This window comes from [Mycoplasma] phocae (assembly GCF_003332325.1).
Taxonomy (GTDB): Bacteria; Bacillota_I; Bacilli_A; order Mycoplasmatales; family Metamycoplasmataceae; genus Metamycoplasma; species Metamycoplasma phocae.
On record NZ_CP029295.1, the window covers coordinates 519,043 to 634,385 of the forward strand.

The following is a 115,343-nucleotide window of genomic DNA, read 5'->3' on the forward strand; positions in this document are numbered from 1 at the left end:
GTCAACATTTTTATGCATTGTAGCTACTTTACGATATCATTTAACAATTCCGAATGGTTTATCTTTATCAAAGAGACGATTAGTTCTTGAAAAAGCTTGTATTAATAGTGGACCTTCTAAAATTTTATCTAAATAAAGAGTATTAAGTCATTTCGAATCATAACCAGTTAACATCTGGTTAACAACAATTAAAATATCAATTTGCTCATCTTTTTTATTTTCAATGTATTCATATGGAAATTTATGAGCTAATCGCTGTGATAAATCACTTTTAAATAAATGATAATTATCTAAATCATATTCAGTTGTTTTAAACATTTTCGAGTAATCAGATAAAATCTTTTTAAACATATTTTCTTGTTCATAGTCCTTATTTCCTTTAGAATCATTAAATGATTTATCAAAAACCGCAGTGACATTATATTTATGAGCGTATTTTTCTTTAAAAATCTTGTAATATTCAATTGCCTCATATTTACTTGATGTAGCCAAAATAGCATGAAATTTACGATTTCTACTATATTTTTCAAAATTTTTAGCAATATTGTCCACAACTGCGTTTCTATGCTCAGAATTTTCATAATGTTCATTTTCAAGCAAATTTTCAATATCAATCGGATCAAAATTTAAAATTTTTGAATAGTAATTATTATATTTTTCGCTTCACTCTTCATAGCCTGTTCTTTTCATGATTTCATTTTTCTCATCAAAAGTGTGTACACCATAAATATCGAAACCTAAAACATTTTTATCACGAATTCCATCAGCAATTGTATACTTGTGAAGTTCATTACCAAAAATATCTGAAGTTTTAATTCCACCCCGATTATTCGCTTCATAAATTGGAGTTCCAGTAAATCCAAAGAATAAACCTTTTTTAAATTTGGATTTAATCTCAATCATCATATCTCCAAAAGTGGAACGATGGGCTTCATCAACGATGAAAACAATATTTAATTTTTTAAATTTCTTTTCATACTCTTCATCTGACATTTCTTTAGCCATTTTACTTAATTTATGAATTGAACTTATTATTAAACGACTATTTTTACTACTGTCAAGAATTTTTTGTTTTAGTTCATTATAATTATCGACTTTTTCAACACCTTCATTATCTTGAGAAAAATTATTGTATGATTTATAACTTTGCGAAGCCAAAACCACTCTATCAACAACAAAAATTACTTTATCTACATTTAAATTATGAGAAATTAATTCAGCGGCCTTAAAACTAGTCATAGTCTTACCAGATCCGGTAGTATGTGAAATAAATCCACCTTTTTCATTATTTTCAAACACGGCTCATTCATGTTTTGAAACAACTTGAACGATTTTATCGGCAGCAAAATACTGGTAACTTCGCATAATTTTAGCATCGCCACCTCCCATAACATTTGATTCAGCTACGATATAAAAAGCAATGAATTGATGGGCTGTTGGGATAGATAGAAAATTTTTAATAATTTCATCGTAATCATTAACTGGAACATTATCAAAATTAGCTCAATGAAAATAAAATCTTTGATTGAAAGCATTCGGTTCTTTACCGGGATTAATAAAATATAGTGTCTCTTCAGGAGTCATAGCCACGAAAAATTGAATAAGATTAAAAATTCCATTAAGTTTATTTCTAACTGAATAATCTTGAATTTGATTAACCGCTTCCATAACATTGTGATAATGATTTTTGAGCTCAATGAAAATAACGGGCAATCCATTAATTAATAAAACAATATCTGCTCGTTTTTTATTATCATGCAAATACACTTGCCGTGCAATTTGATAAACGCTAGAACCCACAGCAGCATCTGATCTTTTAAAGATTTTTAAATAAACAGTTTCTCCGCTATCGCGTCTCAATTGAATAGATTCATCATTAATTAGTTTGTTAGCAAAGTATGGAGAATTAATTGATATTACTTTATCCATAATTTGGTTCATTTCATTATCAGTTAATTTTTCATCTTTTATTATATCAACATTGCTTTGATTAATAATATTTCTCCAGTTCTTAATCAGCTCTGCTTCATTTGGATAATTTAAAACTTCACTACTTCATCCGTGTTTAATTAATGCGTTTATAATATACTCTTCAAATTCGCTTTCATCTTTAAATTTTCTATTATTCATATCATCATCTCCTAAATTAACAAAAGTTATATATCTAATAATTCTACTATACTAATATATTATTTTACTAATCATGGCTAAATAACACAATTAACCTTAGTAAATAGAAATATTTTCTTGTATTATTACTTTACTTTCTCTCATCATTAGAATAAATAATTTCTTTTACTAATGCTTGGGAACAGAAAAAGATAGGAGATTTATCTTGCATATCAACAGGAAAAAGTAATACTCAGGATGCTAAGGAAAATGGAAAATATCCTTTTTTTGTAAGATCTCCCATTCCACTAAGAAGTGATGAATTTTTATATGATGAAGAAGCAATAATCACAATAGGTGAAGGAGCAATAGGGAAAGTATTTCATTATATAAAAGGTAAATTTAATTTACATCAAAGATGTTATAAAATATATAACTTTAATAATTTGAATGCGAAATTTATATATTACTACATGATTCAAAATTTCTACAATCAGGTCATAAAAAAGTCTGCAAAGGCAACGGTTGATTCTTTAAGATTTGAAATGATAGCTTCAATGTTTGTTAATTATCCGAAATGTAATGATGAAATATTAAAAATTATAAAATTATTGGATACAACAAACAACCTTATATCCCTTCATCAGTGTAAAAAAATAGATCTTAAAAATTTTAAAATAAATGACTTACACTTCTTTTCATAAAAAATTTACAACTTAACTTTTTACGCTTGGGAACAGAAAAAGGTTGCGCAAAAAACCAAAATTTATAATGGACTAGTATATTCATTAGATGAAATTAATAAAAATGGAATTAGGGTTTTAAGATCATCCAATATAGTTAATGGAAAATTTAAAAAATTTGCTAATGATATATTTGTTAAAAAAAACTATTTTAATGTGGAAAAAGTGGAGGATGGTGATATTCTCATAACATCTGCAAACGGTTCTAGTAATCTAGTGGGGAAACACTGCATAATATATAATATAGAAAATGAAAATATGGTACATGGCGGATTTATGCTTTTAATGAAAAGCAATTTTCCACATTTTATGAATTCATATTTAGATTCACAATGATATAAAAAATTTATTAATTCAAATGTTATGGGAGGTAATGGAGCAATTGGTAATTTAAAAAAAATTGATCTAGAAAATTACTATACTTTTTTTACCTCCACATCAGAGGAAAATAAGATTAATGAATATTATAAATATTTTGATAACCTTATATCTCTTCATCAGCGTAAGTTAACACTATTGGAAAACATAAAAAAAGCATTATTAAATAAAATTTTTCCCAAAAATAATGAAATAAAGCCTGAAATTCGCTTTAAAGGATTTGTTGACGCTTGGGAACAGAAAAAATTAATTGACGAGGGAAAAACTTACTCAGGATTATCAAATAAAACAAAATTTGATTTTAATAGAGGAGATGCTAAATTTATAACATATTTAAATGTTTTAAACAACGAATTTATTGATTTGAGGATGCATGGAAAAATTAGCATTGATAAAACACAAAATTTAGTAAAAAATGGAGATATTTTATTTACTATTTCATCTGAAACACCACATGATATAGGAATGTCATCTGTTTATCTTGGTGATGAAAATAATTTATATCTTAATAGTTTTTGCTTTGGATATAGATTTAACAAAAAAATAAATGATTCTATCTTTATTGGATTTTTATTTAGGTCTTCAAAATTGAGAAAAGAAATTAGTGATTTGGCTCAAGGAATTTCTAGATTTAATATGTCTAAGTCTTCATTTTTGAAATTAAATATAAATTTTCCAAAATATGATGAACAAATTTATGTTGGAAATTTATTTTCAAACGTGAACAATCTTATATCCCTTCATCAGCGTAAACTTAAAAAGCTGGAAAACATAAAAAAAGCTCTTTTAAATAAAATGTTTATCTAATTTTTAGTTTTAATATTGAATAAAATTAAATTAAAATAGCCAAATTTTGGCTTTTTATTTTTTTAATCAAAAGTATAAATAATAATTTTTATTTTTTGAAACTTTAATTATTTAAAAATGTTTATATTTTTTTATATTTTACTTACGCTGATGAAGAGATATAAGGTTATCAAAATATTTATAATATTCATTAATCTTATTTTCCTCTGATGTGGAGGTAAAAAAAGTATAGTAATTTTCTAGATCAATTTTTTTTAAATTACCAATTGCTCCATTACCTCCCATAACATTTGAATTAATAAATTTTTTATATCATTGTGAATCTAAATATGAATTCATAAAATGTGGAAAATTGCTTTTCATTAAAAGCATAAATCCGCCATGTACCATATTTTCATTTTCTATATTATATATTATGCAGTGTTTCCCCACTAGATTACTAGAACCGTTTGCAGATGTTATGAGAATATCACCATCCTCCACTTTTTCCACATTAAAATAGTTTTTTTTAACAAATATATCATTAGCAAATTTTTTAAATTTTCCATTAACTATATTGGATGATCTTAAAACCCTAATTCCATTTTTATTAATTTCATCTAATGAATATACTAGTCCATTATAAATTTTGGTTTTTTGCGCAACCTTTTTCTGTTCCCAAGCATCTGAAAATCCTTTAAAGCGAATTATGGGCGTATTTTTATCATTTTTTGACACTTACTCTCCTCCCAAAATTTTTTTAAGCTCTTGAAGCCCTAAAATATCACTTTCAGGGCCTTCAAGCTCATCAAGCATTTTTGCTAAACTAATTTCATTTTCATGAATTTTTTGCTCGATTTCAGCGTAACTCATTTCATATTTTTCTAAGATATATTCAATTTTATTAATCAAATTATCAATTTCAGAATTAACGAGATCAATAATTTCATCAATAATTGGTGATATTCACTTAATTGATAATAATTCTTTAATTTCTTGTTGATTTAAACTTTTAAGTTTTTTAACACATTCGTTTTCTAGAGAAGCACTTAGTTTCTTTATATTATCATTTAATTTAATGTTTTGATCTAGCAAATTATTTGTATTTTTTAAAGTCTTTTGAAGCTCTTGATCATCAATTTTATTTAGATTTTTAATCAATTTTTTAAACGCATCTTTTTTAAAACTATTGCTCTTATCGTTAATAAACTCACCGCCAGCAATTTCTTCAAGGGAACTAATTTGTTCTTCATCTAAAGACTCTATTATTTCTTGAATTTTTTGTTGATTATCTTCTAAAGTTTCATTGTCTCTTTCAATATCTTGTAACTCTTTTGAAAAAAACCTATTTTTTATTATTTGAGCTGGAATAATAGAATATTTATAATTACTAATGCCTTTTTTATTTTTTTGGTTAGTTTCTAAGTCAATTTCAATAATTGATGAAATATCTTTAGAAATTAAATCCATATCTAGAAGGATTTTGTTTCAATTATTATATAGAATTTGATATGCATTATATTTGTCAACAATACTAATATTCTCAAATTGTTCAAAAATTTGATTACTAATTTTTTCAAATTCGCCATGCATATCAATTGAAAAATTATTTGCAAAAAATTTATCAATAACATTTATTTCTAAATTTGTTTTAATTAAATTAAATTTATTTTTATAATCATTAATAAAGTTAATTATTTCTTCATCATTTTTAACATCATCATAAATTGATTTTGATAAACATTCGTATTTATTATTAGTAATCTTTTTGAAAAGCTTTTTTTCTAAATTTGGAAAAAGATTTCAATATAAATTTAAATTATTAATTTCATATTCGGGAATGCCACCATTCATTAGTGCGTTAATATCTCAATTTTCAGGATCTTCTGATGAATCAACGTAGCGTGAAATGTTTAGATTAAAGTCATTTTTTTCTATTTCATCAAGGCTAACTTTTTTTGAAAATTTTTCAATATTTTGACGATTAATTACAGCATCAAAAATTTTCTTAATGTCTTGTTCACGTAGTTTGTTTTTATTTCCATCCTTAGTATAGCATTTTGAAGCATCAACAAAAAGAATATCTTTGTCTTGACGATTATTTTTTAAAATCATAATAATCGTCGGAATTCCGGTCCCAAAGAAAATATTACTTGGAAGACCAATAATGGTATCAATTTTCAACTTTTCCACTAATTTTCTACGAATTATAGCTTCACTATTTCCTCTAAATAAAACACCGTTAGGTAAAACAATTGCCATAATTCCATTTGGTTTTAGATGATATAAATCATGCAATAAAAATGCATAATCAGCTTTAGATTTTGGGGCTAAACCATATTCTTTATAACGAGAATCATTGTCGTGACCTTCTGGTTTTCAATTTAAAGAATAAGGCGGATTTGAGACTACAACATCCAAACGTAATGGATCACCATTATCAATTGGTCAATCATTTTCTAATGTATCGGCATTTCTTACGGAAATATTTTGTGGTTTAATTCCACGGATAATTAAATTCATTTTCGTTAAGTTATAAGCATTAGAATTTAAATCTTGAGCATAATATGAAATTTCATTAATATTTTTAATATATTTGGCGGCCGCCTTACCAATGTTAATTAATAGTCCGCCAGATCCTGATGTTGGGTCATATATTTTAATTGATTTATCATCTTTCAAATGATAAGCAACAATTTCTGACATTAATTCAGATACTTCATGGGGAGTATAAAATTCACCACCTTTTTTACCTGCATCAGCTGCAAACATTCCGATTAAATATTCATAAATAAAACCTAAAATGTCATAACCATCTTGTTTATCAATTGGAATTTTATTGACAATTTCGATAACCTTTTCAATAAATGAGGCTTTCTCTTTTAAAGTACTACCTCTAATTTTATCGTTAATAACAATTTGTAAATCTTTAAAAATTTCATTGTATATATGTTTAAATTTTTCTGGAATTGAATTTTCAAAGTCTCTAATTGCTTGAATAATTTGTGAAATTTCAATATTTTTTGATTTATCAGATCATTTTGAGAATAAATCATCGTATTTAATAAAATATCCTTCTTGTTCAATGAAAGATTTTTGACAGTCATCATCGTTTAATCAACTTTTAATTTCTTCTTCGGATTGAAGATCTTCGGTTTCTTTGATGTAGTTAATTTCTTTTTGAGATAAATATTTATAAAAAACTAGGCCGGTAATTAAATCTTTGTAGTCATTATTTTCGATTTTAGAGCGCATTTCGTTTGCTGCATTTCAAATTTCTTGCGCTAATTCTTTTTTGTTCATAATCTTCCTTTTTAATTTTGATTTTAATTTAATTTTACTAATTTTTTTACTAAAAATAATTGACAAATTATTTTAATTTTAATTATTTTCATGTTTAGAATAATAAAAAATCACATATCATTATGACTCTGTGATTTTCATTATTATTGTTTTGATGATAGAGCAGTTTTGGCTTTATCAATAATTTGAACAAATGAAGTTGGGTAATTAATCGCAAGTTCTGAAAGCATTTTTCTGTTAATTTGAATATTAGCTTCTTTTAGACCCTCAATTAATCTTGAGTAGGTAATTCCCATTGGTCTAGCCGCTGCATTGATACGTGCAATTCATAACTTTCTAAATTCACGTTTCAATTGTTTTCTGTCTCTAAAAGCATATGTTCATGATTTAACAACAGCTTGTTTAGCAACTCTATAACCAATTGATTTATGTCCTCAATAGCCTTTTGCTAATTTTATTCATTTAGCACGTCTTCTTCTTGTTACTACTCCGCCTCTTGTACGCATAAGTTATCCTTTCCTAATTTTTATAATTTTTAAATTAATTCTTTATATCTTTTGAAATCTGAGTTAGATAACATTGATGATTTACGAGCTTGACGTTTTTGTTTTGTGCTTTTGTTCTGTGCTAAATGTGATCTAAATGCATTTCCACGTTTTACTTTACCATTTGCAGTAATTTTAATACGTTTTTTCAAACCGCTTTTGGTTTTCATTTTTGGCATATGTTATTCTCCTTGTTCTTTTGAAGGTTGTTCATTTTTAGATAATGCTTCGACTTTTTTCTTATCTTTCTCAAGATACATATCTAAAAATTTCTCATTTACTAACGTTGCTTCTTTTGAAATTTTTGCAATATCTTCAAGCATCGCATAAAATTTAGTCAAAATTTCTTCACCTAATTCTGTTCTTGCCCGTTCACGGCCACGGAATTTAATTGAAACTTTTACTCGATTTCCATCTAAAATAAACTCTCTAGTTTTTTTAGCCTTTGTAACTAAATCATGATCACCGATTAATGGAGTTAAGCGAATTTCACGATTAATAATTACGGCTTGTTTTTCTTTGGCTGCTTTCTGTTTTTTCTTTTTATCATACTTAAATTTACCATAATCTAAGATTCTGACAATTGGTTTATTATTTTTGATGTCAATTAACACCAAATCCATATTATTCTCGGCAGCTTTAGCTAAAGCCTCTTTTTTTGACAAAACGCCAATTTTTTCACCATCCACACCTAATAAAAATACCTTATCATATGGAATAGCATTGTTAAGTATGTGTTCTGATTTTGGTCTACGAGTATGAGAGCTTGCAAATTTCTCATTACTATTGTTATTGCTAGTAATAATTTCCTCCTTAAAATAAATAAAAAAGTGGTATATCCACTTCCCCATAACTACAAATATCTTTTTTTATTGTAGCAACCCAGCAAAAAATCACTTAGGTGAGAAATGAATCTTCTTTGTGCTAATAAAAGCATATCTATTATAATATAAATTTAATAATATATGCGAATTAAATAAGATATTTTATAAATTAACTTCATTTACGATTAATTTCAACTTGTTCAGGGGTAAAATCGACATTTTTTTCCTGATTTCATTGATTATTAGCTCTAACGACCGCCCTAAATCCTTCTTCAAAATCGATAAATGCTTGGTTACGAAGTTTTTGAACACCAGCTCATTTTCTTCCTAAACAAATTTTGTCAGCCACAAATAGGATTTTATCTAATAAATTTAATTCCATGGCTAATGAAGTGTGAATTTTAATTGCATTTAATACTAACTCATTGGCATATTGATAGTAATCCCTTAATCAAAAGTAAGCAGTTGTCTGATGAATTTTATAACTTGGTAAATTACCCTCATTAAACCCGTATTTTGCTAAAAAACTTCAGCTAGTATTTAAATCTCATTCTTTAGTAATATCATGCATATAACCGGCTTGGTATGCCAAACGAATAGGAAAATTATTTTCTTTGGCTAATGTTGCAGCAAATTCGGCAGTAAAGGCTAAATGTTTATATCTTTCAATTGATAGATTGTTTTTGGCAATTTCATCAAAATATAAAAAATTTTTACCAATATATTTTTGTACTTCATTCTCCACTTGTCAAAGATTACCCTTACGATAATTAGTTGATGAAAAATCATGAAATTCATTATTTAATTTCATACATTGATATTTTTTAATGTTAAGTTTAGAATAATTTGTATTTCGATTAAAAACACAAATTTTAACCAAATTAGAAATTTGATCAATGTCTTTTCATTTATTTAATTTATTCACATTGTCCGAACCTATTAATAAATACAATTCAGCATTAGGAAATTTTTTGGCAAAATATTTAACAGTATCAATCGTATAAGAATTACCACCACGATTTGTTTCAAATTCAGAAATTTCCATTTTGTCTTTAATTACAAGTTTTAACATATTAATACGATGTTGATTATCCGCATAATCTCTTGCCTTTTTAAAGGGGTTTTTATTGTTAGGAACAAAATACAATTTATCTAAATTTAGCATTTTAATAGCATCCTCTGCCACTAAAATATGTCCTTTATGCACTGGATTAAAGCTTCCTCCAAGAATTCCTATTTTCATGTTTTTTCTCCTCTATATTAATTTCATTGTCGCCACTAAAAACATTTTTTCTTAAAAATTTAATATTGTTAATATCATTCTTTGTTTCTTTCAATAATTGATTAGCAGTCTTTAGTTTTTTATTTCCTAATTCATAATTTATATTACTAATTAAATTACCAATTTTATTATTCTCATTTTTGGAAAATAAGTCAATATTACCAACACTAAAAACTGAACGAAGATTACTAATTCTAATTCCTAATCCTCTAACTCAATTTTCATCCCAAAAGTCATCAAACAATTTGCAACAAACATCATAAATAATTTCATTATCGTTTGTGTAAAATGAAATTTTGTGTTGCTTAATTTTTCAAATTCTATTGGTGTTTCTTATACTTATTGTAATAATATTACCTTCAAGATTTTTATCCTGGGCCCGCCTAGCAATATTATAACTTAATTTAAAAAGTTCCTTTTTTAAAAAATCACGGTCATTAGAATCAACTTCCATAAATGTAAGTGAATTACTAATTCCCTTAATATGTTCAATTAAAACATGATCATGTCCTTCATTTTCACCTTTTAATGTTTTAATAAATGAATAATAATTTTTTCCAAAAATTTTTCGCAATAACAAATCATTTTTAAAATTGACTAAATTTTCATAACTGTCAATACCGGCACGTCGTAGACTTTGAGAAATTTTTTTGCCAATACCAAAAATTTTTTCTACCTTTAAAGGAAAGAAAAAATTTGGGATATCTGATTTTTTTGTTTCTAGAATTCCAAAAGGTTTTGCTTTATTAGTTGACATTTTTGCTAGAAATTTTGTATATGAAATACCAATAGAGCAAGGAATTTTGAGATCTCTTAGTAATTTGCTTTGAATCTCCTTAGCAAATTCTTTAGCACTAATATTTCTTTTAATCAAAAGTTCAGTACAATCAATATAACATTCATCAATTGAATAAATTTCAATTTTATTACTAAAGTGCTTGGCAATATATTCAAAAATACGTTTTGATGTTAAAGAATAAAGCTGGTAATTTGGCCGTAGAACCACAATATCATCAATTTTTTCCTTAACTGAATAAAATGGGTCTCCTACTTTAAAACCCATTTGTTTGACTTCGTTGGACATCGCACTAATAATTGATCTTTTTGACCCATTAGCAATTACTATTGCTTTAGAATTTAGTTGCGGTTGTATTGCTCTTTCGCAGCTTACAAAAAATGTATCCATATCAATATGCAAAATAACCCTATTCACTACAACGACCTTAAAATTGCACGATAAATAATTGATGCACATTCTAAACGATTAAGATGTTTTTTAACATTTTCTAAAACTGCTAATTTATTTACTACTGAACTTTTGTTTTGATCTAATCTGGAATTATTTATCATTTCAAAATAAGCATCAATGATATTTCTTATCTCTTCCTTGCTTTTGTTCATTAGTTCTTCTAGCATCAGCTCAATGCTTGCCAAAAATATTGAACAACCGATGGCTTCATATTCAGCTGAAGTTAAAACGTCACGTTTAAAGACTAAATTAATTTTTAAGTTATCAACACATATATTTGAATTTTCAATAATAGTTTTACTATTAATTTTAATCCCGTCTTTCTTTCGTTTGGGATTTAAATAAGCATCAAAAACAATTTTTTGCTTTTCAACATTACTATAAGAACTCAAGATGATCACCCACTTTATTTAAAGCCAAGACTAATTTATCAATATCATCGCGGTCATTATATATCGAAATAGATACTCTAACATAGGAAGAGTCATGATGTGATAAAACCTTAAAGCGATGAGCACAAAAGACACCAGATCTAACGTAAATATCTTGATGTCCCAAGTAAGATGCCACATCCTGAGAGGGAGTATTTTGAATGTTGAAAAGAACAATTCTATCACCCTTATTAGATGCTATTTTAATATTTTTAACTTTCAGCAATTGCTCATACAAATAATTTGCTAAATCAGTTTCGATTCGATTAATCTTAGAATATGTCAATTTATTCATATATTCAATAGCAGCTTTGAATTGAAATATACCAGCGAAATTAGCAGTTCCTGGTTCGAATTTGGAAATATCATTTTTTGCTGTTCAAATAAAATCGTCATTAATATCTTGGACTTGTCCTCCGCCCCATTTTTTAGGCTGAAGTTTATCAAGCAAATCCCTTTTAATAACTAATGCTCCCATCCCAGTTGGACCAAATAATTTATTGGCTGAAAAAGCAATAATATCTGAATTTTTTAATGATACCTTTTCATGAGAAATCGCTTGAGCAGCATCATTAATTAAGATAGTATGATGTTTTTGACAAGCTTTATAAATTGCTTTTAAATTATAACCAACATTAAAAGTATTATTTGATTGCGAAAGCGCCACAATTTTAGTTTTAGAATTAATTGCTTTTAAAATTTCATCTGATGTTTCACAATATTTGATTTTAATATTTTTGTTTTTAAAATTTTCTAAAAATGGTACGATATTTGAACTATGGTTGTAATAAGATAAAATAATTTCACCATCATCAACTATATTTGCTATCATTGCCGCAGCCAAATTAAGGCTTTCGGTTGTTCCAGAACTAAAAATTACTTCATTTGGAGCAGCATCAACAAAATCGCCAATTAATTTTCGACATTCAAAAATTTCTTTTGACATTTTAATTCCTAAATTCGAATCTGCAGTACGTGTTGAAACTGAGAATTTTTCATAAAAATCTAAGCCGGCCTGAATAACACTTTTAGGTTTAAAAGTTAACGCTGAATTATCAAAATAAACCATATTTGGATTATTTTTGAACATTGGAAATTGTTTTTTATAATTAATCATATTCTAGACCTTTCTAAACAAACTTATGTATTCAATATTTTTAGATTTTTCACCTAAAATTGGACTTTGAGCAATACGTTCTAATACAAAATCATTTTCTTTTGCGTAATTGATTACCTTATTGACAATATATTCGTGATGCTCTACTTTAACTAATCCGCCAACTTCAACATACTTACTGCTTGCTTCAAATTGTGGTTTTATCAATGCCATAATGTATTTATTTTTTTCCAAAAGATTTTTGCACACTAAAAAAACATGCTTTAAAGAAATAAAAGAAACATCGCATGTAATAAAATCAATAATTTCATCAAACATTGATTTTTCAAGATTTTTTAAATTGGTTTTTTCATGTACAGAAACATTCGGATTAATTCTCAAAGAATAATCCAATTGATTTGTCCCTGAATCAATTGCATAAACTTTTTTAGCATGACATTTTAAAAGTACATCAACGAAGCCACCAGTTGACGAACCAATATCAACGCATATTTTATTAGTAATATCTAAAGAAAATTGATCAATAGCTGCTAAAAGCTTATATGCCCCTCTCGAAACATATTCCTTTTTAAAATTCTTAATAATAATTTCAATTTTATTTTCGTCAAATTTTAATGTCGGTAAAAGGATTTTATCACCATTGACAATAACCTTACCTTCTCGGATTAGAAATTCGGCCTCTTTTTGTGCAATTTTATTTTTTGAAACTAAAATTTCTAAAATTGTTTTTTTCATATTATTTATTAAAAACTTGTTTTGAAATTAAATCTAAAATCTTATTAATGAATTTATAATCATCATTAGGTATAAAAATTTTTGCAATGTTAACCATTTCATTAATTACAATTTTTGAATCCTTCGAAAGTAATTCATATTCACCAAAAATAATAATTGCTCTAGTCAATGGCAATATTCGTTGCCATTCTCAATTTTTATCAATAAATTTATTAGCAATTTTAATAAATGTATCATATTTTTGTTCTATTAATTCAAGAGTCGCCACTTCTCACTTATCTAGATCATTATTTTTAAAAATCTCTTCGCAAGAAATTTTTTTGTTAAATAGTTCGAACTGATAAATATAAGTAATTATTTTTACTCTTCTTTCATAGTTTTTTAGTAAAAAATTGACTTTATCATAATTAATATTTTTTTCGTTGTTGTCTTCACTTTTCATTATGGCTCCTGAATATTTATTAACTCTATGTGTTTTTGATCTTTGTTTTTAGTTAACCTAAAAAATACACCATTAATTTGAGATTTATTTTTTGATACTTTAAACGAAGAAAAAGCATTGAAACGCATTTTTTCATAAATTTCTTGATAATTTGATCCAATCGCAGAATCGCGAGGTCCGCACATTCCAACATCCGTTACAAAATATGTTCCATTGGGTAGCAAATGTGCGTCGTTAGTTTGAACATGAGTGTGGGTTCCTAAAATCGCGTCAACTTTACCATCAACATACAATGAGAAAACGGATTTTTCTGATGTTGTTTCGGCATGAAAATCAATAATAAAATAATCAGCCTTGGATTTTTCGAAAACTTCATCAAATTTATCAAAAAAATTATTTGCTGATTGCTGTTTTCATGGTTCTAGTAATGGATTAAAAGAAATTCCCATAAATGACATTATTGCTACTTTATTTCCCTGAATGTCAAAAAATCTTATGCCACTACCAGGATATCCACTATCAACATTAATTGGTCTAATTAACTCATTTTTATTGATGATTTCATTTATTTGTTCTTTTGCTCATACATGGTTTCCTAAGGTAAAGGCATTAATTCCTGCCCTTTTAAGTCTGCGATAATCTTTTGGCACAAAACCTTTTCTTCCGGAAACGTTCTCAGCCTGTGCTATGACAAAATCGATTTCATATTTTTTTATTATTTTTTTTAATTCAGATTCCACAAATCTAATTCCTGGTAATCCAAAAATATCGCCTAAAAATAATATATTGAGATAGTCTTTTTTCATATGTTAAATTATACGATAATAAAAAAAATAAAATAATGTAAAAAATTATTGTCTATTTTTTTCTAATATTTGGTTATAAATTTTTTCATATATTTCTTTGTTATTTTCTAAAAATATTTCAAGATTATTAATTCCTTGAGCAATATTTTCACCTTCATAACTATATCAAGAACCTTTTTTGCTAATAATTTCTAATTGTTCAGCAAAATTAATAACTTCAGCAATTTTTGATATTCCTTTTGAAAATACAATTTCAATTTGGGCAATTTTATATGGAGCTGAAAGTTTATTTTTAACAACTTTACATTTTACTTGATTACCATAAATGTTGCCATTATTTGTAACATTTTGTACTTTTCTCGCTTCTAAACGAATTGAAGAATAAAATTTTAAAGCTTTTCCGCCCGATGTTGTTTCCGGATTACCAAAGATTACTCCAATTTTTTCACGAATTTGATTTATAAATATAATCGTTGTTTTATTTTTTGAAAGTGAACCAGTAATTTTTCTTAGTGCTTTTGACATTAAACGAGCTTGAGCCCCAATTGTCTGATCACGCATTTCACCATTTAATTCAACTTCAGGAACTAATGCCGCAACTGAGTCAACAATTATTAAATCAATAATCCCTGATTTTGTTAAACTATCAACAATTTCCAGTGCTTGCTCTCCAGAATCTGGCTGTGAAAGAATTAAATTATTAATATTGACTCCTAAGTTTCGAGCATAAATTGGATCAATTGAATGCTCAGCGTCAATAAATGCAGCAATTCCACCTTCTTTTTGAACTTCAGCAATGGCATGCAAAGCTATTGTTGTTTTACCACTACTTTCAGGGCCAAATATTTCAATAATTCTTCCTTTAGGTCATCCGCCAATTCCTAAAGCATTGTCAATGGATAAAGAACCACTACTAAAGGTCTCTGGGCATATGTTTGGTTTATCGCCTAAAATCATAATAGCCTCATGACCAAATCTTTTTTCAATCGCTTTAAGTGTTTCTTCTAAAATCTTTTTTTCTTCTTTTAAATCTAAATTATTATTTTTGTTCATATCTCTCCTAGCTATTAGTTTAGTAATAATTTAGCTATTAAAATGAAATTTGAGAAAAAAACGAGAAAAGTTAATTGATATATTATATATTTATCTAAAATAAATTTATTTATTAAAATCTGTGTCAAATTTCTTCGTTGCTCATTCTTCTAAAATAATTGTAATAGTAATATTTTTAAAACCGTCTTCTTTAAAATATGTGTCTTTAATTTCGACAGAGTGAATTCCTTTTAAAGCATTAATTTTTTCCAATATTTCATTTAGACTTTCTTTTGGTGCTAAATTAATAGTTAAATCACGTGATTTTAATGGAGTATGTTTATATTTTTTGTATTTAATTGGTAAATTAGTAATTTTATCCAACATAATTTCGGCAAAAATTAAATTAGCATGATTAAATTTTGGATGAAGTTTAGCAATATATCCTATCATCTTATCTTGATAATAAATTTCAGTTGAAACATGTGGATTAAAAATTGGATTATTACTATTTTTGAAAATTAATTGCTCATTAGTTAAAGAAATAACATCTTTTTTAATTTCAGAAAAAGTTTTTTTATCGCTGACAATTCCTAAAACATTCATTTGATTATGAATCATCGCGATTTCAAAAAACGAACTTTTTGGCATACCTTGTTTTTGGTTATGAACTATACAGTTAAGTAAACTGCTAATTAATGAAAAACGAATTTGAGAGTGATTATAATTTTTTGAAGCTTCAGCATTATAAGCATTTTCGAAATTAAAGGGATTAAAAATATTTTCCTCAGGGTTTATTAAAGTGTATGTTTTGACATTTAAATACTCTTTTGAAGCCATAAAATAATTAAAATGGCTTTCAACATTATTATTAACATAAGTATTTATAACTTTCGGAACTTTAATTGTGAAATTTTCATATCCGTAAAAACGAAACAATTCTTCAACAAAGTCCTGAATCGTATTAAGATCATATCGATAAATTGGAAAACTAAGTGCAGAACGGTCAGATTTAAATTTAAAATCTAAAGTTTCTAATTTTGAAATAACTTCTTCATATTTCTTGGTTTTGGTAATGTTAAAACCTGCTAATTTATTAATATAACTTTTATCTAACAAAATGGTTTTTTTGCGAATTTTAGGAGCATTAATTTGTTCAGAGTATTCATCTAGATATTGACATAAAAAATCATATGCCATAGAAAGAGCTCCACTCGCAATTTCACGACTTGCTCGATTTGATGAATTAGTTTCTATTTTAAGTTGTTTTGCATTTTTTCGAACTTCTTTTAAATTAAATGAAGCTAGTTCAAAAATGGCTTGAGAAGAGTTCTTATCATATTCGAATTCATGGATACCTATTGTTGCTGCAATTGCTACTGTATCGTTGCCATTTTTAACTACTAAATTATTATCTAGTTTGACTTGATGATTACCTAGAATATTGACATTTTCTGACGAAAATTTCGTTGAAAAAATATTGCTTTTTAATTTATTTTTATCATAAACATGACAAGGAACACCAGTATATAATAAAACTAAGTTACTTAAATCAATTGCATTATTAAAAGTTTTAATTCCATGTTTTCACAATAAGATTTTTTCGCGAATATCTAATTCAAAATTTTTTGCGTTGGCCTCAACTAATATAAATGAATTAGTTTCGTTTAATTCGCCAACATGTAATGATGATTTTAATACAGGTTTTGGTTTAGGAATTTCTTTTAGACTAGTATTAAAATAAGCGGCTAATTCGCGAGCAAAAACTAAATAACAAGCTGAATCATAACGATTAGATAAAATTGATACATCTATTAAATAATCGTTCAAATCAAAATATTCAATCGGATTAATATTTAGATCAATTTTGCCTACTTGAAAAATACCGCTTTTATGCTCTTCAGGTAATTGTTCTTCTTGAAATCCAAGCTCTGATAAACCAACAAACATCCCTTCAGAAACAATGCCTTGCATAGTCCTAGCTGAAAAAACTTGTCCTTTTGAACGTGATCCAGGCACAAAAGCCATCACATAATCACCGTCTTTCATATTGGTTGCTGTAGTTTGAATTATTGAATGACTGCCATCTGCAAATTCAATTTCACAAACTGTTAGACGGTCAGCATTAGGATTTTTATATGCTTTTATGACATGACATAATTTAATACCCTCAACATCAGCAAATTTGTGATATTCCTCAACTTCAAATCCAATTGAATTAATTGCTGAAACAACTTTTTCAATTGAAACATTTTCCAAATTAGCTAGTCTGCATAGTGTTTTATATGAAAATAACATTTTTTTCCTCTCTTATTTAAATTGTTTTAAAAATCTTTTATCATTAATATAAAATTCACGAATATCTTCAATGCCATATTTGATCATTGCTATTCTTTCTATACCAATTCCAGCGGCAATAGCGGTCATATCATTTGAATAGCCAGCCATTTTAAGAACATTCTCATGCACAATACCGGCACCAAGAACCTCAATTCATCGATTGTTAAAAAAGATATCAACTTCAACACTAGGTTCGGTGAATGGAAAATACGATGGGCGAAGGCGAATTTCTAGTTCTTCTTCTAAAACATATGAAAGTAATGATTTTAATGTATAAATTAAAGTACCAAATGAATGATGACCCACACTAACTAAATCCAACTGAGTAAATTGATGAGTGTGACTATGATCTTCTTCGTCGTTGCGATAAACCTTACCAATTGAAAATTGAGAAAATTCTTTATTAGCGTGTTTTTCAAGCATTCTCGCACTAATTCCGGTATTATGAGTTCTAAGTAGTAAATTTTTTTCAAGATATAAAGAATCTTGCATATCTCTAGCAGGATGCGATTGTGGAATATTTAATCGCTCAAAATTATATTCATCACTTTCCATTTCATTGCCTTGCGATTCAAAATAGCCGTTTGCTACTAATCAATCGCGAAAACGTTGACTAATAATGTTGATTGGATGAATTGCCCCTTCAAAATTAATAGGGGTTGCAAAATCTTCGAATTCTTTTTCTAAATTCTTTTCAATTTCTAAATTATTAATTTTTTCTTTTGCCAGTTCAAAAAAGTTTTCAGCATCTTCTTTTAATTTTTTAATTGCTTTACCAATTTCAGCTTTTTCCGATGGTTCGGCAATTTTTAATTTTTGAATTAAATTCATAAGTTCTTCAGACTTATTAAATTGATTTTTTATGATTTTTAAATCCTCAATATTTTTAATTTTATCTAAATCAAATTTCATGATTTACCCCTTTGTATTATTTTTAATTGAATTTCAATAATTTTTAATTTTTTCTTCATATCCATTGTCCTGAAATTCAAAGAATTTTGTCTTTACTAATTCATTTGGTAAATATGTTTGCTTAACATAATGATGTTTAAAATCGTGCGGATATTGATAGTCAATGCCGCGCCCTAGTTTTTTTGCCGATGCATAATTAGCATCCTTCAAATGGTTTGGTACTTCGTAAATTTTGCCTTCGTCAAGCGCGGAGGCAATTTTTTTGACGGCCAAATATGTAGAATTAGATTTGGGACTAATAGCAATATTAATTATAGCATTAGAAAGCGGCAAATAACCTTCAGGCATTCCTAATCTTTCAAAAGCATCAATTGCAGCCATAACTTGCGGACCAAGTTTTGGATTAGCAAGTCCAACATCTTCATATGTTGCGCACATTAGTCTTCGAAATAATCCATCAAAATCTCCTGATTTAATAATAATCATACCCCAATAAAGTGCGCCATCCGGATCAGATCCACGCAGTGATTTATGAAATGCACTTAAATAATCATAGTGATTATCGGATTTACTATCAGAAGCAAATTGGGTTGCCGGGATAATTTTCTTTATCTCGGCTAAAGTCGCAGGTCTTTTAGCAAAAATTGTAAAAATTAATTCCAGGTTATTAATGGCTACTCGAAAATCTCCATTAGCTTGTTCGGCAATAAATTTATAAATTTCGTTAGATAATTTTGGCATATTGTCTAGATTTTGAGCAATTTTTTTTAAATTTTCAATTAATGTAGTTATTGTTGGTTTTTTAAACTCGATAATTGATGCCCTAGAACGTAAAGCTGGATTAAGTTTGAAATAAGGATTTTCTGTTGTAGTGGCATATATTGTGATTAAATCATTTTCTAAATAGGGTAGCAAAATGTCTTGTTTATCTTTATTTAGTCGATGAATTTCATCAATAATTAGAATTTTATTAGTTTTAAGTTTATAAATTAATTCATCTTTATTGCCAACCGCAGCATTAAAATATTCAAATGAAACTTTTAAACCCTTTGCTAAAATATATGAAATAGTAGTTTTACCAGTTCCTGGTTTACCATAAAAAATAAATGATCGAAAATCATTTTTTTCAATAATGCTTTCAAATAAAAATCGTAAATTTTCATCACAAATAAAATTATCTAAATTGTCAGGACGAATTGCGTTGGCTAGGTTTGATTTCATAACTTAATATTATAAATTAATAGTTATTTTAAGGAGATTAATTGCGAAAAATATTTTCAAAAAAATCTTTTCTTTTTTAATAAAAAAAATAAGCAAAATAATTTTTACTCTTCTTGCTTATTTAAATTATTTTTTTCATTTCTATAGAAAATAATAGCAGCTACAATTCCTAAAATACGTGTTAAAAAAATTGATCCTAAAGAAAAAATAAAAGCAAATTTTCAATTGAATTTATAAGAAAATGTAGCAATAAAAATGTTGAACACTATGCTAATTAGTAAAAATATCAAATATAAAATTAATGAGGAAATTAAAATAAAATTCAAGCTATTCAAATGACTAGCATCACCAGAATCAAGAATTTCGGTGTTTGCTAAAATTTTTGAAGTATTAGTGCTATATTTAGCCTGTAAATTATTTATAAATAGTGCCCATAATACTAATCCAACAATTAAAAAAATAAACATGGAAATAGCTAAAAAATTACTTATAATTTGTCCGATAATTATTTTTTTATATTTACTAGTTTGCATATTCTTTTCTTTCATAGTTCTCCTACAAGTCTAATTTTATATTAAAAAAAGTGCAAGCGCACTTTTATTTTTGATTTTATAAATTCAGTATTAAATTTTATACTGTTTCAGCTTTTTTAGCTTCTTCTTTTCTATTATCTTTTGGGTCACGTTTCATTGGGCCAACATATGGTAAAATAGCCACATATCTTGCTCTCTTAATTGCTAGGGCAACTGCTCTTTGGTGTTTCGAGCATGTTCCGGTAATACGAGATGATAAAATTTTTCCTTGTAAATTAACTAATTTTGATACCACTTCTTCATTTTTATAATCAACATAAGTAACAGGTTGTTTACTTAAACAAAATTGACATGGGCGTTTACGAATAAAAGGTTTTTTGCGAACAATTCTTGCCATAATTTTCTCCTAAAAATCTCAATCTAACTGATCAAAAGCATCTTCTTGTGATTCAGTTGGACTATGATTCTCTTCCTTGATAAATTTAGTTTCAGTGGGAATGGTAAATTCTTTAGTATGACTATTTTTCTTACGAGCTTCAGCAGCTTCTTTACTTTCTAGCGATTCAACGCGATCGACACTAATAACATATGAATTACTAATTTGACCATCAGGACTAGTAATTCTTGATGATTGAAATGATCCCTCGATTAAAAGCAATGAGCCTTTATCGTGATATTTATTAACAAATTGTGCATTTGTTCTTCAAGCTAAACATGGGATAAAATCTAAAATCGGTTCGTTATTAGGGGTTATATATGGACGCTTTACCACTAAAGTAAATCGCGAATACTCCACGTTTGAGGCAGTTATGCCTTTATATGGACTATTTGCTAAACGGCCAACTAAAATAACTTTATTCATATTCCTCACTCCTTTAATTATTTGATTTTTTCAAGTCTTGGTTTAGGTTTTCTTTCGCCTCTGGTTTCGTTATTACCTTGTCTTGTTTCAGTGTTATCTTTATTTTGTGGTTTTGGAAAAGTTCTTTTTCCATCACGGTTATTAGCAAAAGCTGGTTTCTTACCATAAACTTTTTTAACTTTTTTAGGTTTTAATCCTCTTTCAGAATCTAAATTAATAATTAAGTTTCTTAAGATAATTTTGCTAATGTTTAATTTTCTAGTTAATTCAGCAATTAAATGTGGTTCTGCTTTTACAGAAATTAAATAATATGTTGCACGTGACATTTTTTTAATAGGATAAGCTAATTCGCTGCGTTCTAATTTTTCCATTTTAGCATTTTTTTCATTTAAAACGCTAAACACTAAAGAAGTAAAATCTTCTTCTTTAGCAGTAGGATCAACTAGAATCATAATTTCATAATTTGACATTATTAAATACTCTCCTTTTGGACATTTGGACCAGTTTAGGTCAAGGAGTCTCGCCTTTGTTAAAAATTTAACATAACTATTATATTATAAAATCAATTTAATAGATAAATTAGCATCTAATTAATTAATAGTTGTTAAATAGCTTAACCGATAATTAAAAATATATAAAATAAAATTTATTTTGATAAAAAAATCAATTGAATTAACTTCAATCAATTTCGATATAATCATATTTTTTTTCTTTAGATTTTTTTTCTAAAACCTTGAAATATAGTTTTTCTTTAAAAGTAAATTTACTATTTTTACGTAGTGGACGATTAATTTGCAATTCAAGTCAGTTAGATAGTGAAAGATTTTTTTCATTTTCATCTAATTCATAGCCTAGAATTTTTTCAAATTCAAGTTGTTTTCATAATGTTTTCATTATTACTGTGCCTTTAGCTTCACAACGTTCTAAACTTATTTCATAAATTTGTTCATCATCGTCATATTCGTCATAAATCTCTCCAACGACTTCTTCTAAAATATCTTCAACAGTGATTATTCCAATAACATTTCCACTATTGTTATTTTCAGTTACAAAAGCCATTTGAGCACGCGATTGTCTTAGTTTTTCTAAAGCCACCGAAAGAATTGAATTAGCAGAAAGAGTTGGCACCATTTTAACATAATTCATAATATTTCCACGTTTCAAAAAGAAAATATCTTTTAAAAGTAAAATTCCAATCAAATTACCATTTTTTTCAACCGGTATTCTCGAATAGTTGGTTTTCTTAAACATCTCTAATGCTTCGGACATTGTTGCTTTAGACGATATATAATCAACATTTTTTAATTTAATATAGTGTTGTAATACTTTCGTTGAATCTAAATCAAGCACATTTTGTGCCATTGCTGATTCATTTGTATCAAGAACTCCCTCATTTTGAGCGATATTAATTAAATTTTTTACTTCTTCTTCAGTATTCGTGATATAAATTTTTTTACCAATTTTTGAAATTGGGAAGGTGATAGGGAAAAATAATCAATATAGCATTTCAATAAATCAATAAAAAGATCTAATTGTTTTTTCAGGATGAGCTTTTGCTATCAATTTTGGAATTATTTCAGCTAAAAATACAATAATTGGTGTCATTACTAAAGTTGAAATAATTGTTGCAATTCCAGAATTTAGTGTTGTTAAAGATAGTACATATACTAGTAATGTTGAAGCTGAAATATTAACAAGGTTATTGGCAATCAGAACCGTTCCAAGTGTACGGTTAAAAAAATTATGCTGTTTCTCTATTAATTTAGCTCCACGAACATTTTTTTCAATTAATGTATTAATTTTAGCGCGATTTAAGGCTGTATAAGCTGTTTCGCAAGCTGAAAAAATTCCACTGCAAATTAGTAAAAATAATAATAAAATTGAATAAACAATATATTCTCATAGGTGACCCTGGACAGTTTTTATATCATTTGTTGTGAGCGGTATATCCATTCTTAGTTATTCTCCGTAATTATTTTAATAAATTCTATTATACTATATATCTTTCAATGTATAAAAATATAAATTTATAAATTTATTGGAATTTTTAGTTAAATTTATATAATAATACTATGTTTAAATTTGAAGACGTTAAATTAGTTCAATTACCAGAACAAGTGTTAAGAAAAAAATCTCAAAATGTGGAATTGCCTTTATCACAAGAGAATATTGATTTAATTGAAAAAATGATTTTCCATGTCGATGATAGTCAAAAAAGAAACACTAAGTTTCGCCCAGCTGTTGGTGTGGCGGCAGTTCAATATGGAATTTTAAAAAATATTTTTTATATTATGATCAAAGATGATAAAGAAAAATATTTATTTAAAGACGCTCTAATTAATCCAGTTATGATCGGACATTCCGAACACAAAATTGCCATTTCTGAAGGTGAAGGATGTTTGAGCGTTAACGAAAATCATCCAAATCAAGAGGGATATATTTATCGATATTCACGTGTTTTAATTAAGGCTTATTCATATTTGGAGAAAAAAGAAAAAATTTATGATGTTTCGGGTTACCCCGCTATTGTAATGCAACATGAATTTGATCATTTACAAGGCACGCTATTCATTGATCATATTAACAAAAAAGATCCATGATATAAAGAAGAGAACGCTAAATTTATTTAAAAAATTAAACGCAATCATGAATGAATTGCGTTTTTTTAACTTGACGCCACAAAATGAGTAAAAATAAAGTAATTCATTTTTTGAAATAATATTAGTGGATTAATTAATAGACATGTCACATAAATTAATTACAATATAAAAATTCATACTATGTATTTACATAATTTGTGTGAATTTTTTTTTCTCACAAACATATCGATGATAAATATTAGTTCTTCTAACTAGTAAATATTTAGCAACTGATTCGATTTGAATATTACTTTACCCTTTTAGATTTTGTTTTTTCTTTCTTTTCTCTCTAATTTTTTATGAATAATTTCATTTATTTGTTTTTGTGTAAGCCACTTGCCTTTAGCGAATCAATAAGGATCCAAAAATAAAATTAATTTCTTCTTTATTTAAATTCTCAAATTTTTAATTATTGGACGGCCTGATTTATCTTTTGGTGATTTTCTTGAGTTTAATTTTAAATTTATAATATTAGAATTATATGCAAGCATCATTTTTGCAATAACTTTCTTTTGTATGTAACCTACACATTGGTACAATAATATTTTATATTTTTACATTATTTGTTATCAATAATAAACTGAATTAAAGCAATTTTAAATCCACTTTTTGCAATTAATTTACAGTATTTTAGTTTTTTATTAAATGAAATTATTTTAACATAAAAACACTCCTTATTTTCTTGGAGTGTCTAAATTATTAATTTAACTTACTTTTACAAGCATCTTTTATTCCATATTTTAAGCATTTATTTCTTTAATTAAAGCGTTTAAAATTTCCCCATTAACTTCTTTAACGGTTTTTCCTTCAGGGGCTACTTCAACCATTTCCTTAATTCCAAGCAATTTAACAGCATTAGCCTTATTTTCTTGAGAAACAATTTTTTTAAACATTTCTATAGCATTGACAATAGATTGACCGGCCAATGTTTTATCATTGTCTGTTTTTGTCGAATCTGATAATGAAACGAATTCATCTCAATATCCTAATCTAACATTTTCTATTTTTTTTGTTTTGTTGAAATCAGAAATAATGTCTGAATCTTGTTTTTTGGTAAATAAATCAGTTAAAACCCGATAAATAGTTGCACCAATTCTTTTTTCGATTGATGTAAAGAATAAGGATTCCTGTCTCGGAAAGTTCTTTGATTGGTCATTGTCAACACCAATAATTGATTGTGCAGTTTTAGAACTTATAATTTCTTTTGCAACAACAGTAATAAATGGTCCTGCTACAGGAAGAATAATTGCGGGATTGCCATTTTTGGTAATGTTTTGAACAATATTAATCTTCGCTGGATTTTCAGTATTAAAGTTGGTATCGATAACGATAGGATTAGAGGTGATTAAAGCCTTTTTATCTTTATTATTCGGTTCGTTATTAAAGTTTTTAATTCCACCAAGAAATCCTGTAATAAAGTTGGTAACTTCTTTTCTCGGGTGTCCACCAAAAGTAGCAATTCCTCTTTTTTCACGATCAGCTGCATTAGGGTATTTTTTAGCTAGAAAATCAGCAGCAGCATATCCTGCGATTCAGGCTGCTTCTTCAATTTTATAATTTAAGGTAATAATTTTGCCTTTTAATTTTTCTTGTTGTTCTGGTGTTAATCCATCTAGAATTCAGTCAACACCAACAACAACGGCATTTGAATTTGCTAAGGCATCTAAATTTCTTCCATTTCCATTTAGTAATCATTTTTTGAATAAGTAACTGTGTTTAAATCCAGTTAGTACTCAAACATTTTTTGGTCCACTAATGAGTTCATCATATGATTTCGTAACGGCAGCATCATCAAATGGTTCAAGATATGAACTTGTTATATTTTTAGTTTGAATTGAGTGTTGAGATATTGCCTCTCAAACTGATTGATTGAATGATAAATCGATTAATTTTTCACCGGCAATTAGAAGAACTATATCTAATTTTTTTGTATTTCCAGATTCTATTGCTTGTTTAATCTCAGCATCCTTTTTCTGTGCTATAGGTCTAATTTTAGCTATATCAGTTTTTGCATATGTTTTGGTAAAATCACGATTGTCTTGACCATTACCATTCATACCATTATCAAGTTGATCAAGTTTTTTATTCATATCTTGACCGCTTCCCCCGTTGCCACTATTATCTTTTTTTTCGCATGAAGCTGCGATTAAGGGAAGAATTGCAACAGCCGCTGGTAAAGCAATTCATCATTTGAAATTTTTCTTTTTCACAGTTAATCCTTTTGCATGTTTTATTTAACAATTATAATATATATGGCTATATATATAGAACAATATAGTAAATAAAAGCTTAAATTTAGTGCGATTTTGACGGAATTTAATAATTTTTCAAATATTTTATACTGAAATAATTTTAATAAAATTCAAAAGCTTTCAAATGATTAATATGTTTATTATGTATATTATAAAAAATTTCAAAAAATCTAAAAATTGATTAGGATGAGTAAGATTAATTTCAGAAACTTTTAATAAAATTATTTAATTTATTTTTAAACATTTTGAACAAATTAGTAAGTTTTAATTATTTAGTCACTTTGATAAATCAATAGTTAAGCAAAAAAATAACAAAAAGTGCGAATAATTTCGCATCATTTCTTGGTAATATATTTGCCTATTTTTTAATCATCTCATTATATTGTTTAGCAAAAGTTTCGAACAATTGCACAATAAATTCGATTTCTTTGACTTGTTGACGGTTTTGATTGGCCTGATCGGTAATTTCAACTATAATTTCTGAACTATCATTTTCAGCAACGATATTCACAAGAAAAGTGTTAATCTTTTCACGATTTCAATCAGATTCAGCACTTTTATCTAAATTTATTTTTAGACTATTGGTTTTTTTAGTTGTTGTCAACATTGAAATATTAATAAAACGGCTTTGATCAGATTTAGTTTCATAATTGATTGTTATTGTCATGTTATTTTTCCTCCATATGATTATCACTAATTTTTTTGGCAATAATTTCACTCCGTTTTTTTAGCGATTTAATCCCACCTTCTAAATAAAGGGATTCTCCAGTCTCTTCGGTGTCATTATTAATAATAATGTTTTCTAAACGGAATTTATTTTCAGCAATTTCATCAAAAATATTTGCTATAATCACTTGCCCTTCAAGTAGTGTGCCGATGTTCGAATTATGAGTAACGATAAACATTTGTTGCCCCTCTTGTTTCTTGGTTAAAAGCAGCGGTAAAATGTTTTCGGTGATGGTTTTATTATCAAGATTATCTTCAATTTGATCAAGTAATAAATAGTCAGCATTATTTCTATAGTTTTGAATGTTATCCAAAACATAATTAATCCCAAATAAACTTTTTTCGCCAAGTGACATGTCTTGATATCTTTTCTTACCAGCATAAATTTCAACATGATTTTCAATTAATGGAATAATAACTTTTTTCTCAAGATATTCATTTGAACTAGTTTTATCGAGTTTATCTTCAGTGCGAATGAGATCTCTAATTGTTTGCCGTTTATTTTCCGAACCTATATAGTTATTTAAAAACGTGATTTTTTCATCATCATCCATAACGATTTGGTGAAGTTCACATCTTAGTGAATTTCTATCATTAGAAATATCTTCAGTTTTTGTCCAATTGAAAATAATTTCTTCATTAATAATAGAATCATACTGTTGTTTTAATTCTGCTAATTTAGCACCCATATCTTTAAAATATTTTAATAAAATTTTTCATTCTTCTTCTAACTTTAGATCAGATGACATTTTTGCCTTATATTGCTTTTTTTGACTATCGTAAGCATTTTTGAAAATGTCAAACGTTTGTAGTCCTTTAATATTAATTTTTTGAAGACTTTTATACTTATCAACTAATGCATCTTTTTGTGCAAGAAACTGGTTTTCGAGTTCAAAAATTTCTTCAATTGCCAATAAATCAAAAAAGCTTTTCATAACATCGCTATTTTTCATCTCGTTTTTAATTTGATTTTTATTAGTTCTAATTTTATTATCAAGGGTTTTAAAATCGTTTAAAATTTTTTCGATATTATCCGCAATTCCTTTTATTGTTTGTTTAACATCATGATTTGTATATTCAACGTCAATAATTGATTTACTTTTTTCTAAATTAGTACTTTCTTTTTTGAAAATCACCTGAGGATTAATATTCTTTTCCGCTTGAAGATAATATTCTTTTAGTAATTTTCGTAATTTTTTAAAAATCTCAAGCCCGTGATCTTGGTCACTGACAAAATCACTAGCAAATGCTTCGATTTTTTCTTTTTTAAATTTTTTCACATCATTTGATTCATCTAGTGACTTTTTTCGCGAGTCATCTTGCGAAATATAACCTGGCAAATCATTTTGTAATTCTTCGAGTCAATTTTTTGTTTTTGCCAATTCTTTTTCATGATAAAACGTGAAATCTGCGGCTAGTTTTTCCGAACCATCAATGTTGACACTTATAAGTTCTAAATTTGCATCTTCTTTTAATCATTTTGAACCATCTTTATAGATGTATTTATTCATGATTGCTTGGCCAATTAAATTTAGTAATGTACTTTTACCACTACCCTTGGGACCAACAATAATATTAACTTGACCAAATGGTAGTTCAATAATTTTATCGTTAACTTTAAATTTTAATTCCTTAAGCATATTTACTCCTTTCATCGCTGAATACTACTCAATAATAATTTTGTTTTCCTGAATGGCTCTTTTAATCGCTGAAAAATTAACTTCAGACTGGACATATGTTTGTTTTTTTGAGAACTGTGGATATTTTTTTCATGTGTGAGTATCACTAAAAGTGACTAACGGAATTGCCCTCTTTGCTAAAATTTTTTTAACATTTGCGTGATTCTCATCAGTTATATCCAAAGCATCAACTTGGAAATTTCCCAAATCATCAACAAGCATATTATCTTTACCTTTACCAGCATGCGGAAAAACCATAAAATCAAAATCTGCTAATTTCGCAATAATTTCTGCATAACTATACCGAGTTTTTGGACCACTAAAAAGATTTTGAATTGCCACTAAATCATCATCAGGATTAAAAACAAAAACGGCTTGACCCACCCGGTGATCAATACGTTTTAAATCAATTTCAATCCCGGGAAATAAAACTAAATCTAAGTGGTATTTTTTAATAATTTCTAAGCGCTTTTGATAGTTTTTCAAATAAAATTTGTCATGATCGGAAAAACAAGCGACTTTGACATTGTGTTTAACTAAAATTTCTAGTTTTTCTAAATCAGATTCACCACTAATATTGCTACCAGTTTTACCAGAATCGCTAGAATGAGTATGAAGATCAATTAAAATATAGTTTAACAATTTTACATCCTTTGTAATTAAAATTATTGCATAAATCACTAAAAAATATTGTAAAAATGCGAAATTTATTAACTATTTTGTTTATGAAAAAATAAGCCAATCATTTATAAAAAATTCCTAAAAAAGTGAAGAATATTCAAACTTTTTTTGAAATATTTAATTTAGGTGAAATAATTTAAACACTCAGCTCATATTATGCGAAAACATAGTACAAGATTTTATAATTTATTTTTTTGTATTCTCTCTAAATTAGAGTGCTTTATGTATTTACTGATTTCGCCATATATTATCTCGCAATCTAAATTGTTGTATTCTATAAAATCAACATTTTATCGATGTAAATTTGTAAAAAAATTTTTGTCTTTATTTTTCAATTAGTATCCTTTGATTAACACCAATTGATTATAGTTATGTTTTTTTAGATTTTTTTTACCTTCGTATATGACTTGCGTATTGCGCAATTATATCTATATTTTTTTGTTGATGTTCGTTATTAATAATGAACTGAATTAAAGAGATTTAAAACTCGCTTTTCGCAGTTGATTTGCAATATTTTAGTTTTTCATTTAGTGCAAATTGTTTTAACATAAAAACACTTCTTATCTTGAAGTGTCTAAATTATGTAACCTAACTTAAATTATTTTAATGTTTCTTTATCCTTAGCATCAAAAAAAGATTTTCAAATTTGCTTGCCATTTTGTATTGAGTATATATTTCAAATATTTACTCCTAACCCAGGTTTTTTATATGCGTTTAGTTTAGCATATCCTGAAGAGTAATCAATCGGAAGTCTAGTCATACCAACTCTTTGACGGATGCCATCACTTCCAATCATTGTATCATCTCTATTATCTGAGTCGCTAATATAAACAGCTAATACTTTACCATTTTTATCAAAATCTGCTCCTCAAATATTGACGATGTGTCCAGCGCCTCTTCCTGTTCCATAAGATACTGCTAATGCCCTATCTTCGTTAATTCATTTTCTTATTATATTCGATAAATGATCTAAACTTCCGGGCGAAACCATATCGGTTAATCTTTGTTTTCCAAAAACATCCTTTAAAAATCCGCGAGTAGCATTTGGAGAATATTGTGAATCACTATTTAAATATTTTTCTGAACTGTATTTATAACCATTTATAAACATATCAATAAGTTTATCTGGTCAAACTGCGCGATTAGCAAATAAACCTTTGAAATATTCAAAAATACGACTTTTATCATAATACATATCCGCATCTGGATAATTAACTTTAATTGTTTGTAATTTTTTAACTATCTCGCCAGCCTTAATAGTGGCATTTTCCGGATATTCTTTAATATATCTATCTACATATTCTTTATTATAATCTATTCATCAATGTATCATATTAGCAGCAACTACTGCAGAACAAAGAGTTAAATCTCCACCCTTAAATTCTTTGTTAATATCATATCACCCTTCTTTTTCTGATCCTTTTAAAGGATATTCAAATTTTTCAACTTCGGGGTCATCTCAAGATTTGAATTTTTGAACATCAACATTAACTCCGGCTACTCAAAGTGTTTCTGCCACTTTATATTTAAGAGATTCAATAATATTAGTGTTATTGTGCAACTTTGATAAGTCTAAATCATGAATTTTATTATCATTTTTTGAAGAATTGGATTCATTATTTTCACTAGCATCATTTTTATTTTGGTCAATAATAGTTGGTGGTATAACTTCTTCAGTATTATTAGATTCCTGTTCTGGAGTAATATCATTTTTTTCGACATTATTTGGTAATGTTTGCTTTTCAGGTGAATTAATCTCGTCATCTTTTTTGTCTGTTTGGTTTTCAGGTTTAAGAATTTGTGGATTTTTAGTTTTTATTGAATTTAAATTTTTATCAGAAATATTTTGATTTGTTTCTTTATTATTTTCATTGTTTATTTGTGATTGATCATTAGAATTAGTAGTAGACTTTTGTTCTCCTTTGTTTTCTTTTGGATTGTCATGTTGATTCGATTTTTCAACAACATCAATAACCTTATCTTTTGATTTATCTACAACTTTTTTTAGAAATAGTTGACTTCTTGGAGGTTTTTTGTCAGTACTCTTAACATTTACGCACGCAACTGCGGTTAATGGTGTTAATAGTATGGTAGATAAAATTAAATATTTTGTCTTTTTCATTTGCAATAATTGTACATAAAAATAATGATAATGTATTTAAGTTTCGACCGTTTTATTAAAAAATAACTATTTAAATTACCATTTAATCTTTTAAATTAATAAATTTAAATAAAAAAATATTATGTATTTACTTTTTAGTACATATTATTTTGAAATTTGAATTGTCGTATTTTATAAAATCAATATTTTCTAATGAATATCCTTTTAGCATACATTAATTGCCGACAATTATACTTTCCTAAAAGGTCTTCTATTTTCATATCTAACATAAACATTAATACAATAATATCTTTATTATTCATAGCAATATTCATTATTAATAAATAAACTGAATTAAAGCTATTTCAAATCAATTTTTCGAAATTAATTTGTAGTACTTTAGTTTTTCGGTTGTTAAAAATTTTTTTAAATGAAAAACTCTCTTTATCTTGGAGTGTCTTAAATTATTTAACCTAATTTACTTGTTAAAAACAAAAAACTCACTACATTCCTTGTAAAATCTGCAAAAATTTGACATAAAAAAACTAACTATACTTAAAAAAAATATGACTTCAATAATTTGCCATTTTTTTAGTTCAATAATTCAAATTTTCATCTCTTTAAATTGAGCAAAAAAACAAGATAATTTTTATCAAAAAAATCATTAATTTATTCAAATTTTTTGTAAAAATAAGGTTTTATTTTGTTTTACTCATTTTTTTATATTGTTTTTTTAATGAGATATTTTAATAATTGGTATGTAGTTTGTATTATAATTTTTATACAACTATTTATCGTTTTAAATCGTTAAAATAATTGAAAATGAAAGGAAAATTATGAAAAAAAATAGAAAACTGATTTTAGGTATGGTAATTTCAGTTATGGCAATAGCACCAATTGCCGCTTCATGTGGTTTTGGTGGAACTGATACAAGTGGTAGTTATGCAAAAACTGATGCTGCTAATATTAGAGAATTAGTAAAAACGAAGGATGCTGAAGTACAAGCAGCTATAGAAGCTAATACAACAAAGAAATTAGATATTGTTCTTCTAACTGCTGGTGGAAAAGTAAATGATTTATCATTTAATCAATCTGTTTGAGAAGCAATTTCTCAACACTCAGTTCAAACTAAAAATAACACAAGTTCATATATTGAACCAGCTGATGATGCTGCTGTTACCAAATCATACGATGAACTTATTAGTGGACAAAAAAATGTTTGAGTACTAACTGGATTTCAACATAGTTACTTATTCAAAAACTGACTATTAAATGCAAACGGAAGAAATTTGGATGCCTTAGCAAATTCAAATGCTGTTGTTGTTGGTGTCGACTGAATCTTAGATAAATTAACACCAGAACAACAAGAAAAATTAAAAGGCAAAATTATTACCTTAAATTACAAAACTGAAGAATCTGGATGAATCGCAGGATATGCAGCTGCTGATTTTCTAGCTAAAAAATATCCTGATGCATCTGATCGTGCAAAAAGAGGAATTGCTACTTTTGGTGGACACCCAGGAAAAGGAGTTACCGACTTTATTACAGGATTCCTTGGTGGAATTAAACACTTTAATAGTGAGCAAGGTAATAATGGTAAAAAGGCTTTAATTACATCTAAGCCTATTGTTACCGATACCAACTTTAGTACTCAAGATACATCAAAAGTTACTCTTGTTCAAAACATTACTACAAATGGCAATCCCGCAATTATTCTTCCAGTAGCAGGACCATTTACTAATACAGTTGAACAATCAATTACAAGTAGAAATACTGATCAATCAATTATTGGTGTTGATACCGATCAATCTATGACCTTCTCGGAAGACAAAAGAAAATTATTTTTTACTTCAATTGAAAAAAGAATTGGAGCAACAATTTACCGTGTGCTAACTGATTTATTTATTCAAAAAGCAAATTCTGATATTATTTCTAATTTCAACACAACTAAAAAGATTGAAGGCGTAAAATTAGGGTACTGAGATGGTTTTGTTTCATTATCTCCAACTACAAAAGAAGGAAATGATAAAGAATTTGCAACCACTTCTCTACAAGAAGCTAAAAATAAATTTGAAAGTATTGTACCAAAAGCACAAAAAGATAATGCAAGTGCTTTACTAGGAATTAAAGAAATGGTTGATGTAGCCCCTGAAGGAAAAACCGTTAAAGAAGTTAATGAGGGAGTTTTAAACGCCTTAATTGCTGAAATAAATGCTTAAACTATAAAATAAAAAATGCTTTTAGTTAAGTAATTTTTTATTTTTATAATTTGTATATAATAAGAAATTTCAAATAAGGTATATTATGAACAAACAAAAAAATCCCGAATATGCCATTCAATTTATTAATGTCACAAAAGTATTTGGAGACATAGTTGCTAATAAGGATATAAGTATTAATATTAAAAAAGGATCCATTCATGCCTTAATTGGGGAAAATGGAGCTGGCAAGAGTACTTTAATGTCAATTCTTTTTGGACTATATACTCCAACTAGTGGTTCGATTAAAATTAATGGTCATAGCATGTACATTAAAAATCCGAATTTAGCAAATGAAATCGGAATTGGAATGGTACATCAACATTTTAAACTAGTTAATGCTTATACAAATCTTGACAACATTATTTTAGGAAGTGAAATTGAAAATTACGGGTTTTTGGACAAAAAAACTGCTAAATTAAAAATTGAAGCTATTCAAAAAAAATATAATCTTGATTTTGATTTAAAACAAAAAACAGGGAACGCAACTGTCGGAACACAACAAAAAGTCGAAATTATGAAGATGCTTTATCGTGATGCTGAAATTCTAATTTTTGACGAACCAACTGCAGTGCTAACACCACAAGAAATTACTGGTTTGATTGAAACCATGAAAATTTTTAGAGAAAGTGGTAAAACAATTATCTTTATTTCTCATAAATTAAATGAAGTTAAAGCTATTGCCGATGAAGCCACTGTTATCAGACACGGTGAAGTGGTTGGACATTTTGAAGATTTAGAAAATGCTTCAATCTCCGAACTATCAGAGGCAATGGTTGGAAAAAAAGTTGTTATGCCAAAAAACAATGCTGAAATTACTTCAGAAGACATTGGTTTTGAATTTAGAAATGTCACTGCAAAACACAATAAGAACATTGACAATGTTTCATTCACTATTCGTAAAGGTGAAATTCTAGCCGTGGCTGGAGTTGAAGGAAATGGTCAAGAAGAAATTGAATTTGTAACTTCAGGAATCATCAAACCAAAAAGTGGTAAAGTTTTCATCTATGATGATAAAAATCAACCAATTGATATTACCAATTTCTCAGTTTCAAAGAAAAAAAATAAGGGTATTTCATACATTCCTGGTGACAGACATAAATACGGACTTGTTCTTGATTTCTCAATTTTAGAAAATTCAATTATTAGACGTTTAGATGATAAAAACATCGAAAAATCACTGGTAATTAATGCTAAAAATATGAAAAAATTTTTCAACGAAATTGAAGAAAAATATGATGTTAGAGGTTGTCGACATGGACATTCAAAAGCCCGTTCACTTTCTGGTGGTAACCAGCAAAAAGCAATTGTTGGCCGGGAAATGTTAACCAAACATGATTTTATTTTAATAGTTCAACCAACTCGTGGTCTTGATGTTGGGGCTATTAATATAATTCATAACAAAATTTTAGAAGAAAAAGCACAAGGAAAAACAATTTTATTAATATCATATGAACTTGATGAAGTGCTAGCATTAGCCGATTCAGTTATTGTTATTAACAAAGGTAAAATTTCCGAGAAAAAATCAATTAAAAATATTACCAGAACCGAAATCGGTAAATTAATGGCAGGAATAAGCAATGAGTAAAGTAACACCATGAACAAAATTTAAAAACTTTTTATTAAATGAAGATAGCGTTAGTTCAAGAAGAAAAGTTTTTAATTCACTTTGAGCCATTTTAATCGGTATTGTAATTGCGTCAATATTCCTACTTTTTCTAAGAGTAAATCCAATTCAATTTTTCTATACAATCATAGAAAGATCAACAAGCTCAAGAAATATTAATCGGTTTTTAATTACTATAGCCGTTCTAATATTTGCTTCGATTGCCGTCGGAGTCGGCTTTAAGGCAGGGATGTTTAATATTGGTGTCCCTGGGCAAATGATGGCCTCTGGAATTAGTAGTGTTGTTGTCATCGCCTATTTAGGAAGAACACCAGGAGTGCTAGTTCTTGCAATTATTGTGGGAATGATAGTTGCACTTCTAACAGGAATGATTGCCGGAATTTTAAAAGCTTATTTAAACATTAATGAAGTTGTTGTCACTATTTTACTTAACTGAATAGTATTCTACATTTGTTGACAAATACTATCGGTTGGATCATTACCTTTTAAAGATCCATTAGCATCGCTAAACGGACAATCAATTTTACTAAATGTCGCGTCGCTTGATACATTGTGATTTTCACTAATTATCATGTTTGGAGCAATTGCTTTTGCCGTATTAATGTGATTCATTCTAAAGAAAACTACTATTGGATATAAAATAAAAATGACTGGTTTTAATAAGGATGCTTCTAAATATTCAGGAACTAATGAAAAGAAGTTAATTATTACCCTAATGAGCTTCTCAGCTATGATTGCTGGAATTGCCGGATTCCTATGATTTGTCTTTGAAGAAAAACAAATGATTTTAGGATCAGGTCCTGTTGCAATTGGATTCGACAGTATTGCGATCTCGTTACTAGCTCACAATGCGCCAATTGGATCAATTTTTACATCAATTTTCTATAGCTTTATTACTATTGGTTCAGCTTCACTACAAACTCTAAATGTTAAATTGGACCAATCAACTGTGCAAATTATTACTGGTATTATTATCTATCTATCAGCAATATCAATAGTATTCTCGAAATTTAGAGTAATATCAAAGCTTATCAAATTAACAATTTTGATCAAATCAAAAGTATTCTTCAAATCAACATCATATTTAGACAAATATAAGATGCAAAAACATCAAATTGAAAAAGCGTTAATGTCTAAAAATTTAGATGAAAAGAATAAAAAAGAATTAGAAAAACAATTAATAAGTGTGAAAAGATTAATTAATTTGTCTTCAAATCGTGAAACAATGAAATCAAATTCATACTACAAACAAATTAAAGCTAAATATGAATTAGAAATACTTAACAAACAAGAATATTTCAAAAAATTAAATGTTGAAAATAAAAACTATAAAATTAACAAAGATCTTGCCTATTTAGAAAAAGAAGTAACAATTATCACTACTTTCTTAAATAACATTAATAGTGGTCAAGCTCACAGAAAAATTGCAATTTACAAAGCTTATTGAAAGACTAAAATTTATCTATACATTAGATATAGAAAAATGCAAAATATCTTAAAACTAAAAAATATTGATAATAAACCAAAATGAAAAGAATTAAATAACCAATTAAAGGAAGCATTTATCGCTAAAGGATCAAAAAGAAATATGACACATGAAGAAAAAATCGCTTTATTTAAGGAACTTTCAATTAAGAAAAGAGCAATTAATGAACAACTTGCTTTAATTGGATATTTCGATAGCAAAACATTAAAAGAACAATACAATAGCCAAAAAATTGAATACAAAAATAAATATAGTAAAGATGTTGAAAGTCTTGTGGAAGATTTCAAACAAAGAAATCAATGATTAACAATGGAGATTATATAGTATGGATACGTTTTTAGGAATATTTGTTCCTGCTATTGTTTTCTTCTGTATCATCTCAATAGCATCATTATCGGGGCTATTTAGTGAACGAGTTGGAATTGTTAACATTGCTATCGAAGGTATGATGATTGTCGGAGCGACATTCTACGGACTTTTTGGTCAAATCTTTCAAATCACAAGTCCATGGATGCAAATCCCACTATTAATTATTGCATCCGCTGCAACTGGATTATTTGCCCTACTCCATGGTATTGTAACGATCAAATTAAAAGGTGACCATATTATTTCAGGTGTGGCTCTAAACTTATTAGCACCAGCAATATCAATTATTTTCTTAAAAATCTTTGGTAGTGCCAACAGGTTTAATAGTCCAACCCAAGAATTAGCATTATCATCTAATTCATTAAATGATATTAGAAATGTTATTTCGTTAAAATTATTTTTAGTACTTGCCATCGGAATTACAACTTTAATAGTTCTTAATAAAACAAGATGAGGGCTAAGGATGAAAGCAATTGGAGAAAATCCACAAGCTGCCGATGTCGTTGGAATTAATGTTAACTCATTTAAATGACAAGGTGTATTTATATCTGGTTTATTAGCCGGAATTGCTGGCGGAATCTTCTTCCAATGAAGGGGATCTGTCTTCTCCGGAGGGGTAGAAGGAATAGGATTCTTGGCACTAGCTGTCTTAATTATGGGCCAATGAAAATCATCACTGATTTTCGTCTTCTCAATTGTATTCGCATTTATTTTCTCAACTTCACAACAAATCGGAGCTGGACAAGGAGTCTTCAACGACTTCAAAGACTACTCAAGATTAATTAGTACTACTCCATATATATTTACTATCCTAATTCTAATATTTAGTTCGAAGAATTCAAAAGCACCGGCTGCCGTCGGTCAACCTTATGACAAATCGAAAAGATAAAATTAAATACAGCATTCGCCAAAAAAGCATGCTGTATTTTTTATTTACTTTTAAAAATAACTTAATTATGAATTAAAGTTACACTATCATTAAATTCACAATGCTACTAAATTGCAATTAAAATATCTAGTAAATATGCCTAGTTCCATTTAATTTGCTTCTACAAAAAAATTTATTTATGATGCGTTATTATAGCATAGCGCTAAAATAACAGAACCGCCGATATTAAAATTGCCATTGTTTTATCTTGCTTGAAAATAGCATAGCACTAAAATTAACTTTATCGTTAATACTGACCTTAAAGCGTTTTATCTTGCTTGAAAATAGCATAGCACTAAAATGGAAGCGATGAAATATTTAAAAGTTGTAATGTTTTATCTTGCTTGAAAATAGCATAGCACTAAAATTGTGAAGATAGGTCCGTAAAAATAAGAAAAGTTTTATCTTGCTTGAAAATAGCATAGCACTAAAATGAAAAAGCCGCTACCATTTCTCCGAATTTAGTTTTATCTTGCTTGAAAATAGCATAGCACTAAAATTTTACAGGTGAGTTTAACATTTCCAATAAAGTTTTATCTTGCTTGAAAATAGCATAGCACTAAAATGAAATTTTTGAATACTCATTTAATAAATATGTTTTATCTTGCTTGAAAATAGCATAGCACTAAAATAATTCAACTAAATATTTAAAATTCAATGAAGTTTTATCTTGCTTGAAAATAGCATAGCACTAAAATTATGTTTAAATTCGTTATTAATGCTATTCATGTTTTATCTTGCTTGAAAATAGCATAGCACTAAAATAATTCAACTAAATATTTAAAATCCAATGAAGTTTTATCTTGCTTGAAAATAGCATAGCACTAAAATGCAAATATGATTATTTTATCAGGACTAATAGTTTTATCTTGCTTGAAAATAGCATAGCACTAAAATAATCAAAAAATAAATATAAAAAATGTAACTGTTTTATCTTGCTTGAAAATAGCATAGCACTAAAATTTATCGGTTTGGTTCAGTCTGGATATTTATGTTTTATCTTGCTTGAAAATAGCATAGCACTAAAATAAAAGGAGATCACTCAACTGCTTCACTAAAGTTTTATCTTGCTTGAAAATAGCATAGCACTAAAATTAGAAAACGATGTTCTATTTTGCGTCTTTTGTTTTATCTTGCTTGAAAATAGCATAGCACTAAAATATTGAACAAGACGCCGACGTGGTTTTATTTGTTTTATCTTGCTTGAAAATAGCATAGCACTAAAATTAAAATGAGCAAATTTACCGAAAAAGAAAAGTTTTATCTTGCTTGAAAATAGCATAGCACTAAAATATATTCATCAAAGCTATATTAAAATTTTGTGTTTTATCTTGCTTGAAAATAGCATAGCACTAAAATATAGAAAAGCAAACTACACAAATCTTAAACGTTTTATCTTGCTTGAAAATAGCATAGCACTAAAATAATGAGTATTAACACATTTATCACATTATAAGTTTTATCTTGCTTGAAAATAGCATAGCACTAAAATACCGCTGGTGCTGATATCGCTATTACTATTGTTTTATCTTGCTTGAAAATAGCATAGCACTAAAATTCTTCAGACACAACATATATTTCAATTGAAGTTTTATCTTGCTTGAAAATAGCATAGCACTAAAATCGCTATTGCTTTCAGTTTTATCAGCAAATAGGTTTTATCTTGCTTGAAAATAGCATAGCACTAAAATCCTATCGCCAAAAGCTTTTAAAATATTATTGTTTTATCTTGCTTGAAAATAGCATAGCACTAAAATATAAGTGTTATAGTGTATAAATTAAAACATGTTTTATCTTGCTTGAAAATAGCATAGCACTAAAATATTTATATATTGATTTTAGTGGTACAAATTGTTTTATCTTGCTTGAAAATAGCATAGCACTAAAATAACCACCGTCATCATAATCTCAGTAAACTCGTTTTATCTTGCTTGAAAATAGCATAGCACTAAAATATAAACGTTGTAAATTTTAATCTTGCCAAAGTTTTATCTTGCTTGAAAATAGCATAGCACTAAAATTAGACAAATCTTTGGCTTGAGTGAAGTTTCTGTTTTATCTTGCTTGAAAATAGCATAGCACTAAAATTAAACGCATTAAAAGAGCCGATAACAATAGTTTTATCTTGCTTGAAAATAGCATAGCACTAAAATTGATTTTATTTAGTCATCACTCGTAAAGCTTGTTTTATCTTGCTTGAAAATAGCATAGCACTAAAATTAATTTAACTCCATTCACAGCGGTATTAATGTTTTATCTTGCTTGAAAATAGCATAGCACTAAAATGTGGATTCTATTTTAGAAAATAATTTTAGAGTTTTATCTTGCTTGAAAATAGCATAGCACTAAAATAGAAATGTAAAAACTAAATTTTTTTAATATGTTTTATCTTGCTTGAAAATAGCATAGCACTAAAATGTATATGCGATAATTCATTCTTTGATAATTGTTTTATCTTGCTTGAAAATAGCATAGCACTAAAATGCCACTAGTTGTGGTCTCTTGTGAAGAAGAGTTTTATCTTGCTTGAAAATAGCATAGCACTAAAATAGATTTTGATTGCTATTAAATTGAAAAATTGGTTTTATCTTGCTTGAAAATAGCATAGCACTAAAATTAAAAAATGGGGAAAGAAGTTAATAGAATTTGTTTTATCTTGCTTGAAAATAGCATAGCACTAAAATATTATTAGGTCATACCCTTCAAATTCATATGTTTTATCTTGCTTGAAAATAGCATAGCACTAAAATAGTACTATTTGTTGGATTTAACAAAGCGTTAGTTTTATCTTGCTTGAAAATAGCATAGCACTAAAATCTATATCTTATATAAAGTTTGTAATTACTAGTTTTATCTTGCTTGAAAATAGCATAGCACTAAAATGTATTTTCCACCACATTCTCTCAACCATTACTGTTTTATCTTGCTTGAAAATAGCATAGCACTAAAATTTCGATCAAGTCTGGAAGCAAATCAACCTTGTTTTATCTTGCTTGAAAATAGCATAGCACTAAAATCTAACTTTTTCCCATCTAAAATCAGAATTAGTTTTATCTTGCTTGAAAATAGCATAGCACTAAAATGATCAAAATTTGGATTTAGTTTCGGCTGCTGTTTTATCTTGCTTGAAAATAGCATAGCACTAAAATTTTAAAGACATAAAAAATCCTTTTTTGCCAGTTTTATCTTGCTTGAAAATAGCATAGCACTAAAATTAGTACCTTCCCTGATTTTAAAGATGAAGAGTTTTATCTTGCTTGAAAATAGCATAGCACTAAAATGGAAAATGAGCTCTTTTTAAAATTGGACAAGTTTTATCTTGCTTGAAAATAGCATAGCACTAAAATAAAACTCTATTGATAATATAACGTCCGTGGGTTTTATCTTGCTTGAAAATAGCATAGCACTAAAATTCAAATACACAAAATATCATTCAAAAAATTGTTTTATCTTGCTTGAAAATAGCATAGCACTAAAATAAAATTAAAACAAACGACGATGGCAAAGAAGTTTTATCTTGCTTGAAAATAGCATAGCACTAAAATTTGTTAAAAACTCATACTTTGGAAGAACCAGTTTTATCTTGCTTGAAAATAGCATAGCACTAAAATTTGAGTGATGTTTATGTTAAATGATATAATGTTTTATCTTGCTTGAAAATAGCATAGCACTAAAATTTGTCAATGTCAATTGTTTTTCTTTGTATAGTTTTATCTTGCTTGAAAATAGCATAGCACTAAAATGTCAAATTTAGTATTTTTTCAATAAAATTGAGTATTTTTTGACTAAATTAAATATTTTTTTAGCTTAATTTGAATAAATTCATCATTTTTCAATATGTTAAAGGATTCATTAATTTCTAAACTACTGTTTTGTTCACTCTCAACTCAGTTATGAATTGCTAAACCAGAATTTATACAAATTCCTTCGTTTCTTTCAACAATCGCACACTGTTCTAATTCATCAAAATTATTTGCAACTTTAAAAATGTTATTAGTTAAAATAATAAAATAGAATTTGCTTAAGTATTTTGTTAAATATTGAAAATTAACAAAATCAAGATTATTTAAAATAATTATAGGTTTTGAAGAACTATCGGTCCCATAATTATTTAATCATTTGTCTAAATTATCTTTATTGATAAAAGCATCTTGATTAATGTCAAGTAAGTTTTTAAATAATTTACTTTTATCAAAATTTAGGTTAAGAAAATTAGGGTCAATTTGATTATTTATTTTTTCAAGTTCTTTAACTAAATATGGGATATTAATAAAAGTTCCATATTCTAATTTGTCATCATTTAAAATCATTTTGGTTAAAATATTTTTAGCGCTAAATGAATATAGATCGCTTAATTTAGTTAAATTATCAATAATAATCGTATTTCTAATCGAAACATTAGTTCCTTCAATTCTAAAAATTGAATCCTGATTTTCAATTTCAAATTGAAAAAAACTTGCTAGTAATTTATTAGAATTTTCATTTTGTATAGCTATTACACCATTAAATTCCGTTAATTCTAAAAATTTTAAATTCTTAATGTAAATCATTATATTTCAATGTACCTTTCTATATCATTTATATGTTCATTTATTGATTTTTCGCCGGATAGAATTTCAATGTCACCATATTGTTTTTCGGTGATAAGTAAAATCCTCACGTTTGATTTTTTTGGAATAACTTTAATAATTTTTTCTTTTTCATAAGGGTATTGTGTATTTGATCCAATGCATTTTACATAAATAGAATATTGAATTCGATAGTATCCTAATTTATATAAAGCATTACGAAATTTATTATATTGATCAATATTATCGTCATCAGTCGAAATGTCATACATGATAATAATTCTCATATATCTATTTTGAATCTCAACCAATGACTAAATCCTCAAGTTCAACATTTTCAATGATGCCCTTAACTACATAATCAATATAATCAACGACTTTCATCGCTTTCCCTTTAATTAAAATATGTTCCTGTAAAAATTCGAATAACCGTTTTTTAAAATCACGAAAATCAAATTTTTGAAATTGCATACGTTTTTGTATTCCTTCATAGACAATCTTGTCTACAAAACAGCGAAGTGGTTCCATAAGATCAGAAGCCAATAAAAAGCCATTGTCAAAGCTTTTATGAAAAATGCCAATTCGATTGTCAAATCCTTTGGATACAATTGAACGACTAACATAGGCTAACATTACCGTATAACCATAGTTTAAAAATAAATTTATTCAGTCGTCATTATTATCCTTATCACGAATAAAATCTTCAGAAAAAATTGCCCTAAAATAAACTTTTGCCGCCAAACCTTCACGGTTTGTGGTATCCCATAATTTAACTTGCTCGCTATATTCTTGCAATAATTCGAGAACTTTTGGATTGTCTATTTTTAGCGATTTTAGTAAATTCAGCGAATTGATAATTTTTAGTTCAATTGTTCGCTTTCAAGTTATTGATTTATAATAATCGTCTCATTTGATTTGTGATAGAAATACTTTATTGTTAAAATAACCATTAAGTGGTAAGATGTGTGCATATGGTAAATGCTTATAGTCACAAAAAATAATGTTAACTTTTTCTTCAATTAGTTTATTAATTAATGGCACGCTTATCATCATTCGACTATTTTCAAAAATAATTGTTTCAATATTATTAGTTGGAATCGTAATTTTTCCTTGCTCTTTTTTAATAATTAGATTACCAAGAAAAAGTGATAAATAATCACTTTCTGAAACATCGATAATTTTTTTCATATTCTTGTCTCCTTTTATGTTAGATTCTCTAACAAAAAAAGGATATTATAATTAGTTTTTATTTTAAATAAAATTTTATTATTTAATGTCTTTATACATTAATTTTTCTCTTTATTTGAAAAGAAAAAGTAATAATGTATAAAAATGCAATTTGCAATTAGGTCTCAAGAATATCAAAATAATAAAGATTTTAATTAAAATTTGAGTATTAAAATCATATTAACATAATACTATTTTGATTTCCTTTAGAGCTATGCTATTTTAATTAGACAAAATAACCCACTGCTAAAATTTTTACGGAATAAGCAATTTATATACTCGGAAATGAACAATGTTTTTATATGCTAAAACATTTTAAATTAAAAACTAAATACTGAAAACTAATAGCAAAAAATAGATTTGAAAGAGCTTTAATTCAATTAATTATCGATAACAAATATCGTTGTATCATATCACCAATACTAGGTTGGATATAAATTTCTAGAAAAACATAACCATTGGCAATTAATATCAATTAAAAAATTCTCATTAAAAATTAGATAATCAGAATAATTCCTTGAGAATATGCAGCAATAAAATGTTGATCCTAAAAATACAACAATTTATATTTTAAAATAATATAAGCGAAATCACAAATACATAAAGTATCGTAATTTAAAAAGAGTAATAAAAAATAGATTATAAAACTCCACATGATGTTTTTTACACAATGTGGAGTTAATATTTAGATTATTTTTGATTCCTGTGCTGTGTTTTTACACAAATCAGGGTAGATTATAAATTTTAAATCTAAGCACCTAAAAGGTAAAAATTAAAATTTTAAATAATATCGTTAAATAAAAACTATAAAAAATTATCTATTAACATAATGTAAATTTAATTTAGGTTATTTTTTAAATTAGGTCTTTATTATTTTTTACATAATTTTTTAATAAAACACTTGCTGCCTTTCTATAAGGTTTTACAATTTTTGATTTTTCACTATCAATTAATTTTTCGTTTTCCTCACTTTTTTCATTTAATCTTAGACAAGAACAATATCTATATTCAATTCTTCTGTCTGAAGCCCCTACAATATAGATATCTCGTTTTTCTAAATTTTCTTCACTAAAATTTGTTAAAGTTGTTCCCTTATAAAAAACATCAATAATTTTATTTTCTTTTGGAATTTTATTTTTTTCTTTTTGGTATTCAAGAGCATCTTTTATATAAATACTTTCATTGGCAAAATCAGGGCGAAGATCATTATTAAATTTATAAATTTTAGCATTTACTGGAATGTATGTGAATTTGTCTTTTTTATTCTTATATATTAGTAGCGCAACTCAATTAAAAGAATCTTTAAAGGATTTATTATTCTGTTTTTTTACTAAGTGTGCGTTATCTTTTGGGATTATATTTCCCAAAATTTTTACTTTTTTAATATATTTAAAACCATTTGGAGTTTTAATAATTAGTGATTTTCGGTTTTTACTACTTAAAAAGGTTTTGGCCTCTTCTTTAAATTTTGTTGGATCCTTACATAATTCATTTGCATATTCCTCGAACAATTTATGTGTGTACATTACAAACGCATTTGTTTTAAAGTTTTTATATTCATTTCAAATTTTCAAAATGTCGTTAAATTCTTGAGGATGAGATATTTTCATTAAAATTTTATTTTGGTCTTCTTTTCCTTCTAAATAATCGTAAATATTAAAAATTGATTTTCTTTCGATTTTTTGAATATTGTTTTCATCAACTTCACGTAATGAATATAGACTGCTATTAAATAATTCAATATTATAGTCCCTAGTTAATTTTCTTGAATACTTAATTTTTTGTAAAATCCTATCAAGATTAGGATTTTTAACATCGCTAATTAGCGAATTATAAACCTTCTCAGAAACAATATTTAAATTTCTAGTATAGTCTTCTACACGACAGACAACTTCTCCGGTCTCTGAGTTAATAATATGTTTGTTTAGAACATAGAAACTATCAATATCTAGAGAAAATTTTTTTCCTCAAAATGGTTTCATATTATTTGCTGCAATTGCTAGAATACTTGCATCAATTGCGTGATGATAATATTTATTTCTATCCTTCGTGAATTTTAGTCCGTTTTTATTATCTTTATCTTCACGGTATTTGAATATCAAATTGTTAACATATTTACGTACTAAACTAGTGAAACGTCCTCTAATTGGAGTGATTGTAAATTGTTTATCGTGTAATTCTGAATATTTGTATAATTGTTCTAAAAATAGTTTTGAAGCATACCTTGTATCATTTAGATTTCTTTGAACAAAACCTAGTTTATCTTGATCGGTCAATGGATCATGTAGCAGATTTTTGCGTTTTCTTTCATAATCTTTTCTTTTTTCGTCAAAAAATTTATTTTCTTTATTTAATCAACTGTTTAAATTATTCTTCATTTTGTTAAATTGTTCTTCATCTAAAAATTCCTTGGGAACACGTTTTCCTTTATTTTGATTTGATGAATAAAGCACTAAAACTTTGTTTGAATTTGAATTGTCAAAACTATCACTTTCAGGAATAATATGATCAATTTGTGCATAATTGGGTTCTTTTATTACCCTTTCGATATCCATTTTTTTACCGACGTATACATCTCATCCATCTTGTTGACAGTATAATAAAAGTTTTTCCTTAACGGAGGCACTGTAATTATTTCAATCGAAATCACTTTCATCACCTATTAATTTAGAATACTCTTCGCCAATTCATTTTGCTCTATCTTTATTTTTCCTGTTTTGTTCAGTAATTTTGTCACGTTCTTCTTTAGAATTTTTATCTCTTGGCATTTCAATACCGATTTTTTCAATATTGTAGATATCACCATATTTTTTCACAATTTTATTAAAAATTTTGATTGATTCTTGCATTGTATTTTTAACAGCTGGAGGTAAAATTGCATCATCTAAAAATTTAGAACTTAAATATTTAGAAACATTTTTTAGATCTTCTTCTTTTTTTTCACTAATTTCTAGTTTGTATGCTTCGCCTAATTTAGAATTAGAATCAAATTTTAAAGCTGTTAGTGATTTTCCGTCAAAAATATCATCAAGTGCTAAAGAAATTGCTTTTTGTGAAATCGAATGAGTTTGCGAAGTAGAAAATTTCGGATCAGATGCAATTGTATTAATGGTATTTTGAATGTCATTTTCATTAGTAAAATATTTGCTAAAAATTGAAAGATTATTATTGAATTCTTTAATTCTAGTTTCTAGTTGATTAGTTTCAAACAACACCATGAAAATTTTGTCAAAATCATCTAATCATTGACGATATGTTTCAAAATTTATAAGTGATAAATCAGCATTATTTTCAGCAAAAATTTTAATAATTTTAGCGATTGATTTTAGTTCAATGTATTTTTTATTATCATTTTTTAGTGAGTCGACTGTAATTAGATTTTCTTCTAATCCCGCATGAGATCTTAAGTATTTAATCAACATTGTGTTGGTAATGTTCGTATTCTTTTTATTAATAAACTCTTTAATTAATTCATCAAATATAATTCGTTTTTTATCCTCTTTATCTAATTTCATTTCCGGAAATGGTTTACAACGAATATTATTTAAATCAGAAAGTACATCCAACATTTCGGCACTTGGCAAGTTTTTTGGTGCTCGATTTTCATTAGCAAAAACGCTGCATTTTCCGATCGTTTTTTCTCAAACTGATTCGTATTTTTGGTAAATTTTACCATCTTCCCCATATTCATAAATTCCATAAGGACTATAGCTATTAATACTCCCTGGTCCTTGTTGGAATGAACGTATATAGTTAAATAAATTAAAATATTTTTCCTTAAATTTGTTAAACAGTTCTTCGTTGTACTCAGTTTTTTGAACATCGAAAATTTTTTCGATTTCTCTTATTCACATCTTATTCGAGAAGTGGCGATTATCATAAGCTTCCATACCATTATATCACTTGTTTTTTTCATAAAACTTCGCTTGAATGTTACTTGGAAATTCATTGGTATTAATAACCTTAATACCTTTGTCTTTTTTATCGTTTGAATTTTTATCTGCTTTTTCAACATTTTCAACTGTTTCAACATTTTCAACTGTTTCAAAAAATGCACCACGATTTTTTAAATGATCGTGTAAAATTCAGATTAGTTGCTTCGCTGAAATATCACCTTCTAAAGCTTGATTTTTGATTTCTAGAATATTAGGATGTGCTTGCGACATTTCCAAATAAATTTTTTGTACTTCGTCATAGTTTGTCATTTCTATATTAAATAAATCACGAAATTCATAAACTAGTTTACTATATTTTATACTTTTAAATTTTTTTCTCCGAATTGATCTTCTGATTGCTCGATAACCGCGGCGTTTAACTGCGAGTTCTGGCTCGCTAAATAATCTCGAACCAAGATCCAATACCTGATTATTATCATTATTAATGATTGCCCAACCAACTGATCCAACTCCTAAGTCAAATCCGATTGATATGTTTATTTTTTCTTTATTATCCATAGGTCTCCTTTTTTATTACATATATTTTAATTTTAATATTTTTTTTGTAATTATTGTTTTTAATGTATAATTAATGCATAGTACTTAAATAAAAAACTATTTTATCTTGCTTGAGAATAGTATGTACTAAAACAAGGCGCTATTTTATATAGCTGCCGAAATCGCCCTTCCTAGTGAAGGGTTTTTTTATTCTCTAAAATATAGGCAAAATAATTTAAGTAGTCACCCCATATTGTACAAAAACGGTGTACGATTTTATAATCTAATTTTTTGTACTATTTCCAAATTGAAATATCTTATGCATTTGTTAATTTCACCCACATTATCTGGAAATTTAAATTGTTATATTTCAAGGATCGATATTTTCTTATTAACGATTAACAAAAAAATATTTTGATTATTTGTTTTATAATGAGCAGCTTTCAATCAACATTGTTTGCTAACGATTATGATTTTTTAGAAAGCTTTTACATAATTATTTATACATTTAATTTTATGAGCAGTGTGAAAAATTGTAGAAAACATATTACAGTAGATTTCGTAAAAAAATGAAGATAATATTTTTTACTAGTATATTAAACAAAATATTAAAACAATAATTATTAATTAATTCTAAGTTAACACCCATAATTTTGTAATATTAACTAATTGTATTTATGGTCATTAATTTAAATAAATTATCTTAAATGAATATACAAATTATTCGAATAATAATTAATTATAGGCTTATTGTTTAATTTATAATAGAAGCTAATATTTATAAATCTAATTTAAATTTGAATTGTTAGTTGTTAAAAAAATACATTAATTTAAACTAAGATCATGTTAGATTTTCAAAGGCATCTTTAATTATCAATATCTATGATTATGTCTTTACTAATTTAAGATAAATTGTCCTACTACTAGTAAATAAATAATATTTTATTAAGAAATAATAATTACTAAAAAATGTGAAAATAAAAAAATCATGTTAATACAAATAAGTTGTAATAAACATGAATTTATAATTGGTATTTTATGATTTGGTTTTACCTAATCATTTCTAGTTTAAATTATTTTTTTTCAGGATATACTGAAGCAAATTTTCTGTTAATTCTGTTTTCAAATTTTACATAACCATCAATTAAAGCAAATAAAGTATCATCTCTTCCACGACCTACATTTTGTCCTGGAAAAATTTTGGTACCTCTTTGTCTATAGATAATGCTACCAGCTAAAATAAATTGACCATCAGTTGCTTTGACGCCTAAACGTCTACCAGCTGAGTCACGACTATTGGAAGTTGTTCCACCAGATTTCGTATGTGCCATATTATTTCACCTTTATTTCTGAGATTTTTACTTTTGTATAGGGTTGACGGTGTCCCAATTTACGTTTATGAGTTGATTTTGCATTATGTCTATAAACAACGATTTTTTTTGCTTTGCCTTGTTTTTCGATGGTTCCTAAAACAGAAGCAGATTCTAGATAAGGCATGCCAATTTTATCTTCAATAGCTAGGATTTTATCGAAAACAACACTGTCGCCTTCGTTTCCAGCTATTTTTTCGATATAAACTATATCGCCTGGCTTAACAATTAATTGTTTTCCGCCAGTTTCAATAATAGCGAACATATTTTCTCCTTATAGTTTGTCACATCCTCAAGGTACTATTGCTAGTTTGTGAACCTCTTTAGTATGGTTACTATATAAGTAACTTATTGATTATATCAAAATATATAAAAAAACACTAAATAAACATGGATAAAATTTAAACAAGTTTATTTTTGTGTTTTTTATGATTAAATCTTATTAATTTTCATATGAATAATCATCATTATCATCTTGATCAGCAACATTTTCTTCTTCATCTTCTAGCATACCTTCATCATCTTCGTTTTCATCTTCAACAACTAACTCTTCATGAGAAGGATTATAATCTTCTTCTTGAATTTCTTTAGCTAAAGCCTCTAAATCAATTGTGATATCTTCATCATCTTCATTCTCATTTTCGGCTTCTTCTGATTTAAAGTATTTAATTGAAGGTTTAATGTCATATTTTGAATATGATTCAAACGGATATAAAGCAGTTCCAGAAGGAATTTTTTTACCAATAATAATATTTTCTTTTAAACCACTCAAAGTATCAATTCTTGAAGAAATAGCAGCATGAACTAAAATCTTTGAAGTCTCTTGATATGAAGCAGCTGCTAAAAATGAATCTGATAGCAATGGCATTTGTTTAGCACCTTTAATTACTACTTTTCCAAATGCAGGTTTTAAATTCTTTGTCAATAATTGGGCATTTTCTTCTTGATAATCAAATATATCAACAATGGCTCCAGCGAAGAATTTTGAATCTCCGGAATCAACAATGATGATTTTTGACATCATTTGACGAATAATAATTTCAATGTATTTATCACTAATTGCAATCCCTTGAATACGATAAATTCTTTGAATTTCTTTTAATAAATAGTTTTGTACAGTAATTGTATCGGTTAAATTTAATAATTTTTTCAGAACAATTGGCCCTTCAGATAATTTTTGACCAATTTTGACTCTATCATTTTCCTTAACTCTCAATTTCTTGGTAGTAGTTACGGGAATTTTGTGCGAAATTTTATTATTCTTGCGATCTCTTGTTTCAATAGTAATTTGATAACTTGAGTCATCATTTTCACTTCTTTCAATTTTGGTAACAATCCCATCATAACTTGAAATTTCAGCGGTTCTTCCTCAAGGTTGTTCGTGAGCATCAATTAATTCAATTAATCGAGTAAATCCACCAGTAATATCTTCAACTCCGGCTACCCCACCAGTATGGAATGTACGCATGGTTAGCTGAGTTCCAGGTTCACCGATTGATTGAGCAGCGATAATTCCAACAGCTTCACCAATATTAACAATTCTATTAGTTGCTAAGTCTTTACCAAAACACATTTTGCAAACTCCGTTCCGAGTGTTGCAACCAAGAATAGATCTAATTTCTACTTCTTCAATATTAGAATCAATAATTCTTTGCGCAATTTTTTCGGTAATAAGTTCATTTCTATCACAAATCATGTTACCGCCACTATTGTAAACTGGTTTATTGGTGAAACGACCAATAATTCTTTCTTTTAGTGAAACAATAATTTGTTTTGTTTTAGTGTCAACAATATTTTTGGCGGTGTATCCATAGTCAGATCCACAGCTTTCTTGACGAACTACAATATTTTGAGCAACGTCAACTAGCCGTCTTGTTAGATAACCCGATTTAGCTGTATTAAGGGCGGTATCGGTTAGACCTTTCCGCGCACCATGGGTTGATGAATAGAATTCAAAAGCAGTTAGTCCTTCAATAAATGATGATTTAACTGGAACTTCAACTGTTGAACGAACAACTCTATCATTTTTGGCATCGGCTTTTGTGGTTTTAGTGTTATTTGCCATCAAGCCCCGCATACCAGCTAATTGAACGTAGTTAGCAATATTGCCCCGCGCTCCTGAATTAATCATTGTAATAACAGGGTTTTGTGAATTAGCCTTAATAATAGTTTGCAATTGACTTTGAATTGAATCTTTAATTTCGGCTCATTTCTTAATTGCTAATGAGTAACGATCATCATCAGTAATATATCCTAAATTGTAGTAGTGTTTTAATTTTGAAATATATTCATCACCTTCGGCAATATATTCTGCTTTTTTATCTGTTTCAAGAATATCTGAAAATGAAATTGAAATTCCTGAAATTGTCGAATAATCAAATCCTAGTTGTTTGATATTATCCAAAATTGAAGCAACAATATTAGTATATTTAAATCATACTCCATCCAATATTTTTGCTTTTTCTTCAGCTGTTAGCGGTACATGTGCTGAAACTTCTGGATATTGAGATCTCATTGGATTTAAAGTATTTATATTCTTTATTTCTTCATTAGTAAATGTTTCTAATAATAGCGCATGTTCTTTATCAATTTTTTCATTTTTATATGATTTAAGTTCCATATAACTTCTTAAAATATTGATATTATGAAGACCAATTTTATCAATTACTGAAGCAACATCGGCCATAGTAATTGATGCCACATATTTATCAAATACATAACGAATAATTTTGGCAATATTCTTTTTGTTAAATCCTTCTTGAATTGATAACTCATAATTTATGTATTCAGGAATATTAGTTGGAGCAGTTACAATATATTTAGCTTTAAAGATTTGATTGTATTCTTCTAATGAAACTGTTTTTGTTACATTATTGTCATAAATAAATGGGAATGTCTTAGGAAAAATATTGTTGAAAATAAATTTACCTACTGATGAAATAATGTATTGTTGATTAGTACTATTATTCAATAAGCGATAATCTTTAACCTTATCAGCTGGCAAGGCAACTCTTGCGTGAAGTGAAACTTTCTTCGATTCTAATGCTCGCATCATGTGATCGAAATTATCAAAGACACGGCCTTCACCTTTCGCACCTTTTTTTTCAATTGTTAGGTAGTAAAGTCCTAAAATCATATCTTGTGATGGGTTAATAATAGGCTCACCATCCTTAGGACCTAAAATATTTTTATTAGCCAACATTAATTCACGGCTTTCTAATAAAGCTTGCTCAGAAATTGGCACGTGAACTGCCATTTGGTCACCATCGAAGTCAGCGTTGAAAGGTGTACATACTAAAGGATGTAATCTAATAGCTTTACCCCTAACTAAAACCGGTTCAAACGCTTGAATTGATAAACGGTGTAAGGTTGGTGCCCGGTTTAGTAGTACTAATCTTCCTTTAATAGCTTCAGCAACATGTGGTCAAATAATTGGATTCTGATCTTCAATAATTTTTTTGGCATTTTTAATTGTTGTTGCTACTTCTTTTTCAACTAAACGTGAAATAATTCAAGGTTCAAATAACTTAGCAGCCATTTCTCGAGGAATTCCACATTGGTGCATTTTTAAGTTAGGACCAACAACAATAACTGAACGCCCTGAGTAGTCAACACGTTTTCCAAGTAAGTTTTGTCTAAAACGACCTTTTTTACCGGTAAGGGCATCACTAATTGATTTAAAAGGACGGTTATCTTTTGAAAGTACAGGGTTAGGACTTCTTCTTTGGTTATCAATTAAAGCATCAACAGCCTCTTGAATCATTCTTAATTCATTTTGAATAACTAAAGTTGGAGCATCTTTTTCTTGTCATTGTTGTAAACGATTATTTCTGATAATTACCCGACGGTAAAGCTCATTAATATCAGATGTTGAATGACGACCACCATCCAATTGAATTAATGGACGCAAATCAGCTGGAATAACTGGTAAATTATAAATTAACATACTTGTTGGATCTTGTTTTGATTCAATAAAAGCGTTAATAACTTGTAAACGTTTATAAAATTTCTCACGAGTTTGTTTAGCAGTTGTTGCAAATCTCTCAGTATTGGCTAATTCTTCAGCATTTAATTTATCAATTTCTGCTGTAACAAATTGTTTTTCTTTTTGTAAATCAAGATGTTTTAATAAATATTCAATTGCTAAAGCTCCAGTGCCAATTTTAGCATCACTGTAATGTTCAATTACTTCATTTAATTCATAAAAGTCAATTCCATATTCTTGACCAATTTTTGAACTAGCTTTTTCAATTAAAGAATCAAGTGTTTCTTTAATATCATCATACTCTTCACTTCCAGGAGTAAATCTTTGTAGTAATTCTTCTAAAGCATCTTTATAAATAATCGCAGCTTCATTAATTTCAATAATTTGATTTTTTGGAAGCGATTTAAGACCACCATTTTCTAAAACAATGTGATTTTTATAATAAATTAGATTTTCTAGTTCTTCACGACGAACATTTTCTTGACCGCGACTCGATCTTAATCCTAAAAGTTTATAAATAATTGAGTGATCAACTTTAAAATATCAGAAGTGAACTACAGGACTATTCAATTTAATATGACCCATGTGGTTACGACGAGCAATCTTCGGAAGAATTTCAACATGTTCTTGACGGCAAAGCTCAGTTCTTGTACAAAAATCACCTTCATTTACTCGCTTATATTTGAATCCACAAACTGGACAACGATAATCAATCATTGGTCCAAAAATTATTTCGTCAAACAATCCACCACGTTCTGGCTTATAGCTTTTGTAATTAATAGTTTCAGGTTTTGTTACTTCACCGTGTGATCAACTTTCAATATCATTAGGAGTGGCAAGAGCTAATGAAATTTCGGCAATTTTATCTTCTTGTAGTAAATCATATTTTGAGGTTTTTCTCATTATTCTGTTCCTCCTTCAAATTCTTGGTGATATTTAGTATCAATTCTTTCAATGCCATCATCAATATCATTATCAGATTCTTTTTCATGGGCTTCTAGTTTAATTCCTAAACCACGTAGTTCATATGCTAAAACGTTAAATGATTCTGGCATACCTGGTTTTGGAAGTTTAGTATTTCTAGCTAAGGCATTATATAATTGATTTCTTCCGATGATATTATCTGACTTATAAGTTAGCAATTCTTGTAAAACATTTGCAGCACCATATGATTCAATTGCTCAGGTTTCCATTTCCCCAAATCTTTGTCCACCATTTTGACTTTTTCCACCAAGTGGTTGTTGAGTAATTAGTGAATATGGTCCAACTGAACGAGCATGCATTTTGTCATCTACCATGTGATATAGTTTTAAATAATACATAATTCCCACAGAAATTGGATTATCAAATGGTTCACCAGTTTTACCATCATAAACAACAGTTTTTCCGGTTATATCCATATCAGCTTCATGTAAAATTTCACGAATTTGATTATGTGTTATTCCATCAAAAATTGGAGTAACAAATTTAGTATTCAGTTTTTTTGCTGCAGAGCCTAAGTGAAGCTCTAGAATTTGTCCAATGTTCATCCGAGAAGGAACGCCTTGTGGGTTTAGAACAATATCAAGTGGTGTACCATCTTCTAAATATGGCATTTCTTCAACTGGTAAAATAATTGAAACAACCCCTTTATTACCATGACGACCAGCCATTTTATCCCCAACTTTAATTTTACGTTTTTGAGCAATTGAAACTTTAACTATTTTTTCAATTCCATCTTCAAGTTGATCACCTGTTTCGCGGCTTAAAATATCAATAGCAACAACAGTTCCGTTATGACCGTGTTTTACTTTTAAAGATGTATCTTTTCTAGAAGCAGTTTTTTGCCCAAAAATTGCGGCCATTAGTTTTTCTTCTGGTGTTGGATTTTCTTCACCTTTTGGTGAGGTTCTACCGACTAAAATATCTCCGGCACTAACTTCTGATCCAACCTTAACAATACCATTCTCATCAAGGAAACGCTTTGAAAAGTTCGATACATTCGGAATTTCATTGGTAAGCTGATCTTCACCTGCTTTTGAATGTCTAAATTGAATGGTTTGTTCTTCAATATGAATAGAAGTATAAACATCATCTTTTACTAAACGTTCTGATAAAACAACAGCATCTTCATAGTTATAACCATGTCAAGTGGTAAATCCAACTAAAACATTTTTTCCTAATGCTAATTCACCATCTTTCATTGAAGGACCATCTACTAAAAGATCTCCTTCTTTAATTTCATCCCCAACTTTTACTAATGGGATTTGGTGAATCAATGTTCCTTGATTACTTCTCTCAAATGTTCTCAAATGGTAAGAATCTAGTTTGCTAAGACCAGTTGGTAAAATTTTAATTACACTGGCATCAACATATTTCACAATTCCGCCACGTTTAGCTGAAATATTTGTTGAAGAGAATTTAGCTACATCCGCTTCAACTCCTGTCGCAACCAAAGGACTTTCAGGGAATAGTACCGGAACAGCTTGACGTTGCATGTTTGATCCCATAAGTGCACGGTTAGCATCATCATTTTCTAAAAATGGAATTGCTGAGGCTGCTATTGAAGTCATTTGACGATTAGATACCCCAACAAAGTCTACTTCTTCAGCATCAACTTCAACATATTCATTATCTCGTCTAACAATAACTTTGTCATCAATAATATAATTATTTTTAATTTTAACAGTTGATTGAGCAAAGGTATAACCAGCTTCTTCAATTGCTGTTAAATATTTAGGTTCTGAAAAATCAACAACACGATCCTTAACAGGGAAATATGGTGATTGAATAAAACCATATTTATCAATTTTAGCAAATGATGCTAAGTTCAAAATTAGTCCAATGTTAGGTCCTTCAGGAGTTTCGATTGGACAAATTCGACCAAAGTGGGTTGGGTGAACATCCCGAACTTCAAATTGTGCAGTATCACGGTTTAGCCCTCTTGGTCCAAGTGAAGTAATTCTTCTCTTATTAGAAATTTCAGCCAAAGGGTTACATTGGTCCATAAATTGAGAAAGTTTAGAAGTATTGAAAAATGATTTAAATTGATTAAAAATAGGTTTATTATTTGTTACATTTTTAGGAGTAATTTTTTCAATATCTTTTGTTGAAATTCTTTCTTTTGTGTTTTTTTCTAATTTTATAAGCCCAACACGGAATTGATTTTGTAATAATTCCCCAATTGTAACAATTCTTTTATTAACAAGTGAGTCAGGATCATCATCGATTCCTACTTTTGAAAGTAAATTAAAGTAATATGATATTGTTGCAATTAAATCTGGAATTAATAAAAATCTTTCAGTAGCAGTTGGATCATTTCCAAGAACCTGAATTTTATTATCTTCATTCATATCTTTTTCAGTTGGATAAATTAAAATTGAAGTTACATATAAACGATTATATAAATTTGAATTGCCTGGTAAATCAAGTTGACTTTCATAAACACGTTCAGAAATATCCGGTAGTTTTCACATTGGAATAATTCCTAAACTAAACTCATTATGAATTTTTCTAGCAATTTCTCATGTTATAAATAGCCCTTTTTCATATAGAAGTTCACCTTCATTTGAATAAATGTTTTCAGCTAGATATGAATTAACAATTCTTTCCATAACATTTAGCTTACGATTTAATGTGAAACGACCAGTTTCAGAAAGGTTATATCTTTTTTCGTTAAATAATGTTGAAGGAATCAAATTACGAGCAGATTCCGCTGTCATCCGATCACCTTTTCTAATTAATCGATAAATTGTTTCTTGTGCTTCAGCAATCATTGATTCAGTATCAAGACCAGTAACTTTGTCACGTTTTATCGTTTCTTCTAATTCTGGAACTGATCCAAACATTTTTCTAATTCCATTTTCAGTAAAACCAAGTGCCTTTAAAAATGTTGTTAATAAAAACGATTTATTTTTATCGATGTGAATTTTAATTGTGTCAGGATTAGATGAGGTAACTTTATGATAAATTTCAACCCAAGATCCAAGTTGAGGAATAATTTCAACTTTATTAAATAAGTCATTAGCTTGTTTATTTCTTACATTAACTCCAAAATAAACACCTGTTGACCTAATTAATTGGGAAACAATAACTTTTTCAGAACCATTAATGATAAAAGATCCACCATGTGTCATGATGGGAATTTCAGCGAAAACAACTTCACTATCTTCAACTTCTCCAGTCTCAGTATTAATTTGTCTTAACTTGGCCTTTAACTTTCCTTGATATGAAGATCCTTTTTGTTTTGCTTCTTTAATACATTCATATTCTGATTTTTTTGGAATTTCAAAATGTGCAGTGTTATGAACATATTGAATTGTTACTTTACCACGAGCTTCAATTGGATATATATTTCTTAACTCTTCTTCGATTCCTTCCTTAATAAACTTTTCAACTGATTCCCTTTGCATCATTAAGAAATCTGGTGTGTCGAATTTTTTTTGACTAATCGAATAATCTCTTCGTTCAGTAATCGGACCAAATTTTCTAAGTTCATATTTTGACATATTTGCCATACCGTACCTCATTTATATTTTTTAATATTTTGCTAAATATTTATTTTTTTTGATATAACACGCATACACGCGCTAAAAATAAGCAAAAAAGGCTCTTATAAGCCTATTTTGATTGCTTTAGTTACTAGTCTAAAGTAACTTCAGCTTTAACTTCTGCTAATTTAGCTTTAATAGCTTCAGCTTCTTCTTTCTTAACATTTTCTTTTAAAACTGCTGGTGCTGATTCAACTAATTTTTTAGCATCCATAAGTCCTAAACCTAATAAATCTTTAACTGCTTTAATAACAGCTAATTTATTTCCACCGTCTGATTTTAAAGTAATGTTGAACATTGTTTTTTCTTCAACAGCTTCAGCTGCAGCAGAAGGAGCAGCAGCTGCTACGATAGCAGTAGGATCAATTCCAAATTCTTCTTTTAATCCTTCTACTAATTCCATAACTTCTTTAATGTTCATTTCTTTTAATGATTGAACAAATTCTTCTTTTGTTAATTTTGCCATAATATTCTCCTTAATTTAATAATTATTTTATTCTGATACTTTTCCTTGTTTTACTAATTCATTTAAACCAATTGCTAAATTTTTCAATGGTGTAAGTAATGAATTTCCAAGAATCAATAATGATTCTTCGTATGAAGGAAGTTTTGCTATTTCATTTAATGTTTGCGCATTAACTACTTTATCTTCATAAATTCCAGCTACAAGTTCTAATGCAGGAAATTCTTTTTTCAATTTTACTAAAGTTTTTAAAGCGGTTAAATCATCTTCTTTAGCAAAGGCAAAGATATTTTGCCCTTTTAAAGCATCACTTAATTCTGCGTAATTTAAAGTATTTAGTGATTGTTTAACAAGTCTATTTTTATAAACTTTTAATAAAACACCTAATTTTGCTAATTCACCACGGATTTTTTGTAATGATACAACATCAATAGTTTTATAACTAGCAACATATAGAGCTTTTGACTCATTAATGTTTTTGGTGATTTCATCAACAACTAATACTTTCGCATCGCGTAAAGCACTCATGTGACTCCTCCTTATTATTATATGCAATATAGTATAAAGCGAAAGATACTCGGTAACATATTAAGCATAAGCTGTTACTGTCTTCATATATTGCTTGCTTATTATACCATAAAATTAATTTTTAATAACTAATTAAATTTATCATTATTTATGAAAGAAATTATTAACTTCATAATTTGGATCTTCGGTTAAATTAATTCCCAATTTTTTATAAATATCACGGTCATTTTCTGATAGGATAACAGTGGAATGAGCATCAGCATTTTTTAGAAGTGGTAAGGCAAGTAAAGCTCGTTTGGCATGGTCATTTGATTTAGCACTAATTGATAACGCAATTAAAGTTTCATTCATATGCAAACGTGGATTTTTATTATGAAGATATTTAGTTTTTAGGTTTTGAACCAATTTAATTACATCGGAGTCCAGTAGATCAATATCATAACTAATATTTGCTAAATATTTTAAAGCATTCAATAAAGCAGCGGCAGATGGACCTAATAAATTTGATGTTTTTCCATTAATAATATGATGATTATCTAATAAAAAACAAACGGCTGGTTTTTTTGTTTTTTCAAATAATTTATGTGCTCCTTGAATAGCGGGATTAACTGAATAATCAATTTTATTAGTTGACATAATCTTTTCAATTTTTTCAATTGGTTCAAAATTACATAAATCTTTTTTAAAATCAACAATATTCTTAAAATAACGACGAATGATTTCTTTTTTTGCTGCTAATTTCGCTTCATCTTCGTTACTAATACAAAATCCAACCATGTTAACTCCCATATCAGTCGGAGAGAAATATGGACTATCACCATCATAAATTTTCATTAAAAGATTATTTAAAATGGGGAATGCAGCAATATCACGATTATAGTTAGTTGCCTTTTTGTTGTATTTATTTAAATAAAAAGGATCAACCATATTCATGTCGTTTAAATCAGCGGTAGCTGCTTCATATGCTAAGTTAATTGGATGATTTACATCTAAATTTCAAATGGGAAATGTTTCAAATTTAGCATATCCTGATTTAATATTATTTTTAGCATCATGATATATTTGACTAAGAGCAACAGCAAGTTTCCCAGAACCAGGTCCTGGAGCTGTGACTACTACTAATTCTTTTTCAGTTTTAACGTATTCATTTTTACCGAATCCATCTTCAGAAATAATTAAATCAATATCATTTGGATAATTCTTAATTGCATAGTGACATGCTACTTTGATGCCAAGAGACAATAATTTATGTTTAAATTTTTTAGCAAGAATTTGATTTTCATATTGAGTTATTACTACATTATTCACTATTAAATCATATGATCTTAATGAATCAATTAATCGCAAAACATCTTGGTCATAACTTATACCGATATCGGCGCGAAGCTTATGTTTTTCAATATCATTTGCTGAAACAACAATAATAATTTCCATTTTTTCTTTCAACTTTAATAGCATTTCTAATTTGACATTATTATTAAATCCTGGTAAAACTCGAGCTGCATGAAAATCATTGATTAATTTTCCACCAAATTCCAAATATAATTTATGCCCAAATTTAGTTATTCTTTCTTCAATTTTTTTGGATTGTAAATCAATATATTTTTTATTATCAAAAGCAATCATTTATAACCTCTTTTTTATATTAAATATTAACTTAATTATATAATAATTAAATTTTATAAAATAAAAAAAATACATCAAGTGATTGATGCATTTTATAATTAATCTTCGTCAACTAAAATTTTTCCGCCACGTTTTTTGATGATATCATCTGATAAATTACGTGGTAATTTTTCATAGTGATCAAATCACATTTGATATGTTCCACGACCAGTAGTCATTGATCTTAATTGAGTTGCATATCCAAACATTTCACTTAAAGGAATGTATGATTTAATAACATGTGCGCCGTCATTTCTTGTTTCATTATCACGAACTTGACCACGTCTTCTTGAAATATCACCCATAACATCTCCGAAGAAATCTTCAGGAACGACAACAGCGACATCCATAATAGGTTCTAATAAAACTGTTCCTAATGCTTCACGACCTTTAGTTAATGATTTTGAAGCGGCAATTTTATATGCTAATTCTGATGAATCGACTTCATGGTATGACCCATCAAATAAAGTAGCTTTAATGTCGATCATTGGATATCCAGCTAAAATACCAATATCCATTTTTTCTCTAAGTCCTTTTTCAATTGATTTTATATATTCCTTAGGAATTTTTCCACCAACAATTTTATCGACAAATTCAAAACCGCCATCTGGATTAGGTTCATATTTAATTCAAACATGACCATATTGACCTTTACCACCAGATTGTTTCTTATGAATTCCTTCAACTTCAGCAGCTTTGGTAATAGTTTCACGATATGAAACTTGTGGAGCTCCAACAGTTACTTCAACTTTAAATTCACGTTTTAAACGGTCAACAATAATATCTAAGTGAAGTTCACCCATTCCAGCAATAATGGTTTGTCCGGTTTCTTCATCGGTGTAGTATCTAAATGTTGGATCTTCAGCGCCTAATCTTTGTAACGCTAATGAAAGTTTTTCCGATGCGTCTTTTGTTTTTGGTTCAATTGCTTGAGAAATAACAGGTTCTGGGAAATTCATATTTTCCAAAACTATGTCTTTATGTTTTTCATCAATTAAAGTATCACCTGTTGTTGTGAATTTTAAACCAACAGCAGCAGCAATGTCACCTGTTCTAACTTCTTCAATATCCATACGGTGATTAGCATGCATTAACAAAATTCTACTTAATCTTTCTTTTTCACCTTTAGTTGAGTTAAATACGTATGAACCCTTATTAATTGATCCTGAATAAACCCTAAAGAAAGTTAAATTTCCAACAAATGGGTCATTCATAACTTTAAATGCTAGAGATGAGAAAAATCCTTCATCAGAAGCTGGGATTTGAATTTCCGATTCACCTTTATATGCTTTAATTGCAGGAATATCAACAGGTGAAGGTAGATAGTTTACAATTGCATCAAGCATAAATTTAACACCTTTATTTTTAAATGATGTTCCACACACAACTGGGAAATATTGTGCGGTAATTGTTGCTTTTCTAAGTGCCTTTTTCATTAATTCGGCAGAAACTTCACCCTCATTTAAAATTAAATCCATTACTTCTTCATCATAATCAGCTAGTGATTCTGCTAAAGAAGAACGCATTAATTCAGCTTCATCTTTTAAATATTCAGGAATTGGAATTTCTTTTGCATTTTCATCAACAGAACCATCAAATTCATAAGCCTTCATTTCAACTAAATCAATTACACCATTGAATTGTGCTTCTTCACCAATATTCAATTGAATTGCGTGAGCATTTGCTCCTAGTAATTTTCTTAGTGATTCAACCGAAGCTTTAAAGTTAGCTCCCATTTTATCCATTTTGTTAACATAAACAATTCTTGGAACGCCATAGTTAGTTGCTTGTCTTCAAACAGTTTCAGTTTGAGGTTCAACACCACTTTGGGCATCTAAAACGGCAACGGCACCGTCTAGTACTCTAAGTGAACGTTCAACTTCAATGGTGAAGTCAACGTGACCTGGGGTATCAATAATATTTAATCTTTTACCTTTTCAATAAGCTGTGGTAGCAGCAGAGGTAATAGTAATTCCTCTTTCTTGTTCCTGTGCCATTCAGTCCATTTGTGAAGCACCTTCATGTGTTTCACCAATTTTATGAATTTTTCCAGTGTGATATAGAACTCTTTCAGTGGTAGTAGTTTTACCAGCATCAATGTGTGCCATAATACCGATGTTACGGTAATCTTCAATTTTATATTCTCTTGCCATAACTTTTCCTATTATCATCTAAAGTGAGCAAATGCTTTATTTGATTCTGCCATTTTATGGGTATCTTCACGTTTTTTAATAGCGCCACCCATTTTATTTGAGGCATCAATAATTTCATTAGCTAACTTTTCTTCCATTGTTTTATCATTTCTTAATCTAGCATATTGAATTAGTCATCTTAATGCTAAGGTTTGTTTTCTTTTAGAACTAACTTCACAAGGAACTTGGTAGTTTGACCCACCAACTCTTCTTGATCTAACTTCTAGTTGTGGACTAATGTTTTCTAATGCGCTATTAAAAACTTCAATAGCTTCTTTGCCAGTTTTGGTATTCACAATTTTAAATGCATTGTATAAGATGTTTTCAGCGATTGATTTTTTACCATCAAGCATAATAGTATTAATTAGTTTGGTAATAATTTTAGAGTTAAAAACTGGATCTGCTAAAACTTCTCTCACAGGTGCTTTGTGTTTTCTTGACATAATAATTCCTTTCTAATTTTCTAATTACTTTTTGGTTTTTTAGTTCCGTATAGTGAACGAGCTTGTTTTCTTTTATCAACTCCGGCTGCATCTTGAGTACCACGAACTATTGTATATCTAACTCCAGGTAAGTCTTTAACTTTACCGCCACGAATTAAAACAACAGAGTGTTCTTGTAAATTGTGACCTTCTCCTGGGATATAAGCTGTTACTTCTTGACCATTTGATAATCTAGCACGAGCATATTTACGAATAGCTGAGTTAGGTTTTTTAGGTGTCATAGTAGCCACACGAGTACATACCCCACGTTTAAATGGCGCAGGGATTAGTTTTTCTTTTTTGTGTAAAGAGTTATACATTTTTCCTAAAGCAGGAGCTTTAGTTTTTCTGGTTTTATCTTTACGGCCTTGCTTTACTAATTGAGCAATTGTAGGCATTTTATTCCTTTCTTTAAAAATACTTATGATATTTTATTTTCAATTAAATTATTTTATTATAAATAAATACTAAACAATTATACAACAACTAAGCCGGTGTTTTATATTTTTTTAAAAAATAATTAAAACTTGCCTGGACCTAGACAAGTTTTAAAATGCTGCTGGCATCTATTTCAAATTTATTAGAAATTTCTTCGATAGCAAATTTTGCTTCTTTTAGACTATTATTTGAAACAGCTATATATTCTTCTATTTTAATCTTTGGTGTTGAAATATCGACATCAGGAATTTGTGACTGTGTTGCTTGTAATTTATCAGCCGTTTCTTTATAATTTGGAAATGTACTAATAGCATTAAGTAATGTTGATGCTTTAGTTCTTGATACGTATAAATCAATAATGGCTCTTATTTTTTCTTTTTTAATTTTTGCATATAAATCAAACAAGTCATTAGCTTCATTTTCATATTTGTTAACAAATTGTTCAGGAGTATTATCTGAACTAATAACCGTTTTCTTAACTTCAGCAACAATAGCTTTTAATCGGTCTTTGAAAATTTCAATGTCTGGATCACGGTCATCTTTAAAATAATTTTCCACTTCACCAACCATATCAAGAATCTTTTTTTTGGCAAAATTGAAAAATTGATATCTAAGATTTTCCGAAAAAGAGCATGAAGTTACAACAATGGGGACTGTAACAGTTGCAATTGCCCCTAGAGATATGTATAACTTTTTTTTATTCAATATGTTTTTCATAACGAAAATTATAAATAAAAAACCTAGAATTACTAGGATTTTCTTTATAGATTTGAAAAAAACTTCGCTTCTAAATAATTTTTATACTCATTTAAGAAATCAACTAGATTTTTTTCGTTTGAACTATTACCTAAATCTAAAGAGTATGTAATTGGAGTATTTGGATTATAGAAAAGATCTTCAATATCAGAATCACGATATGTTAACCAGTTATTTTTTTGAATTTGTTGATACGCCGGATCTTGTGACCGAACTGTATATAAATATTCATCATATTTTTTTGCAAATTCTTTTTTATCCATTTGTTCTAAACGACTGGTTTCTTTTATTAATTTTACTTTTTTATCCATTTTTTCCATTCAAGCAATTTCTTTTTGAATTGGACTCATATTAGCTATTGATGTCGTGCTATTATCTCCAACAAAACCGAGAATTTTGTGTTCTTGAGCTTGTTGTTGTTCAATAAAATCTAATGATTCATTAAAAAAGCGAATTTTAAATATTTGATTTAGATATTCAAAATATCTTTTTTGAAGTGGAATTTTTTGATTACCAATTTTTTTATTATATGCCAAAATAAAATTAGCTAATACTTTCGGAACAAGGGGATTTGCTTTATTGATTTTAGCAACATCGATTCTAATTTCATCAGGAAATGTTTCATCTTTAATTTCTTTAGTATATTTCATTGAAACTAATTCACTTTCAAGATTTTTTTGTGAATGTTTATATTGTGTTGAATTAAATCCAGTTAAATATAAATATAGAATTGCTAAATTAGTTGCTATCAAACCAACAAGTGATAAACCAATAATTGCGTATAATGTGGATAAACTACTTTGCTGTGAATTATCACCGCTAGGAACTCTCGCAATTAAAATTGCTGAAATAATAATTACTATTAATCAAAGAAATTCGGTAAATAGAATATTATAAAAGGCATTTGATTTAACACGTAATCCTTGAACATATTTAGTAATTAATTCTTGACCTAAAACTTCCTTGGTTTTAATAATACTATTTTTAAAGTTAATCACTAATTTTATTGATCTATACAATACAAAAACAAATGCTGCGATTAATATTAATAATGCTATTAGCGAAATTCTTGATGTCTGTGTATTATCATTCATGTTATTCCTTTCCTAAGATTATTAATTTTCTTCTTCTGTTTTTTCATCATTTTTTTCTACTTCAGGCGCAGCATTTGGTTTGTTTAATTTATTTTCTCTTTCTTTAAAGATAGCAATAATTTTTGATATTAAATCTTCTCTACTAAACTCTTCAGCTCCATAAATATTTAATTTTTGGGCCATAATAACCAGCTGTTCTTTTGAAAGTCCATTAAGTTTAGCGGCATAGTCAATTTTATTTGTTTCTTCATTTTCCGCTGCCATTATTATTGGAGTTTGTGATTGATCATTTTTTGTTGATTCGTTATTTTTAAGACCTTGGCCAAATTGATTATTAAAAAACGATTGAAGTGAATTAGCAAAAGGATCAGTACTAATATTTCTTTGTGCTATATCAATTTTTAAAGCATAAAATACTCTAATAACTCTATTGCATAAAAATTGTCAAGTTGAAAAATATGCAATTATGAAAAATAAAGTTAAAAATATTCTTAAAATTCGATTTAAATCTCATGAGAAAAATCTAAAGTAACTTATTCCTGAAAAAATTAAAGTTATTACTTGTAGTATAACAATGCCTAAATATATTCTTGATAAAATAAATGAATAAGCAGAAAAGTCTTGGAATTTTTTTATCCTATATAACGAAACCACATGTCATATAAACATTGAAATGGAAATAATAGTGACAAATGTATACCCAATTAAATTTCCAGAATAGTATTGATTTGCTGAAGCTAAAGCATTTGGTCCTTCAAATATGTCATTGATATAATGGTCGATATAAAATTCTTTTCTACTTGAATACTCAATTAATATTCCAACTTGAAACAGAATAATAAATGCAAATATTACTGTAAAAATAAAAAATAATAGTCAGTATTTCTTCTTGCGTTCATTATAAAGTTCTTTTGTAGAATTGTATTTTGCAAAATTAGTTTGAAACATTATCTTCTCCTTTTCGTCTTAATTAATAATAATATTATATTTTAAAAAAATAAATTATCGTATTTTTGCTTCTTTTGTCATAATATTTGGAAGTTTAGCTTCAAAATGCATTTGATTTCCGTTTGGATCAATAAAATCAAGTTCTTTAGCGTGAAGACGCTGATTAAAGTCATCAATTTTATGATTATATATTGGATCACCATAAATTGGATGTTTTATATAAGCTAAGTGTACGCGAATTTGATGAGTTCTTCCAGTTTTCAAATTACATTTAACTAAAGTTTTTTTCTTACCGTCAATTTCTAAATAATTAATTACGGAAACAATAGTGTAAGCTTGTTTTGAATTCAATTCAGTTACAGCAAATTTTTGACGATTTTTGATATCTCTTCCAATAGGCAAATTAATATGAAGTTCTTTATTCTCGATTATTCCATCACAAATTGCATAATAGCTTCGTTTAATTTCGTGATTTTTCAGTAATGATGCGAAGTAATTATGAGCTTTATTATTTTTAGCAACTAAAAGTAACCCACTTGTATCCTTATCAATTCGATGAATGATTCCCATTCTCAAGAGTCCATTAACATTACTTAAATTATTTTTAAAATGAAACATTAAGGCATTAACTAAAGTATTGTCATGATGTCCCGGGGCAGGATGAACAACCATACCTGAAGGTTTATTAATTACTAAATAATCATCACATTCATAAACAATATCTAAGGCTATTTCTTGCTCAATTACATTGATTTGTTTATCAATTACCTTGATGACTTCAATTTCATCATCAATTTTTAAAAGATATTTATTTTTGTTAATTTTGACTCCATTTACATACACTGCGCCTTGTTCAATTAATTCTTGAATATCATTACGAGAAATATTTGAATTATTGGCAATGTATTTATCAATTCTATCGGCATATAAAACTATTAATTTAATCATTATGATATGAATTTTAGCATAATCAAATAAATATCTATAAATAATGATATTTTAATTATAAAATATAAGAGAATTATGAAGATTTATGAAATAAAAAAATCTAAATTTATTGGTTATCTATTAGATGTTGAATCAATTGAAGATATTAAAAATAAAATTAATAAACTTAGGACACAGCATAAAAAAGCAAGACATGTAGTGTATGCTTATCAATTTATTGATAATAATAACAATGTAAGAAATGCCTATACCGATGATAAAGAACCTAAGGGTGTAGCCGGAATACCATTGATGATGTTATTAAATAATAAAAAAATATCTAATAAGGCAATTGTCATTATTAGATATTTTGGTGGTGTTGAACTTGGAAAGTCCAATTTGCTAAGAGCATATTTGCATACTGCAAAACTAGTTTTAGAAAACGAGTAATTTTGGTTTTTTAATTTGCAACTTCATAAGCCAATTTGTTTTTTTTGTTGTAGGCATAAATGAAACCAAATTGAAATGCGTAAATAATACCACAAATTATGTTTCAAACAATAACTCCAATTAAACCATTTGCTGCTTCAGGAGTTGCTAAGATAGCAAAGATAGAGTGTAATATTCACAACGCACAGTTAAAGATAAATAGTAATGCCATATATGGAGTAACTCCATGGAAATTTTTATTTTTAACTCCAATGATAAATTGTGGGAAAAATGCTAATGTAGTGAATGTTGGAACAATTAATGAGAATATTAATCCAGAATATCCACTAAATTTCGGAAAGTTAGGCACAGTAAATCTCAAGATAAATGCGATAAATAGCAATATTGAAATGAGTGAGAACGAGGCAATACCTGCTATTGCTCCTAACATCATTTTTTTTGTTTTTTTGTCATAGTAGTGGTATAAAAAGTACATTGTAAAGCTATAAATGACACCACATGTAAAGTTTGAAATAAATATACTAATTGCAGAAGCATCATTTTCAAATCAAACCCCTAATGAAATTCATAATAATAATCCAACATAAAAAATTCAAAATGAGGTGAAATTAACATTTCCTGTTTTTTTTGTTTTTAGTTGGTGAATTAATTGAGGAACACCTAATGCGATTGTAACACATGCCCCCAAATAACCAAATACTTGCGCTGCTATATTCATATTTTCCTATTCCTAGAATAAATTTTTATTTTAAAATAAACAATAAAACTTATTATTTTTTAGAATAAATTTATTATTTATAAAATGTCAATAATATAATGTTATCATTTTTTGTCTTTTAATGCACTAATAATTTTAAAAAAAATAAAAAACACCAATAGGTGTTAGTCATTTCTGAAATGGTGGCTCCGGCAGGAATCGAACCAGCGACACACGGAGCTTCAATCCGTTGCTCTACCAACTGAGCTACAGAGCCAATAATGGCGGTCCAGACGGGAATTGAACCCGCGATCTCTTCCGTGACAGGGAAGCGTATTAAACCACTTTACCACTGGACCGTGGTTGCGGAGACTGGATTCGAACCAGTGACCTTTGGGTTATGAGCCCAACGAGCTGCCGCCTGCTCTACTCCGCTATATAATGGCGGGCAATGAGGGATTTGAACCCCCGCGGGCCGTGAAGCCCCTGGCAGTTTTCAAGACTGCTCCCTTCAGCCACTTGGGTAATTGCCCATGGTGGACCCAACAGGACTCGAACCTGTAACCGACCGGTTATGAGCCGGTTGCTCTAACCATTGAGCTATGGGTCCGTGACAAAGATGTTGAGCTCGTTCATATGGTAGCACCGAAGAGAGTCGAACTCTTGACCTTCCGGGTATGAACCGGATGCTCTAACCAACTGAGCTACAGTGCCATAATGGTGGAGAGGAAGGGACTCGAACCCTCTACCTCCTGCGTGCAAGGCAGGCGCTCTGGCCAGGTGAGCTACCCCCCCATGGTGAAGAAGACAGGATTCGAACCTGCGACCGCTTGAGCCCAAGTCAAGTGCTCTACCAAGCTGAGCTACTTCTCCACTACATTGATAATCTTAATGCCTTATTATTATATATAATTTTAAAAAGTTTTTTATAAAAAAATATTTTTTAAAAATCTTCTTCATTTCATACAAATTCATAATCTCTAATTCTTATAGTGTCACCATTTTGAACATTAGACTTTTTAATTAATTCATAAACTCCAAGAGCTTTTAATTTAGCATTAAATCTTCATAAGTTATCCAAAGAAACAACTGGAATTCGATCATAAACATAAAAAACATCATCTCCAACTATTTCATAAGTGTTATTATTAATTTTTATTATATTAATAGGAGCTTTATTTAATGAAATAGTAACAACTTCATCATTTAATGTAATATTTTGTAAAGTATTATTTTCTTGAACTTTTTCATATAATAGTTTTTTAATTTCATCTATGTTGTCATTTGTTATGGCAGAATATGAAATTAATTTAACATTTGGATATTTTTGTTCGAATAATTTTTTATGCTCTTCAAAATCTGGTAAATCATTTTTATTAGCAATTACTACTTGCGGAAGTTTTTCTAAATTCAAATTATATTCTCGTAATTCAAAATTAATAATCTCATAATCTTCAATCGGATTTTTATCAGCAGACCCAAAATCAATAATATGCGCAATAATTTTGCAACGCTCTATGTGTTTTAAAAAACGAATACCAAGACCCTTGCCCTCATGAGCTTTTTCAATTAATCCCGGTAAGTCAGCAACAACATATGAATGATCAAAATATTTAACCAAGCCAAGCTGTGGAACTAATGTTGTAAAATCATAATCAGCAATTTTTGGTTTGGCATTTGATATTTGCGCTAAAGTTGAACTTTTGCCCGCACTCGGTTTGCCAATAAAACCAACATCGGCTAAGACTTTTAAAATTAAATGAATTTGAAATTTTTCACCCCTTAACCCATTTTCACAAATTCGTGGTGCGGTATTACGGCTAGACTTAAAATGCAGATTTCCTCTACCACCCTTGCCGCCTTTGGCAATTAAATAATTTTTTTCTTCAACAATGTCAGCTTTTAATTTTCCATCAACATAAACCATAGTTCCTAGTGGTACTTTGATAAATAAATCATCACCTTTTGCCCCGTAGGCATTTTTTGGTTTACCGTTTTCTCCTGATTTTGCAACAATTTTGTTTTGATAATAAAATGGTAAAAGCGTATTTTGACCAGTATCACCAACAAAATATACATCACCGCCATCACCGCCATCACCGCCATCAGGTCCACCACGATCAACGTTAGCCTCACGACGAAAACTAATTATTCCATTACCACCATCTCCTGCTTGCACAGAGATTTTAACTTCATCTATAAATTTCATGCTACTATTTTATCAAATTTAAACCCTTTTTTTAGTCATTAATTTATTCAGTTTAAGTATTTTAAACATTCTAAAAAAATAAAATAAAAAAGAAAACTATTTTATTCTTGGAAATAGTATTTCTGTTGCAACTGGGCCTTTTTTATCAAATTTTGTTCAATCAAATAAGTTTTTTTCATTAAAATCACTTATCTTTAAAAAATCTAAAACACTTTTCATTTTATTAGGAATAACAGAACTTAGCATATAAGAAACCGCATAAATGCCGTTTTGTAAGGTATTTAGCACAACATTTAACCGTTGAATATCTTCTTTTAATTTTCATGGTTCATTTTTATCGATATATTCGTTTAATTTTTTGCTTAGTTCAATAGCTTTTTTAAGAGCTTTATCGGCATGAAAATTATCAAATTCATTTTTATAATCTTGATAAATATTTCTAATCATCACAAAAACATTATTGTCAATTTCTTGAAGATCATTTAATTTATATTCAGTTCCAAATTCAAAAGATTGATTAATCATTTTAATTGTTCTATTTAAGAGATTACCAAAATTATTAGCTAAATCGGCATTTAGAACATTAACTAATAGCTCTTCGCTAAACGCAAAATCATTATCAATATTAATTTGCGAAATAAAAAAGTATTTAATTTCTTCAGCGCCATATTTTTCAATTAGTGGAATAGGGTCAATTACATTTCCACGTGATTTTGACATTTTTCCTTCAGGAGTAATAATCCATGAGTGAATAATTTCTTTAGTTGGTAATTTTAAATCAAGTGATTTAAGAAACACTGGTCAATAAATAGCATGAAAGCGGCTAATTTCTTTGGCTAATAAATGCACTCTTTCATCGCCATTTTCTCAATACTTTTGATATTTGCTATCATTTTCCGATAAAAAACCAAGAAAAGTTAAATAATTAAATAACGCGTCAAGTCAAACATAAATAACGTGTTGATTCTTAGTACCTTTAGTACTTGAAATAGGAATTCCTCAATCAAAAGAAACTCTTGTAATAGAAAGATTTTCAAGACCTTTGTTAATAAAATTATTTAATAATTCTTTATAAGTTGCGGAATTAGAAATAAAATTTGGATTATTTGTAAAAAAACTTTTAATTCATGGAGCAAATTTTTTAACATCAAAAAAATAACTTTCTTCTTTGATTTCTTGCAATTCAGTGCCTGAAACAGGATGAAAATATTTATTATCTTTAAAAATTGCTTGATTTTTAGTCAAAAATTCTTCATCGCTTATTGAATAAAGGCCTTCATAACTTCCCATATAAATATAACCTTTTTCTAGCATTTTATTAAAAATTAGTTGAATTGCTTTTTGATGATTTTTATTTGTAGTTCTATTAAATGCATCATAATCAATTAAAAGTAAATCTCACAATTTTTCAAATTGTTTAGCTTCTTGATCAACATATTCTTGAGGGTTAATATTCAACTCTAAAGCTTTCTTTTGAATTTTTTGTCCATGTTCATCAATTCCGGTAATAAAAAAAGTGTCATATCCTTGCTGTTTTTTATAATTTTTATAAACTCATGCCAGAGTAGTAGTAAATAAATGTCCAATGTGAAGCCTACCACTTGGATAGTAAATTGGTGTAGTTATATAAAATGTTTTTTTCTTCATAATTTTAGATCTCCTTATTAGCTTTTTTAGGAATATATAATTCTTTAACCTCTTCACGATAACTATGGTCATTTAAATCTTCGTTATGAAGATATATATTAGGTTCAAAAAGCGTTCCCCATCCAGAATTAAATCGTGCCTCAACTAAACAAAACTTTGGTTGAGAATTAATTCGTGGATAAACAATCTGTATTCGTTTAGGCTCAAATTTGTATTTTCGTAATAGGCAAATTAAATCAATGTATCTAGCCATAGGTAGAACAATTGTTAAATAACCTTTTTGTTCAATAATTTTTGAAGATAAAAAAATTAGTTGTTCCAAGTTTAAATTAATTTCATGAGTTGCTAATTTTTGTTCAATGGTAGTAGATTTTCTAATTTGATTAAAATTTTCATTGTAATATGGAGGATTAGCTACAATACTACTGTATTTTTTTGCTAATTTATTGCCACATTTAAAAGCATAATCTTTTGCTCAAGATCGAAAATCTTCTTCGATTATATTAATTTGATTAGTCAAATTATTTAACTCAACATTTTTTTGAGCAAGGGCAGCGGCTCTAGTTTGAATTTCAATTGCATCAATTTTAATTTTATTTGATCTTGCAGCAATGAAAATCGATAATGCTCCATTATTAGTTCCGATTTCTAAAATATTAGAAACATTACGATTTATAGCAATAAAATTGCCTAATAAAATAGTATCAACTGAATAATTAAACATTTCTTTATCTTGATATACAAATAATTTCCCACTATAACCCAAATTATTCTTAACAACGCCTTTTTTCATAATTAATAAATTATAAATGATAAAAAGCATAATATTTGCATCTTATTCTTATAAAATCATAGAATTAGTACAATAATAAATTTATTGTAAAAAAATTTGTTTTTGCTTTAATTTTGTGATTAATGATTTAGAATAAGTTTTCACAATTTCTTTAAATTTTTCACTTATGATTCATTACCAATATTGATAATAAAATCTATTTTGCTGTTAAGTACTAAGCCCTATTAATTTAACCATTACAATATATAATAGAGTTTATTTTAATAAAAATTTTTATACATTATTAATTAATATTGGAGAATAAATGAGATTATATTTAAAGAAAATGAATTATTTCTAATTAAAAATCAATTAAAAAAGGAAATATTTTTCGCAATTTTAAAGCAATTAATTTAGATATGTAGGAATTTGATTTAAAACAATTAAGCAGCCAAAAGAAAATTAATTTCTATTGATAGTTAGCGTTTTTGAAATGGAAACAACAAAATTCATGAATAAGTTTATGGAAAAATCATGTTCAATAGTAGCAATTAGTTATAATTTGCCATTTGCATACAAATGCTGATGTTTAATTAAAAATAATAGCAAAGTTATTATCTTAGCGAATTTCGCTATAATGATTTTTCAGACAAAACTGATTGAATTAGGTTTATTAACAAGAGCAGTTTCTATAGTTGTTAATGTAAATTTTTATAAAAAAAATAATCCACGTTTAAATAGGGATTATTTATTTTTTTGTTGCCAAAGGCATTTTTGTTCTCTGAAAACTGAATATCGTTGTAATTTAGATTAATCTGCTATAGAATTCACTATTAAACCGTTCAATTTATTAGTACTGGTCAGCTGAATGCATTGCTGCACTTACACCTCCAGCCTATCAACCTCATAGTCTATAAGGAATTTAAAAGGGAATACTCATCTTTGAGGGGGCTTCCCGCTTAGATGCTTTCAGCGGTTATCCCTGCCGCACTTGGCTACCCAGCTATGCTTTTGGCAAAACAACTGGCACACCATCGGTGCGTCCACTCCGGTCCTCTCGTACTAAGAGTAGCTCTCATCAATATTCCAACGCCCACATCAGATAGGAACCAAACTGTCTCACGACGTTTTGAACCCAGCTCGCGTACCGCTTTAATGGGCGAACAGCCCAACCCTTGGAACCGACTCCAGCTCCAGGATGCGATGAGCCGACATCGAGGTGCCAAACCTTCCCGTCGATGTGATCTCTTGGGAAAGATAAGCCTGTTATCCCCGGGGTAGCTTTTATCCGTTGAGCGACGGCCTTTCCACAAAGAACCGCCGGATCACTAAGTCCTGCTTTCGCACCTGCTCGACTTGTAGGTCTCACAGTCAATCACACTTCTACCTTTATGCTCTAAGATACGGTTTCTGACCGTATTGAGTGTAACTTTGAACGCCTCCGTTACCCTTTAGGAGGCGACCGCCCCAGTCAAACTACCCACCACACACTGTCCTCTTACCAGATCATGGTAACAAGTTAGAAGTTCAACGTAACAAGGGTGGTATTTCAACGGTGACTCCACTCAGACTAGCGTCTAAGCATCATAGTCTCCCACCTATCCTACACATGTTAAATCAAACTCCAATATGAAGTTATAGTAAAGCTCCACGGGGTCTTTTCGTCTAGATGCGGGTCTCCGGCGTCTTCGCCGGAACCATAATTTCACCGAGTCTAATGTCGAGACAGTTAAGAGATAATTACTCCTTTCGTGCAGGTCAGTATTTAGCCGACAAGGAATTTCGCTACCTTAGGACCGTTATAGTTACGGCCGCCGTTCACCCGGGCTTCACATCAATGCTTCGCAGATGCTAACACCTTTGCTTAACCTTCGGGCACTGGGCAGGAGTCACCCCATATACATCGTCTTACGACTTAGCATAGAGCTGTGTTTTTGATAAACAGTTCCCCCTTACTATTCACTGCGGCCCACTTTTTAAGGTGGGCATCCCTTCTTGCGAACTTACGGGATGATTTTGCAGAGTTCCTTGACATTAGTTTTCTCGCTCGCCTTAGAATACTCATCTTGGGGACGTGTGTCCGTTCTCGGTACGGGTTTCACAGAATTTAAGTTAGCAGCTTTTTTAAGAGGTATGAAATCGTATAATTCGCTACTTTGTTGCCATTTCACTATGCATCATAACTCCCGGTTATGCCGTGCGGATTTGCCTACACGACCCAGTTATTATTTACCCCACAATCCAATAAGTGGTAATACTATCCTCCCCCGTCACTACATCACATTCTAGAAAGTACAGGAATATTAACCTGTTGTCCATCGGCTACGCCTTTCGGCCTCGTCTTAGGACCCGACTAACCCTGGGTGGACGAACCTTGCCCAGGAAACCTTCCCCAATAGGCGTCAGAGATTCTCACTCTGAATCGTTACTCATACCGGCATTCTCACTTGTAAGCGCTCCACCAGTCTTCACAGTCTGGCTTCAATGCCCTTACAACGCTCTCCTAACGCATTTCTGCCCGTAGCTTCGGTATTGTGTTTTAGTCCCGTTAAATTATCGGCACAGAGTCTCTCGACTAGTGAGCTATTACGCACTCTTTAAACGATGGCTGCTTCTGAGCCAACATCCTAGCTGTTTAAGAAACTCCACAACCTTTCTCACTTAACACAATTTTGGGACCTTAGCTGACGATCTGGGTTGTTCCCCTCGCGTGCATCGACGTTATCACCGATGTACCGACTGCATAGTAGTTCATGATAGTATTCGGAGTTTGATTATAGTCAGTACGGCTAGGCGCCGCCATTCCATATTCAGTGCTCTACCCCCACCACTTAACACTACACGCTAGCCCTAAAGCTATTTCGGAGAGAACCAGCTATCTCCAGGTTCGATTGGAATTTCACCCCTACCCACAAGTCATCCGGGCACTTTTTAGCGTACTACGGTTCGGTCCTCCACTTAGTGTTACCTAAGTTTCAACCTGCTCATGGGTAGATCACCTGGTTTCGGGTCTATATCAACATACTAAAGCGCCCTGTTAAGACTCGATTTCTCTACGGCTTCGCTTTATTCCACTTAACCTTGCATGTTGACATAACTCGCCGGTCCATTCTGCAAGATGTACGCCATCACCCATTAACGGGCTCTGACTAACTGTAAGTAATTGGTTTCAGGATCTATTTCACTCCCCTCCCGGGGTTCTTTTCACCTTTCCCTCACGGTACTAGTTCGCTATCGGTGTCTGGTTAGTATTTAGCCTTACCGGGTGGTCCCGGCGGGTTCAGACAGGGTTTCACGTGCCCCGCCCTACTCAGGATACTACTTGAAGACTTATTCATTTCGCTTACGGGAATTTCACCCTCTATGTTTAAGCATTCCAGCTTATTCTGCTATGTTTAAGTTTTGTCTAACTTCGTATAAGTAGTCCTACAACCCCAACATCAAATGTTGGTTTGGGCTCTTCCCCGTTCGCTCGCCACTACTGAGGGAATCATTCTTTATTTTCTTTTCCTGCTGCTACTGAGATGTTTCAATTCACAGCGTGTCTCTTCATTCGACTATGAATTCATCGAAATGATAATTGAGGATTAGCTCAATTGGGTTTCCCCATTCGGAAATCCCCGGATAACAGCTTATTTCCAGCTAACCGAGGCTTATCGCAGGTAATCACGTCCTTCTTAGACTTCCAGACCCAAGGCATCCACCAAAAACTCTTATCTTGTTTAATAGTTGTTTTGTTATTGTTTGTTGTATGACCTATTGTTTTCTTTAATTTTGATATATATATTCTATAGGTTGATCTAAACTTTGAAATATTAATTAATATAATTTTTCAATGTCGATATTCAGTTTTCAAAGAACAAATATAGAGAGATAGATCTCTCAAAACTGAATACGAATATTTTTTCCATAACTAGGTGTACTCCGTAGAAAGGAGGTGATCCATCCCCACGTTCTCGTAGGGATACCTTGTTACGACTTCACCCCAGTCACCAGTCCTACCTTAGGCAGTTGCCTCCGAGGTTAGCAAACCGACTTTGGGTATTACCAGCTCCCATGGTGTGACGGGCGGTGTGTACAAGACCCGAGAACGTATTCACCGCAGCATAGCTGATCTGCGATTACTAGCGATTCCGACTTCATGGAGTCGAATTGCAGACTCCAATCCGAACTGAGATCGGCTTTTTGAGATTTGCTCCATGTCGCCATATTGCTTCTCTTTGTACCGACCATTGTAGCACGTGTGTGGCCCCACTTGTAAGAGGCATGATGATTTGACGTCATCCCCACCTTCCTCCCAGTTACCCAGGCAGTATCTCTAGAGTCCTCAACATTACTTGTTAGTAACTAAAGATAGGGGTTGCGCTCGTTGCAGGACTTGACCAAACATCTCACGACACGAGCTGACGACAACCATGCACCATCTGTCACTCCGTTAGCCTCCACTATATCTCTATAGCTTCGCGAAGGATGTCAAAAGTGGGTAAGGTTTTCCGTGTATCTTCAAATTAAACCACATGCTCCACCGCTTGTGCGGGTCCCCGTCAATTCCTTTAAGTTTCACTCTTGCGAGCATACTACTCAGGCGGATCATTTAATGCGTTAGCTGCGTCAGTGATTCCTCCACCGACTAATGATCATCGTTTACAGCGTGGACTACCAGGGTATCTAATCCTGTTTGCTCCCCACGCTTTCGTCCCTCAGCGTCAGTATAGACCCAGTAAGCTGCCTTCGCCTTTGGTGTTCTTCCATATATCTACGCATTTCACCGCTTCACATGGAATTCCGCTTACCTCTATCTAACTCTAGTTTGCCAGTATCCAAAGCGAGCCAGGGTTGAGCCCTGGAATTTGACTCTAGACTTAACAAACAGCCTACGAACGCTTTACGCCCAATAATTCCGGATAACGCTTGCGACCTATGTATTACCGCGGCTGCTGGCACATAGTTAGCCATCGCTTTCTGACAAGGTACCGTCAGCTCAATAGCATTTCCTCTACTGAGTGTTCTTCCCTTATAACAGCACTTTACAATCCGAAGACCTTCATCGTGCACGCTGTGTCGCTCCATCAAGCTTTCGCTCATTGTGGAATATTCCCTACTGCTGCCTCCCGTAGGAGTTTGGGCCGTATCTCAGTCCCAATGTGGCCGTTCAGTCTCTCGACCCGGCTAAACATCATAGTCTTGGTGGGCCATTACCTCACCAACTAACTAATGTTCCGCACCCTCATCCTTTAGTGGAGCTTTGGAGCTCCTTTCACAACAGAATCATGCGATTCTATGCGTATCCGGCATTAGCCAATGTTTCCATTGGGTATTCCAATCTAAAGGGCAGATTAAGTACGTGTTACTCACCCATTCGCCGCTAGGTTCTAAAAGAACCTCGCTCGACATGCATGTATTAGGCACACAGCCAGCGTTCATCCTGAGCCAGGATCAAACTCTTAATATTTGATTTTGGTTGTTATTTTTGTTTTTTTGTTATTTAAATTATTTTTTAAATTGACGTTATGGTATTCGTATTCAGTTTTCAAAGAACTATCTAGGCACAACTTAATAAATTGCACAATTACTATTATACATATTTTATTTTTTTTAATGTAAAAATTATTTAAAAATTTTTGCAAAAAAATATATGCAATTGCATATACGTTTTAAACTATACTATCCACAAACTTCTAAATCTTCATATGAAAATTCAGTTGGCACTTTTCTACCAAATTGTTCGATATTAACAAAAGCTTTTTGGGTACGATCATTATTTTTAATAATATCGCCAACTTCACCTTTAAAAATTCCGTCTTTGATTTTTACAAAAGTTCCTTCTTTAAAAGCGGTTTCGATATCACCTCTGGCAAATTTATCATTTAAATTAATTTCCACATCGATCATTTTTTGAAAATTACGTTCGCTAATTGGAGTTGGTTTTGCTCCTTTACCACTTGATCCGATTAGACCAGTCACATATTGGGTGTTACGAACTAAATATCACGATTCGTCAGTCATTACCATATTTAAAAAGATATATCCTTTATATATATTAATATAACGAACGGTAAATTCTTCACCCCGCGATTTTTTTTCTAATTCCTTATTTGATAGATGTGGCGTCTTGAAAATTTTAATTTCATGAAAAAGATCTTCTTTTTGCTCAGCTACAATTTTATTTTTTAAGGCTTCAACGACATTATCTTCTTTTCCCGATACCGTTGAAATCATATATCATTTAAAATCTTTGTTTTCCATTTCTTTTGCTCATTTCTAAATTTTTATTCCTAGCACATTTCATAATCCAGTAAATCCTAAAGTTATCAAAAAACAAAAAATTGCCATAATTACTAAAAAGACAATAGTGATTCCGAATCAGCGTCATGACTTTGAACTTTTCGGTCAAATAATTCGTTTAATTTCCTTAAATCAATTTTTAACCGTGGAATGTTTGATCCCATTTGTTTTTCTCTGCATACGATCAAGTTCTTTTTTTTGTTTCCTTAATTGTTTTGCTTTTAATTTTTCAGCTTTAAGATCCTCATTCATTATTTTTCCTCTTTATGCATTGTTTGCGAATTACAGTGTTTGCAGAATTTTTTAATTTCTAATCTTGATTCGTTGCTTTTATTAACATAGTAATTTTTTGCTAAACATTCTTGGCATGCTAAACTAATTTTTTTTGTTTTTTTCATAAATTATAATTATAAATAAATTTTACAAGTTTTTTTGTGATTATTCAAAAGATAATAAGGTAATATTAACATATGAATAAACTTACAATTCTTTTATCAGTACTATTAGTTATATTTATCGTTTCGTATTTAATATTTATAATTCACTATTTAAGCCGAACTTATCTTAATATCTTAATTGATAAATTTAACAAATACAAAACTAATTTACAAAAGAAATTGTTTAAGATTAATAATATTAATAATCAGTTGCATGAATTTTATTCGAAAAGTTTAAATTTCAAAAAAATGGAAGATGAAATTTCAAAGCTAATTTCAGATTATGAAAGAAGAGCCATTTTAATTGAAAGTATGATCGCTACCCTCAATAACGAAATTGATTTTCACCTTAATAGCCATCATTTTTGGGAAATAAAATGTTTTATTGTTTTTAAAAGTAAAGAAAATGAAATAACTCGCCACTATAAACAAATTAATGAAACTTATCAAAAAATTGAAAAAATTTCATTAACTAAAAGTAATCGGGTTACCGAAATTATGGTATTTGCCAACAATTGCCTTAACTCATATAAAAAAATTAAAAAATATAAACAAGATCACTCGCGACTTAGCATTTTTGATAAATATTTTTATAATTATGAAAATCGCATATCTCGAAAAATTGAAAAATTACTTAGTTGATTTAATAAAGGTAATTTTGATAAAAGGGGTAATTATATTAGCATTAAAAAACAGGAGCTCAAATTATTAATTGATCAATACTACACTTTAATTGCAACTGCTTTTAACTACATTGAAATTATTGAAAATGACATTAATGATAAAGTAGAAATTGCCAAAAATACTTTGCGTCTAGATAATCCAAATTTTGAAGAGTGACAAATTGTTGAATTTGACAATTATAAAAATCACGGTAGTGAACTACTCAACATTATGAAAAATGAAAAAATATTTAGTTGAAGTAAGATTATTAAGCCAAAATTACTTGAACTTTGCAAAACTGTTAATAAAAAATACAATGAAGTAATTTTTGAAAGGAACGCAAGTCGACAACTTGATAGCGTTTTTCCTGAAATTATCAATTTTATTAATATAGTCAAAAAACAACATCGTCTTATTATTAGCCAGGTTAAAATTGATGATTTAGAATATTTCAAAAAAATGAATCAAATTGAGAATAAATATTTAAAACTTAAAGAAGAAGGCAATAATTTATTTAACCGCGAAAAAAACCTGGAATATCAAAGTTTATTAAATGAAGTTATGTTAGTACTATTATTTCAAAATAAAATTAAATTGCTTGAAGGTAAAAAACGCAATATAGCAATTAAACAAGTAAATAAAATTAAACAAATATTTTATACAACTAATGCTCAAATTCTTGCCACAAGTTTAAAATTGAATGAAGAGGATGAAAATCTAAGTGCGCTAATTAATCAAGAATTTGAAAAATACGAGCATAATGATTATAATTATTTAGACGTTGAAAGATTAACATCGATGATCATTGTCTTTGTAAATAATTTTAATAGTAATTTAAATGCTTGCCAATTGTTGATTAGAACATTAAGAAAAATTGGAGAAAAAGCATCAACTGACCGTGAAATTGCTTCTCTTTATGCCCAAATTGAAAAATTATATATAAATGGAGATTATTTAAAAGGTGTCGATACTCTTAAAAATTTCATCGCTAATCAATACAACTAATAATTAAGGAGAAAAAATGTATTCAAAAATTTTAATTCGATATGGAGAACTAACACTTAAAAAAAATAATCGGAATGACTTTATTAATCAACTAAAACAAAATTTATTGTGATACATAAATAAAGAAGAAATTAAAATGGAATTTGACCGAGCTTTTGTGGAGTTTAGTGAAAAAAATCTTGAAGCTTTAAAAAATATTTTTGGTATTTCTTCATATTCACCAACTTATGTGTGTAAAAGTGAACTTGAAGCTATTGAAAACATAGTTAAAAAAATTATTAGCGAAAAAAACTTCAGTTCTTTTGCAATCGCCGCTCGTCGCCACAACAAAAATTTTTCACTCAATTCGGCCGAAATTAATATGCATTTCGGAGGATATGTACTCAAAAACACTGAAGACAAAACTGTTGATTTAAAAAACCCTGATTTGAAAATTAATATTGAAATCCGAGATGATAAAACTTATGTTTTTACCGAAGTAATTTCATCTCTTGGAGGAATGCCAGTTCTTTCATCTGGAAAAGTACTACATTTAATCAGTGGTGGAATTGATTCACCAGTTGCTAGTTTTTTACTACAAAAAAGGGGACTTAAGGCAGTTTTTCTAAATTTTATAACTCCACCACACACTGATAAAAAAACCGAAGATAAAATTGATGAAATCATGAAATTAGCATGCCGTTTTCAAAAAGATGCTACTTTGTTTCAAATCAATTACACTAAGGTTATGAACTACATTGGTCTAACTAGCAACCAAAAATACAAAATTACTTTAATGCGCCGAAGTTTTTACCGAATTGCCAATAAAATTGCTCATAAATATAACATCAAAGCAATTTCTAATGGCGAAAATTTAGCACAAGTAGCATCACAAACCTTAGAATCAATTTACACAATTTCTGAAGTTTGCGATCTTCCCATTTTTCGCCCATTGCTTTCATTTGATAAAAACGAAACAATTAAAATCGCTGAAAAAATTAATACTTTAGGAACTTCAATTGAAAAGGCTTGCGAAACATGTGAATTATTTGCTCCAAAAAATCCAGTAACTAAACCTAACCGTGAAGAAGCTAATTTTCTAGAAAAAGAACTTGATATGTTAGAGAAATTAGAAGATGAAGTTATTGAAGAAATGCAAATTAAACGTTATAGTTTATAGACAAAATAAAAAAGCTCACACTTTTTGTTGAGCTTTTTAAATTGCACTATTTGCTATCCTTTAAATCTTTTAATTGAGGGAAAAGTAAGATATCACGAATTGAATCATTTTGGGTTAGAAGCATAATTAAACGGTCAATTCCAATTCCACAACCACCAGCTGGTGGCATTCCATATTCTAAGGCATTGATGAAATCTCAATCAATTTCGTTAGCTTCTTCATTACCAGATTCACGTTCAGTTAGTTGACTTTCAAAACGCTCTAATTGGTCAATTGGATCATTCAATTCAGTGAACATATTAGCAAATTCTTTTGTACCTATAAATAATTCTGCTCTCTGAGTGAAACGCGGATCTTTTTCATCTTTGAATGCTAATGGTGAGATTTCAATTGGATGTCCATAAACAAAAGTTGGTTGAATAAGGGTTTCTTCGATATATTTTTCAAATAATTCATTAATAACGTGTCCTAATTTGAAATATTTTTCACATTTGACATTGTGTTTTTTTGCCAAATCAAGAGCATCTTTATCAGATAATTTTCGAACATCGACACCAATTTTTTCTGAAACAGCATCAACCATATTGATTTTTGCAAATGGATATTTAAATTCAATTTCCATGCCGTTAAAAGTAACTTTTGAGATTCCTAATTTATGAGTTAAATGTTTGAACACTCCTTCAGTTCTTTCCATCATTCCTCACATATCAGAGTATGCTTCATAGAATTCAATTGAAGTAAATTCAGGATTATGAGTTGCATCTACTCCTTCATTTCTAAAAATCCGTCCAATTTCATAAACTCTTTCAAAACCACCGACTAAACATTTTTTCAAAGGAAGTTCTGTTGCAATTCTTAAATAAAAGTTTTGATTTAAGGCATTGTAGTAAGTCACGAAAGGTTTTGCTGCTGCTCCACCTAGGATTGGATGTAAAACTGGAGTATCAACTTCCATATAATCTAAATTATCAAAATATTCACGAATACCTTTAATAATTTGTGTTCGCATAATAAATGTTTTTCTCGATTCTTCATTTACAATAGTGTCAACATAACGGTGGCGTCTTTTCTCTTCGGGGTCAACTAAACCATGATATTTATCTGGTAGTGGTTTAAGAGATTTTGTTAATAGAGTAACATCTTGAGCTTTAATAACCAAAGCATTTGTATTGGTTTTTGAAATATAACCTTTGACACTTATAATATCACCAAGGTCTAAAAGTTTTAAGGTTTCAGATGAATGATTATCTAGAATTTTTTTATCAACATAAATTTGCATATTACTAAAACGATCTTGTAAAACTAGAAACGGACCTCTTTGAGCAATAACTCTTCCATTAAAAATTACATTAACTTTCTTAGCTTCAATTTCTTCTTTGCTTAAATTTTCATATTTTTCAATAATTTCATATGAAGATGTAGTTGGAACAATTGTTGGACTGAAAGCTTTAATGTTGTTAGCCTCAAGACTTTCAATTTTATTTCTTCTAATTTGTTCTTGTTCCGTAAATTTTCTTTCCATTTTTCTCCCTGATTTTTATAATTGTATTTAATTAAATACTAAATATGTAACATGTTTTAACATAATTTATAATATTATAAGACATAAATAATAAAGTTAATAATTAATTTTGGATTTAAAATTATATAATTAAAAACAAATGGTCGCGTAGCTCAGTGGATAGAGCACAAGCCTCCTAAGCTTGGGGTCGCAGGTTCAACTCCCGTCGCGATCGCCATTTTTTTTATAAAAAAATCCCAATTGGGATCTTATTTTGCGTTTCTCATCGAACGCATTACTTGTTTAATTTGGGCTTCAGATGCTTTTCTTCCCATCTGCTGAAACATTACCCGAATCATTTTTTCAGTTATTGGTGGATTTTCACGAATTTGTTTTTCAAATTTCTTTTTAGTGAAAATAACTCCAATAACTCCACCAATAATAATTCCCACAATCGGTAAAATTACTAGTAGTGCAATTGCTCAACCTGGCATTTATTTCCCTTTCAAAACGGTTTTCTTTAGAATGATATAAATCACAATTGGTAGTATTAGTAAAACTAAAATACTTAAGAAAAATAATTTGGCATAAAATTTATGCGCAGAAGTTTTTCTATCGGCAATTTCATTATAGTTAATGCCTGAATTACCAAAAAATGATTCAATATCAACCATTCTCTTTTTCCGCAAAATTGTATTTAATATAAATATGATTAATATAGCAATCATTATACCACAAAGCGAGTAAACCACAATGTTTGCACCATTTTCCCTGGGAAAGGCATTTGAAATTCATTTTTGGAAATCTAAAAATCCTATTTTTTTGTCCTTAAGGCCTCATAGTGTTAAAGTAAAAAGACCAACATAAAAAATAAATGCAATAACAAATCAGGTACGACGAACTTGTTTTAAAGCTAGTTTTCTGTAAAGAATAGAGATAAAAGGTGGAGTACTTGAAGAGCCTGAAATAATACTATCACGATAGGCAGTAATACTCCTGACAATTCCAATCAGTTCAATAGATTCACTAATAAAATTAATAAAAGTTGTGGCTAAGAGAAGTGACGGAACAATGTATCATCCCCACGGAATAGTAAATGGTATAACTTTTTTTGTATTAAATATTTGTGGTTGAAAAACAAATAATAAAATTACAATTGTTGACACTAAAGCTAAAATAAAATCAATAATAATAGTTAATCTTTTAATATTTTTTTCATGTCTAAATACCCGATAAATTCCATTAGGAATGATTCCTTCAGGATCTAGAGTGCGCTTTTCGCGTGCCAAAATAGTTTCATTAATTGAGTTACTAATTACATCATTTCTTTGATTATTGGTATTAATATCCTGGTTTTTACTTGGATCATTAGTAAACATCGGCTCTATATTCATATTTAAAAATCCTCTATTCCTTTTTTGAAACGTTTGTTTTTAGGATTGCAAGGAATGCTTCTTGAGGAACTTCTACTGTCCCAATTTGTTTCATTCTTTTCTTACCTGCTTTTTGTTTTTTCAGTAATTTTTGTCTTCTTGTGACATCACCGCCATATAAATGGGCAGTAACATCTTTTCGATATGCTTTAATTGTTTCTCTCGCTATTATTTTAGCACCAATTGCCGCTTGAATAGGAATTTCAAAATTTTGACGAGGAACTACTTCTTTTAATCTTTCAGCTAAATCACGACTTTTATTATAAGCAAAGTCCCGATGAACTATCATTGCTAAAGCATCAATTTTTTCCCCATTTAATAAAATATCAACCTTAACTAAATCAGATTCTCTTAACCCAATATAATCATAATCAAATGAAGCATAACCTTTTGAAAAGCTTTTTAATAAATCAAAAAAATCAAAAATTGTTTCATTCAGAGGAAGTTCATAGATTAATTTTCTTCTAAAATCATCTAAATATTCAATATCAATAAATTTTCCACGCTTGCTTTGACACAATTCCATAATTGCACCTAAATACTCTTCAGTTAGCATGATATTAGCACGAATGTATGGTTCTTCAATAGTTTTGATAGTGCTTTTATCAGGAAAGAATGAAGGATTAGTAATATACTGAATATCACCATTTGTTAAAGTAATGACAAATTCAACTGATGGGGCAGTGGCAATGATATCAAGATTAAATTCTCTTTCCAATCTTTCTTGTAAAACATCCATATGAAGTAATCCTAAAAATCCGATTCGAAAACCAAATCCTAAAGCCTTAGATGTTTCAGGTTCTCAAACAATTGATGAATCTGATAAACTAATTTTTTCCAGAGCATCTTTTAAGTCATTATAATCACGAGTATCAACAGGATAAAATCCCGTATAAACAACTGGTTTTAATTTCTTATATCCCGGCAGTGGAAAATTAGTAGGATTTTTTGCTAAAGTTACAGTATCACCCACAGCAACATCTTTAATGTCACGAATTGATGCTGAAATTCAACCAACTTCACCAGCAGTTAGTGTCTCTTTTTTAACTTCATTAGGATTTTTAACCCCTAACTCCGTTACTAAATAACGCTTTTTCGTTTGGATAAATAAAATTTCATCTCCAACCTTAATTTTTCCCTGAAATACTCTCATGTAGATAACTACTCCACGATAATTATCAAAGTAACTATCAAATATTAAGGCTTGAAGTGGTCTATCATCATCAGCATCTTTTGGTGCAGGAATTCTTTTGATAATAGCATCAATTACTTGATCAATGTTAAGTCCAGTTTTTGCTGAAATTAAAATAGCATCTGAAGCGTCAATGCCAATAATATCTTCAATTTCTTTTTTTACTCGATCAGGGTCTGCACTAATTAAATCAACTTTATTGATAATTGGTACAATCTCTAAATTATTTTCAATTGCTAAATACACATTAGCTAGGGTTTGTGCTTGAATACCTTGAGTGGCATCAACTAATAGTAATGCCCCTTCACAAGCAGCTAAACTTCGGCTAACCTCATAAGTAAAATCGACATGCCCTGGGGTATCAATCAAATGAAAAACATAATCTTTATATTTGATTTGAATAGCGTTTAATTTAATAGTAATTCCCCGCTCTTGTTCTAAATCCATACTATCTAAAATTTGTGGTCTAGCTTCACGGGCTGTAATAGTATTGGTAAATTCCAAAATTCGATCGGCTAGTGTGCTTTTTCCATGATCAATGTGAGCTATAATTGCAAAGTTTCTAATATTCTTTTTGTCCATATTTTTTTAAATTATATTTTAAAATGATATTTTTTTTAAAAACATTAACTATATTTTAATAATAAGCAAATAAAAATCATGCTTCAACTGACATCGATAAATTATTTGCTAACATTTAATTTTAATTTGTATTTTAAACAAAGTTTTACCATAAATTTATCCTATACTGTTTTTGTTTAGAAAACATAAATTAAAAGAATATAGATTTATTTTATTTATTTATAGCCATTCTAAAATTATTAAATTCGCAATTTTATTAGATTAATGTTTTAAGCTGTGAGTATATGAAATGACTATTAGTGAAATAACACAGTAATAAATATTTTAAAAATATACTCGAAATGTATTTAACTTCTGGTTGCAATTTGTAAAATAAAACACCCTACGCTAAGGGTGCTATAACTTAATCTATAATTATAAAATAGATGAGATGCATAGTTTGATTTTAATCTTCGCTAAATGAAGATTTATAAAGTTTTTCATAAAATCCATGTAAATTGAGTAATTGCTCGTGGTTTCCTCTTTCAATAATTTCACCATTATTAACAACTAAAATCTGGTCGGCATTTACAATTGTTGATAGCCGGTGAGCAATTACAAATGATGTCTTACCTTTCATTAATTCAAGCATAGCATTTTGAATAATTTTTTCTGTTCTAGTATCAACATTTGATGTCGCCTCGTCTAGAATTAGAATATTTTTATCAGCCAAAATTGCCCGAGTTATAGCAAGTAATTGTCGCTCACCTTGTGAAAAGTTTCTTCCGCCCTCTTCAACAATTGTGTCATATCCTAATTCAAGCTGTTCAATAAAATCGTGAGCACTACTAATTTTGGCAGCATTTTTAATTTGCTCATCAGTTGCTGATAAATTACCATATCTAATATTTTCCAAAATTGTATTCTTAAATAAAAATGTATCCTGCAACACAATTGAAATTTGTTCTCTTCAACTATGTTCATTAATTTCAGTTGACTTGAAATTATCAATCAAAATTTCACCTAAGGTCGGAATATAAAACTTGCTAAGTAAGTTTATAATTGTGGTTTTACCAGCTCCTGTTGGTCCAACAATTGCGAACACTTCACCTTTTTTAGCTTTAAATGAAGCGTTTTTTAATTGAAGATTATCAAGGGAATTATTATATGAAAAACTAACATTTTTAAATTCTACATTACCCTTAATGCTATCAATTTGATTAAGTTTATCTTCATCAATTAATGGTTTAATTTTTACTAAATTTAAAACTCTAGTTGCTGAAACAAGTGATATTTGAATTGAAGCAACATTTTCAAAAGTTCTAGCAATTTCATTTGACATAATTCTAATGTATAAAATAAATGAAACAATAGCCCCTGGACTAAATAGTGAATTAGAACCAGTTCCAATTCCGTTTATCGAAAATAAAGAAGCAATGGCAACAACAACTAGTTGTAATAAATTAGTGACAATATTAGCATATGGATAAACTACGTTTGAATAAACATTGGCATGAAATGAAGAATTGTATAATCTTTTAGTTCTTTTAGCAAACTCTTGATTGATTTTATCCATTTGGTTGAATGATTTTATTAAGTGATGTGCCGCTAAATTCTCTTCAATAAAACCATTAACATCAGCTATTCTTTTTTGTGTTTTTTGATATTGTGGAACAGCTTTTTTCATCAAAATAAATACCACAAATAAAAACAAGGGAAATAGAATTAAAACAATTAAGGTTAAATAAATTGAATAATATAACATAAATATAAATGACGAAATAACAATAAAAACAGTTTTTAAAATTGCATTTAAATTGGCACATAAACCATTAGAAATATTTTCAATGTCATTCGAGAAAATTGACATTAATTCGCCATTGTTAATTTCATCAAAAAATGAAATTGGCATTCTCATGATTGCTTTATAAGCATCATTTCGCATAATGATGGAAGTATAAAGTCCAGCTTTGACTGATAGGGCATTAGATCAGTAGTTAAAAATCTGTTGTAATATACTTAAAAAAACTAAAACAATAATTGCAATTACAAATGCTAGTGGGTCATAATTAGTATGAATAAAACTGTAGGTTAAAAATTTGTCAGTAATATATCCTAAAGCAAAAATAACTAATGTTGAACAGATCATCGACAGTAATGTTGTGATTATAATACCAAACAAAGCACCACGTCGATAGTTTAAATATTTAAGTAAATTTTTAAAACTTTCTGCTTTAATTTTACGATTTTTTTTCAAATAAGATTTTTTCTCTAATTTGCTCATTTCTTTAAAATTTTTATCTTTTTTAAACGGGTCTAGGCTAAGCATGATTTTCCCCCATTTGTGAAATGGCAATTTCTCGATATAACTTATTAGAATTAATTAATTCATCGTGTTTACCTGAGCCAATAATTTTGCCGTGCTCTAAAACTAAAATATTATCAGCATGGGCAATTGAAGAAATTTTTTGAGTAATGATTACTAGCGATATTTTTTTCTCAGCAAATTCATTTTTAATATTTTCCAAAACAGCGGCTTCAGTTTTATAGTCAAGAGCAGAAGTTGAATCATCTAAAACAAGAATTTTAGGATCTCTAATTATTCCTTGAGCAATTGATATTCTTTGTTTTTGACCACCGGATAAATTAACACCCTTTTGTTCCACTTCATGTTCAAATTGATTTTTAAATTTTGAAATAAAACTATAAGCGCAAGCATTATGTGAAGCTTTTAATATATCTTCATCTGAAGCTTCAGGATTAGCTAGAAGTAAATTACTTTTAATTGTTCCGCTTAACAGGGTTGGATTTTGATAGATAAGTGAAATATTTTTATGTAAAGAAACACTATCAATCTCTTCAATTTTATTGTTATCGATTGTAATATTCCCAGATATGCTTTTAAAATCGTGATTTATTAACCTAGCAATGGTACTTTTACCAGAACCGGTAGGCCCAATGATTCCGAGAATTTCGCCAGGTTTCACTGAAAAAGAAATATCATCTAATACATTTTTATCAGATGACTCAAAATAGCGAAACGAAACATGATCAAAAACTATTTCACCATTTGTAACTTTTTTATCCGATTGAATAAAAGGAATATTCGGTTTTTTATCAATAATTTCAAAAACACGTTTAATTGACACTTTTGATCTGGCTAAAGTAAAAATTGTAAATGAAACCATTAATACACCAATGGTTATAAACATAACATAATTAGTAAAAGTTGTAACGTTGGCAATAGTTTGCCTAAATAGTAATTCATCAGTAATTGATTTAGCATTGATACCAGAAATGTATACAACAAAAACTGTGGCTAAATTTGTGAATAAGGAAATAAAGTTAAAAGTTGTATTATATGAGAATCACGCTTTTAAACTAATTTTTCCCCAATTTTTATTTGCTTGTTCAAATTTTTCTAATTGAATTTTTTCTAAATTATAAGATTTGATAACTTTAGCACCAAGAATATTTTCTTGTGATTCGGTATTGATTTTGTCATACATTTTTTGTTCTTTTTTAAATAATGGACCAATAATAGCTCCGGCAATAATCATAGTAATACTTAGCAATGGAATTAGTACAGCGAAAATGATTGATAAATTTAAATTTGTTAACAAGGCAAAAACTAATCCAAAAATTAAATAAAAGGGACCAATGACCATACTTCTTAAAAATGATATTAATCCATTTTGAATTCTAGTTATATCAATTGTAAAACGGGTAATAATTTTAGCATGAGTAAATACTTCTAAATCTTTTTGGGATAATTTGCTCAAATGATTTCATAAATAATTTCTTATTTCTCTGGCTCCGGCTATCGAAACATATGATGCCAAAATTGCAGCTAGCAAACTTCCGATTGTACCAATAATTAAAAAGATAGTAAAGAAAATGGACAAATATTTAATTGCTTCTTTTCGACTAGCATATGTAAAAGTAATTCTTAAAATATCAATTGAAACATTTTTATCATCGGGAAATGCACTTTGAGAAATTAAACCAACAATTTGTCCGACAAATAAACTTATTAGTAAAAACGAAACTACTTGAATACATGTTAGCAGAAAAGATCCTGCTGAAATTCAGCGATGTTTTTTACTTAAATATTTATATAATCTAAACACAAAACCTCCTTTTTTTAATTTTATAAAGTTAAAGTTTATTATTTAACTATTTAAAAAATTCAATTGCTTCTTTTGCCATATACAACTCTTCTTCAGCTCTTATGACATAAATTGGAATAAGACTATTCTTAGTTGATATTAACTTATAGTCAGTATATTTTAAATTTTCATTTGCATCATCATCAATTTCAAGTTTAATTAACTTAATTTTATTAATTACTTCCTTGCGAACATAGGCATCATTTTCCCCCACTCCAGCGGTAAAAACTATTGCATCAATTTTGCCATTAATTTTATTTAAGTAATTTATCAAATAATCAGCAATTTTTCTTGTATATAAATTAAGCGCAAATTGTGCTTGTGAATTTGTATTTTTAACTTTTTGAACATCTCTTAAATCAGATGAAATTTGACTAACCCCCAACATTCCAGATTGCTCATTTAGCATTTTTGTAACCTCATCAACATTCATATTTTTAGCTTTCATAATATATTGAATGATTGATGGATCAATATCACCCGAACGGCTTCCCATCATAATTCCCGCTAGTGGAGTGAAGCCCATTGAAGTATCAATTGATTGACCGTTTTCTATTGCACATAAACTAGCTCCATTGCCAATATGCATACTAACAATATTAACTGATTCCTTGTTAAGAATTTCCGCAGTTTTTTGAGAAATATAATGATGATTTAGTCCGTGAAAACCATATTTTCTAATGTTAAGTTCTTCGCTAATTTTAGCATTAATTGGATATGTGTAAGCTATTCTTGAAAGAGTTTTGTGAAATGATGTATCAAAATGCAAAGTCATTTTAGCATTTGGTAGATACTCTTTAAAAGCTTCAATAGCATTCAAAGCGCCAGGATTATGTAAAGGTGCTAAATCAATTGAATCTTTTAAAAATTTAAGTGATTCTTCGGTAACTTCGCATGTTGATTGCATGTGAATTCCACCATTTACAACCCGAAAAGCTACTTGAGAAATTTCAGAAAAATCCTTAATGATATTTCGCTCTTTTCATAGTGATACAAGAATTTTAACTGTTTCTAAAAATGATGGCAATTCAAATTTTAAATCTTCTTTTTTGTTATTATGTTCCAATGACAAAATTCCGTTATTCAATTTGATGCGTTGAGCCACGCCTTTTGCCTCAATTTTCAATTCTGATGAAAATAAATTTCATTTAATTGAACTTGACCCAGCATTTATTATTAATATTTTTGACATATATTTTCCCCCGATGATGTTATTATCTTATCTATTATAAAATAAATCAAGAAATAAAAAGCAATTAAAAAAATCAAATTTAATAAATTAAAATAGTTATTGGTTAAAGGTTAAAATTAGTTGAAATAAAATTTGATAAATATATTTTATTTTACTAGTGTATACACACAAATTAAGGGAATAAAATTTATTAAATTTAGACACTTATTCTAAAGAAATACAGTTAATAACTTTGTTACATTAATAATTTATAAAAAACATAATCGCAAATTTTGATTATGTTTTAATGAATTAAATATTTTTTTACTAATATTAGTATTTAAATTTTTTGCAGTTTTAATCATCCTTATTCTCGATGGAGTTTTATTGATTAATGAATCATCAATCTCATCTTGAGAAGAACTTCTAAAGATTGTCTCAAATATATTCTGCGGTCATTTTTTTTCGTATAACTTTGATTTTTCTTCTAGTTTATTTTTATATTCTTCATCATTTGAAAAGGGAATTTTTAAGTTGTCTAGAACCGAGAGCGCAAAGACCTTTTCACGTTTTTGAATAGAACCGTGATTAATGCTATTCAAAGTAGCGGTAAATGTTTTATAACCTAATTCTCCTAAAATTTTCTTTCATTCCTCTTATTGTTCTAGGAATTTTGGGGAGAGTAAGTTTTTGGCATTTTCCATTAATAAGAATTTAGGTCTATGTTCAGCGTTTTTAAGAATTCAATAAATTTTTCAAACAAGACTTGATGTGCTTTCAGTATTTTTAATGCCTTTAGCCTTTCCCATATTAGCAATTGATAATCCTTGGCAAGGGAATGAATAGGTTATTAAATCTATTTTATGTTTGTCAATAATTTTTGAATCTAATGATGTTATGTCAATTTGATTATTTTGAAGTAGCGTCGCTGCCACTAAATATTTTTTAAAATTCAAATCTTTTCTCTCGACATGCGAAGGTTTTTTGAATTTAGAGAATAGGTTTTACTTTTTATAAATTTATTAATTGAATCTTCGTTATCTAATTTATTTTTAATAAGAATTTCATTAAAGGTATTGTATAAATTATTATGCATGGCTGAATATGTAATAATCGCTCTAGCATCTCACTAACAGGTCGCCACAATTTTAAATTTTGGGCCACTTCCTTTATTTACAATTTTAATAGCCTTATTTTGAGCACCGATTCCAGCAAATGTCTCTAAAACTTTAATTGATTTCATGGTTAGCAAAAAAAATAGCTTTGAAAAAGCTTAGACATTTTAATATTTTTTGGAATAGGTTATAAAGTTTATTAATTATATATATATATATATATTGAGATAGACGTATAGTTGCAATATTTAGTTTTTTATTAATTGCGAGTGTACTCATAATTAGAAATTATACTATAAATAGATGTGTTAATTTTTAAAAACCATTTGATTACCAATGATATATATCCAATTTTAAAATGAATTAATAAAAAAAGTGCCTAAATATTTTCGACACTTTTATTAATTATATACAACTAAATAATATATGCGATTCCATCAGTTTTTTCGTCAATTGAATACATTGATGCAAAGTATTCTTTAAGTGATTCAAAAACAGTATCTTGTTGACGATAGAATCTATCTCCAACGTTTGCTAATACTCATTCAGGACGATCTAAATCGCTGTGTCAGATATCTCCGGCAATAGCAAAGTCTTCTATTTTTAAACCATCAGGTCAATCATAAACTTCAATTAGACCATTATTAATTTTTCTTTTAACAAGTGAATCAATATTTTTGCCATCTTTTAAAACTCAAGCTTTTGGATTTGTAGTTTGCGCATAACCATCATATACACCTTGTTTTGATTTAACTGCGAAGTTAGTTGATTCAATATATGCGACTGGAAGGTTTGCATTTCTATAAAATGGAGCATGATCAGATCAATCACCTGTTTCTCCTGGTTTATATTCACCTGGAGTAAATTGTGGGTGAATTTCTAATTCTTGTGAAGGATCTTTTAAATTTTGGCTTCTAATTCTAGAAATAGCATTAATTTGATCACGAATAATTGTTGATAAATTTCCATATACTCTTCCTAAACTTGGTGATGTATTTGGTGAGTGAACATACATTCTATCACCACCAGCAACGGTATCTAAGTTAATCATACCAATTGAATTTTTTAGTAATGGATTGGTTTCAACTTGTTTAGAATCCTTTTTCGATTTTAAAAATTGAGCAACAAAGGCTTCAGAACCTAGTTTTCCAAGCTCTTCAGCATCAACAAAAATAACATGTAATCTTACTCCTAATCTATCACGATTAATAGGATTTGAGAAATATTTTAATAGTGATAGATTAACTGCAACACCAGTAGCATTATCAGTAGCACCTCATGAAATTCCTTTTGGACCTACATTATTAGTAGAATCATAGTGAGAAACAATATAAAAATCTTTAACTTCTCGTTGTTTATTTTCCTTACCTTTTAAGTTTTTTTCGCCAGGATTTATTGTAACAATAATGTTATTACCAATGTTATTGATTCTACTTGAAGCAGTATCATATAAAAATCCTTGAGTTATAAAACCAGTTTTTTTCATATCTTCATAAGCTTTATTAACAATAGCTTGATGTTTTCCATCTTCTTTAAAAGTTGTAACAGCATTCCCGTTTAATCGATTTATTTTTGAATCAGGAGCCGCTTTACTTTCAATCGAACCATAAGTGCTTTGATCTGGATAAGTAATTACATTGCCAGTATGATTTTCATATCCCATTGAAGAGATCATCTTTCTTAACACTCTATAAGCGTGATAACTTCCGTAAATATTGCGTTGTGAATCAATTTCAACATTTTCGGCATATAGTGGATCTAAAACATCTGAAGTTAGTGCTTTACCATTTTCTAGCTTAATACCTAGTGATTTAACAATTTTATCCCCATCTTTTTCTAGCATTAAACTTGATTCTTTAAAGTTATTAATATTTTCTGCTTTCCGACCATGAGTATTGTTAATAAATTCATTAAATTGTTTATAAACTTCTAAATCACTAACTTTACTATTTTCACTTTTATTTGTACATGAAGCAGCAATTAGCGGAAAAGATGCAAGAGTTGAAACACTCGCTAAACTAATTACAATTTTAAGAGATTTTTTCATTATTTATTTTTTTACCTTTCATCAATTTATTTTTATTTGACAAATACATAACTAATTATGTATAAAAATTTTAATACTTTGTTGTCATAAATTGAAAAAAATCAAACATAATTAAATGAATTTAGAAAAAAATAATTAGCGTTTTTTAATTAATAGTAAAATTTTATTATTAAAAAGAAAGTTATAGAGGATAGTATGATGCTTAAAAAAAATGGTAAAAAAACAAAAATTTTAATCTCACTATTGGCAACACAATTCGTTGCTTTGCCAATAGCTATGGTGGCTTGCAATAATACTAATAAAAAAACTGAAACAACCACAAACAATTTCGATAAGTCAGATGTTAATCGGGAAGGCAGTTTAATTGGTGATGAATTAAGAGAAAAAGTAAATGATGTTATTAAAAATTCATCATTTACATTCACTGACTTAGCAAAAGAAGAATATAACGCCTTAAATAGTCCAATTAAAAAAGATCAATACATTAAATCATTGTGAGAAAAAATCACAAAATGATTTGCATCATCTAAAGATCATTTAGATCGCTTTGCCTTTCTTCCTGAAACACTAAGAAATCCAGAATTTAGGAAATATTTAAATGTGAATATTCCAAACTTGGAGTATTTCGTGGGGAATCACGAAGTACATTGTTACTTTGATTATGATGAAACCCAAAGAAATATTTACTATCACTATAAAATAAAATGTCTAGATGGTAGACAAAATGAAGGACAGGGAGACGTATTTTTAAATTTAGGTCAAGATAATTAAAATGAGAAATAGAAAAAAATTTCTCATTTTTCTACCCCTAATTTTACTCCCTGTTCCAACTTTGGCAGCTGCATGTCAGCAAACTCAAAAGGGTATTCAAATCGATGAAAACATTATCAACAAAAAATATTTGTCAAATTTAACGTTGCAACAAATTGCTTCATTAAATGAAATTAAACAATTTTTATTTAACAATGAAAAAGGTAATAAAGTATATTTATCAGTTAAGCAAATAGATGAAAGACAAAATGATTTGATTTTTGAAAATGATTTACACTATAAACCTGATTTTAAAACACAACAACCATTTCAACAAATTAACACTAAATATGACAATATTAAAGTTCAAACAACTGACAACCCAAAAAATGATATTTCACAACTTTTCACTGAATATAATTTTGAAGAGATCAAAAAATATAATGGTTATGGAAATAAATGATTTTACTACCTAGCTAATCTCAAGGGGATTGATAAGGATTTTTATAGAGTAGGTGACCCTTATTTTTTTGATTTTCAAACAATAATTTTTCGATTAGTTGATGATTTAAAAAATAATTCTGGACTCGTAAGAGAGCGGAGTCTTTTTAGTAGTAATAGAAAAGCTATTTTACTTGAAAATGTATTCAAAAACCAATACATTCAAGCAAAATCGTGACTTAAAAGAGATGATATCAAAGAAATTTTTATTAAATACTTAATTTTATATTTAAATAAATTTAATCTTGGAATTAAAAAAATTAATATCGATTGATCGTCAAGCACAATTAAAGAAAGTATTGACAAAAACACTAATTTTGTCAGTTTTAAAATAAAGGACATCATTACTTTTGAAAATAAAAGCATTATCACTGATGAAATTCGCAACAAAACTTTTTACATCAATAATTTCCGTAATTATGCAACCAATCTTAAATTTGGTGTTGGAGAGTCAGGACTAAAAGAAAAATTGCCACTGTTCAATGACTATGTACAAAATCCACTACTGAATATTAGTAGCTTAAAGTTTTTACCGGTTGTTGACAATATTAATAATTTCATTAAGGGATATGGTAGCCTTAATTATTGAAATTCTCGTGGAATTGTTTACCTATTTTCAAAATTTAAAAATCAAATTTTATCATTAGACATTCCTGATATCTATAAAGAAAATGATCTAAAATATGAAATTGAAGATGTTAAATTTACTAATTATTTTGCAACCGATCAAATTATTAAATTAATTATTAAAGTCATTAAAAAAGATGGCAGTTTTAAGCGTTATGTTCTACTAAGTTCTAATTTCGATGATCACGGTCATTATTTGCGAGCAATAGCCTTGAAAAATTTGCCAATCAATTTACTAAAACCACAAGATTATTACATTTATTCAGAGCATCAACTTGCGCAAATAAAAGGCATTAAAATAGCTGATTTTATCGATATAGATCCTAATAAACCGTTTAAAAATTTAGTCCAAAATGCAATTGATAAGGTTTATGAGAAATGAAATAATCGTAATTCAGTTGATGTTATCTCAATTAAAAAAACTGATGAAAGTTTACAGGTTTTAGTGGCATATTTAAACAATTATTTACTTTCATATGCAATTGAAAATGATGGTAATAAAATTCATAGTGGTATTAAAAAAATTGAATTAGCTAATATTAGTAGTGATGAACCCGGAACATTAGTACTTAACCTAGAAGCATTTAAATTTTTAGATGAAAATGACATAAATTTTACTAATGAAAATGAAAAACCTTTTTATCAATTTTCAATTAAATTAAACGGCTTTAAAAACTACAAAGGTACTAGCCCCAATTCCTTTAGTTTAATAAGTAAAGGAGAAGTAAAATAATGAAAAGAAAACTTCCAACAATAATCATTAGCACCTTAGCTCTGACTCTTAGCACGGTCCCTCTTGTTGCCATTAGTTTTAGTAAATCTAAGATAAAAAATCGCCTAGAAAATAATGAGAGAGAATTACCGTCAAATTACTTTGAAGAAAACTTTGTTAAAAAAGCCTTAAGGTTGAAAAAAATAGCTAGAGAGTTTAATAGCGAATTTTATTTGTTTTCCAATCAATATGCTAGCCTAAGTTCACGTTTTAGTGATTTAGTAAAAGAGCAAAGTATTCCTGAATTAAAAGAAAATTTAAATAAATATTTTTTGAAGAATTTCGTTTTTGAAAATAATGATAAAAATAAAAGCTTTGCTAATTTAATTTATGAACTTAATTGGTTAATTGAAAAACTATCAATTCGATTATCAGATCTTAATTTCTTTTTAGAAAATAATGAACTAAGCGAAACATCATCTAATAATCAAAGCGAAATTAATAAGGAAATTAAAGAATATCTTCATGACCACAATTTTCAGTTTGTAATTCTAAAAACTGACAAAGCCCCCATTACTACTTTGTTTAAGCACATTAAGATACATTTAAATTCAATTGCAATGTCTATAAAAGAACATAATGCTTTAACTAAATTTTTCGAAGAGTACAAAATGGCAAAAAATTTTATTTACGACAATATTAATCATATTAATTTAGACGTAAATTTTCAAATTATTTATGACATTTTAAACACAAAAAAACTTGATTTAAATTTTGAATATGAAGAAAAAAATTTTTAAATAAGAAAACACATTTCATTGTTTAGTGGTTGAAAATGTCTTGATTATGATATAAAACCAAATTAAAATATAATATAATATATGCATGAAATAATCATATAAAAAAGGAGAATGTTTATGAAAGAAGAAAAATCATGTTGTAAGAAAACATGCGAAATGGAAAGCAAATGCGCAAAGGCATGTGACATGGAAAAATCATGTGAAAAAACATGCGCTATGGAAAGCAAATGCGAAAAATCATGTGACATGGAAAAGAAATGTGAAAAAACATGCGATATGGAAAAGAAATGTGACATGGAAAGTAAATGCGAAAAATCATGTGACATGGAAAAGAAATGTGACATGGAAAGTAAATGCGAAAAATCATGTGACATGGAAAAATCTTGCAAAAAAGAAATGTAATTATGTTTTAAAAAATAAAGGCGTTCACTTAAACCCTTTATTTTTTTATTTAGTTTCTAACTTATCTACTAATTTTCTTAATTTTATTAATGAATGATTTAGTGCTGATCGTGATTTCGTAATTCCAAACTGTTTAATTCGGTGAACTAAATCATTGAGACTAAGGTCAATATTTTGCTCTTTGATATCAAAAAAAAGAATTTCATCCTTGTTAAAATGCCCTTCAAGGTGATTTTTTTTAATAAAATCATAATTATGTAAAAAGCCCATATTAGCATTAGCAATTCTTTGTTGGTTATAAATGTCAGAATTGGTAATTCGATTAGCGTTATTAAAAAAATCACGTTCAATTTTTGAATCTTCGAGATGGTAATACGCCTCTTGTGCGTCAATTGCTTTTAAAAAATCACAGATATCTTCGATTTTTTTAATATAGATCAAATATCTTTCTTTTCGCAAATAAATTTTAAAATGCATATTGTATTTATTTAAAATTTCTAAGGCCTCATAGGCGTATGATGATTCATAAAATTTCAACTCTAAGTGGTTTTGAACACTACTTGGCCTATTAATTGAACCAGTTGCTAAGAAAACTCCCGAAAAATAATCACGCTCTTTTTTAAAGTTGTGGTGGCGAAAAGAATTTAGATCAATTAGGAAAGCATTTTTTCGCGGATTTTTATATTTTACTTTCATTTGAATTAATAAACCTTTTAGATAATCAAAGATTTCCAAATTATTAATAATAATATAAGCAGTATTTTTTTCGATTCGTGCTGTGGATATAATCCCATTTAATAAATCACTTTTTTCATACTTACTTAATTTGCGACTAATAATATTTTTTTTAACTTCATAAGCAAATGACGAAATTGGCATCCTATCTCTTTTCTACTAATTTAACTATATTATATAAAAAAATAATAAAAAAAGCAACGACCTATTTTCCCATACGGTATCGTCGGCACTGAAGGGCTTAACTGCTGAGTTCGGAATGGTATCAGGTGGAACCCCTTCGTTATGGTTGCTACGTAATACATTATATAGTAAAAAAAAATATTTTCACAAAAAAATTATTTTTTTTATTTTTTTTAAAATTTCATTTTTATGTGAATATAAAAAAATAATAAAACCTATTTCATTTTAGTTCATCTCAAAGTGAAATAATGAAATTTTTAGATTATAAAAACCCATTTTGCTTCACAAAATTTTCTTTACCATAATAATGTTTCAAGGTTTTTATAATTATTTATTTATATAAGAAATGTATATAAAAAATCAAGCCACAATTAATACTAGCTTGATTTTTAATTAATTATAAATTCATCAATTTTACGAAATTATTTTAATCAGATACTAGTGGAAGAGAATAAAATTCATTAGCGTTAATATGAACTCCTTGATGATTTTGTTGGTTTTTGTCAAGAGAAAACTTAACATATAATTTTCCGTCTTCTCCACCGGTGTTTTTTATAAGTAAAAATTCAACAATGAAAAATTTTTTTTCTTTATCAATTCTAAAAGAAAATGGAGTAATAATGTAATCTTTATACCTGTCTTTTTGTTGATATGCAAAATCGGTTTTAAGTTTAGATTTAAATTCACTTAAATTTGTATAAGTTCCTTTGTAGTTAATAATTATTTGCGTTTGCAAATTATAAAGTTTTAACTTATCGTCATATTTGTAATCAAATTTACTTTTATACTTTTCAAATTGATCACGAGTTATAAATTCCCCTAATATTTTCGGACCGTCACCATGTGAAAATTTTACATATAAATCAAAGTCGTATTTTCTATTAGAAGATTCATTTAATGAAATACGGTAATTAACTGCAACTGAATTTTTTTCTTGAAATCTCACATCAACATATTTAACTTCAAAATTAGTAATATTATTATTGAACTTAATTTTATCCTTTTGAAATAAATCGTTCAAATCATCACCTAGTTTGCCTTCATATTTGAAATCAACTCTAGTCTTATATCCTTCAATTCTATCATTTCTTATGTGGCTTAGTAGTTGATCTTCATGTTGTTTTTTGGGAATAGCAGCATTAAAATCTTCGACATTAACATAAGATGCTGTTTTTTTAAACTCATTATTAGAATACGCATATTCGACATAGACATCAAATGTATAATTAGCAGTTGTATCAACAACTTTATATTTAGAAATTACTTTTCCATCAGGATTAACCTTTGTCTCGATTAATGTAATTTGATAATTCTTTAAATCACTATGAGTTACTTTACTATCTTGAAACCAAAACTCTGACTCATTGCCAAGCTTACCATCATAGTAAAAGCTAACTTCCTTTTTAAAATCATTTACTATTTTTTGTTGTCTTTCAATCTCAGAAATTTTTAAATCTAATAAATCTATAGATTCTTTTCAAGAAGTCTTATCCGACAATTTCACGAAATTAAATTCCAAAATTTTGTTTGCATTTTTATCTAAAAAATTTTCTATTTCTAAATAATTTTGAACTTGCTTTTTATGTGATTTTAAATGAGCGAGATCATAACCATTATTAAAAACATTTTTTATATTTGTTTCTAAAGCATCTTGAAAAAATTTTATTCTTGTAGAAAATTCTTTAACAATTGTGGTTAAATCATCTTTTAGGTGCTTTGATAAATTATCAATAGTTTCTTTACTTTTAATTTTAGAATTTATTGATTCGAAATCTTTAATTAATCATTTATATTTATCGGTATTTACATCAGTTATAGAATTATTTGTAGGATAAATTAAATTATGCATTTTATCAATGACTTTTTTTATTTCATCTAATCCTTTAAATTTTTTAGAAAACTCATCAATTATTTTTTGGTTTGCATCGGAGTCAATAGGCGCATTTATATCCTTCATTGAATTAGTATCTTTTTTTCCATTATCTTCTTTTTTATCAGAAGTATTGCCGTTGTTGACGTCACCTTTGTTTATATTAGGTCCGTTATTACTTTTATCATCCGTTTTTGCATCACCTTCAACAATTTCATCAGAATTGCCAATCATTGTTTTAGTACACGATGCAGCGATTAATGGCAACGATGCAACTACTGTTGGCATTATAATCAATCATTTAAACTTATTATTTTTCATGAGTTATCCTTTTGTTTTGTTAGAAATGAAATACCCAATTATATGAATTAGAAATACTATTAAATTGAAATTAACAATTGACAAAATTAATTAATATTTTAAAATCTTTACAAAGCTATTTTTAGAGTCAATATCATATATTTTTTAATTAAGACTTCATTTTCATAGATTTTGCTGACATTATTGTTTTCATTTGTTCTTTTTGCAATTCATAAAATTTCGTTAGTCATTCTACATCTTTAAAAATTTCTAGCTTATATGTTGGAAATTTTTTGTAAATTTCTTCTAATGTACTTTCAATTTTTAAATAATTTTCAACTTCTTTCTTATATGCTTCAAAAAGTTCTTTACTAATTTTTCCTTTTGATAATATTCTATTATAAGTGTAGGAAATGTCGTCCTTGAATACTTCTTGAAGTTCTCTAATTTTTTTATGAAATGAACTAATTATTTTTTGCTCGTCTTCCTTTATACGCAATGATAATTGATCTGCTACAGCTTTAGTATTTTCGCTAGATCTTGCTAATTCTAAATCGGTCTTTAATCATTTGTATTTATCTGTTTCGATGTCTGTTTTTGAATTATTACTATAAAATAAATTATGAAATTCATCTATTAATTTCTTCATTTCATCTAATCTATCAAATTTTTTTATAAATTCTGCTTTTATATTGAATGCTGGAACAATAATCAATGCGTCTATTATCTCTGGTTTTGGTGCTGGTGCTGGATTTAAATCAGGATTTGGTTGTGGTGCTGGTGCTGGATTTGAATCAGGCTTTAAATCAGGTTTTGGTTGTGGTGTTTGATCAGGAGTTGGTTTTGGTGGAGTTTGTGTCTCACCATCTTTTGCATCATTACTATCTTTTTTCTTATTACATGCCGCAGCAATTAAGGGTATAGATGTAATTGCTACAGGTAAAGCAATTCATCACTTGAAATTTTTTTTCTTCATAAATTGTTTTTTCCTTCTTTTTTTATAAGTCTATTATATTATACACATAAAATAAAATAGAAATCAAAGTACTAATATTCAAAAAATTAACTATTTTTTACATTTTTTTAGCAAAAAAACAAAAATTTTTATTTTTAATAAAAACCAAATTTATTTTTTTACTACTAATTTAAATTGTATAAAAGCTATTTTTTGTTATTTATGCACCATAATTTAACAAAAAAAATATAATTATAAATGTGTATTACTAATTATTAAAATATATATCGGAGGATAATATGAAAGCAAAAATTGCAATTAATGGCTTTGGAAGAATTGGTCGTCTAATTTTTAGAGAAATCTACAATGACCCTGAGCTAGAAGTTGTTGCTATTAATGACTTAACTAACGCTTCAACTTTAGCACACTTATTAAAATATGATACAGCCCATGGCATTATGAATGAAGAAATTTCTAGCACAGAAAATTCAATCATTGTTGGTAAAAAATCATTTCCTATTTATAGCGAAAAAGACCCAGCAATGTTACCATGAAAAAAATTAAAAGTAGATATTGTTGTTGAAGCAACCGGAAGATTTGTAACTTCTGAATTGGCACAACTACATCTAGATGCTGGAGCTAAAAAAGTATTTATTAGTGCCCCTTCAAAAAGTAATGATGTAAAAACTATTGTTTACTCAGTTAATGAAAATACATTAGATAAAGATGACAAAATTATTTCAGGTGCTTCATGTACTACTAACTCATTAGCACCAGTTGTTAATGTTTTAGAAAAAGAATTTGGAATTGAAAAGGGATATATGACAACTATTCACTCATATACCGCTGATCAAAGATTACAAGATGCACCTCATAGTGATTTAAGAAGAGCGCGGGCAGCAGCTTCAAATATGATTCCAACTTCAACTGGTGCCGCTAAAGCTATCGGCAAAGTTATTCCAAGTTTAAGTGGAAAAATGAATGGAATTGCCCTAAGAGTTCCAACTATAACTGGATCAATCGTTGACTTAACAGTTGAACTTAAAAAAGATGTAACTGTTGAAGAAATTAATGAAGCAGTTAAGAAAAACATTTCTGAATCATTAGAATATACTGATGCTCCAATCGTTTCAAGTGACGTTATTGGTTCAAAAGCTGGTTCAATTTTTGATAGCCAATTAACATCAGTTATTGAAGTTGATGGTAAGAAAATGTACAAAGTTTATTCATGATATGATAACGAAAGCTCATTTGTACATCAATATGTTAGAACATTAAAATACTTAGCTAAGTTAAAATAGTTGAAATAAAGTTATTAAAAAAATAAGATTTCGCGATCTTATTTTTTTGTTGCATCTAAATTTATTATTATTTAAATATTTCTTGATAGATTTCGTCGTAGTATTTAACTGGAATAAATTGAACTTCTTTTTTAACTTCTTGTGGAACATCAACTAGATTTTTAAAGTTATCATTTGGAATAAAAATCTTCTTAATTCCGAATTGTGTTGCTGCAAGTGATTTTTCTTTTAAACCACCAATTGGTAAAACTTTTCCTCTTAAAGTAATTTCACCTGTCATACCAACAATAGCAGGTACTGGTTTTTTAGTTAAAGCACTAATAATTGAAGTTGTAAAAGTAACTCCGGCACTAGGTCCATCTTTTGGAATGGCCCCAGCAGGTACGTGAATATGAATTGAGTTATTTTCAAAATCAAAATCAATTCCAAATTTTTTAGCATTAGATCTTACATAAGCTAAAGCAATTTGTGCTGATTCTTTCATAACATCCTTTAGCTGACCGGTTAGTTTTAAACCATCTTTGCCTGGGAATGTTGTTACTTCAATTGCTAAAGTAGAGCCACCAAAACTTGTATATGCTAAACCGTTAACAACCCCAATTTGGGCTTTGTTTTCATTTTCATCATCTTCAAATTTAACTGGTCCTAAAAAGTCTACAACTGCTTCTTTGGTTACCACAAATTCTTTTTTGATTTTCTTATCTAGGATTTGCACAACAATTTTTCTGGCAATACTGTCAAGAATTCTTTTTAATTCACGAACTCCACTTTCGCGAGTGTAGAATCTTACAATAAATTCTAAAACTTCATCACTTAATTGCATTTGCTTTTCAGTTAAGGCATTTTGTAAATATATTTTTGGCATTAGATATGATTTAGCAATTTCTATTTTTTCTTTTGTTGTGTATGTTGATAATTCAAGAATTTCAACCCTATCAATTAAAGGAGCAGGAATGGTGTCATATGAGTTAGCAGTAGCAATAAATAGAACTTTTGACAAATCATATTCCAAATCAAGATAGTGATCTTGGAAGTTAGCGTTTTGTTCAGGATCAAGAACCTCAAGCATAGCACTTGTTGGATCACCACGAAAATCTGATGACATTTTGTCAATTTCATCTAATAGAATAACGGGATTAGAAACACGAGATTTTTTAATTGCTGAAATAATTTTCCCAGGCATTGCACCAACATAGGTTCTTCTGTGTCCCCTTATTTCACTTTCATCTTTAACCCCACCTAATGAAACTTTAATAAACTTTCTTTTTAATGCTTCAGCTATTGATTTAGCTAAAGTAGTTTTACCAGTTCCTGGAGGACCAATTAAAGTTAAAATAGGAATATTATTAACTGGGTTATTATTTGTTTGACCAGCTTGTGTAACAAATAGATTTGTATCGATAAAATGTTCTGGATCATTTTTGATTGCAATATATTCATTTTTCGAAGATTTGCCTTTAGTGTGAGTTAAGACAGAAATAAATTCCAAAATTCTTTCCTTTGGTTTCTTAAGACCGTAGTGATCTCTGTCAAGAATCTTTCTAACAAAATCAATGTCAATAATTTCTTTACTTACTTTTCTTCATGGTAGATTTAGTAGAAGATCGATGTATGTTTTGGAAATGTTAGCTTCTGGACTTGAAGGCATCATTGAAGACATACGGTTTTGTTCACTTCTTAGTGCATCTAAAACATATTGTGGATATTGTTTTTTTAATGCATCATTTTCTTCGATGCTATCAACTAATTTGTTACCACCTTCATCTTCATTTAGCATTTTATTAATTTGACGTAATTTTTCACGCAAGAAGAATTCACGTTGCTGTGTTTCCATATCGCCACGAAGGTTGCTATTGATTTCACTTTCAATTTCATCAAATTTAATTCTATTAATCAATTTCTTCAAAATTTCGTCAAATCTAATATCTAAATTACTATAGTTTATAAATTTAAGTAGTTCAATGGTTGAAAAACTACTACGCATATAGTTAATAGTTTTTCATGAAATTAATGAATAATCAGCGATATTAATATCATTTTTATAAGAACTCAAAAAATTAGAAATTGCCTTGAAATTTCCATTTGTTTTCATACTATCTTCAGTCGGGTCAAAATGTGGAGCTGATAATTTTCTAATAATCATTGAAACTTTTTTAAATTTATCGCTAATAGTTTTAATGTTTTTGTTTTCTAAAATTTCTTCTTCAGTATTAGCATAAATTACGTGATTATTATCCTTATCTGAACCTTGTTTTGTTTCAAGACTAATAATTTTTTGACGGTCGCCTGATTTTAGTAGAAGATCGTAAATTCCGTTGTTATCTTCTTTTGCAACAATTTCGGCAATTACTCCATATTCTTCTAATTGGCCGATATTAGGCTCGTTTTTAATATCAACATCTCTTTTGATAAAGGCAATTAAAATTTTATTTTGATATTTTTCGATTGACTCAAAAAGAGCACTAACAGATGTAGGCTTGCCAACTCTTATTTTTTCATTCTCAATACCGAATGGTAAGATAATTTGATTTTTAATCGCTATAAATGGAATTTTCATAAATTTCCTTTCTAAAATTAAGTTATAAATTCGCTAATTAATTAAAATAAAGCATTATATATTTTAAACTTATTTATCTAATGCTTTATAAAAATGAGACTTCTATTTTTTCACAATTACCAATGCAGGTTTAATAGTTCGATTGTGAAGTTTATATCCGATATTCTTAACCATAACAATTGATTCAGATTCATTGCCTTCTTCAGTTACTTCAAATGCTTGGTGAATGTTAGGATCAAATTTATCGCCGATAGCAGGAATAATTTTTTCCACACCATGTTCATTCATTATAACGTCGATTTGATTACATAGCATCTCAAATCCACGAACAAAGTTTTGAACGATTGAATTATCAATTCCTTTAGCACTATTAACGGCAATTTCTAAATTGTTTAATGGTGTTAAAAGATCTTCTAAAAAAGATTGTAAAGCATAATCTTTTATTTCTTTTGTTTGGTTAGCAATATGCTCATCATTTTTTTGTTTATGCTCATTTAATTGATTTTGAGCTTTTTCTTGGAATTCAATTAATTGTTTTCTAAAACTCTTTTCATTTTCAACAATTTCAGAATTTAGTTGCTCTACTTTTTGCAATAAACTAACTGCTTTTGTTTGAGCTTCTATTACATCATTATGTGATCTATTGTAATTTTCAAGAACACTTCTATAAAGTTCTGGAGTTTCGGTTTTTTTAATAATTCTAATTATTGAATCTCCTTGTTCCAATTTGCATTTGATTTCATTATTTTCATCAATTTCCATTGTTTCAAATGCTTCTTCGATTTCTTTACTAAAAGTATTTGTTTTAAAAAATCCCTTTTGAACTTCTTCATCATTATAATGTTTTTTTGGTTTATCTAAAACCACAAATTCAACATAGTCAAATTCATTTATTTTGTTACTCATCTTTGTTCCCGTTCCTATCTTTAATAATTTTTTCTAAAATATTTATTGCTTCAAATGATTCTTTAAAGTCTAAATTTTTAGGTCCAACTATGCTAATTTCTTTAATGTTTTCACTGTTTACAAAATCAATTTTTTTGGAAATAATATTCAAATTAGGTCTGGATACATCTAATTTAATGTTATTTTCATCATCTAAATTGTTTTCTATCGCTTCTCACACAGAATGATTTTCTATTAAATCAAACAGTTTTGCTATCTCTTCTCGTGAAATTTTTTCAGATAAAATTATAGCACTTTTGTTGAAGGCTTTATTTTCAATTTTTTCCTCAAACCTAAAAATAGTCTTAATAAATTTCTGCATAATTACTTCATAATTTTTTATTTGCTTGCTAAAAATTGGCGATAATGATTGAATTTTAGAAGCAAGTTCAATTAAGGGAGTATCAATTAAGCGTTCTTTAAACAACCTAATAGCAATTCGTAAATCATTAAGTTCAACACCATTGTCAAAGTTAAAGATTTTATTTTGAACATTGCCGCCGCTTGTTACTAATACAACAACCGCTGAAGCACTATTCAAAGCTGTTAGTTGAATGCTTTTCAAAGTTTCATATAAATTATTAGATGTAGCAACAATGGCAAATCCTGCCATTTGTCCAACAATTTTTGCTGCTTCATCTAATGTTGAATCAATGCTTATTCTTCTCTTAGCTAAAAGATCTTCTAAACGTTCATCAAAATATTCAAGAGGATTGTATACCAAATTTTTAGCATAATATTCAAGTCCCTTTGCCGAAGGAACTCTACCACCTGAGGTGTGTGGTTTTTCTAAAAAATTACGTTTTTCAAGTTCTGCCATAATATTTCTAATTGTTGCCGATGAGCAATTTAATTTTTGCTCTTCAACAAGTTTTTGCGAACCAACTGGTTCACCTGTTTCAATGTACATATCGACAATTAACTTGAAATAGTGGGCTAATTTTGCATTTATTTTTTCATCTTTAAAATCGTGATTCATATTATCCTCATTAGCACTATTTTAGCACCTAAAAGCCATTATTGCCAAAAAATGGGAAAAAAAAATGCGAAATGCACTTTTAGTCAGTTTCCTGAAATGGCGCGCCCGGCAGGAGTCGAACCCGCAACCTTTTGGGCCGTAACCAAACACTCTGTCCAATTGAGCTACGGGCGCATTATATGGAGCCACCAACCGGATTCGAACCGGTAATCAAGGTGTTGCAGACCTATGCCTTGGCCGTTTGGCTATGGTGGCACATGGCCATAATTCCAATTAATATTATATATTATATTACTAATTTTTGTGCAAAATAAAGAAAAAGCGTAGAGGGACGCTTTATACTATATTAATGAAAATATAAAAAAATTATATACTATATGAAAGTTAATTTGATTTTATTTATTTAAATTATTTATTTTTAGCAATAAATTTTGCCATTGTGCGATTTATAGTGCCTTTTAATAGCTTTTCAACACCATTAATTCGTGGATTACGTTCTAATTTATTAGTAGTAGTGTTAATAATCGAAACGCTATTTAAAGTAATATCAATTAATGAAGTTATAAAAGTTGGTTTTTCATCCAATTCTCTCTGATTCAAAGTTGCGATCAAATTAGTAACAAATAATTCGGGTTTAGCACCAATCCCAAAATTATTCAAAAATAAATAATCGACGCGGTTTAAATAATTATTAATCATTTCATTTTCTTCGTGCTTATTATTTCGATAATTATTCATAGTATGATTAAAAAATTGATTAACATCTAAAAAGGCAACGGTCTTATTTTTTGTTGTTCCCAGTAAAAATGCTAAATATTTCATAATGGCTTGAGCATTAACAAAATTACTATCAACTAAGAAAAAGCCTTTTTTGCTTTTTAGCGAAGTAATTTTTTTAATTTCAGAAATAAGAGCTTTATCAAAATAATTTAAAGCTAATTTGGCCTCAGTGTGAATTTTTGTCGGACTTTTTTTATTAGGAGTATCAAAATATAATTTTCACTCGTTTTCAAGCTTGGTAATATTTGTTAATCAAAAATTATCTTCTTGTTTCTTTTTTAGAAAAAAATGATTGCTTGAAAAATCAATTTGTAGATTATTATAGGCATCAACAGTTAACTTTCAGTCTGGTTCTTTATCATCATTATTAATTAAATAGTTATAGAAGCGCTGCAAAAGTGACATACCTTTTTCCACTTGTTCAGGCGTTAAATTAAATTTATTAATGATTTCTTGAATCTTGGGATGAATAAGCAGCTTTTGAGATTCTTCTTTGGGATCAAAATTTGATAAAAAATCTTTTCCAAATAATTTTGCAATATCTTTTTTTAAATTCATTAGCTCTCCTTATTTAATTTTCTCATTCCAGTTCATTATCATCGTCATTACTACTATAAATTTTATTTTTATTATTATAAGAGTTATTTTTTTGTTTAGCTAAAATAGCAGCTGAAAGTTCCAAATCAATTGAATCAGCGCAAAATAAATTACGGTGGGCATAGGTTGTGGCAATTTTTTCAATATATGCACAAACAATCGAATGGTTTACATTAATGGAATAATTAATAAAAGCATTAATGCAAGCATTATCAAATTTTAACTTTTTTAGTTTATCAATCATTTTAATTTGACTTGGACTTAACGAAAGATTAGTATAAGAAGAAATAAACTGATCTGGAGTTGCAGTTTTTTTTAGAAAATTTAAATTACGCGCAAGAATATTAATTTTGTCATTTTTTAAAATTGAATTAAAATCTTCATTGCTATAAACTTCATATGCTTTTCTAGAACATTCTGACATTTTAGATTTATCAAATTTTGGGTTAATTTTTGCGCTAACAATTCTCAAATAACGATCTTCACCAATTTTTTGAATTAATTGGTTTGATAGAAATGAGTTGCTAACTAGCTGATTAGCCGATAATGGTTTAATAAGTTCAAATAGAAACTCATTTTTATTTACGTTATATGATCTAATTAAACCAATTGATTCTAATCTAGATTTAACTTCTAATAATTTATTTTCATCAAAATCTAATGATTCTAAAATAAGATTCAATTCAATTTGCTGATTATGGTGCAAATTGTTAGAGTCAAATAAAAATTCATATAGCAAAATTCCGTCATTGCCAACTAAAGGACGATATAACAACCTTAAATTTTCTAAATCAAAAACATTAATATCAACTGAATTTTCGACATAAAAAAAACTTTCCATAACATCCTCCTATATCATCTCGCAATATAATTCTAAATAACTAGATTAAAAAAATCTGCAATTATTTATTAAATGAATTATTTTGGCATTTATCGCCCTTAATTATCAACATAATCCTTATTTACAAACGCACTTATTTTAAAGTTTTTTTTTACCACAAAATGATTTATTAACAATTTCAAATAATAAAATAATAATTTCTAGTTGCAAATTAAAATCTAAAATTTTTATTATTTTTTTATTAATTAAGCAAGGCAAGCATTAGAAAACATTTATAATTAATTTTATGAAATTAATCAATTTACACTTAAATACCACTTACTCATTTTTAAAAAGTTGCATCCAACCTAAAGAATTTGTTGAAAAACTCAAAAAAAGCGGTGGCGAATATTTTGCGATCACTGAACATAACAATTTATTTAGCTTAGGTTATTTTAAAAAATTATGTGAAAATACTAACTTAAAACCAATTTTTGGCTTAGAATGTGATATCGAAATTGAAACAAAGTTATATAAATTTATCGTTTTTGCTAAAAATTTAGCCGATTTCGAGATTTTAAAAAAATTATCCTACTATCTACTAGCTAATCATTTTATTAAAATAGAAAACTTAGATGAATTTAGAAATTTAATTTTCATCGAGCATCCTATTTTTGGGTATTTTAAAAAAACTGGAAAAAAAATAGCTCTTAAAAATCATTATTGTGGCATATTACCGATAGATTTTGAAAATAGTAAAGCAGCTTTTTTAGCATTTGGTGAAGATCACTGTTTAGTTATAAATCACAATGTTATTTTTCAGTTTGCTGATAATGAAATTATTGCTACCTTAAATTTGATGCGAAAAGAAGAAAGTTTTCAAGATATATATGAACCATGTCGCTTTGAAATCGAAGATGACAACAATGACGCAAATTTTAAAAAAATAATTAATAATACTAATGAATTTGCAAAAAAAATATATTTTGAAATTCCATACCATGACTATTCTCTTCCTCAATTTCAAAATGACGAAAATCTTAGTTCAATTGAATATCTACAATCTTTATTAAAAAAAGCCATAACATCAAAATTTAGCAAAAACAATTGAACGCAAGAATATCAAATCAGGTTAAACCACGAATTTTCAGTTATAAAAAAAATGCGACTAGAAGATTATTTTTTAATCATTCAAGATTGAATTAAATGATCAAAAAATAATAATATTTCAATAGGACCAGGTCGGGGAAGCGCGGCCGGATCGTTAGTTAGTTATCTACTCGGAATCACCAATGTTGATCCAATTAGATTCAATCTTATTTTTGAAAGATTCTTAAATATTGATCGAGTATCAATGCCAGATATTGATATTGATGTTCAAGATGATAGAAGGCAAGATGTTATTGATTATTTAGTAAATAAATATGGTTTTGATAATGTCGCAAATATAGTTACTTTTTCATCGCTTGGCAAAAAATCTTCAATTCGTGATGTTATGCGAGTAAATAATATTGCTCCAAAACAAATTGATAGCGTTTCGAAACTAATTTCACCTGATGATAAGAATCTATTAGAAGAGTATCAAAAGAATGCAAAATTTTCACTTGAACTGTCAAGAATTAACCATGAAGATTCAAATTTTGTTGATAAAATTTTAAATGTTTCTAACCGAATTGCTGGCTTCTATCGGCAAACCGGAACACATGCCGCTGGACTTGTTATTAGTTCAAAGCCAATTATCAGTTATGTTCCAACTCTATTAGTTGATAATGCTATTCAACAAACACAAGTAAGTATGGAGTATTTAGAAAAATTTGGACTAATAAAAATGGATATTCTTGGACTTAAAACTTTAACAACTATTAAAGAAATTAAAGATTTAATTGAAAAGAGATTAAACATTAAAATTGATTTAGATAATATACCTTTAAATGATTCAAAAACTTTTGCGATTTTAAGTGCCGGAAATAGTGTTGGAGTTTTTCAACTAGAAAGTGCGATTATGATTCGCGCATTAGAAAAAATTCAGGTCAATGACTTTGAAGATATTACTGCTATTATTTCTCTTAATCGTCCTGGGCCAATGATTAATATTCCCAAATATGCCGCTCGTAAATTTGGAAATGAAGCTGTTCCGAAAATTAGCCCCGAATATGATGAAATCGTTGCTAAAACATATGGCATTATTGTCTATCAAGAACAAATTATGCAAATCGCACAAACAGTTGCAAATATGTCATTTTCAGAAGCTGATAATTTTAGAAGAATAATTTCCAAGAAAAAAAGTGATGAAATGGAAGAAGAAAAACAAAAATTTATTAGCAATTCCGTTAATAATGGATATGAACAAGAAACTGCAAAAATGATTTTTGATAGTATTGAAAAATTTGCTGACTATGGATTTAATCGCTCACATGCTATTTCATATGCCATTATAAGCTATCAAATGGCATACTTAAAAGCTCACTATCCACTTGAATTTTATGCAGCATGTATTTCTTCAGCACATGGTTCACATGAAACAATATTAAAATATATCAATGAAGCTAAAAAGATGAACATTCAAATAGTATCCCCAAATATTGTAAACTCCGAAAATAATGCTATTATTAAAGATAATGCTATTATTCTTCCTTTAAATATGATCAAGGGCATTGGCAATGAAATTGTTAAAGTAATTTTAAACAACCGAGCTGAAAATAAAACATACATAAACTTTCAACATGCTCTATATTGTTTGCTTAATATTAAATCTTTTGGTTTAGCAACAATTAGAACATTAATTGAGGCAAACGCAATGCGGATTTTTAATTACAACCAGGCAACACTATTAAAAGAAATTGAAAGTGAAAATAGCGATTTATTGCTCTGAATTGAAGCAAATAAAAATCAACCTTGAGAAAAAGTTAAAGACCAAATACTCAACTATCGACCAACAAATATATATGAAAGTGATTATAAAACTGAAGAAGAAAATGAAAGAAAATTGTTAGGTCAGGTTTATAACGCTTCTCGCAC

85 protein-coding genes, 11 tRNA genes, 3 rRNA genes, 1 pseudogene and 1 CRISPR repeat array (2 of these 101 only partly in view) are annotated in these 115,343 nt (G+C 28.4%); of the genes and pseudogenes, 18 read left to right on the forward strand and 82 right to left on the reverse strand.

Annotated features, from left to right (window positions below):
* Positions 1-2,130 carry the 5' portion of a type I restriction endonuclease subunit R gene (locus tag DA803_RS06395; RefSeq protein ID WP_114190975.1) on the reverse strand. It extends 972 nt beyond the left edge of the window, so the window shows 2,130 of its 3,102 coding nt (coding positions 1-2,130); it begins with the start codon at positions 2,128-2,130; the stop codon falls past the left edge of the window.
* Between the two features lie 209 nt (positions 2,131-2,339).
* On the opposite strand from DA803_RS06395, the gene DA803_RS06785 reads away from it, so the two are divergent.
* Both DA803_RS06785 and DA803_RS02100 read left to right on the forward strand, forming a co-directional pair.
* On the forward strand, positions 2,340-2,813 hold the full coding sequence (locus tag DA803_RS06785) for a restriction endonuclease subunit S (protein WP_371845397.1): 474 nt from the start codon (positions 2,340-2,342) through the stop codon (positions 2,811-2,813).
* Between the two features lie 195 nt (positions 2,814-3,008).
* Positions 3,009-4,037, forward strand: a complete 1,029-nt coding sequence (locus DA803_RS02100; protein WP_145960823.1) for a restriction endonuclease subunit S — start codon at positions 3,009-3,011, stop codon at positions 4,035-4,037.
* A gap of 138 nt (positions 4,038-4,175) precedes the next feature.
* On the opposite strand, the gene DA803_RS02105 is transcribed toward DA803_RS02100, so the two are convergent.
* The 21 genes from DA803_RS02105 to DA803_RS06405 all read right to left on the reverse strand — a co-directional run bounded on the left by DA803_RS02105 (position 4,176) and on the right by DA803_RS06405 (position 23,603).
* The gene (locus tag DA803_RS02105) at positions 4,176-4,754 is read right to left on the reverse strand and encodes a restriction endonuclease subunit S domain-containing protein (protein ID WP_114190978.1); all 579 of its coding nucleotides are present in this window, start codon (positions 4,752-4,754) and stop codon (positions 4,176-4,178) included.
* Positions 4,755-7,319, reverse strand: coding sequence for a type I restriction-modification system subunit M (locus DA803_RS02110; protein WP_114190979.1), 2,565 nt, complete (start codon positions 7,317-7,319; stop codon positions 4,755-4,757).
* Positions 7,320-7,462: 143 nt separating this feature from the next.
* Positions 7,463-7,825 (reverse strand): 50S ribosomal protein L20, encoded by a 363-nt coding sequence (gene rplT, locus DA803_RS02115; RefSeq protein ID WP_114190980.1) that lies wholly within the window; start codon positions 7,823-7,825, stop codon positions 7,463-7,465.
* 29 nt (positions 7,826-7,854) lie between these two features.
* Positions 7,855-8,043 carry a 50S ribosomal protein L35 gene (gene rpmI / locus DA803_RS02120; protein WP_114190981.1) on the reverse strand — a complete coding sequence of 63 codons (189 nt, stop codon included), beginning with the start codon at positions 8,041-8,043 and terminating at the stop codon, positions 7,855-7,857.
* Positions 8,044-8,046: 3 nt separating this feature from the next.
* The gene (infC, locus tag DA803_RS02125) at positions 8,047-8,715 is read right to left on the reverse strand and encodes a translation initiation factor IF-3 (RefSeq protein ID WP_241854558.1); all 669 of its coding nucleotides are present in this window, start codon (positions 8,713-8,715) and stop codon (positions 8,047-8,049) included.
* 142 nt (positions 8,716-8,857) lie between these two features.
* Complete coding sequence (locus DA803_RS02130; protein ID WP_114190982.1) at positions 8,858-9,931, reverse strand: nicotinate-nucleotide adenylyltransferase; 1,074 nt, start codon at positions 9,929-9,931, stop codon at positions 8,858-8,860.
* A complete protein-coding gene (locus DA803_RS02135) occupies positions 9,900-11,156 on the reverse strand; it encodes a Y-family DNA polymerase (RefSeq protein ID WP_277869723.1) in 1,257 nt (418 codons plus the stop codon). Before DA803_RS02135 ends, DA803_RS02130 begins: the two co-directional genes overlap by 32 nt.
* 26 nt (positions 11,157-11,182) lie before the next feature.
* Positions 11,183-11,620 carry an iron-sulfur cluster assembly scaffold protein gene (locus tag DA803_RS02140; RefSeq protein ID WP_241854559.1) on the reverse strand — a complete coding sequence of 146 codons (438 nt, stop codon included), beginning with the start codon at positions 11,618-11,620 and terminating at the stop codon, positions 11,183-11,185.
* Positions 11,598-12,767 (reverse strand): aminotransferase class V-fold PLP-dependent enzyme, encoded by a 1,170-nt coding sequence (locus DA803_RS02145; protein WP_211305577.1) that lies wholly within the window; start codon positions 12,765-12,767, stop codon positions 11,598-11,600. The genes DA803_RS02140 and DA803_RS02145 overlap by 23 nt, the downstream gene beginning before the upstream one ends.
* Positions 12,768-12,770: 3 nt before the next feature.
* Positions 12,771-13,502, reverse strand: a complete 732-nt coding sequence (locus DA803_RS02150) for a TlyA family RNA methyltransferase (RefSeq protein ID WP_114190985.1) — start codon at positions 13,500-13,502, stop codon at positions 12,771-12,773.
* Between the two features lies 1 nt (position 13,503).
* A complete protein-coding gene (locus tag DA803_RS02155; protein WP_114190986.1) occupies positions 13,504-13,944 on the reverse strand; it encodes a transcription antitermination factor NusB in 441 nt (146 codons plus the stop codon).
* Positions 13,944-14,750 (reverse strand): TIGR00282 family metallophosphoesterase, encoded by an 807-nt coding sequence (locus tag DA803_RS02160; protein WP_114190987.1) that lies wholly within the window; start codon positions 14,748-14,750, stop codon positions 13,944-13,946. The genes DA803_RS02155 and DA803_RS02160 overlap by 1 nt, the downstream gene beginning before the upstream one ends.
* Positions 14,751-14,795: 45 nt before the next feature.
* Positions 14,796-15,803, reverse strand: a complete 1,008-nt coding sequence (gene recA, locus DA803_RS02165) for a recombinase RecA (protein WP_114190988.1) — start codon at positions 15,801-15,803, stop codon at positions 14,796-14,798.
* A 105-nt stretch (positions 15,804-15,908) separates the two neighbouring features.
* Positions 15,909-18,080, reverse strand: coding sequence for a phenylalanine--tRNA ligase subunit beta (locus tag DA803_RS02170; RefSeq protein ID WP_114190989.1), 2,172 nt, complete (start codon positions 18,078-18,080; stop codon positions 15,909-15,911).
* A gap of 12 nt (positions 18,081-18,092) precedes the next feature.
* On the reverse strand, positions 18,093-19,034 hold the full coding sequence (locus tag DA803_RS02175; protein WP_114190990.1) for a phenylalanine--tRNA ligase subunit alpha: 942 nt from the start codon (positions 19,032-19,034) through the stop codon (positions 18,093-18,095).
* 3 nt (positions 19,035-19,037) lie between these two features.
* Positions 19,038-20,255, reverse strand: coding sequence for a replication-associated recombination protein A (locus DA803_RS02180; RefSeq protein WP_114190991.1), 1,218 nt, complete (start codon positions 20,253-20,255; stop codon positions 19,038-19,040).
* Positions 20,256-20,359: 104 nt separating this feature from the next.
* The gene (locus DA803_RS02185) at positions 20,360-20,803 is read right to left on the reverse strand and encodes a hypothetical protein (protein WP_114190992.1); all 444 of its coding nucleotides are present in this window, start codon (positions 20,801-20,803) and stop codon (positions 20,360-20,362) included.
* Between the two features lie 82 nt (positions 20,804-20,885).
* Positions 20,886-21,185, reverse strand: coding sequence for a 30S ribosomal protein S18 (gene rpsR / locus DA803_RS02190; protein WP_114190993.1), 300 nt, complete (start codon positions 21,183-21,185; stop codon positions 20,886-20,888).
* Between the two features lie 9 nt (positions 21,186-21,194).
* On the reverse strand, positions 21,195-21,650 hold the full coding sequence (locus tag DA803_RS02195; protein ID WP_114190994.1) for a single-stranded DNA-binding protein: 456 nt from the start codon (positions 21,648-21,650) through the stop codon (positions 21,195-21,197).
* A 17-nt stretch (positions 21,651-21,667) separates the two neighbouring features.
* Complete coding sequence (gene rpsF / locus DA803_RS02200; protein ID WP_114190995.1) at positions 21,668-22,120, reverse strand: 30S ribosomal protein S6; 453 nt, start codon at positions 22,118-22,120, stop codon at positions 21,668-21,670.
* Between the two features lie 202 nt (positions 22,121-22,322).
* Positions 22,323-23,603 (reverse strand): hemolysin family protein, encoded by a 1,281-nt coding sequence (locus tag DA803_RS06405; protein WP_114190996.1) that lies wholly within the window; start codon positions 23,601-23,603, stop codon positions 22,323-22,325.
* Positions 23,604-23,722: 119 nt separating this feature from the next.
* On the opposite strand from DA803_RS06405, the gene def reads away from it, so the two are divergent.
* A complete protein-coding gene (gene def / locus DA803_RS02210) occupies positions 23,723-24,280 on the forward strand; it encodes a peptide deformylase (RefSeq protein ID WP_114190997.1) in 558 nt (185 codons plus the stop codon).
* Between the two features lie 749 nt (positions 24,281-25,029).
* Here the strand turns inward: def and DA803_RS06410 are convergent.
* The 5 genes from DA803_RS06410 to DA803_RS02235 form a co-directional block, all read right to left on the reverse strand.
* Entirely contained in the window at positions 25,030-26,499 is a 1,470-nt protein-coding gene (locus DA803_RS06410; protein WP_114190998.1) for a BMP family ABC transporter substrate-binding protein, read from the reverse strand.
* Positions 26,500-26,899: 400 nt separating this feature from the next.
* On the reverse strand, positions 26,900-27,208 hold the full coding sequence (locus DA803_RS06415; protein WP_114190999.1) for a hypothetical protein: 309 nt from the start codon (positions 27,206-27,208) through the stop codon (positions 26,900-26,902).
* 1 nt (position 27,209) lies between these two features.
* Positions 27,210-28,907, reverse strand: coding sequence for a hypothetical protein (locus DA803_RS06420; RefSeq protein WP_170120268.1), 1,698 nt, complete (start codon positions 28,905-28,907; stop codon positions 27,210-27,212).
* Positions 28,908-28,931: 24 nt separating this feature from the next.
* Positions 28,932-29,588, reverse strand: a complete 657-nt coding sequence (locus DA803_RS02230; RefSeq protein WP_277869724.1) for a hypothetical protein — start codon at positions 29,586-29,588, stop codon at positions 28,932-28,934.
* Between the two features lie 637 nt (positions 29,589-30,225).
* Positions 30,226-31,749 (reverse strand): IdeS/Mac family cysteine endopeptidase, encoded by a 1,524-nt coding sequence (locus tag DA803_RS02235; protein ID WP_114191001.1) that lies wholly within the window; start codon positions 31,747-31,749, stop codon positions 30,226-30,228.
* Between the two features lie 815 nt (positions 31,750-32,564).
* Between DA803_RS02235 and DA803_RS02240 the strand changes: the two genes are divergently transcribed.
* The 4 genes from DA803_RS02240 to DA803_RS02255 all read left to right on the forward strand — a co-directional run bounded on the left by DA803_RS02240 (position 32,565) and on the right by DA803_RS02255 (position 38,354).
* A complete protein-coding gene (locus tag DA803_RS02240) occupies positions 32,565-33,947 on the forward strand; it encodes a BMP family ABC transporter substrate-binding protein (protein ID WP_114191002.1) in 1,383 nt (460 codons plus the stop codon).
* Between the two features lie 85 nt (positions 33,948-34,032).
* Complete coding sequence (locus DA803_RS02245; RefSeq protein WP_114191003.1) at positions 34,033-35,574, forward strand: ABC transporter ATP-binding protein; 1,542 nt, start codon at positions 34,033-34,035, stop codon at positions 35,572-35,574.
* A complete protein-coding gene (locus tag DA803_RS06425) occupies positions 35,567-37,423 on the forward strand; it encodes an ABC transporter permease (RefSeq protein WP_114191004.1) in 1,857 nt (618 codons plus the stop codon). Before DA803_RS02245 ends, DA803_RS06425 begins: the two co-directional genes overlap by 8 nt.
* A gap of 1 nt (position 37,424) precedes the next feature.
* A complete protein-coding gene (locus DA803_RS02255) occupies positions 37,425-38,354 on the forward strand; it encodes an ABC transporter permease (protein ID WP_114191005.1) in 930 nt (309 codons plus the stop codon).
* Between the two features lie 239 nt (positions 38,355-38,593).
* Positions 38,594-42,136: direct repeats of the CRISPR family, unit length 36 nt; unit sequence GTTTTATCTTGCTTGAAAATAGCATAGCACTAAAAT.
* Positions 42,137-42,178: 42 nt separating this feature from the next.
* On the opposite strand, the gene DA803_RS06430 is transcribed toward DA803_RS02255, so the two are convergent.
* From DA803_RS06430 to DA803_RS02345, 18 genes are all read right to left on the reverse strand, one after another.
* Positions 42,179-42,943, reverse strand: coding sequence for a hypothetical protein (locus DA803_RS06430; RefSeq protein ID WP_114191006.1), 765 nt, complete (start codon positions 42,941-42,943; stop codon positions 42,179-42,181).
* Positions 42,943-43,233, reverse strand: a complete 291-nt coding sequence (gene cas2 / locus DA803_RS02265) for a CRISPR-associated endonuclease Cas2 (RefSeq protein WP_277869725.1) — start codon at positions 43,231-43,233, stop codon at positions 42,943-42,945. Before cas2 ends, DA803_RS06430 begins: the two co-directional genes overlap by 1 nt.
* 19 nt (positions 43,234-43,252) lie before the next feature.
* Positions 43,253-44,149 (reverse strand): type II CRISPR-associated endonuclease Cas1, encoded by an 897-nt coding sequence (gene cas1 / locus DA803_RS02270; protein WP_114191008.1) that lies wholly within the window; start codon positions 44,147-44,149, stop codon positions 43,253-43,255.
* A gap of 893 nt (positions 44,150-45,042) precedes the next feature.
* Positions 45,043-48,642 carry a type II CRISPR RNA-guided endonuclease Cas9 gene (cas9, locus tag DA803_RS02275; protein ID WP_114191009.1) on the reverse strand — a complete coding sequence of 1,200 codons (3,600 nt, stop codon included), beginning with the start codon at positions 48,640-48,642 and terminating at the stop codon, positions 45,043-45,045.
* Between the two features lie 1,052 nt (positions 48,643-49,694).
* Entirely contained in the window at positions 49,695-49,952 is a 258-nt protein-coding gene (gene rpmA, locus DA803_RS02280; RefSeq protein WP_114191010.1) for a 50S ribosomal protein L27, read from the reverse strand.
* A 1-nt stretch (position 49,953) separates the two neighbouring features.
* A complete protein-coding gene (rplU, locus tag DA803_RS02285) occupies positions 49,954-50,256 on the reverse strand; it encodes a 50S ribosomal protein L21 (protein WP_114191011.1) in 303 nt (100 codons plus the stop codon).
* 177 nt (positions 50,257-50,433) lie between these two features.
* Positions 50,434-54,879 (reverse strand): DNA-directed RNA polymerase subunit beta', encoded by a 4,446-nt coding sequence (rpoC, locus tag DA803_RS02290; protein WP_114191012.1) that lies wholly within the window; start codon positions 54,877-54,879, stop codon positions 50,434-50,436.
* Complete coding sequence (rpoB, locus tag DA803_RS02295; protein WP_114191013.1) at positions 54,879-58,472, reverse strand: DNA-directed RNA polymerase subunit beta; 3,594 nt, start codon at positions 58,470-58,472, stop codon at positions 54,879-54,881. Before rpoB ends, rpoC begins: the two co-directional genes overlap by 1 nt.
* Before the next feature lie 124 nt (positions 58,473-58,596).
* Positions 58,597-58,971, reverse strand: coding sequence for a 50S ribosomal protein L7/L12 (gene rplL, locus DA803_RS02300; protein ID WP_114191014.1), 375 nt, complete (start codon positions 58,969-58,971; stop codon positions 58,597-58,599).
* A gap of 27 nt (positions 58,972-58,998) precedes the next feature.
* Positions 58,999-59,496 carry a 50S ribosomal protein L10 gene (gene rplJ / locus DA803_RS02305; RefSeq protein WP_114191015.1) on the reverse strand — a complete coding sequence of 166 codons (498 nt, stop codon included), beginning with the start codon at positions 59,494-59,496 and terminating at the stop codon, positions 58,999-59,001.
* A gap of 144 nt (positions 59,497-59,640) precedes the next feature.
* Positions 59,641-61,122: a DUF1846 domain-containing protein gene (locus DA803_RS02310; protein ID WP_114191016.1), complete on the reverse strand. Its 1,482-nt coding sequence runs from the start codon at positions 61,120-61,122 to the stop codon at positions 59,641-59,643.
* 98 nt (positions 61,123-61,220) lie between these two features.
* Entirely contained in the window at positions 61,221-63,314 is a 2,094-nt protein-coding gene (gene fusA / locus DA803_RS02315; RefSeq protein WP_114191017.1) for an elongation factor G, read from the reverse strand.
* A gap of 11 nt (positions 63,315-63,325) precedes the next feature.
* Entirely contained in the window at positions 63,326-63,796 is a 471-nt protein-coding gene (gene rpsG / locus DA803_RS02320) for a 30S ribosomal protein S7 (protein WP_114191018.1), read from the reverse strand.
* A gap of 20 nt (positions 63,797-63,816) precedes the next feature.
* Positions 63,817-64,233 carry a 30S ribosomal protein S12 gene (gene rpsL, locus DA803_RS02325; RefSeq protein ID WP_114191019.1) on the reverse strand — a complete coding sequence of 139 codons (417 nt, stop codon included), beginning with the start codon at positions 64,231-64,233 and terminating at the stop codon, positions 63,817-63,819.
* Positions 64,234-64,372: 139 nt separating this feature from the next.
* Positions 64,373-64,990: a hypothetical protein gene (locus DA803_RS02330; protein WP_114191020.1), complete on the reverse strand. Its 618-nt coding sequence runs from the start codon at positions 64,988-64,990 to the stop codon at positions 64,373-64,375.
* A 44-nt stretch (positions 64,991-65,034) separates the two neighbouring features.
* Complete coding sequence (locus DA803_RS06435; RefSeq protein ID WP_114191021.1) at positions 65,035-66,123, reverse strand: hypothetical protein; 1,089 nt, start codon at positions 66,121-66,123, stop codon at positions 65,035-65,037.
* Between the two features lie 21 nt (positions 66,124-66,144).
* Entirely contained in the window at positions 66,145-67,071 is a 927-nt protein-coding gene (locus tag DA803_RS06440) for a hypothetical protein (protein ID WP_114191022.1), read from the reverse strand.
* 54 nt (positions 67,072-67,125) lie between these two features.
* A complete protein-coding gene (locus tag DA803_RS02345) occupies positions 67,126-68,019 on the reverse strand; it encodes an RluA family pseudouridine synthase (RefSeq protein ID WP_114191023.1) in 894 nt (297 codons plus the stop codon).
* Positions 68,020-68,094: 75 nt separating this feature from the next.
* Between DA803_RS02345 and DA803_RS02350 the strand changes: the two genes are divergently transcribed.
* Positions 68,095-68,448 carry a YigZ family protein gene (locus DA803_RS02350; protein ID WP_114191024.1) on the forward strand — a complete coding sequence of 118 codons (354 nt, stop codon included), beginning with the start codon at positions 68,095-68,097 and terminating at the stop codon, positions 68,446-68,448.
* Positions 68,449-68,458: 10 nt separating this feature from the next.
* Here DA803_RS02350 and DA803_RS06445 read toward each other — a convergent pair whose 3' ends face one another.
* The 12 genes from DA803_RS06445 to DA803_RS06450 form a co-directional block, all read right to left on the reverse strand.
* Positions 68,459-69,166: a PQ-loop domain-containing transporter gene (locus tag DA803_RS06445; RefSeq protein WP_114191025.1), complete on the reverse strand. Its 708-nt coding sequence runs from the start codon at positions 69,164-69,166 to the stop codon at positions 68,459-68,461.
* Between the two features lie 180 nt (positions 69,167-69,346).
* A tRNA-Phe gene (locus tag DA803_RS02360) sits at positions 69,347-69,422 on the reverse strand.
* A gap of 5 nt (positions 69,423-69,427) precedes the next feature.
* Positions 69,428-69,504, reverse strand: a tRNA-Asp gene (locus DA803_RS02365).
* A gap of 1 nt (position 69,505) precedes the next feature.
* A tRNA-Met gene (locus tag DA803_RS02370) sits at positions 69,506-69,581 on the reverse strand.
* Between the two features lie 6 nt (positions 69,582-69,587).
* Positions 69,588-69,678, reverse strand: a tRNA-Ser gene (locus DA803_RS02375).
* 1 nt (position 69,679) lies between these two features.
* A tRNA-Ile gene (locus DA803_RS02380) sits at positions 69,680-69,755 on the reverse strand.
* A gap of 27 nt (positions 69,756-69,782) precedes the next feature.
* A tRNA-Met gene (locus DA803_RS02385) sits at positions 69,783-69,859 on the reverse strand.
* Between the two features lie 4 nt (positions 69,860-69,863).
* A tRNA-Ala gene (locus DA803_RS02390) sits at positions 69,864-69,940 on the reverse strand.
* Between the two features lies 1 nt (position 69,941).
* A tRNA-Pro gene (locus DA803_RS02395) sits at positions 69,942-70,018 on the reverse strand.
* A gap of 70 nt (positions 70,019-70,088) precedes the next feature.
* Positions 70,089-71,354, reverse strand: coding sequence for a GTPase ObgE (obgE, locus tag DA803_RS02400; protein ID WP_114191026.1), 1,266 nt, complete (start codon positions 71,352-71,354; stop codon positions 70,089-70,091).
* A gap of 96 nt (positions 71,355-71,450) precedes the next feature.
* On the reverse strand, positions 71,451-73,001 hold the full coding sequence (metG, locus tag DA803_RS02405) for a methionine--tRNA ligase (RefSeq protein WP_114191027.1): 1,551 nt from the start codon (positions 72,999-73,001) through the stop codon (positions 71,451-71,453).
* Positions 73,002-73,005: 4 nt separating this feature from the next.
* Positions 73,006-73,794, reverse strand: a complete 789-nt coding sequence (locus DA803_RS06450; RefSeq protein WP_114191204.1) for a tRNA1(Val) (adenine(37)-N6)-methyltransferase — start codon at positions 73,792-73,794, stop codon at positions 73,006-73,008.
* A gap of 472 nt (positions 73,795-74,266) precedes the next feature.
* Here DA803_RS06450 and DA803_RS06455 point away from each other — a divergent pair, with 472 nt between their 5' ends.
* Positions 74,267-74,587: a thioredoxin domain-containing protein gene (locus DA803_RS06455; RefSeq protein ID WP_145960824.1), complete on the forward strand. Its 321-nt coding sequence runs from the start codon at positions 74,267-74,269 to the stop codon at positions 74,585-74,587.
* Positions 74,588-74,602: 15 nt separating this feature from the next.
* Here the strand turns inward: DA803_RS06455 and DA803_RS02415 are convergent.
* The 5 genes from DA803_RS02415 to rpmG form a co-directional block, all read right to left on the reverse strand.
* Positions 74,603-77,501: ribosomal RNA gene (locus tag DA803_RS02415) — 23S ribosomal RNA — on the reverse strand.
* A 202-nt stretch (positions 77,502-77,703) separates the two neighbouring features.
* Positions 77,704-79,225, reverse strand: a 16S ribosomal RNA gene (locus DA803_RS02420).
* Together the 16S and 23S rRNA genes form the textbook arrangement of a ribosomal RNA operon.
* A 212-nt stretch (positions 79,226-79,437) precedes the next feature.
* On the reverse strand, positions 79,438-80,019 hold the full coding sequence (nusG, locus tag DA803_RS06460; protein WP_114191028.1) for a transcription termination/antitermination protein NusG: 582 nt from the start codon (positions 80,017-80,019) through the stop codon (positions 79,438-79,440).
* 15 nt (positions 80,020-80,034) lie between these two features.
* Entirely contained in the window at positions 80,035-80,310 is a 276-nt protein-coding gene (secE, locus tag DA803_RS06465; RefSeq protein ID WP_114191029.1) for a preprotein translocase subunit SecE, read from the reverse strand.
* A complete protein-coding gene (gene rpmG / locus DA803_RS02435) occupies positions 80,310-80,456 on the reverse strand; it encodes a 50S ribosomal protein L33 (RefSeq protein WP_114191030.1) in 147 nt (48 codons plus the stop codon). Before rpmG ends, secE begins: the two co-directional genes overlap by 1 nt.
* Positions 80,457-80,528: 72 nt before the next feature.
* Between rpmG and DA803_RS06470 the strand changes: the two genes are divergently transcribed.
* Both DA803_RS06470 and thiI read left to right on the forward strand, forming a co-directional pair.
* On the forward strand, positions 80,529-82,163 hold the full coding sequence (locus tag DA803_RS06470) for a hypothetical protein (RefSeq protein ID WP_114191031.1): 1,635 nt from the start codon (positions 80,529-80,531) through the stop codon (positions 82,161-82,163).
* A 16-nt stretch (positions 82,164-82,179) separates the two neighbouring features.
* Positions 82,180-83,322: a tRNA uracil 4-sulfurtransferase ThiI gene (gene thiI, locus DA803_RS02445; RefSeq protein WP_114191032.1), complete on the forward strand. Its 1,143-nt coding sequence runs from the start codon at positions 82,180-82,182 to the stop codon at positions 83,320-83,322.
* Positions 83,323-83,368: 46 nt separating this feature from the next.
* Here thiI and lysS read toward each other — a convergent pair whose 3' ends face one another.
* Entirely contained in the window at positions 83,369-84,844 is a 1,476-nt protein-coding gene (gene lysS / locus DA803_RS02450; protein WP_114191033.1) for a lysine--tRNA ligase, read from the reverse strand.
* 141 nt (positions 84,845-84,985) lie between these two features.
* Here lysS and DA803_RS02455 point away from each other — a divergent pair.
* Positions 84,986-85,061: transfer RNA gene (locus DA803_RS02455), tRNA-Arg, on the forward strand.
* A 31-nt stretch (positions 85,062-85,092) separates the two neighbouring features.
* Here the strand turns inward: DA803_RS02455 and DA803_RS02460 are convergent.
* From DA803_RS02460 to DA803_RS02500, 8 genes and pseudogenes are all read right to left on the reverse strand, one after another.
* Complete coding sequence (locus tag DA803_RS02460; RefSeq protein ID WP_114191034.1) at positions 85,093-85,317, reverse strand: YneF family protein; 225 nt, start codon at positions 85,315-85,317, stop codon at positions 85,093-85,095.
* Complete coding sequence (locus tag DA803_RS06475; protein WP_114191035.1) at positions 85,318-86,217, reverse strand: MSC_0882 family membrane protein; 900 nt, start codon at positions 86,215-86,217, stop codon at positions 85,318-85,320.
* A gap of 13 nt (positions 86,218-86,230) precedes the next feature.
* Positions 86,231-88,030 (reverse strand): translation elongation factor 4, encoded by a 1,800-nt coding sequence (gene lepA / locus DA803_RS02470; protein WP_114191036.1) that lies wholly within the window; start codon positions 88,028-88,030, stop codon positions 86,231-86,233.
* A 445-nt stretch (positions 88,031-88,475) separates the two neighbouring features.
* Entirely contained in the window at positions 88,476-90,338 is a 1,863-nt protein-coding gene (locus DA803_RS02475) for an ABC transporter ATP-binding protein (RefSeq protein WP_114191037.1), read from the reverse strand.
* The gene (locus tag DA803_RS02480) at positions 90,331-92,139 is read right to left on the reverse strand and encodes an ABC transporter ATP-binding protein (RefSeq protein ID WP_114191038.1); all 1,809 of its coding nucleotides are present in this window, start codon (positions 92,137-92,139) and stop codon (positions 90,331-90,333) included. The genes DA803_RS02475 and DA803_RS02480 overlap by 8 nt, the downstream gene beginning before the upstream one ends.
* Before the next feature lie 46 nt (positions 92,140-92,185).
* Complete coding sequence (locus tag DA803_RS02485; protein ID WP_114191039.1) at positions 92,186-93,370, reverse strand: acetate/propionate family kinase; 1,185 nt, start codon at positions 93,368-93,370, stop codon at positions 92,186-92,188.
* 248 nt (positions 93,371-93,618) lie between these two features.
* Positions 93,619-94,284: pseudogene (locus tag DA803_RS06480) on the reverse strand (DNA cytosine methyltransferase).
* A gap of 595 nt (positions 94,285-94,879) precedes the next feature.
* A complete protein-coding gene (locus tag DA803_RS02500; protein WP_114191042.1) occupies positions 94,880-96,511 on the reverse strand; it encodes a M28 family peptidase in 1,632 nt (543 codons plus the stop codon).
* A 198-nt stretch (positions 96,512-96,709) separates the two neighbouring features.
* On the opposite strand from DA803_RS02500, the gene DA803_RS06485 reads away from it, so the two are divergent.
* The 4 genes from DA803_RS06485 to DA803_RS02520 all read left to right on the forward strand — a co-directional run bounded on the left by DA803_RS06485 (position 96,710) and on the right by DA803_RS02520 (position 100,303).
* Positions 96,710-97,282 carry a hypothetical protein gene (locus DA803_RS06485; RefSeq protein ID WP_114191043.1) on the forward strand — a complete coding sequence of 191 codons (573 nt, stop codon included), beginning with the start codon at positions 96,710-96,712 and terminating at the stop codon, positions 97,280-97,282.
* Between the two features lies 1 nt (position 97,283).
* The gene (locus DA803_RS06490; protein ID WP_114191044.1) at positions 97,284-99,122 is read left to right on the forward strand and encodes an MAG3240 family lipoprotein; all 1,839 of its coding nucleotides are present in this window, start codon (positions 97,284-97,286) and stop codon (positions 99,120-99,122) included.
* A complete protein-coding gene (locus DA803_RS02515) occupies positions 99,122-99,901 on the forward strand; it encodes a hypothetical protein (RefSeq protein WP_114191045.1) in 780 nt (259 codons plus the stop codon). The genes DA803_RS06490 and DA803_RS02515 overlap by 1 nt, the downstream gene beginning before the upstream one ends.
* A gap of 117 nt (positions 99,902-100,018) precedes the next feature.
* Entirely contained in the window at positions 100,019-100,303 is a 285-nt protein-coding gene (locus DA803_RS02520; protein ID WP_114191046.1) for a hypothetical protein, read from the forward strand.
* 45 nt (positions 100,304-100,348) lie between these two features.
* On the opposite strand, the gene whiA is transcribed toward DA803_RS02520, so the two are convergent.
* The 4 genes from whiA to DA803_RS06500 form a co-directional block, all read right to left on the reverse strand.
* Entirely contained in the window at positions 100,349-101,182 is an 834-nt protein-coding gene (whiA, locus tag DA803_RS02525; protein WP_114191047.1) for a DNA-binding protein WhiA, read from the reverse strand.
* Positions 101,183-101,230: 48 nt separating this feature from the next.
* Positions 101,231-101,335, reverse strand: a 5S ribosomal RNA gene (gene rrf, locus DA803_RS02530).
* Positions 101,336-101,648: 313 nt separating this feature from the next.
* Entirely contained in the window at positions 101,649-103,412 is a 1,764-nt protein-coding gene (locus tag DA803_RS06495) for a hypothetical protein (RefSeq protein ID WP_114191048.1), read from the reverse strand.
* A gap of 148 nt (positions 103,413-103,560) precedes the next feature.
* Positions 103,561-104,367 carry a hypothetical protein gene (locus tag DA803_RS06500; RefSeq protein WP_114191049.1) on the reverse strand — a complete coding sequence of 269 codons (807 nt, stop codon included), beginning with the start codon at positions 104,365-104,367 and terminating at the stop codon, positions 103,561-103,563.
* Positions 104,368-104,645: 278 nt separating this feature from the next.
* On the opposite strand from DA803_RS06500, the gene gap reads away from it, so the two are divergent.
* Positions 104,646-105,647: a type I glyceraldehyde-3-phosphate dehydrogenase gene (gap, locus tag DA803_RS02545; protein WP_114191050.1), complete on the forward strand. Its 1,002-nt coding sequence runs from the start codon at positions 104,646-104,648 to the stop codon at positions 105,645-105,647.
* Between the two features lie 67 nt (positions 105,648-105,714).
* Here gap and lon read toward each other — a convergent pair whose 3' ends face one another.
* From lon to DA803_RS06510, 7 genes are all read right to left on the reverse strand, one after another.
* Positions 105,715-108,204 carry an endopeptidase La gene (lon, locus tag DA803_RS02550; protein WP_114191051.1) on the reverse strand — a complete coding sequence of 830 codons (2,490 nt, stop codon included), beginning with the start codon at positions 108,202-108,204 and terminating at the stop codon, positions 105,715-105,717.
* Between the two features lie 102 nt (positions 108,205-108,306).
* The gene (locus DA803_RS02555; RefSeq protein ID WP_114191052.1) at positions 108,307-109,110 is read right to left on the reverse strand and encodes a nucleotide exchange factor GrpE; all 804 of its coding nucleotides are present in this window, start codon (positions 109,108-109,110) and stop codon (positions 108,307-108,309) included.
* Positions 109,103-110,128, reverse strand: a complete 1,026-nt coding sequence (gene hrcA / locus DA803_RS02560) for a heat-inducible transcriptional repressor HrcA (protein WP_114191053.1) — start codon at positions 110,126-110,128, stop codon at positions 109,103-109,105. The genes DA803_RS02555 and hrcA overlap by 8 nt, the downstream gene beginning before the upstream one ends.
* Before the next feature lie 97 nt (positions 110,129-110,225).
* Positions 110,226-110,302: transfer RNA gene (locus tag DA803_RS02565), tRNA-Arg, on the reverse strand.
* Positions 110,303-110,308: 6 nt separating this feature from the next.
* Positions 110,309-110,383 (reverse strand) — tRNA-Cys (locus DA803_RS02570).
* Positions 110,384-110,536: 153 nt separating this feature from the next.
* Complete coding sequence (locus tag DA803_RS06505; protein WP_114191054.1) at positions 110,537-111,466, reverse strand: hypothetical protein; 930 nt, start codon at positions 111,464-111,466, stop codon at positions 110,537-110,539.
* A gap of 13 nt (positions 111,467-111,479) precedes the next feature.
* Complete coding sequence (locus tag DA803_RS06510) at positions 111,480-112,346, reverse strand: replication initiation and membrane attachment family protein (RefSeq protein WP_114191055.1); 867 nt, start codon at positions 112,344-112,346, stop codon at positions 111,480-111,482.
* Between the two features lie 286 nt (positions 112,347-112,632).
* On the opposite strand from DA803_RS06510, the gene dnaE reads away from it, so the two are divergent.
* Positions 112,633-115,343, forward strand: partial view of a DNA polymerase III subunit alpha gene (dnaE, locus tag DA803_RS02585; protein ID WP_114191056.1) — the 5' portion only. 292 nt of this gene lie beyond the right edge of the window; the window shows 2,711 of its 3,003 coding nt (coding positions 1-2,711); its start codon is at positions 112,633-112,635; its stop codon lies off the right edge, out of view.